This is a genomic window from candidate division WOR-3 bacterium (assembly GCA_013177935.1).
Taxonomy (GTDB): domain Bacteria; phylum Hydrothermota; class Tepidihabitantia; order Tepidihabitantales; family Tepidihabitantaceae; genus Tepidihabitans.
In genome coordinates this window covers 288,173-403,515 of record JABLXZ010000004.1, presented here as the reverse complement: position 1 = coordinate 403,515, position 115,343 = coordinate 288,173, and the positions used below count along the sequence as shown (strand labels likewise).

The following is a 115,343-nucleotide window of genomic DNA, read 5'->3' as shown; positions in this document are numbered from 1 at the left end:
TGTTCCAGTTCAGGGTTGAGACCGGAGATGGCAACCGGGATAGGCAGATGGGGTAAATTGGAGCGCGATGCGCCGGAGCGCGGGCGCGCGCCGGGTTGCGCCTTCCAGATGTCAAGCATCTCGTGAATCGGCGTGACGCCGGCAATCGGTTCTTTTGCCCAGGACCAGGCATAGGCGACCGCACCCAGGAGTTTACCATTGATATAAACCGGACTTCCGGACATTCCGGCGATGACACCGGAATTTTCCAGCCCAGCACCCGAAAGCCGGCAGAGAACAAGGTCACCGCGCGGGGAAATCTTGCGCATCACATCGAGCACCTCTACCTTAAAGGTGTCAATCTTTGTACCGGAGAAAACCGAAAGTCCAAATCCTTGCATCCCGGGTTTAACACTGTCCACGGGCAGGAAAGAGGCGGCGAACGCAATCGGACACAGGACAATAAGGAGCAGGATGGGGCAAACTGCCCGAATTTGGGAGCACAGCGCAATGTGCCGGTAAATGGTCCTATTGCTGATTGATTTGTGCATACTCCCGGGCAAGGGCGGTGACCTCCTGGACAATTTCGACCGGGTCGGTGCCGACGATAACAAACAGCGGTTCCTTTCCCCAGCCCCGGGTTTCGTAAAAAATCTCGGGTACAGTGCCACCGGTGCCGGCGACCAGTTCTTTCACCTTCCAGGGTATTGACATCCGGTCCTGACCAATTACCGTTGCCGGCTCTTTTGTTCGGTCAATCACGCCGAGTCTTTTTCCACGCCGCTCTGCCCAGGACGAGACAAAACTGAGTATCTGTTCATTCCAGCGAAAGTTGAGGGCGGTACGGATTGCGGGCTGATGGTGGCGTAACTGAAGAACGAGCCGGGCAAGATGGTCTGAGGCGCCAAAACGGAGTGGACCACTGGCTTTGGGTTTACCATTGACTACGGTAATTCTCCCATCAACCGCAAGGACATCAGCCGGGGTTCGAGCATCAGCCGGGCAGAAGACGATGTTGGTGCGGACCTCAGGAATCAGGAGGGCAAATTCGGGGCAGAATTCGAGGAGCGCAACTGCGGCGCCAAGCCGTTCGACAACCTCTTTTGGGCGGTCACTCATTTCATCACCGCCTTAAAATACGCCTGCCAGAACGGGTCTTCCTTTACCGGTAAAAGCGGCTCTTCTTTGCCATTGCGCCGGACAAAACGCCGGGTACTCTTTGTGAACTCGCCAATTTCATACAACGGCAGTCCAGCCCGGGATGCGGCAGCCTTTAACTCATTAACTTTTTCCGGCGGCACCGCGGCAACCAGCGTTCCTTCGCTGATTGCAACCAGCGGGTCAATCTCGAAATAGGCACACACCTGTTTGACCTCATCAAGAGTAACAATTTTTTCTTCGTAGACCGTAACCCCGGCACCGCTTGCCTCTGCCATTTCATAGACCCCGCCCAGGAGCCCGCCTTCAGTGGCATCATGCATCGCCCGGGCATAACCCCGGCACAGCAGCGCATCCGGCACCACCGTCATCTGATAAAACAGTTCCTTAGCGCGCTCAACCACTTCAGTACCGAGTTTTCCCTTTAACTCTGCTTCGGCTTGCAGGGCAAGGATTGCCGCGGCTTCAATCGCCGGTCCTTTGGTTACGACCAGAACATCACCCGGTTTTGCTGCGGAAGCCGGGGTGAGTTCGCTCTCATCGCCAAATCCCCAGACGGTGCAGCCGCCATTCAACGGATAGGCGATGCCAGGATAAACACCGGTATGGCCACCGACGATGGCGATTCCCAATTTTTTGCACTCTTCGTCCACCTGGCGCCAGATGTTCTCCAGTACCGCGGGTTCGGTTTCCGGTGGTAAAAGAAGGCAGATGGAAAGAAACTGGGGTTTAATCCCAATTACAGCGACATCGCTGGCACAGATGTGGACGATGCCCCAGCCCAGATTGGAAAGGAGAACCGGCATCCCGAAAGTCGGGTCTTCGGCAACCGCCATTACGCGGCGCATTCCTGCCGGCGCATCATCCAGGGCGATAACCGCAGCGTCAACTCCGTGCCGGGGACCAAGAAGAACCCAGGACGATTCGGCACCGAGATAGGGGAAGATAAACCTTTCAAACGATTCGGTATCAAGTTTGCCAATTCTTGGTAGCATGATAAATTATTTTACATTTTTCCGTCAGACTGTCAAGACCGACATTCTTACATTGAATTTTCGCCCCGCGCTGCGGCTTCCACCGCGGCTCGAATATCCTTCAAATCTTTCAGATTCAAGAGTGTTACTCCCAGTCCCAGTGAAGGTGGGCGCAAGCGCGCACCGGACAGTAAACTCATTATCTCCACCCGTTCGATTGGCCCATACTTCTGAAAGAATTCGGGTGTCAACAGGTCGTGCAGATTCTGCCAGCCCAGGGGTGTAAGTTTTGGTGTTGAACCAATTAGGAGGATGCCATCGGCTTTAAGTCCGAGGGAGACCGCATCCCGGTAGTAGTTAACAAGGGCAATTTTATTCTGCGGGTCGGATATAAACCAGGCGGTTTTCGCCGCCGGGTCAAAGGCAAGATAGATTTCAAGATGGCCATAAGTGGAACGGAAGTTTTGCTGGAGGGGTGTTTTGTTGATAAAGGCGTTGTCGTAGAACTGCTTTAGCAGGGCAGAGTTGCTCAGAGTTTTTTGCGCCGGCTTGTCGGCATGGATGCGGTTGTAACCATAGTTGTTCATTATGTTGTTCAGGGCGTCTACCGATTCAAAGCGGGGAAGTGTTGCGAGCATCAAACCACAGCCGATACGAGGGCTGAGCCGGTTGATGTTGACCTCAATTGAGCGGTGGGCGTCGAGGCGCAGTTTTTCTGGGATAGTGCCTCCTATACACCGCGCACTTTGCGGCGGAATTGCCGCGCTTCCCACTCATCGGTGGCGAGGTGGTTTACGAACTGGTCGAGGCCGTTGTTGCGCAGCCAATAGTTGCCGTTGCCGATGACAATCAGGCCGCGGCGCACCCAGTTGTAGATGGTGGATTCGTCTTTCGTGAGCTGGACATAGGTGCGGAAGTCGTCAACCGGTTTCATCGTGTCCGGGTCGAGGACAAAGGCGATTAAGACAAGGGGAAAGGTTTTGATGACGATTTTGAAACTGGGCGGAAAGTCGCCTTTTGCCGGCAGGACTTCCAGACCAACGATGTTGTCGGGTCGCAGTAATCGGTCAAGATTAAACTCCGGGGTAAAGCCCAGTCGATTACCGATAACTCCGATGCCGACATTCTGCAGTTCAATGTTCTTTTCCCCGGGTTTCATCAGCCGCATCATCCGGATTTTGAAGAAGGCGGTTTTCTGGATGGAAAGGAGTTCCCGGAAGATGCAGTAGGTCATAATTGAGGCGACCCCCTTGCGCCGAAAACCCTCTTTCACCGCGATGTCCCAGAGAATGACACCAAGACCGGGCGGGTCGCGTTCGATGTATGCCCGGCCAATCTGCTGGCCATCAAGGGCGGCATAAATACTTGCTTTGTTGGGCAGGATTTCGGTGGTGAGTTCCAGCTGTTTCCCACTGAGGGGACCTTCCCGAATCAGGATGTGGTTGTAGTCAAGCCAGTCAAAGCGCGGTCCAATCCGGCCCGGGTTCCAGACGAACGGTTTTTCCCGGATAAATGTCCGGCGAAACAGTTCGGTTAGGGAGCGGATTAAAGGCAAGTCGGTCAATCCCATTGGTTACCTCAACAGGTTCGGGTTTAAGGCGATTGCCTGTTCCAACGCCTGGACCGCCTTTTCTTTTTGGCCTTTGTCCCGGTAGGCGATGCCAAGATTGTACCAGGCACCAGCGTGCTTCGGATTCAGTTTGACCGCCTTCTGGTAAGATTGAATGGCGTTGTCGAGGTCTTTTAGTTCGTAATAGGCACGACCGAGGTTGTAGTAAGCGGCAACATGGTTGGGGTCGTGCTTTAAGACCTCGCGGTAGTATTTCAGCGCCTCTTTGGGCTGGGAGCGTTCCAGCGCCAGGTTGCCCAGGGCAAGGTAGGCGGTGGTGTAGTCGGGCTTCAGTTCGGTTGCCATCTGGAAGGCGGCGGCAGCCTGGTCGAACATCTCGAGTTTTTCGTAGGCAAGACCCATATTGTACCAGGCTTCCGGAAATTTCGGGCTGAAGTGAATCGCTTTTTTGTAGGAAGCCACTGCCTGACGCCACTGGTTTGCCATTGCATAGGCGTTGCCCAAGATGTGGTGTACGGTCGGTGAGTTGGGTGTATGTTTGAGCGCTTGCTGGAGCGCAACAATCGCTTTGTCGGGCAGGTTTTTACGCAGATAGCAGACAGCGATGTCGGTGTAGGTTTCGGTTGAATCGGGGATGAGTTCGAGGACCTTTTCGTAGTTCTCAATCGCCTTATCCCAGTAGGTCTGGGTGAAGTAGGCGTTAGCGAGGCTGGCGTAAATCAGGGCGATGAGGTCGGAGACCTGGAGCCGTTTACCGCTGACGATGGGTGTAAAAGAGAGCGGTGCCGGTTCAGCCGGGTCCCAGTAAACGCTGCGGGTGTCAATCAGCGTTTCCAGGCACAGTTTATTGGATTCGTACAGGTAGCGGACTTCAAAGCCCAATTTTCCGATGATAATGCTGTCAAGGATGGTAACGCCGAGGATGTTACCAACACTGGGGCGGTTGGACAGGTAGGCGTCGATGATTTTGGTGAGAAGAAATCCGGTTGGGGCGATGCGGTTGGGTTTCAGTTTCCAGAGTTGTTCCCGAACCGCGAGGAGGAGTCTAAACTGAGGTTCAAAGCCGGCACGGCGGCCATTGAGGGTAACCATATCAAGCATCTGGAGAACTTCCGGGGCAGATACAATGCGGTGGAAAAGGGTGTCGAGTCGCTGTCCATACTTCTCAAATTCGGCTCGGGCGCGCAGGCCAGCGACGATAAACATGCCGTAGGCAAGAGCGGTTGCCGCGCCCAGTTCCTGAGCGATGAGGTCGAGCGCCTGAAGAAGTGTTGCGGTAGAGTCGGCAATCTGACGGGGCTGAACTGCGGGGCAGGAGTGGATTTCGCCAAAACGGCGGGCTTCGGAGGATGGTAATATCCCCAGGGCGCGCTGGACAAGTTCCTCCCGTTGTTCAGCGCTGATTTCAACCTCGTGGAGTTGCTCGGCAACAAGCAGCGCTTCGGCATAGGAACGGTGGAGTTCAAGTTCCCGCTGCAGCGGGTTTAACTCTTCAAATTTTACGGCGCTGAGAAGATGCGGTACGATGTTTGGGTCGGTTTGATAAAGTTCGTAATGGCGATTGGTTTCTCCGGCACGCCAGGCGGTCAGGCGTGAAGGATGATGGGCGGGCAGGCATTCCGGATAACGGACAACACTTCTTTTCAGCAGGAAGTCAACCTCCTGGATTGCTTCCTTCAGGAGTTGAGGTGTAACCGCAGTATCTTTCCGCATCTGTTTAATCGTCAAATGCGCCAAACTTAAATATAAATATACCAATTAACATTGGAATGGTCAAGTAAATCGGGCAAAGCAGTAGTAATTTTGCCAATTTATAAATCGGTTAGATGAAAGTCCGGATAAAGTCAAAAAGAAACGGGATATTGGTCCGGATGCCGGTGACGGTAGTTTCGGCAAGGGCGCGGGCGAGCCGGTTGATGGTGACAGTGGCATCAGGTCCCCAGGCGGAGATGGTGCCGAGGGCGTAGTCGTAGTACGGAGTGACCTGAGTACCGGGGATGATGTCGGTGTCAAGCCGAATATTGGGACCACCGGGCAAACGGATGTTGGTAACTGTTCCGGGCGATGGTTCAAACTCGGCGTCGGGATTTTCGGCAAACAGCTGGCTGGTGATGATAAAGTCGGAAATGGGAAGGGTAGGTGAGTTAATTGCCCGGTCAGATTCGGCTGTTTGAGAAGGGGTGGTGAAAAGTTGGGTCTGGATGAGGTCGATTCCATAGCGAATCTCAATCGCCGGGTGGAATTCGGTAAGATGGGGGGTGAAGCGGTAGAAGTAGGCGTGACCGGTCTTGTCGAGGAGAAAATGGACCGTACTGACACCTCGCCAGTTTAGTGCTTCTACGACCCTTTCCGCCCAGTTGAACAGTTGCCGACGCCGGGCTGGCTTGAGTCCAGGAGGTGGGGAGCAGGCGATAACTTTTTTACCGTGGTGTTCAATTATCTCCCGGTCGTCAAAGAGGAGGGTTTGTTTTGGGCGGTCAATGGCAACCTGAATTTCAATCAGGCGGGCATCTGGTATCAGCCGCTCGATGTAAACCTCGGCGGAAGCGATACTACCACTGGTATCGCTCTCGTAATCGGCGCGGATTTCTGCCTGACACATCCGGACCTGCGTTTCGATGTCCTTCTCTTTGTTGATGACCCGGGTCCGGTGGACATACTCTGCCACCGGTCTTACTACAACCGGCAGACCGAGTTGCCGGCAGACTGGAATCGCATCCTGCGGGGTTTTGAGCGGTTCATCACTGCCGGGAACAACCGGGACACCGGCGCCGGCGATGCGGTTACGCACTTCGAGCCGGGAACTTAAAAGGCGCAGCAGGTCCGGTGGCGGTCCAATCCAGATGATGCCGGTGCTCTGCACAGCGTCGGCAAACTCGGCATTGGTGGCAAGGAAGTTCCAGCCCGGATGGACGGCATTACACCGGGTGATTTCCGCGGCAGAGAGGATGCGGGAGATGTTCAAATAACTGTCGCGGGGGTCGGGCTTGCCAATGCACACCATTTCGTCAGCAAGGAGCACCGGCAAAGAGTCCCGGTCCGCTTCGGAGTAAACCGCAACCGTTTTGACTCCCAGTTCCCGGCAGGTGCGGATGATGCGCAATGCCGGGTTTCCCCGGTTAGCAACGAGCAGTTTTTCAATCACACCCTATGCCCGCTCAACATAGGTGTTGGTGCGGGTGTCAATCTTAACCCGGTCGCCCACTTTGATGAAAAATGGGACGTCAACCACAAGACCGGTACTGAGCCGCGCCGGTTTACCGCCGCCGGTGGCGGTATCACCCCGGTAGTTCGGTTCGGTGTCAACCACCTCAAGGACGATGAACAGGGGCGGATTGATGAGCATCGGGACGCCCTCGATATAGCCAATCTCGACCTCAAGACCTTCGGTTAGATAGTACACCTTATCGCCCAGCGCCTCTTTTTTAATCGGAAACTGCTCATAGGTTTCGAGGTCCATAAAGTGATAACCGGAATCATCGGCATAGAGGAACTGGCCCCGACGCCGTTCCATTTCAACCGTTTCCAGTTTGATTTCGGACTCAAAACTTTCCTCAATCGTGGCGCCGGTGCGGATGTTACGGATTTTCGTCAACACCCGCGCCCGACGCTGCGCGGTTCGGGTCCGCTGATAAGAGAGGACCTCATAGATTTCATTGTTATAGCGGATTAAAAGACCGGTGCGAAATTCGTTTGGTGTTACCATACTCCATCACTCCTTCTAAATAGTTTGTAAGCGAAATAGTACGGAAGCGTGGTAATTAGGTTGCAGCGCTTCCTGTCTTCTTTGTTTCTGTTCCTCATAGTATTATAAGCTTCTTTGGTGCCCGGGTGAGATTGATAAACCCTTTTCGGGTGACATAAACCATATCCTCAATTCGTACCCCACCTTTACCCGGGAGATAAACACCGGGCTCAACCGTTACCACATCACCAACCTCAAGCGTCTGGCTACTGGTCTTTGCCAGCCGGGGCTCCTCGTGGACTTCAAGCCCGACCCCATGTCCTAAACTGTGGCCAAAAAATTTGCCGAATCCAATCCGGTTAAGATAATCCCGGGCGGCAAGGTCAACCAGTTTGCAGGGCACACCGGGTTTAATCACCGCCAGGGCTTCATTCTGGGCGTTAAGGACCGCATCGTAAACCTGGCGCATTTCATCACTCGGTTTGCCCAAAAACACGGTGCGGGTCATATCCGAGCAGTAGCCGTTAATCCGGCAGCCGATGTCAAAGGTGATACAGTCACCCTTTTTCAGCCGCCGGTTACCGGCGCGGGCATGAGGTTTTGCGGCATTTTCGCCGGAGGCGACAATGATTCCGAATGCCGGTTCACCAATCCGCCGGAATTGGAACTCAATCTCCAGGCTTAAATCTTTTTCGCTGATGCCCGGTTTAATCAATTTCAGCACGCGGGCAAAGGCTTGTTCTGTAACCGCTTGGGCTTTTTTAATCAGGGCGATTTCTTGCGGGCTCTTTTTCCGGCGCAACTGCAAAACCAAATCCTCTGAGGGGACGAGTTTTGTTTTCTTTATCTGCTGACGCAGGAGTTCGAACCGGGCAAGTGTCAGATGGCTCTTTTCCACGCCAAGGCGCCGGACTCCTTTTAATTCGTCGACTGGGAAAGCGGCGTAAAGGTCTCGTTCCAGTATTTTTCGGACACAGCCTTTGACCTCGGTTTTGACCTGCTCCTGATATCGGAAGTCGGTAAAAAAAGTTGCCTTAGAACGGGTGATAAGCATCATCCCGTTAGAGCCGGTAAAGCCGCAGAGATAACGGATGTTGGTCAGACTGGTGACAAGATAACCATCCAGCCGTTTTTCTGCCAGCGCTTTTTGCAGGGCACGAATTCTTGTTACCATAGTTGGGAGATTTTAAGGGATGGAGTGGAGGTGTCAAGAAACAAGGAGGGGATATCTGCCGTGCCTACACAGAAACGGTTTGTCTTTTGCGGTCGCAGTGGTACAAGTAATGATAAAGTCATCGGTTAACTTATAAAAAGCAGGCGGGAAGTAAGGCTAAAGACAAGCCGAATAAAAGGGCAAGTTTATGATTTCGCGCCGGTTATTGTTTGATGCGGTTGTTTTGCTTGCGGGCACAGATTGTGCATTTGAGATGTTATGGTGTGAGTTGGGTGAGTGCATAAAGTGTGATATGAAAATTCTGGGCTGTCGTAGCGGCGACCAAAACCGGTCAACTTCCGCCCTTGAAGCTGCGTTATTCCGCACGATAGCCCACCATTTTGTTAGGGGATGAAGACGCCGGGGTTTCCATAGTTAACCACGGGATGGGCACGCGGCGCCAGCGCAGCCGATTACCGGGCTTTGGAACCCGGCGTCTTTACTATTTCACTTCAAGAAACCGTGGTTGAGCAAAAAGCACCTGGCCAACATCGGTGTCGATACCACCTTTAATTACCACTTCGAGCTCCTTGCCCACCTCATCGCCGCAGTTTTCCACGACCACCTTGATGCCGCCTTCGAGATAACCGATGCCTTCATTTTTCTCTTTGCCCCGTTTAGTGATTTTCACTTTGAGCACGGTGCCGGGTAGATAACTGGGTCGAAAGATGTTGAACAGGTCGAGCGTGGTTACCACCGTGATGCCGTCGGCGGCTGATTTAACATCCGGCCGGCAGGTGATAATTGTTGCCTTTTTCTGCCGGGCGGTTTGCAAAAGCTCGGCGATTGAGTTGAGGTCTCGCCGGGTTTTGACTTTTAGACCCTTGATATTTTTCAGTTGGTTCAGGTTTTCCTTAGCCCTTTGGGCAACATAGTCGTTTTCCCCTTTGGGTTCGGGTGGTTCGGGCACAAGAAGCTGACCGGTAACGATGCCCAATCCAAGAAACTGGACAATTTTCGGGTCGGCAAGGGTGTCCAAATCTAAGATAAAGGTTTTGGAACGCAGAAAGAGCATAAAATCCTCCCAGATCCAATCTCATCTTTTTAATCCCAACACCTTGAGGGCGGTAGCGACCGTGTCCACCGGCACAAGTTTCAAGGTGTTTTTTTTCGGCTGCGGGCTATGCTCGGGCAACAGGATGCGCCTAAACCCCAGACGAGCCGCTTCGGTGATGCGCGACTCGGTACGGCTAACCGAACGGATTTCACCAGCAAGCCCCACCTCGCCAAAAAGGACGATATCGGTAGGAAGGGGAGTGTTGCGCAGTGCCGAGGCAAGCGCCGCAACGATCCCGAGGTCAACCGCCGGTTCGGTTAGTTTGATACCGCCGGCGATGTTCAAAAAGATGTCTTTGTTTGTGGTGGCGATGCCGGCGCGGCGCTCAAGGATGCAGAGGAGCAGCGCCAGGCGCCGGATGTCAAAACCGGTTGCCACCCGCTGGGGCAGGGCAAATGGTGTCGGCGCGGCAAGCGCCTGAATCTCCACCAGAAGCGGGCGGGTGCCCTCGAGCGTTGCCACCACCGCGGAGCCGGAGACATCAAGCCGGCGTCCGGAAAGGAAAAACTCGGAGGGGTTCTGCACCTCAATTAAACCGGATTCGGTCATCTCAAACACACCGATTTCATTGGTGGAGCCGTAGCGGTTTTTCACCGCCCGAACAATCCGGTAGTTGAGGCTGGATTCCCCTTCAAAATAGAGTACGGTATCAACCATATGCTCGAGGGTTTTCGGTCCGGCAATTGCGCCGAACTTGGTCACATGACCGATGATGAAGGTTGTGAGGCGCCGGCTTTTTGCCAGCCGGAGGAGCTGGGCGGTACATTCCCGGACCTGAGCGACGCTACCCGGTGCACTGGCGAGCGTGCTGGTCGTCAGGGTCTGAATCGAGTCGATGACCAGAAGCCCGGGATTGATTTCTTCGACCGCTCCGAGCACCTCTTCAACCTCAACGGTGGCGAGGATGAACAGTTCCGCGGCAACCTTACCGAGGCGGGCAGCGCGGAGTCGGACCTGTTCGGGCGACTCTTCGCCGGTAACATAGAGGATGCGCATGCCCCGATGGGCAAGGGTGTTGCAGACCTGCAAGAGCAGGGTTGATTTGCCGATGCCCGGTTCGCCACCAAGAAGAAGCAACGAGCCGGGTACAACACCGCCGCCAATCACCCGGTCCAGTTCGCCGATGCCGGTTAAAATCCGGGCGGTTTTTTCCATCGCCACCTGATTTAACGGCACCGGTCGGGTTGTTAAGGTTGGTGTTGCCGCATTCTTTGCTTTCTTTTTTGCGGGCAGTTCCTCCTCAACCAGACTGTTCCACTCGTCGCAGTTCGGGCAGCGGCCCAACCAGCGGGCAGATTCGTAACCGCAGTTCTGGCAGATAAAGTGGGTCTTCTTCATCGGGGGTTAGATGTTGAACTCTTCTTCGGAGATTTCTTCTTCAACCGGTTCCTGAGTGTAGCGGGTTTCGGCGTTGACAAAGCGCATACATTCGTAGAGGAAGACGAGCGGAATGGTATCGGTCGGACCGTTGCGCTGTTTCGCAACATTGAGTTCGGCGGCGCGGCGTTTGTTTTCGTCCAGTGACGCCCACTCCTTTTTTCGGTACGCCGCTTCCCGGAACAAAAGCAGGACAACATCGGCGTCCTGCTCAAGGGCGCCGGACTCGCGCAGGTCGGAGAGCTGGGGTCTTTTATCCTGACGGGTTTCGGGCGCGCGTGACAGCTGGGAGATGGCAACGACCGGCACATCGAGTTCCTTTGCCATCGCCTTTAATGCCCGGGAGATTTCGGTAATCTCCTGCTGCCGGTTGCGTTCCCGGCGTCGGTCACCGTGCACCTCCATCAACTGGAGATAGTCAATCATCACCATCCCCAAATCCGGATGCTCGCCTTTCAAGCGGCGTGCCCTTGCCCGCACCTCAAGGGCGTTCAAGCCTGGTGAGTCGTCGATGTAGATTTTTGCCTCAGACAGGGGTCCAATCACATCAACAACCCGTTTGTATTCGTCGTGGGTGAGCATGCCGCGGCGCAGTTTGCTCTGCGAGACATAAGCCTCAGAGCAGATGAGCCGCTGGATAAGACTTTCCGTTGACATCTCAAGGCTGAAGATGGCGACCGGTACCGGCTTGCTGATGTGGATTGCAGCATTGACCGCAATGTTTAAGGCAAAGGCGGTCTTGCCCATTCCGGGCCTACCGGCGATGATGATGAAGTCACCGGGCTGGAAGCCTGAGGTCAAGTTATCAAGGTCGCGAAAACCGGTTTCAACCCCGGTTATTAACCGCTTCTCCTGCCGGGCTTTCTCAATCCGTTCCATCTCATCCATCAACATCTCGCGCACGAGCGTGAACCGTTTGCGTTCGCCGGCTTGGCGCAACTGAAAGATTTTGCTCTCTGCCTGTTCGAGGAGTTCTTCAGCGCTGTGGCTTTCATCAAACGCCGCCTGCACGATTTCGGTTGCGGTCTGAATCAGCTGGCGTTGAATCGCCCTTTCCAGTACTAGGTGGGCATGCTCTTCGCAGTGGGCCGCGGTGAGCACGGTGTCAAGGAGGCTGGAGAGGTATGTGGGGCCTCCGACCGCCTCCAGTTGCTTCATCCGGCGCAGTTCCGCAGTAACGGTGATGATGTCGCAGGGCTCTTTGCGTTCAAACAGGTTGAGCATCGCCTCGTAAATGAGGCGGTGGGCTGGGGTGTAGAAGTGTTCCGGTTTCAAAAAGGGCAAAACCCGGGGCAGGGCTTCGGCATCAAGCAGGATTGCGCCGAGCACCGCGGCTTCGGCTTCAACCGCCTGAGGTGGTTTGCGCTCAACCTGATTTTGTCCCCGATTGGTGCTCATCTTTGCTTCCTTTTCTTGTAAATCTGCCCAACCGTTTTCACCAGTTTTAGGGCAAATTCGGCTTTGTCCATTTCCGGAAGACGCTCTTGTTTGCCGGAAGCGAAGAGCAGCTGTGCTGCGATTCTTTCGCTGCCCGCGGTTGTGGGCGGATTGGCAATGATGAGGTCGAGGTGCTTGGCACGCAGTTTCTCCTTTGCCCGCTCCAAATTGGCGTCAAGGGAGAAGCCAACAAGAAAGGGTTTTTCTTTCCGGGCGGCAACAAGGGAAAGGATGTCCGGAGTGCGGACGAGTTTCAAAGACAGGTCAGCGGTGTGATACTTCTCCTTTGCCACCTTTGCCGGCTGGTAATCGGCAACCGCGGCACACATTACGAGAATGTCGGTTTCCGGTAGTGAGCGCAAAACCGCTTCTGCCATCTCTTCGGTGGTCTGGACCCGAATCGCATCCGCGGGCAAAGGTACCGACACGGCACCGGCAATCAAACGGGTGCGGGCGCCTGCCGCCTTAAATGCCCGGGCGATTTCCACGCCCATCCGACCGGAAGAGCGGTTGGTGATGATGCGCACCGGGTCTAACGGCTCTTCGGTTCTGCCGGTTGTGACGAGTACGGAAACACCGTTCAGGTCGGGCAGCGATTCAAGTGCGGCGCGGCACCGGGCAAAGATTTCTGCCGGTTCTGCCATCCTGCCGGTACCGATGGTACCGCAGGCGAGTTCCCCCTGGTCCGGTTCGATAAAGCAGTAACCGGTGGCTTTCAGTTTCTCGATATTCGCCTGAACAATCGGATTGTGCCACATATTGACATTCATCGCCGGAGCGAAGAGCACCCGACCCGCCTTGACCTTTTCCTGGGGTACGGCAAGGAGCAAGGTGGAGAGCAGGTCGTCACCGATGCCGGAGGCGAGTTTGCCCAGTATGTTGGCGGTTGCTGGTGCCACGACGATTAAGTCCGGGCTCGTGGCAAGGTCAATGTGCTCAACCGGTGCGGAAAAGTGGCGCTCAGCCGGAAACAGTTTCAGGGCAACGGCGCGGTTCGTCAGGGTGCGAAACGACTCAACACCGACCAGTTTGGTTGCGGCGCGGGTCATCACGACCGTTACACCCCAGTTTTGCCGCTTGAAAAGGCGCACCAGTTCCAGCGCCTTGTAGGCGGCAATGCTGCCGGTAACGCCTAATAGAACTTCCGGATTGCTCACCGCCGCGCTCCGAAAAGGACAAATTTAACCTTCGGCTTCAGGAACGGCGGGAGGTGAGCTCTTCAAATGTCTTCTGGCTCAACGCCGCCAGTTCTTCCTCAGTAAGCGGGGCGTATTTCAGTTCGCCCCGGAGGAGGCGCTTCAGGGCATAGTCGTAGATGTTGGTCGGGAGTTGAATCTCGTCCCGGTTCATCGCTTCAATTATCCGTCGCACCTCAAGGGCGGCGATATTCAAAGCCAGATATTTATTAGGGTGGGTTTGCCACAACTGTTCCAGTGAAACCCATTTCATTTTGAAACCTCCTTTAATTTCCGGCGGCGGTATGTGCGCAGTCGTTCGGCGCGAATGATAGTCAAAACATCACCGACCGCCTGTTCAAGTTTATCATTTATTACCAGATAGTCAAACTCCGGAATGGCACGCAGTTCTTCTTTCAGGGCAGCACGGCGCCGTGCCAGTTCTGCCGGGTCTTCGGTGCCCCGTTTGGAAAGGCGCGCGCGCAGCTCCTTCAGACTGGGCGGCAGGATAAAAATCCCGATGGCGCGCGCTCCCAGCACCTTTTTGCAGGAACGCATCCCCTGAATATCAAGGTCCGCGATGACATCTTTGCCCTGGCGAAATGCCTTCAGCACCGGCGCTTTCGGCGTGCCGTAGTAGTGACCGTAAACCTGTGCCGACTCGAGCAGGGCATTACGCTTGAGCATTTGCTGGAACTCGGCTTCGGTCAGAAACAGGTAACTCTTGCCGTGGCGCTCGTTAGCGCGCCGGGGTCGGGTCGTTGCCGAAACCGAGTAGAAGATGTTTTTGTCCTGCCGCAGTACCGCCTGACAGATGGATGTTTTGCCCGCGCCCGAAGGCGAGGAGAGGATGACCATAAACGGCTGATGCAACGGCTTACTCAACATTGCGCACCTGCTCCTTCAACTTTTCAATCTCGCCCTTGATTTCAATCGCCCGGCGCGAGATGACCACATCCCGTGCCTTGGCAGCAAGGGTGTCGGTCTCACGCAGCATCTCCTGAGCAATGAAGTCCAGTTTCTTGCCCGAGGTGGCGGAACTGCGCAGGGCGCGCAGGAACATACTACAGTGGCTCTTGAGCCGGACACACTCCTCGTGGATGTCCACCTTTTCGGCGATAAACGCCACCTCTTCCAGGACCCGGCGCGGGTTTGCCTGAATGTTTAGGTTTTGCAGCTGTTCGAGGAGGTTCTCGCGGCGCTCGGCGAGCCGTTTCGGCACCCGTTCTTCAATCTGCCGCACCGCCCGCCGGATTTTCGCGATGCGCCGGCGCAGGTCCCGGGCTAAAGCGGCACCTTCTGCCTGCTTCATCTTGACGAGGCGGCGGAGCGCCTGGTTCAAAATCCGTCGGCTGGCATGCCAGAACCGGGACGAGTTGGCGTTCGCCTTTTTCGTCGTGATGACGCCGGGCAGGGTGAAAAGGGTGTTGATGTTCAGTTCGCCTTCAAGATGGTGTCGGGTTTTCAACTCCCGGGCAAGGCGCAGGTACTCCTGCACCAGTTGCCGGTCAACGGTAACTGCGGGCACCGAGACCGATTCGTCCAGGGTCATCTGCAACTGGATGTAGCCGCGATGCACGGTGCGGCGCACCAGTTCGTGAATCTCCCGTTCATACGCAGCAAACTGCGGCGGCAGTTTCGCCACCAGTTCAAAGTACTTGTGATTTACCGAGCGGATGTCCACGGTCAGTTTACTGCCCGAAGGTTTGAGCACCGCTTCGGCACGGCCCACACCGGTCATACTGCGTAGCATATTTACACCTCTTCCAGCATTATCGTCACCGGTCCGGAGTTCACCAGTTCCACTTCCATCCGGGCGCCAAATTCGCCGGTCTGCACCGGCACACCCAGATAGCGCAACTCGGTGACAAACTTTTCGTAAAGTTCCCGGGCGCGGTCTGGTTCGCAGGCGTCAGAAAAAGAGGGACGCAGACCGTGCCGGGTGTCAGCGTAGAGCGTAAACTGGGAAACAACCAGCGCCGCGCCACCAATGTCAAGAAGCGAGCGGTTCATCTTGCCCGCTTCATCGTCCCAGATGCGCAGCCGGGCAACACGCGACGCTAGTTGTCGGCAGACCGCTTCGTTGTCGTCCTTGCCCACCCCGAGAAAAACGAGCAAACCCGGTCCGATTTCACCCTTTGTTGTGCCGTCAACCGTCACCTTTGCTCTTAAAACCCGCTGAATCAGCGCCCGCACAACTTACCTGCCTTTCAGTTTTCGGACAATCGCCCGGGCAAAAGCCGGCGTGTGTTCGGCACGGGCAGCGGTGATGATGTTGCCATCTATCACCACCGGCTGGAACTTATGCCGGGCGCCGTGCTCCTTGAGGACTTTGATAGTGAAACGGTGCGGAAACACGGTGGCGGCTCTGCCGTTCAGGATGCCGGCGCGGGCAAGAACCAGTGGTGCCAGTTCAATCGCGGCAACAAGCCGACCGGCAGCAGCAAACTGCCGGCACCGCTCCTGCAAAACGGTGTCCTTCCAGTAGGGGACAATACCGGAACCGTTGACCAGAATTAGGGCGGCAAACTCGTCCGGCGTAATCTCTTTGAGCAGCCGTTCGGGCTTGATGAGCAAGCCGTCAATGCCCTGCGCGGCGGTGGTGTCGGATGAGACAATTGCCACCGAAAAGTTTGCCCGCTCCAGCGCCCGAACGATGTTGTCATACTCGTCGTCCCGGAACAGGTCGTGGGGCACAAACACCGCTACCGTTTGCGCGGCAACGAGCGCGCTGCCGAGTAGAACAAGAAAAGCAGTCCGCATTAGCACAATTAAATAGATTATAGTAGAAATTTTCAATGTCAAGGAAATACAGGACGACAAACTGCTAAGTTTAAATAATACAAGGACTTAGTGGTAAATGGAATGAAGACGGGCGCGTTTTAGAGCAGAAGTTAGGTAGCGCAGTAGAGCAGAAGCCGAAGAGAGCAGAAGGGCAGAAGCCGGAGAGAGCAGAAGAGCAGAAGCCGGAGAGAGCAGAAGAGCAGAAGTTGGGTAGAGTAGAAGGGCAGAAGCCGGAGAGAGCAGAAGAGCAGAAGCCGAAACAGGGCAGGAGTTGGGATTGCTTCGCACCCTGCGGGTAAAGCCCGAAGCAATCTCCTTGACAAAAGGGGGGTAATTTTTATTATTGTCTGTGCCACGCGGACTTGTGATAATGCCGACCTATAATGAGGCGGACAACATCGACAAAATCATTCCGGTAGTTCTCAACCAGTTGCCCGAAATTGAGGTCCTGGTCATTGACGACGGTTCGCCGGACGGCACCGGTGACATCGTTGCCCAAATGGCGCAGACCAACCCGCGCGTCCATCTGATTCGCCGGGAAAAGAAACTGGGATTGGGCACCGCCTATGTGCTCGGTTTCCGGTATGCGCTTGAGCACAACTACGACTACTGCTTTGAGATGGATGCGGACTTTTCCCATCCGCCGGAAAAGATACCGGAGATGGTTGCGTTATTAAAAGATTACGACCTGGTGATTGGCTCGCGTTACTCCGATGGCATCTCCATTGTCAACTGGCCTATGAAACGGCTCCTTCTCTCCTACTTTGCCTGCCTTTACGCCCGCAAGGTTACCGGTTGTCCGGTACGCGATTTAACCGCCGGGTTCAAGGCGTACCGGTGCGATATGCTGCGTAAGATAGACTTAAACCAGTTGCGCGAGGATGGGTACGGGTTTCAGATTGAGATTGACTTCTTAATCTGGCGCAAAGGCGGCAGAATCAAAGAGATTCCCATCGTATTCACCGAGCGCCGCGCCGGCGTGTCCAAGATGTCAAAACGCATCATCTGGCGGGCGTTCATTTTGGTGCTCCGGCTCCGGCTGCAAAGGATGCTGGGCAGAGTCTAACCGGGTGCTGGCGTGAGCGACGCCGAAACCTATTTCAAAAGCGGAAACGCTCATTACCAGAAGGGTGAGTATGACCTTGCGATTGCGGACTATACAAAGGCGATTGAATTGAACCCAAACAATGTGGGGGTTTACTACAACCGGGGACTTGCCTATGCAGGGAAGGGTGATTTAGACCGTGCGATTACGGACTATACAAAGGTGCTTGAACTGAACCCAAACTTTGCTGATGCGTACAACAACCGCGGAGTTGCCTATGTCGGCAAGGGTGAGTATGACCGTGCGATTGCGGACTATACAAAAGCGATTGAACTGAACCCGAACCTTGCTGATGCGTACTACAACCGGGGAGTTGCCTATTACAACAAGGGTGAATTAGAGCGTGCGATTGCGGACTTTGATAAGGCGCTTGAACTGAACCCGAAAGATGCTGAGGCGTACAACAGTCGTGGAGGTGCCTATTTCAATAAGGGTGAATTAGAGCGTGCGATTGCGGACTTTGATAAGGCGCTTGAACTGAACCCGAACTTTGCAGTGGTGTACTACAACCGGGGTGTTGCCTATGCTGGCAAAGGTGAATTAGACCGAGCGATTGCGGACTTTAATAGGGCGATAGAACTGAACCCGAAATATGCTGTGCCTTACAACAACCGGGGAAATGCCTATTACAATAAGGCTGATTATGACCTCGCGATAGCGGACTATACGAAGGCGCTTGAACTGAACCCAAAGTTTCCTGAGACATACAACAACCGGGGAAATGCCTATTACAAGAAGTGTGATTATGACCGTGCGATTGCGGACTACAACAAGGTGCTTGAACTGAACCCGAAGTTTGCTCTTGCCTACAACAACCGCGGATGTGCCTATTTCAATAAGGGTGATTTAGACCGTGCGATTGCGGACTACACGAAGGCTATTGAAGTGAACTCGAGCCTTACTGTAGCGTACTACTTCCGGGGATTTGCCTATTACAAGAAAGGTGATTTAGACCGTGCGATTGCGGATTTTACAAAGTCGCTTGAGCTGAACCCGAACGATGCGGGGGTTTACCACAATCGGGGGCTTGCTTATGCAGACAAAGGTGAATTAGACCGTGCGATAGCGGACTATACGAAGGCGCTTGAACTGAACCCGAACTTTGCTGAGGCTTACAACAACCGGGGAAATGCCTATGCAGGGAAGGGTGATTTAGACCGTGCGATTGCGGACTTTAATAAGGCGATTGAACTGAACCCGAACCTTGCTGAGGCTTACAACAACCGTGGAATTGCCTATGCAAGTAATGGTGAATTAGACCGTGCGATAGCGGACTGGACGAAGGCGATAGAATTGAACTCGGAATATGCTGCGGCGTACAACAACCGTGGTAATGCCTACAGAGATGAGGGTGAATTAGACCGTGCGATTGCGGACTACAATAAGGCGATTGAACTGGACCCGAACTATGCTAAGGCGTATAACAATCGGGGTGTGGCATATGCAGACAAGGGTGAGTATGCCCTTGCGATTGCCGACTATAACAGGGCGCTTGAACTGAACCCGAAGTTTCCTGAGACATACAACAACCGGGGAAATGCCTATAAAGACAAGGGTGAGTATGACCGTGCGATTGCGGATTTTACAAGTGCGATTGAACTGGACCCGAAATATTCTGAGGCATACAACAACCGGGGGCTTGCCTACGCAAAAAAGGGTGAATTAGGTCGAGCGATAGCGGACTACAATAAGGCGATTGAACTGAACCCTAACCTTCCCAAGGCTTTCTACAATCGGGGGCTTACCTATTACTACAAGGGTGAATTAGGTCGAGCGATAGCGGACTTTACGAGGGCGATTGAACTGAACCCGAACTATTCTGAGGCATACAACAACCGGGGACTTGCCTACAACAATAATGGTGATTTATACCGAGCGATTGCGGACTATACAAAGGCGATTGAACTGGACCCGGAGAATGCTGAGGCGTACCACAATCGGGGAAATGCTTATGTTGTGAAGGATGAGTATGACCGTGCGATAGTGGACTATACCAAGGCGATTGAACTGAACCCGGACCTTGCCGAGGCAATGGCTGGGCTGGCATTAGGTTATATGGGGAAGGGCGATAAAAACAACGCAAAATTGTGGGTGAAAAGGGCGCTGGAAAAGAGGGCGTATCTGCCTGAGGAAATGGTTGAGGGTCTCAATGAACTACTTGATTCTCTGGAGTAATCTCAAAGGCGTCAGAGTTTTGCAGGGGGAGAGGAGTTAAGAAGTTAGGTAATTGCGGAGCGCAGGCTATTGTTAAGCCCGAAGGACAGAAAGGATAGTTGGAGTTGACATTGTCTAAAACTCTGTTATTTTTCTTCAACTGTGTTTGACATCCAATCCATCTTAGTCGGGATAAAAAATGCGATAAAGAGGGGTATTGATTCACCAGAGAAAATTGCCAGTGCCCTTGGATTAGACGAACCGCTGGTAAAAAACTTTATTACGATGGTTGTGCCGACGCTGGTTTCGACGCAAACCCTGATTCCAATCTGGCTTGTTTACTCATTTTTTGAGGCTGTTCTTCAGAAAGGAAAGGCAAAGGCTTCAGAACAGGAGTTGCAAAAACTTTTTTCGGAGTTCAGTGCTACCTGCAAAAGCTACTTAGAGTGGCAAGGTTATATCAAAGCGTCAGGGATTGAGTTTCTGCCGAACATCATCGGTAGCGTAAACCGGGCAAATGCAGAGCAGGATAAAGAGAATTTCTTGCGTAGTTTGAAACCAACTTATAACTGCATTATTGACAATGCTGATGTGGAACGGGACTGCTATCAAGAGATAAAGGAAAAGGTCAAGAAGGGCACGAGATTGCTAATTTTAGGTGAAAGTGGCGCAGGGAAGACGGTGCTTTTGATGCGGCTGGGCTACGATTTGATGCAGGAAGGCTGGAATGTGTTTGTCGGAGTCGGGGCAATAGACACACAGAAGGCGCTCCAGTTTCTTTCTGAGCCGGAGTTTCAGGATAAGCCGCGGGTGGTTATTATTGACGATGCGGCGACCAACAAGTCTGCGGTTCTTGACCTGACCAGGCAGATTTACCAACAGAGTCTGGATGTGCGGATTGTACTGTGTGAGCAGACTTCCCGCTGGGAAAAGGAGGTAAAGGAGAACCTTGGGGTTTATGGGTTTGAGGAGGTTAAGGTAACTCTGACCGAGAATGACGCCCGGCGCTACATTGAAAAACACGGCGGGGATAAAAAGGCGATACAGCTGGCAAAAGGGGTGTTTCCTGTTCTTATCTTTCTTGCCCGTGGCGGTAAAACAAGTTTTGAAAATGCGGTTAGGGACCTGTGGTTACAACTTGATAACAAGCAACAGAAACAGTTTTTGCCCATCCTTGTTATTGCAAGATATGGGCTGGGTTATCCATCAGAAATATACGAGCAGGTTTATGACCATTCTACGGTTCTTGCCGAACTTGAAAGGTTCGGGTTTATATCCCGGGACGATGAGATGATATACGGTCCCCACCCGGTCATCACTGATGCGATTTTAAAGAAATATGCGGGACTTTCTTCTCACAGCCGGCGGGAATATCTAAAAACAGTTGCTGATAGCGTGCCTGAAGATACCAAGTATTTTTCATTTTTGTTTTCTTTGGGGACAAACCTTGTTATAGAGAAAGAGGACATTGCAATAGAACTGCTTACCAGGGCGATTAAACTGGACCCGAACGATGCCGTGGCGTACAACAACCGGGGAATTGCCTATGATTACAAGGGTGATTATGACCGTGCGATTATGGACTTTACAGAGGCGATTAAACTGGACCCGAACCTTGCTCTTGCGTACAACAACCGGGGACTTGCCTATTACAACAAGGGTGATTATGACCGTGCGATTGCAGACTACGATAAGGCGATAGAACTGGACCCGAACCTTGCTCTTGCGTACAACAACCGGGGAAATGCCTTTAAAAACAAGGGTGATTATGACCGTGCGATTATGGACTTTACAGAGGCGATTAAACTGAACCCGAACCTTGCTAAGGCGTACAACAACCGGGGAATTGCCTATGATGACAGGGGTGATTATGACCGTGCGATTGCAGACCTTACAAAGGCGATTGAACTCAACCCGAACTATGCTGAGGCGTACAACAACCGGGGAAATGCCTTTAAAAACAAGGGTGATTATGACCGTGCGATAGCGGACTTTACAAAGGCGATTGAACTGAACCCGAACCTTGCTCTTGCGTACAACAACCGGGGAAATGCCTATGATGACAAGGGTGATTATGACCGTGCGATAGCGGACTTTACAAAGGCGATTGAACTGAACCCGAACCTTGCTGATGCGTACAACAACCGGGGAAACGCCTATTACAACAAGAGTGAATGTGACCGTGCGATTGCGGACTACGATAAGGCGATAGAACTGAACCCGAACTATGCTAAGGCGTACAACAACCGGGGAGTTGCCTACGCACATAAGAAAGAGTATGACCGTGCGATAGCGGATTATAATAGGGCGATAGAACTGAACCCGAAAGATGCTCTTGCGTACAACAACCGGGGAAATGCCTATTACAACAAGGGAGAGTATGACCTTGCGATAGCGGACTTTACCAAGGCGATTGAACTGAACCCGAAAGATGCTCTTGCGTACAACAACCGGGGAAATGCCTTTAAAAACAAGGGTGATTATGACCGTGCGATTGCAGACTACGATAAGGCGATAGAACTGAACCCGAACCTTGCTGAGGCTTACTACAACCGGGGACTTGCCTATTACAACAAGGGTGAATATGACCGTGCGATTGCGGACTTTACAAAGGCGATAGAACTGAACCCAAACCTTGCCGTGGCGTACAACAACCGGGGAATTGCCTATGATGACAAGGGTGATTATGACCGTGCGATTATGGACTTTACAGAGGCGATTAAACTGGACCCGAACGATGCCGTGGCGTACAACAACCGGGGAAATGCCTTTAAAAACAAGGGTGAGTATGACCGTGCGATTGCAGACTACGATAAGGTGATAGAACTGAACCCGAACTATGCTAAGGCGTACAACAACCGGGGAATTGCCTATGATGACAAGGGTGATTATGACCGTGCGATTATGGACTTTACAGAGGCGATTAAACTGGACCCGAACGATGCCGTGGCGTACAACAACCGGGGAAATGCCTATGCAAGGAGGGGTGAGTATGACCGTGCGATTGCAGACTACGATAAGGCGATAGAACTGAACCCGAAGTATGCTGATGCGTACAACAACCGGGGAATTGCCTATGATGACAAGGGTGATTATGACCGTGCGATTGCAGACTACGATAAGGCGATAGAACTGAACCCGAACCTTGCTCTTGCGTACAACAACCGGGGAAATGCCTATGCAAGGAGGGGTGAGTATGACCGTGCGATTGCAGACTACGATAAGGCGATAGAACTGAACCCGAAGTATGCTGATGCGTACAACAACCGGGGAAATGCCTTTAAAAACAAGGGTGATTATGACCGTGCGATTGCAGACTACGATAAGGCGATAGAACTGAACCCGAAGTATGCTGATGCGTACAACAACCGGGGAAATGCCTATGATGACAAGGGTGATTATGACCGTGCGATTATGGACTTTACAAAGGCGATTAAACTGGACCCGAACGATGCCGTGGCGTACAACAACCGGGGAAATGCCTATGATGACAAGGGTGATTATGACCTTGCGATAGCGGACTTTACCAAGGCGATTGAACTCAACCCGAACTATGCTGAGGCGTACTACAACCGGGGAAATGCCTATGCAAGGAGGGGTGATTATGACCGTGCGATTGCAGACTACGATAAGGCGATAGAACTGAACCCGAAAGATGCTGATGCGTACAACAACCGGGGACTTGCCTATTACAACAAGGGTGATTATGACCGTGCGATTATGGACTTTACAGAGGCGATTAAACTGGACCCGAACGATGCCGTGGCGTACAACAACCGGGGAAATGCCTTTAAAAACAAGGGTGATTATGACCGTGCGATAGCGGATTATAACAGGGCGATTAAACTGAACCCGAACCTTGCTGAGGCTTACTACAACCGGGGAGTTGTCTATGCAAGGAGGGGTGAGTATGACCTTGCGATTGCAGACCTTACAAAGGCGATTGAACTGAACCCGAACCTTGCCGTGGCAATGGCTGTGTTGGCGTTTGTTTATAAGGATAAGGGGGATAAGGAGAGCGCAAAATTGTGAGCGAAAAGGGCGCTGGAAAAGAGGGCATACCTTTCTGAAGTGCAGGTTTGGGTTCTTGACAGACTACTTGATTCTCTGGAGTGGTCTCAAAGGCGGCAGAGTTTTGCAGGGGGAGAGAAGTTAAGTAGTTAGGTAGTTGCGAAGCGCGGGCAGGAGTTAGTTTAAAAAGGGAATTGGAGTGTGCTGTTGTGCCAAGATGGCTAATAAAGGGGGTGTGAGAGGTAATCCCGGTAACGGGGGTGGGGTTGACCTTATTTCAAACAGGCTAAACTGGCTAACTGTTTGAGAGTCTGTTTGTTATCCTGCGGGTAAAAATCTCGGGCGTGAAAGTTTGCTGTTTTCAGACTCTAAATGAGATAGCGGAATTCGCTCTTGAACCGGCGAAAGCGGGCGAATTAGTGTTGTTAGAATGTTTTAATGCCGAGGGGGGGATTTGAACCCCCATGGGTTTCCCCACTAACTCCTGAGGCTAGCGCGTCTGCCATTTCCGCCACCTCGGCATCGGTCATTTTCAGTTAAAAATAACCGCAAAATCGGTTTAAGTCAAGAAGCCCATCAGAAACTGTCCGCCACATCCGAAATGTTGACTTTGTCGCAGAGGAGCCAGGATGGCACCGCATAGGCAGAAGGGGTGCGGCGTTCATAGGTTGAGGACACATTTTCGGCAACCGCCTGCGATGAGACCGCAATCACCTGATTGAACAGGTTGGGTATGGCGTCGGTGATGCGCGAGGAGAAGATAGGTGCAACGAATTTGCCGTCTTTAATCAGGAGGGCGTTGAACCGGGAGGAGCCGGTGAAGATGCCGCGGGTTGGGTCAGGAAGGTGGGTGTAGTGGAGATGGGGGATGTAAAGGGCATTGTCCGCAAGTTGGAGCGCCTGGTTTAAGTCTGCAGGACCGGTGCCGGTCACCATTACCAAATCCCAGTTTTCAATGTCGTGGCCCGTGGGTTGTTTTTTGTACTTTGCTGCGGTCTGGGAGTCGTAAGGCATACCCGCGAACACACCTTTTTCCACCAGTTTGAACAGTTTGCGCCGCTTGCCGATGAAGTCAAAGGGCATCTGGAACACGAGTTGGTTTGCCGGGTCGTCAACAATCGTGATGTGTTCGGAGAAGATTTTGTCACCGAACTTGTATTTGGAGGTGAAGGCTCTGCCTTCTTCGTAGAACCTGCCGATAAAGCCACCCCAGAGGCACAAGCCCAGCAGGTCGGCAATCGCGCCCGCGCCGAACAGGACCTTCTGCGGTCCAATTTGCGGGTGAAAGCCCGGGTTCTGCTCATAGATGGGCAAAAGGGTTTCCAGTTCGGCGATGATGCCGTCGGCGTCAAACTCGTTTGCCTTTTTCTGGGTGCGGTTTACCGAGAGTTCCCACTTTTTGACCTGCTCTTTGAGCACGATGACCAGTTTGCCATCGGTTAGGCGGCGATAGGCTTCGTGGTCGTTGGCGGTGGTGGTGTAGTAGATTTCGGTGGAACCGGTGGACCAGGAGCCGGAGAAGTCGTAGTTGCCTTTGGGCTTGACCGTTTTAATCACCCGGGCGCACAGGTCGGCTTTTGCCTGAGGCGAGAGGTTTTCCAGTGCCGGGTCATAACCGGTGGTGTCGGCGATGGGCTCTTCAACCACACCGAAGATGGGGTCGTAGTCTTTGGGCAGGGCGTTGCGGCAGTTCTCTTCTGCCTGATGGAGTGCGGTCTTCAACTGGTCCAAACTGGTGAGGTTTGCGGTCAAGGAGATGGCGCCAACCCGGCGTCCCTGCATTACCGAGATGTCAAGCCGGGTGAGTTCTTCGGAGGTGGAGAGGGCGATTGCTGAGTTGCCGAGCCGGATAAGGCTGGAGCGTTCCCGATGCAGGGAAAACTCGGCGTTGATGCCTTTCTGGCGCGCATAGTTGCGTACCTGAACGATAAGGTCGCGCAGTTTGGGTTCGAGCATTTTTTACCTCCCTTCTCCGGTCAGGACATTGCGGAAGCGCATCACCGGCACGCCGTGACCGACTTCCATTATCTGATTTGGTTCGCCTTTGCCGCAGTTGGGCACCTGAATTAGACGCCAGGTTGAGCGGTCGCCTACCATATCAAGGGAGTTGTAGAATTCAAGGGTGTGGCCCTGATAGGTGGGGTTTTTGTAAACTTTGGTGCGTCTGCCGTCCTTGACTTCCCAGGCGATTTCACAGCCGAAGTGGAAGTGTTCCCGGTTGGAGCCGATTGACCAGGAGACCGGCATATCAAGGATGACACCGTTTTCCGTCGCCTTGACGATGTCTTCAAGGGTGCCGTCTGAACCCCATTCAACGCAGACATTGGTCATACGGTCAATCGGGGTTTTGTAGAAGCCGGCAGCCCGGGCTGAGGCGCCCGACTTCTCAACAACCTTTTTGCCCGCTTTGGCGTTCGCTTCCCCGAGGTCAATGCGCGAGCAGAGAACATTGACTAATATCCCGTTTTTAATCAGGTAGTACTGGTGCTGGGGTGTGCCTTCGTCGTCATAGCCAAAGGTGCCGGGCGAGTTCTCCACAACCATCACCACCGCATTCAGTTTTTCCGAGCCGTAGCGCAGGGTGCCGATGTCCTGGGGCTTGACATGGGAGCCACCGGCAAAGGACAGTTCATAGCCAAGGATGCGGTCCAGTTCCAGAGGGTGGCCAATCGTTTCGTGGACCTGGAGGTGTCCCTGTCCGGGAAGAAGAATCACATCGCGGCGTGCCGGAGGCAGGGTTTCAGCCGAAAGTAACTGGCTCAACTCGCTCTTAATGCGGTCAGCGTGCACAGCAAATGCGGCGGGGTTCTCAACCCATTCAAAGCCGCGCGAGCCGGTGCCGTCCGACTCAAGGTCGTAGGAGCGGCGCTGGGTACGGTTCTCTTTGTCCCGCGCCATCACCGTCATATTGGCAAACGGGTTCATCACCCAGCGTTCAATTTCGCTGCCTTCGGTGTTGAAGTAGTAGATGTGCCGCTTCTGGAAGTGGAAGCGCACCATCCGGTGCTCAACCGGTTTTTCGTTCAACTGGCGGTCAATGGTGTTTAAGAGGTTGAGGATTTCGGGCAGGGGAATGGTGAACGGGTCTTTTTGGAAAGGCGGTTTATAGGTGCCGTGCACCGGTTTCTCACTGCCCATATCTTTGGGGAAGCCCAAAAGGGCCGCGGCGGCTTCGGCGTTGGCGAGGGCGCGGTCAAAGCAGTCCGGGATGCGTTCAAGGTCGGCGGTGGCGGCAAATCCGATTGCGCCATTTTTCAACACCCGAACCCCGATGCCCCGCTCAAAACGGCGGTAGTTGCCTTCCAGGTTGCCGTCGTAGAGCACCAGGCTCTGGGTGGAGTCTTCTTCGTAATAGCGGACATCGGCAAAAGAGCAGCCGCGGTCCAGTGCCCGCTGGAGTTGCTCTTTGATGACCGCTGCTAATGAACCGGAAACGCTCATAGTTAACTCCTCTCTTTGTTAGCCTGATTGTCTCAAAGAGTTATCATAGCAGATAATAATTGATTGGCAAGAAAATTTTTCTTGACGGGCAGGGGTTGATTGGGTATAATGACTGACCGGTCAGTTTTGAAATATGAAACGGAAATCAAAAGCCCGACGGGAAATGATTTTGCAGGCGGCGTTCAATGTCGTCTGCGATAAGGGGTATTACGAGACGAAGATGGACGATGTTGCCCGGAAGGCGGGTGTTGCCAAGGGCACGGTCTATCTTTATTTTCAAGACAAGCCCGATTTGTATGTCGGGATGGTGAAGTGGCTCATCAGTCAGGCACGCGCGATTGTTGCCGAGGTTGCCCAGGAGGAGCGCACCCCGAGCGATAAGTTGCGTCGGGTGTTTGCGCGCTGGGTGGAGAGTTTGAGTAGCAAGCCCGCGGCGGTTGATTTGGTGTTTCCGGAGCTGCGGGAGGAGCGGTGTGAGATTAGCCGGCGGTTTCACGAGCAGGTGCTGCCGGAAATCAGGGGTCTGGTGGACGACATCGCCCGACTGGTTAAGGCGGGAGTTCGGCAGGGTGAGTTTCGGTCGGTGGAGCCGCGGCTCGCCGCACTCTCATTTTTAAACGCCTTTCGCGCCGCACTGCTCGTTACCAGCCATCGGCTGGGGGTAAAGGCGGCGCCGGTGAAGGCGCTGGACATTTTCTTTAACGGGATAAGGAGATGAGTATGAGAAAAAGGAGTATCTGGTTTTTTATTTCCGGTCTGATTTTTGTTCTGGCGCTGCCGGTTGCCCGCGCCGATACGCTGGTGCTTACGGTGGAGCGGGCGGTGGAACTGGCACTGAAGAACAACTACCAGTTAAAGCAGAATGAGGAGAAGGTTCTGGAGGCGGCAGCGGGCAAAGGTGCGGCGTTTGGCAGTTTTCTGCCCCAGATTTCGGCTTCGGGAAGTTACACCCGGCTCGGTGCGGTCAACCAGTTTGAGATGGTGGCGCCGGTTTACCAGATGCTGCCGTTGCGGGTTTACGACCCGGTTACCGGACAGATAATCGGTTTTACCGATTCGGTGCCGCTGCCGGTGGGTGCGGACACAGTAAGGATGGCGCTCGGTTCCCAGAACAACTACCTGTTGCGGGGCACGGTGCAGCAGACGCTTTTCACCTGGGGTAAACTGATTAATGCGTATCAGATTGCCGGTCTGAGTCTGGAGGCGCAGAAGGCGGCACGGGACCAGGCACGCCAGGAGACCAAGTTTTCCGCAGTCCAGGCGTTTTTTCAGGCGCTCCTTGCTGAGAAGAGTGCGCAACTGCTCAACGAGTCTTATGAACAGTTGCAGCGCCATGTTGCGCAGGTGGAAAAACTTTACGACAACGGGCTGGCAAGCCGTTTGGATGTGATGCGGGCGCGGGTCAGTTTGACCAATGTGGCGAATCAGGTTGCCCAGGTGAAAAATGGGGCAGAACTTGCCCGGGCAGCGCTGGCAAATCTACTTGGACTGGAACCGGGCACGGTGTTTGTGCTCGAGAGCGAACTGGCAGCGGAAACGACCGGTCTTGACACTGCGGGTGCCCGGCGCCGGGCAAAGGAAAATCGGCCCGAACTGGCGCAGTTGCGCCGGCTGGTGCAGATTGCGGACCGGTCGGTGCGCATCGCCCGGACCGCAAACCTGCCCACACTGTTTGCCGCGGCAAACTTTGACTACAAGAAACCGGTCGGTTTTAAGGATGAGTGGGGTAAGGACTGGAACGCAACGGTTGGTCTGTCGCTGCCGATTTTTACCGGCTTGACCAACTACCACAAACTGAAGCAGGCGCAGTCAAAGTACCGCCAGGCGTTTCTGTCTTTGAAGATGGTGGAGAGTGCGATTGACCTTGATGTTCAGGCGGCACTCGCCAGTTTAGGTCAGGAGAAGAACAACATTGTTTATCAGGGCGAGAATGTGAAGGTGGCAGAGGAGGCGTTCCGGCTGGCAGAGGAGCGGTATCAGAATGGGCTGATTACCAATCTGGAGTTTTTAGACATCCAGTTGCAGTTGACCCAGAGCCGGGTCGCCTATCTCAACGCCCTTGCCAATTATCAGATTGCCCGGGCACGGTTTTTGCGGGCGGTCGGTGAATTTTAAGGAGGAGTGAATTATGAGAAACATTTTTAAGAAGTTAGTGAAGGGGAAAGCGGTAATTGACGGTACGGACCCGATTTTGCGGCGGGTGTTAAGTTGTGTGGTGGCGGCGACGATGGTTCTGACAATTGTGGCGGCGCCGGGTTGCCAGTCCCGCTCCGGTAAAAAGGAAAAAGAGGCGATAGTACCGGCGGTCACGGTGGTCACAGTACCACGGGGCACGGTGAGCCGTTCGATTCAACTGCTCGGGGTGTTGCAGGGTGAGGAGCAGGTTCTGGTCTATTCCAAAATCACCGGCAGGGTGACCGAAATTACCAAACCGGAGGGTTCGGTGGTTGGTCCGGATGAGCCGATTGGTTATGTGGTGAACGACATTCCCGGTATGGACTACAAGCCCGGACCGGTGCGCTCGCCGATTGCCGGTGTGGTGGGCAAGGTTTATGTTGAGGTGGGCCAGACCGTGGCACCGACGATGCCTTTTGCCGCGGTGGCGCGGTTTTCGGACCGGATTAAGATGAAGGCGCTGGTGAGTGAGACGGATTTGCCTTTTGTTAAACCCGGACTCAAGGCGCGGGTCTTTTTCTCAGCGGCAGGCGAAAGTGCGTTTAGTGGAGTGGTTACGAGGGTGGCACCGATGCTTGACCCGATGTCCCGTTCGGCAACAGTGGAAATCTCTATTCCCAATTACCGGCGTAGTCTGGTGCCGGGAATGGCAGGAATGGCACGGCTGGTGGTTGAGGAGAAGAAGGATGTGGTGATGGTGCCGCTCGCCGCGCTGTTTGCCACCGGTGAGGAACGGGTGGTGGTGGTAAGAGATGGCATCGCCCATCTCCAGCCGGTAAGGTTTGGTTTGCGGGGTGATGAGTGGGTTGAGGTGATTGAAGGGCTGGAACCGGGTGAGAAGGTGGCGACGACCGGTAAGGAAGGTGTCAAGGAAGGGCAGAAGGTGAATCCGGTGGAGGCGGGTGGACAATGAAACTGACCGATACATCAATTAAGCGACCGGTAACGACAATTCTGGTCTCCCTGGTTCTGGTGCTGTTCGGGGTGGTGGGCGTTTCCCGGATGCCGGTTGATATCCTGCCACCGGTTACCCTGCCGATGATGATTGTCGTTACATCTTATCCTGGTGCGGGACCGCAGGAGGTTGAGGCTGAGGTTACCAAAGTGATTGAGGAGCGGGTGGGTACAATCTCCAACTTAAAGGAGATTTCCTCCCGGTCGCTGGAAAACATCTCAATTGTGCAGTTGCAGTTTGCCTGGGGCACAAACTTAGATGCGGCGGCAGCGGATGTGCGCGACCGGCTGGATATGGCGGTGGCGATGTTGCCCGATGCCGCTTCCCGGCCCGCGGTTTTCAAACTGGATGCGTCAATGATGCCGGTTTTACAGATTGCCCTTTACGGCGATGTTGACCAGTTGCTTATGCGCGATGTGGCAGAGGACCTGGCAGATGGGTTGCAAAGGGTGCCGGGTGTGGCGACCGCGATGGTTGCAGGCGGGACCAAGCGCCAGTTACAGGTGAAGGTTAAAGAGGAGAAACTGCTCGCTGCGGGCATTACGATTGATGCGCTCAATCTGACCCTGCAGGCGCAGAACCTTAACTACCCGGTGGGAAGGGTTACGAGTCAGGGCAAGGAGTTTCTCATCCGGCTTTTGGGCGAGTACACCGATTTGGACCAGGTGCGCAACACCGTGGTCGGGATGAAAGGTCAGAGTCCGATTCTTTTGAAGGACATCGCCGATGTTGACTGGGGACCAGAAGAGGTTTTGACCGTGGCACGGTACAATCAGGGTAGTGCGATTTTTGTGGTTGTCCAGCGCCGGCCTGATGCCAATCCGGTGCAGGTTGCCCGGGCAGCACGGGCAGAACTGAAGGAGTTGAGTTCAATTTTACCAGCCGGGGTTGAGCACGAGGTTATCTTTGACTCGTCCAAGGAGATTACCCGCTCAATTTCCAATGTGGTTTACAACATCCTGCTCGGTGGCATCCTCGCGGTGTTTATTCTGTTTCTGTTTCTACGCCGGTTCCGGGCAACGCTGTTTGTTGCGTTTGCGATTCCGCTTTCGGTTTTCTTTGCCCTGTTCTTTATGTTCCTTTTGGGTTATTCGGTCAACATCCTGTCAATGGCGGGTCTGGCGATTGCGGTCGGGATGGTGGTGGATAATGGTATTGTGGTTTTTGAGGCGATTTTCCGGCATCGGGAGCGCGGTACCGAGCGGTTTCGGGCGGCAAGTGTTGGTGCCGATGAGGTGGCGATGGCGATTACCGCTTCCACTCTGACCACGATTGTCGTGTTTCTGCCTTTGCTTCTGGTGCGCGGTTTTCTCCAGGTGATATTTCCCCAGTTAGTTTGGGCGGTTGTCGGCGCGCTGGTCGCTTCGCTCGTTATCGCTTTGACTTTGATTCCGACCTTAACTAGCCGGTATCTGCCCGACCCGAAGCCGGCAATTAGCGGCATCCGAAAGTGGAGCGAGCGGTTTTACCAGCGGATTGAAGATGGCTATGCCCGTTTGATTGGCTGGGCATTGGGGCATAAGCGGCTGGTGGTTTTTGGTGCGGTGGTGATTCTGGGCGTCAGTCTTGGGCTGGTGCGTTTTATCGGGACCGAGTTTTTCCCGGTCCAGGAGAGCCAGTTTCACCGATTACAGGTGGAGATGCCAGTGGGAACCAACCTTGCAGTTACCGACAGTGCGGTACGGAAACTGGAGAACTATGTCCAGGAACGGTGGCAGGATGAGATTGAGGGTGTGGCGGTGCAACTGGGCACCGGCACCGGGTTTGTGGCGATTATGGGCGGCTCTTCGGGCAGCCATTCCGGACTTCTGAACATCGTTTTGAAGCCAAAACGCCTGCGTAAGCATTCGGTTGAAGAGATTGACCAGGATATCCGGCGCTTTGCCGCAACAATTCCGGGGTTAAAGGTTTATGTCCAGGAGTTCAGTTTCACCAGTATGGCAGGAACCAGTTCCGGGGTGGAACTTGACATAACCGGCTACGACCTCGCTACTGCGGACAGTTTGACCCGTAAGGTTATCGCCGCAATTGAGACGATACCCGGACTGGTGGACATCAAATCCAGCCGTCAGCCTGGCAAGCCCGAACTGCAACTGGTGGTGGACCGGCAGAAGGCGGCGCTCTACGGCTTGACCCCTTATCAGATTGGTGCGGCACTGCGCACCGAGGTGGAGGGTAATGCACCAACCGTTTACCGATTGGGCGGTAAGGAGTACGACATTTTGATTCGCCTGCCCGAAGAGCAGCGCGATGAACTGGTGGAGATTTTAGGCACATTTGTACCCAGCCCCACTGGTCCGGTGCCGCTGGGCAATCTGGTCACGGTGCGCACCAGCACCGGTCCACTGGAGATTGAGCGGAAGAACAACGAGCGGATTGTCAAGATTACCGCCCGTAATGTGGGCATCTCTGCGGGTCAGGCGGCACAGAAAATCGCCCGGGCAATCAAGGACATTCCGATACCTACCGGCTTCACATTGAAACTTTCCGGCTCTTACGAAGAGATGACCCGAACCTTCCGGGACTTCGCCTTAGTAATTTTGATTGCGCTCGTTCTGGTGTTTGTCGTAATGGCGTCTCAGTTTGAGTCGCTGCGCGACCCGTTCATCATTATGTTCACGATGCCCTTTGCCCTGATTGGGGTGCTCTGGATTCTGTTTTTGACCCGGACAACCCTTTCGGTGATTTCGCTTTTAGGGCTTCTGATTCTCGTGGGTGTGGTGGTGAACAACGGGATTGTGTACATTGACTATACCAACCGATTGCGCCGGGAGCGGGGAATGGGTTTGATTGATGCGGTCAAAGAGGCGGGACGGATTCGGCTCCGGCCCATCTTGATGACATCTTTGACCACGATTTTCGGGATGCTGCCCTTAGCGTTTCAGATTGGCGAGGGTTCAGAGTTGTGGTCACCCCTGGGCAGAGCGATTGTTGGTGGTATGATTGTCTCCACCTTTTTACCGCTCGTGTTCATTCCGGTTCTTTATACGATATTTGAGACCCGCTCGGAACGACGCAAGCGGCAACAGGGGTAATTAGGCGGGTTCAGGCGCTGGCTTTGAACGCCCGGTTGGCAAGGTTGCAGGCGGTTGCCAGGTCAGCACAACTTGCCCCTTCGTCAAGGTAGGAGTTGAAGTAGCGCAGGGCGTGGTCCAAACGGTCGATTGTTTCCGGGTCGAGGATTTTTAAGAGCGCCTGCAACACGGCAACAACCGAAAATACCAGCCCTTCATCGGCAACTTTGATGGGCTCTTCAAACGCCAGGTCCGGTTCACCGCTGCCCGGAGCAACAATCAGCGCGGCGTAAATTGTTTCGCCATTGGCGATTTTCCCGGGCTCAAGCAGAACAATTTTGTCCTGGGCATCGGCATAGCGAATCAAATCCGAACCGGGCCAGACCCCTTCGTTGACAATCAAGGTGAGCATCGCCCGGAGATTGGTTGCCATTTCATAGCCCCGGGACTCCTGTTTGGGAAAACGGGCAAGAGTGTGGCTCAAATAGTGCAGGGCTAACAGGACATAGTCCGGTTTCTGGGCTTTTACCGGAAATTCAACTGCGAACCGCCATTTGCCATCGCTCTGCGGCGCGGCGTCAATTTTTAATCCGGCGATGAGTTTAACGGTTTTACCTTGTGTGAGTCGTTCAAACAGGTTCATTTCTTCTCTCCTGGTTGGCTTTGTTTCAGTTTCTGTTCGATTTTTGCCCAGGTGTCCCGCAAAGTGACGGTGCGGTTGAACACCAGGTGTTCCGGTTTACAATCTTTGAGGTCGGCACAGAAGTAGCCCAACCGCTCAAACTGGAACCGGTCACCGGGCTGGACATTTTTCAAGGACGGCTCCACCTTGCAGTTGTTAAGCACGACAAGTGAGTTGGGGTTGAGGTTTGCCTTCCAGTCCAGGCCTTCGGGCACATCGTCCGGGTCCGGTTTTAAGAAGAGCCGGTCATAGAGCCGGACTTCGGCGTTCAGGGCGTGAGCGGCAGACACCCAGTGCAGGGTCGCCTTGACCTTGCGGGTTTCAGTACCGCTGCGGGTTAAGGGGTCGTAAACACAGCGCAACTCCCGAATCTGACCCGAAGCGTCCTTGACCACGCCGACACATTTGATGATGTAGGCGTAGCGGAGCCGGACTTCGCGACCGGGCGCAAGCCGGTAGTACTTTGGGGGCGGCTCTTCCCGGAAGTCGTCTTCTTCAATGTAGATTTCCCGGGAGAAGGGCACGAGCCTGGTGCCCGCTGCTGGGTCTTCCGGGTTGTTGAGCGCCTCAACCTCTTCAACCTTGCCTTCGGGAAAGTTTTCAATCACCACCTTGAGCGGTTTCAGAACCGCCATCACGCGCGGGGCACGCCTGTTCAAATCTTCCCGGATGCAGTCTTCAAGCAGTTCAATCGCCACCACGGTGTCCGCCTTGCCCACACCAACCCGGTCGCAGAAGTTGCGGATTGACTCCGGTGTGTAGCCCCGACGCCGCAAACCCGCGATGGTAGGAAGGCGCGGGTCGTCCCAGCCCGAAACATAACCCTTTTCCACCAGTTCTAAGAGCCGGCGCTTGCTCATCACCGTATAGGTGAGGTTGAGCCGGGCAAACTCAACCTGACGGGGGTGATGGACACCTAACTGGTCAAGAAACCAGTCGTAAAGGGGCCTGTGGTCTTCAAACTCCAAAGTGCAGATGGAGTGGGTGATACCTTCAATTGAGTCGGACTGGCCATGTGCCCAGTCGTAGGTTGGATAGATGCACCACTTGTCACCGGTGCGATGGTGCGGCACCTTCATAATCCGGTACATCACCGGGTCGCGCAGATTGAGGTTGGGCGAAGCCATATCAATCTTTGCCCGCAGGGTTTTGGAGCCGTCTGGAAATTCGCCCCGGCGCATCCGCTCAAACAGGTCAAGGTTCTCTTCAACTGAACGGTTGCGATACGGGCTCTCCTTGCCCGGTTCGGTTAAAGTGCCCCGGTACTCCCGGACCTGTTCGGGGGAAAGGTCGCACACATACGCCTTGCCCTTTTTGATTAACTCAATTGCCCACTGGTACAACTGCTCAAAGTAGTCGGAAGCGTAGTACAGGTGTTCACCCCAGTCAAACCCCAGCCAGCGGACATCTTCCATAATGGAACGGACAAACTCCTCTTCTTCCTTTTCCGGGTTGGTGTCGTCAAAGCGCAGATGGCACCTGCCGCCGTACTCGCGGGCGATGCCGAAGTTCAGGCAGATTGACTTGGCATGGCCAATGTGGAGATAGCCGTTAGGCTCGGGCGGAAAGCGGGTGACAATTGGCGGCGAAAACCTGCCACTCTTTAAGTCTTCGTTGATGATGCGCCGGATAAAGTCCGGTCCAGATTTTTCTTCGGCGATTCGGTCTTTCTCTGCCATAGCAACTCCTGAATGTTAAGTTTGTTGCGCCACGGTTAGTGCCCGGCGAATTCGGTTACGGACCCGGTCTCTGCCAAGAATCATCACACAGTCGGCAATTGCAAATCCGTAATCCTTTCCGGTCAAAGCGGCCCGTAGCGCCTGACTGACCGCCATCGGCTTGGTGTTTGTTGCCGCGGCAAGCTGGGCAACAAGCGACTCAATTACCGGCTTGGTGAAGTTGAGGATTTCGGTCAGCGCGGCTTCAAACTCGGCAAGCAGCGCCTTTTGTCCTTCGGGTGCGACCCAGCGCTTTACTGCCTTCGGGTCAAGAGTTAGTTGCTCATCGGGCAGGAAGAAGTAGTCGTATTCAAGGATGTCGCCCGCAACCTTGATGCGGTCACCCGCAGCCTGGACGATTGCACCAACCATCTCCTGAATTTCCGGTGCAACCGGCTCCTTTATTAGTCCGGCTTTTATCAGATAGGGCAGGACCAGTTCCACCCTTTTTGCCACAGGCAGTTGCATCATATAATGGACCTGGAATGCGAGCAGTTTTTGCGGGTCAAAACTTGCCGGCGCCCGATTGACCCGGTCAAGGGAAAAGGAGCGGATGAGTTCCTCTTTAGTGAAGTATTCGGTGCGGTCGTCCAGTGCCCAGCCTAAAAGGGCAAGGTAGTTAAGAAGCGCTTCGGGTAGAAATCCAATCTTTTCGTAGAAGTCAATCACCACCGGATTTAACAAATCCGGGCTGGTGCTCAGGTTCAAACGCCGGGCAATCAGTTCGCCTTTGGTCATCAACTCCTTGAACTCGGCACGCTTCAGGTACTCCTTGAGCCGGCGCTTGCTCAACTTGTTCTTACTGCCCGGTTCCGCAACAAACGGCAGATGGGCAAAGCGGGGCAAAGGATAGCCGAGCGCCTGAAGGATAAAAACCTGGCGCGGGGTGTTGGAAAGGTGCTCTTCGGCGCGGATGATGTGGCTGATTTTCATCTCGCCGTCGTCAACTGCGCTGGTCAGATGGTAAAGGAATGTGCCGTCCTGACGCTGGATGATGTGGTCCTGTTCCAGGGCAAGGTCAAACTCCACCCGGCCGCGAATCAGGTCTTCAATCACCATTGTGCCCGATTGGGGCATCTTCAAACGGACTACCGGCTTTCTACCCTGGGCTTCAAAACTTGCCTTTTGTTCTGCGGTTTCTGCCATCCAGCGCCGGCTATAGCGAAAGGTCTCGCCCCGTTGCCGCGCCTGCTCCCGTTCCGCAGCGATCTCTTCTGGCGTGGCGTAGTCAAGATAGGCGGCACCACAGGCAAGCAGTTTTTCCACCGCCGCCTGATAGATTGCGCTCCGTTGCGACTGGTAGTAGGGTTCGTAAGGTCCGCCCTTTTCTGGACCTTCGTCCCATTCCAGCCCGAGCCAGCGCAAGCCATCAAGGATGGGCTCAAGCATCTCCGCCTGATTGCGCACCTGGTCGGTGTCGTCAATCCGCAGGATGAACACACCCTGGTGCTGACGGGCAAACAGATAGTTGTAAAGGGCGGTGCGGGCAAGACCAAGGTGCATCGCACCGGTTGGTGAAGGGGCAATACGGACGCGCACCGGCTCGTTATTCATAGTTAAATGTTATTGAGTTATCGTCAAATTATTTTCCCCTGCCCATCTGTTTTTAGCACAAGCGGGCAAAAGGGAGCGTTGTTAAACGGAGAGGAAGGGATTCGAACCCTTGATACGGGGTTAGCCGTATAACCGCTTAGCAAGCGGTTGCCTTCAGCCGCTCGGCCACCTCTCCAGATTTGCGTAAAAGTCAGTAGCAGAAAAGCGTTCCGGTCGGACATTACTTCTGGCCTTCTGCTCTATCCCGCTACTGCGCTTCTGCTCTATCCTTACTACGGAGGGCGCAGGATTCGAACCCGCAAGACCCGTTGAAGGGTCGGCAGATTTCAAGTCTGCTGCCTTACCAGTTAGGCTAGCCCTCCTGGTGTCAGTTCTTCAGCAGCCTCAATAAAGCGCCTGACTACTTCTTAATACTCTAAATCAGATTTAATAAAAGTCAATGATAAACAAACTGTCAATACCGGCTACAACATACTCTGATAAGGTACCCCGCCGCAACAGGAGCAAATTCCGTTTCTTGACAAAATGGTTAATATTTGTTATAGTTGGTCGAGGTTAAATAAAGGAGGTCTTTTATGGGCAACCTCAAAAACATCATCCTGACCCTGCTTTTTGCCCCCCCCCCTATTGCTGGTAGCACAGGGAACCAGCACCGCACGATACTATGTTGCCGAGTTTACCGATGATGATGAAGAAGGTGTCTGCGTCGTTGAGGTTTACGGAGAACCAGACTCCACCGTTATACAAGCCGATGGTCTCGACTTTCAAGAGATGACACTGGACGAATTCCACGCGGCGGGTTATCTAACAGCGACTGAACAACTGGCACAGGCAAATCCTTCTAACATTTCTACTAACATAGTAGACCACTCGGGCTACAAGGCGATATCCTGGATTTTAATCTACCCAGATCCCCAGCGCCCTTATGTGAAGAGACGTATCAATCGCGGTTCCAAAACGATAAGGCCAACCGAGGGTTATTGCAAGGTGAGGGGGAGATACAGAAAGTTTGCGTGGGGAGATACTTCTCAACTTCTTTCCATACAAACCGCTGAAGCCACAACCACGCAGGGTGACTCTGTCCTTGTGTGGTGGGACACAGGCCACAGCATAAATTCCCAATATACCTGGAATCAACACGGCTGGCACTGGTGGGTGAGAGAAACACCGGCTAAGGAGACCGATGTTTGGCGCAATGAGTAGTAGAAATCCGGGGCAAGCGGCTCTACGCCGCTTGCCCCTTGTTTTAATTGTCATCTTCATTATTACGGGTGGGGTATTTGCCCAGGATGTGGTGTGGATTAGAGAATTTGACACCGGAAGAGTTGACATTTGCAGCGGAGGTGCGGTTGACTCGCTGGGAAACGCTGTCGTCGTCGCCGCAACGATGGACAGTGATTCCTTCAACCATATAGGGATTCTACTAATAAAATATAGTCCGTCAGGCGACACCCTCTGGAACTGGGTTTTAGACGACACCGCATATGATGAAGAGGTGTTTAATGTCGCAATTGACCGGATGGGCAACATTGTCGTGGTTGGGCTTATTAGGTTTCCGCATCGTGACTCATCAATTGATGGTCTGATAATCAAATTGGACCCTACCGGGAACCTGTTGTGGCAGAGACGCTATCGGTTTAACAATATGCCCCAAACAGTTTTGTCAAGTGTTGTGTTTGACGAGTCGCAAAACATCATCGCTGGTGGACATTACTACGACTACGGACTGCTGGGCGGAATTTTACTGATGAAACTTTCTCCAGAAGGAGACATCCTCTGGGTGCGCGATTACGACCTGAGCAGCAACGACGACACCGAAGGGTTTGCTGAGTTGGTTTGGGACCGAGATGGTAACCTTGTGGGCACGGGTGAATTTGGCAGTTTTATCGAATGGAGTTTTGACTTCTTTGTAATCAAATTAACGCCTGATGGCGATATTATCTGGTGGCGCCGTTTTGATGCCAATCTTGAGGATTGGTCAACTGGTATTGCAGTGGACACCGAAAACTACATCTACATTTCTGGTGATACCGGTGAAGACCCGGTTCTTCCCCATCAAGGGATTGTGATGAAGGTAAGCCCAACAGGCGAACTCCTGTGGCAGAGGTTGTTTCCCCAACAGGTGCCCGAATCTAACTTTAGCAAATTGAAGGTCCACCCATCAGGTAAAATCCTTACTACCGGTGGCATAGGCTTTGACCCCTATCCTGGTCCTCGCGCTGACAGTTCCAAATGCGTGCTGGTTGCCTACACCCCGGATGGTGACACCATCTTTACCCGTTATTATCGATTCGACACACTCACCTCTGGTGGGTACATTGAACTGTTTGGAATGAACGACTGCTATATTTTTGGCGGTTGCGGAAATAACATCTATAACTTCGACCTCTTCGTAATGAAACTTTCCCTGGGTTCAGGAATTGAAGAGACAGAAAGGCAACCTTACCTTTCCCACCCGCTCAAATCAAAAATCGTGCACTGTGGTCAGTCGGTTCCGATTGCCGTTTATGAACCGGGAGATTACCAGTTTACTGTCTTTGATATCACGGGCAGGCGACTAAAGAGCCACTCTGAATATCTTCGAAAAGGTGATTTTCTCCTGAACACCGCGGGCATCGCGCCGGGAATTTATCTAATTAAAGTCGTCCCCCTCCAAAATACCCAGCAGGTGGTTAACTTCCTTAAATTGATTGTAGTCAAATAAGTTGGACCGCCGAAAGGCGGTGTGAAGATTTTCCCGAAGGAATGGTGGACGCAGATTAGAAAACAGCCATCGGAACAAAGACGGAAATAGACCGGTAAAGGGTGGTAAAAACGGCTCAGGGTGGTGCCCGGTTTTCTCGACAGTAAGTATCGGGTCGCAGGGTATATTACATAACAGTATTTATTATCAATAAGATAGAATCGTAAAGGGTGATTCTAACTACCGTTATGACTCACTTCCGTGCTAACGCGCTATGGGTAAGAAAGGGGGCATAGAAGACTATCCCAGGAATTACCCCCGGACTGTGCAGGGCACGGTTTTTTGTCACTTTTTGGTGATTTTTCGTATTGATTTAATAGCGGGCAACCGCTTTTCGGTTTAACTGACGCAACGGGGCGCGGATGGTTCGTGGACGAGAAGTCTGTACTGTTCTGTTGACATTATAAAGTCGGGATAATATACTGATAAATTATGGAAGGGCTGATTGGTGTTTTGAAGGATACCGCTTTGCGGTCCCAGAAGGTGGCAAAACTGCTTGCCGGTTATAGCCGGCTGATTGCCGAGCCGGTTCGGAATGCGTATGAAAGGGAGCGGCTGGTGGTTGAGGTGGAGAAGGTACTTGATGGTCTTGCACCGGGCGAGGTAAGGGATAAGGTGCGGCAGTGGCTGGATGAGGAGAAGAGGCAGATTGAGGCGGCAAAGGAGGAGTTTAAGTTTGAGTTTGGCAGGCAGTTGCTTGCTGGTCTGGAAGGGAGCGGTTTGAATGTTAAGGGGCAGTTGCCGTTTTTGCGGTGCGGGTTGTTTTCGGTGCGGGTAGACTTTGCCACAGGTAAAGCAACCGTTTTCTGGGGTCCGGAGATTGAGTTGCTAAAAGGTGGGGTGAAACTGGAGCCGCTGGGGCTGGCAAAACTGTTGCGGAGTTATGATGAGAGTTTGAAGAAGCGGGCGATTAAGGAGCCGGCGGAGTTTGGGGAGCGGCTTTTTACCGCCTATCGCCGGGTCTGTGTGGCGCGGAATGTGGCGGAAGGGGAGCGGGTTTTTTTGGTGGATTTGCTGGGCGAGATGGTGTTTTTGATGCAGTCGGATGGGTTTCGGGTGAATCCGGTGCGGGAGCGGTTTGTTGAGTACCCGCGCATCCGGTTCAGTTACGACCTGTACCTTTTGAAGCGTTCCGGTGTCCGTACCGTTGGCGGCAAGGGGTTGCGGCTGTCGGTGGCAAATTTTGACGCCACCGCGGAGAAGGCAAAGGCGCTGTGGGTGCCGGATAATGAGGAGGGCGAGGGCACCTTTTATTCGTATATTTCTTTTGTCAACGGGTAGTTTTTAAGCGAGGAGCGGGCAATGGATAGAGAACTGGCAAGGGCAATTATCAATAAATTAGGCTCAACCGGCACACCACCCGAGTTCGGGATTGAGGCGTTTACGGTCGGGCTGGACCGGCTGTTGCAGGTGGTGGAGGATGAGTATCTGAACGGGATTTTGAAGTACAATCTGTCCAGTTTTAAACTGGTTACCGGGAATTACGGCGGGGGCAAGACGCACTTTCTTTATGCGGTGCGCAACCGGGCGTTTAAGCACAATTACTGTGTGGCGTATGTGAGTTTGTCGCCGATTGAATGTCCGTTTGATAAACTGGAACTGGTTTACAAGATGGTGGCGCTCAATCTGACCGCACCGCAGGAGACAAGCCGCTTGGCAACGCTGACCGACAAGGGGATTGATGCGGTGATTCGGCACTGGGCAGCAACCTGGCGCAGTAAGGAGGACAAGCCAGAGCGGTTGCAGGAGTATCTGTTGCAGTTACCGGTGCCGGACTCAACCAGTTTCTTTAACGGGGTGAAGGGTGCGTTCAGCGCCCTGTTAGCCGAAGATATTGACGGGTTCACCGAAGCGGTGCAGTGGCTTAAGGGTGAGGAGATTTCCCGCGAGGCACGGGCGCGGTTTAAGATTTCCGAGCGGATTGACAAGTCAACCGCATTCCGGATGCTGCGCTCCTTGATTCAGTGGGTGCATACGATTGGGTTTCGGGGCGTGGTTTTGCTGTTTGATGAGGCGGAGCGGGGGATGTCAATCTCTTCGTCAAGGGACCGACGCCGGGCGCTGGACAATCTGCGGCAGTTGGTTGATGAGTGCGGTAACTCGCGTTTGCCCGGAGCGATGTTTTTCTATGCGGTGCCGGATGAGAATCTGCTTTTGGAGGGTTCGGGACCGGTTTACGAGGCGCTGAAGCAGCGGTTGCGCAGCGGGTTTTCTGAGGCAAATCCGGTCGGGGTGCGGATTAACTTAGAGGAGTTGGGTATTGAGCCGGTGTCGTTTCTGGAGGAACTGGGCAGGCGGCTCGTTGACCTTTTTGAGACCGCTTACGGGGCAAAGGTCAGCGGTGTGGAGCGGAGTTTGAAACTGCTTGCTGAGACTGCGGTCAGGGGGTTTGTGCTTGATGTTAGTTACCGGCGGTTGTTTGTTGTTGCGGCGGTGGAGTTTTTGCATCAGGTGCGCGCCAATCCGGGGTTGGTGTTGACCGAGCGGGATGCGGAGAAACTTTTGCGGGTGACAACCCAGCGCCTGGAGCGGAGCGAGCAGGAGAAGGTGGAGCGTGAAGAGTTCTAACCTGGTGTCGCATCCGGTCTTCGGGGAAGGCGAGGTTGTTGACAGCCGGTGGCAGGGAACGGAGTTGCTGGTGCGGTTTCAGACCGGTTTGCGGTTGTGGTTGCCGCGCAATCGGGTGCGGTTTCTGTTTGAATTTGACGGCGATTTACTAGAGTCGGCAACCGCAAGTGTTGCAGCAATTGACCGGGTGAGCGCCTGTCGGATGATTGAGGCTTTCCGCCTGGGTATTGTGCCGCATCAGGATGTTGAGACCTTTACCTTTGGCCGGGAACGGGAGGTTAAAACGCTGGAGGATGCGCTCAAGAACCTTGCCCGTAATCGGGGAGATGTTTATATGGTGGAGGGTGAGTACGGTACGGGCAAGACCCATCTTCTTGAGTACTGTTTACATCGGGCATTGCAGGAAGGGATGGCGGCGAGTTTTGTCCAGTTTGACCCGGTGGAGGTTTCGCCGCACCGACCCAAGCGGGTTTACCGGGAACTGGTGCGCAACCTCCGTTATATCAGGGATGGGATGGAGCACGGGTATCGGGATTTGTTGCGGGCGGCAACACAGTTGAATTTCAGCGACCACATTTTCTTTGGGCCGGTGCTGAACAAACTGCGAAGGCTTGATACCGGTTCACCGGAGAATGAGGTTTTCTGGCAGTGGATTGAAGGTGAGAGTACCAAGGAGTATGCGGTAGAGATGCCAACCGCTTCACGGGTGCGGGGTGCGCAGGGGATTCCGGCGCTTTACGACTTTTCTACCGCAGCGGACTTTTACTGTAACATCATCACCGGGATTTCCTGTATCGCCCGGGAGTTGGGACTCAAGGGGCTGGTTTTGTTGATTGATGAGGCGGAGACCGTGACCCGGCTCTGGGATGTGGTCTATCTGACCAAGAGTGTCAACTTTATGGACGGTCTTGTGCGCTGCGCCCAGAACGACCCGGAGTTGAAGATGGTCAATGAACGGCTGATTCACAATCAGGTACGGCCCGTGCCCTACATATATCGGGACCCGGCACTTCTCGTCATTTTTGCCACGACACCAACCCCGGGCGAGTATGGCTATATCCGGCTTGCCAATGCGGTGCGGCATCGGATTGCCCTGACACCGCTTGAAGACCAGGCGCTGGCAGATGCGTTCGCCACGATGGTGCGGATTTACGAGCGTGCCTATCCCGGGTTCAAACTGCCGATTGAAGAGCAGAAACAGCTTTTAGCCAGCGCTGCCCGGCAGAGCAGCACCGGGGTGCGGGCGTTTATCAAATTCTGTGTTGAGGCGCTGGACATCGCCCGGCTCCGGAAACAGGGTGTTCTGCCGCAACTGGTCGCTTAGGAGATGGACCGGCAGCGGTCAGGCAAAGACCATTAATGCAGGACGAAATAAAAGAGCAGCGGGCGGTAAAGGCGCTACTGCCCCGAACCTATCCGGCATTTTTTGCCCGGTTTGGCCGATTGACCGAAGTTCAGATTGAGGCGATTCCCCGCATCCTTCGGGGCGAAAATTTGGTGGTTATTTCGCCCGCGGCATCGGGTAAAACGGAAGCGGTGGTGGCACCGGTGGTGGAGCGTTTGCTCGGGATGGGAAAGAGGGGTTTTGCGGTTCTGTATGTTTCACCGACCAGGGCGCTGGTCAACGACCTTTATCGCCGACTACTTGAGCCTCTGGAGTACCTCGGGCTGAAACTGGAGCGCAAGACCGGTGACCACCCGCAGATTGATGAGCGCAGACTGCCGTTTATGCTTTTAACCACGCCGGAGTCGTTTGACTCGCTTTTGTGCCGGCATCCACGGATTTTTAAAACCCTGACCGCGGTCATTGTTGACGAGATTCACCTCCTTGACAATACGCCCCGGGGTGACCAGTTACGGGTGCTGCTGGAACGGTTACGGTTGATTAAGCCCGATTTTAATGGCTATGCGCTTTCGGCAACGGTTGACGATGTGTTGATGGGTGAACGGTACTTTTCTGGTGCCGGGGTGGTGCAGGTGGCAAAGCGCCGTGAGATAAACGCCGAACTTCTGCCAGGGAAAAAGGATTGGTACCGGCGGGTTGTCAGGCGGCTGCAGGAGCAGGGTTGTGACAAGGCGCTGGTGTTTTTTAACGCCCGCTCTCTCGCAGAAAGCGGGGTGAAGCTTTTTGACCTGCCGCCATTTTCCGGCCGGGTATGGGTCCATCATGCCAGTTTGAACCGGCAGGTACGGGAGGAGGTTGAGGCAAGAATGACCGGAGAAAGGAGCGGAATCCTCTGCTGTACTTCAACCCTTGAGTTAGGAATTGACATCGGTGATGTTGATGCGGTGGTGCTGTTTAGGCCACCGTTTAATGTCTCTTCCCTTTTGCAGCGTATCGGCCGGGGCAATCGCCGCCGCGGGAACGGGCTGTATATGATTGGGGTTTATCTTGACCCCTGGGAGCGGCTTTTGTTTGAGACCTTTATCGACTGTGCCCGGGAGGGAAAACTTTTTGATAAGAGGTACACACCCTGTCTTTCGGTTCTGCCCCAGCAGATTATTTCTTACTGTTTTCAGCGCCGGCGCATCGGCACAACGTTAGAGGCGGTGCGGCGGATTTTTCAACCGCTGGTGGGAAATAGCCCGGTGGTGGAAAAGGTGTTTTTCCATCTGGTGCGGGAGGGGATTTTGCAGGAAAAGGGCAACGGAGTTTACTTTCTTACTCCAAAAGTAGAACACCGGGTTGAGACCGGAAAGGTTCACTCTAACATTCAGGAGAAGAGTTTTGGTCAGTATCAGGTGGTTGATGTAAGCAGCGGTCAGGAGGTTGGTTCGGTGTTCTTTGTGTTTGAGCGGTTTGTTCTTGGGGGCAAATCCTGGGAGGTTGTGGAACGGCGCGAAAAGGATAAGAAAATTTTTGTCCGACCACACGGCGCGGTATCTCCCAGTACCAAGGTTTTTGAAGGAACCGGAACCGGCGGGTACTTTTACCGGATGGCAGAGGTGTTAAAGTCAAGGATTTTTCCGGGGTTGAAGTCGGGTGAGTTCCCGTATTTTTTTGAAGGTGGTCAAGCGTATCTGGTTCATCTTCTCGGTGCGACCTATGGCGGGGTTTTAACTCTGGCGTTGCAGTCCGAAGGGGTGGCGGCGGTGGATATGGCGGGTAAGGTGATGGTACTGCCCGCGGCAAGGTTGCAGGAGGGGCGATTTCCGTTACCGGGACGGGATGCGGTAAAACGGGTGGTGCGGGACCACCTTCTGGAGTTTGAGGACAGCCTTGGTTCGGGTGCTTTTTTCCGGGATTTGCCACCAGATTTGCAGATTGAAGACCACCTGTTGACCCTGGATATTGACGGGCTTTATGAGTTTCTCGACTCAATTCAACTGGTGCGGATGGAGCCGGCGGTTGTGAAGGCACAAATCACCGAACATCTGCCCGGGGAAAACGGGGAAACAGGAGAGCGCGGGTGAAAAGGGTGCTTTTTGTCGCCTACTACACACCGCCGCTCGGGCTTTCCGGTGTGATGCGGGTGACAAAACTTACCAGGTTTCTGCCCGAGTTTGGCTGGGAGGTTCTGCTTTTAACGGTGAAGGATGTTGCCTATTATGCCTACGACCCGGACCTTGTTGCCGATTTAAGTAAGGCGAAGGTATTTCGCACCGCAAGTCTGGACCCGAATCGGTTGTTAAGAGTGGTTGGGGTGAAAAAGATAAAGGGGGGTTCAGAAAAAACCGGCAAATCAGGCTTCTTTAAGTTAGTTTTCCGTCGTCTTTTCTTTCCGGATAGCAAGGTCGGTTGGTTGCCATTTGCGGTCAGGACGGGTAAGAATGTTATTGCCCAATTCAAGCCTCAGGTGATTTTCGCATCGGCGCCACCCTGGACCGCGTTGATAGTAGGTGAGAAACTTTCCCGATGGAGCGGGCTGCCTTTTGTGGCTGATTTCCGCGACCCCTGGCCCGGTGGGTTTGAAGAGCCACCCCAGGTTCAAAAGAGGAGGCTTTTGCGGTTGCGAGAGCGGATATTAAATCAGGCAAAACTGGTACTGGCGGTCAATCAAGGAACTGCCCGTCTTGTTGGGGAAAGGGTGGAGGTTCTTGAAAACGGGTTTGACCCGGACGATTTTAAGGTGGAGCCCGAACCGCTTGATGGTTTCAGCATCCTGTATGCGGGTAATCTGTGGCATCAGGAACAAACATTGAGCGAAGTTGTGCAGGGTTTGGGGGAGATGCCTGATGCCCGGCTCTACATTGCGGGCGGAGTTTCCGCAGAGGTGAGGCACCGGTTTGAAAGCAGTCCGCAGGTCCAGTTTTTAGGTGTTGTCTCCCATCAGCGGGCGATAAGCCTGATGAAGGGTGCGCAGGCGCTTTTGTATCTGGGCAAGCCCGGTCAACCGGTGGGATTGAAACTGTACGAGTATTTAGGCAGTTACAAGCCGATTGTTGTCTGGGCGGATGAAGATTCAGAGCCGGCGCAAATGGTAAAAACGACGGGGCAGGGGCTGGTCTGTCAGGACCGGCAGGGTTTTGTCAGGTGTCTGCGGGAAATCAGAGAGATAGTACCCTCCCCTTTGTCTCCTTCCATCAAGGGCGGGGAAGGAGTGAAGGGTGCCGGTATAAAGGAAAGGGGAGGAGTAACGAGGGAGGAAAATGGGAGCGTAGAGGCGAGGAGTTCATCAGGGGTGATGGGGGTTGACCGTTACAACCGGCGGTTGCAGGCAAAGCGGCTGGCAGCCTATTTTGACCGGTTATCGTAGGGGTATGTAGCAAAGTGCCCTTACATTTGCGCGGTTATTGTTGTTTATCGTCGCCAGCGTACCCGCGCAGGTGCCAGTAAAGGGCACGAATCAGGGCAGAGATTTCGAGTAGGGGTAAAAGGATAATCGCCTGAAACAAGAAGCGGGTTTTCGGGGTGTGTTTTTTCAAAAAGCGGAAAAGGGAGCGATGGTTTTCGTAAATCATTTTTGATTTTATTGTGTTTGTGCTACCGCCAATTTTGTGAAAAACCCGGGCGGATGGCAGGTAATAGGTCTGATAGCCTTTGCGCGCCATCCGGTACATGATGTCAACATCGTTGTAGTAGATGGGGAACTTTTCGTCGAACCCGCCCAGTTCTATAAGGACCGAACGCCGGATTAAAAGGCAGGATGCCATCGGTTGCTCTACCGGTCCGGGTTTTTCGTAGTCAAAGTGACGCAGGCGCCAGGCATTAAGGCGCGGGCAGCGGGGAAAAAGGCGGGGAAGACTGGTCATCTCCAGCAAGACCGAAGAGAAGGTGGGAAAGGCTCGGATTGACAGTTGCTGGGAGCCGTCCGGGTTTAAAAGGCGGGGCGCCACCGCGGCACATTCCGGGTTGCGGTCAAGGTGGTCAACGAGTTGTTGAAGCGCATCGGGCTGGACTTCGGTGTCCGGGTTGAGCAGCAGGATGTATTCGCCCTGCGCGATGGCGATGCCCTGGTTGTTGGCGCGGGCATAGCCGACATTTTTGGGGTTGAGGATGGTTTTGATATTAGAAAAAGATTGCAAAATTTCCCGGGTTTTGTCCTGCGAGAGGTTGTCAATTACGATGACTTCCGCCGCAGGCTGAGATGCAATAAGCGCATCAAGGCAGGGCTTGATGTCCGATTCGCTGTTGTAGGTGACGATGATGACTGACAGTTTCAACGGCTGCGGTAGTATTCAAGCAGGTCGGAGAGGGTTTTTTCCAATGGGATTTGCGCGGTCCAGCCGGTTGCCCGATGAAACTTTTCGGGGTTGCCCGAAAGGAACGGGATGTCATAGGGCCTTTTCTCAATAACCCCCTGCCTGATTTCAATATTCTTGCGGGCAAGGCGCAAAAGGATTTCCACACCATCCCGCAACCGTACCGGTCTGCCTGATGTGACATTGTAGGTTTCACCAGCAGGGCAGTTTTCCAGCGCGAATATATAAGCACGGACGATGTCCCGGACATCGGTGTAGTCGCGGCGGACTTCGAGGTCGCCCATTTCAAGAATCGGTGGGGCTTTGCCCTGCTCAACCTTAGCGATGTGGCTGGCAACCCGGGCAAAGACAAACCGGTCTGCCTGACCCGGACCGGTGTGGCTGAAAGGCCGAAGGATAACGATGTCCATATCCCAGGTCTGGTAATAGAGCCGGGCAATCTCTTCGGCAAGGTATTTGCTCCGGGCATAGGCGGTAAGGGGTTGAAGTGGGTCGGTTTCGGAATGGGGTTTGTCGCCTCTGCCATAAACATCAGCCGATGAGATTAAGAGAATCCGGCAGGGCAGCATCAGCTGATGCACAGCAATGAGCAGTTTTAAGGTGCCCAGAGTGTTGACCTGGTAGGTGGGTATGGGGTTTTTTTCTGCTTCGGCAACCGATGAGATGCCGGCAAGATGGATGAGCCAATCAGGTCGGCTTTCTTCCAGCGCCCTTTTTATGGCGTTGAAGTCGTTGATGTCACAGGGGAAGAGTGTTGCGGGCAGTTCTTCTTGAACCGATGCGTAATGGGTACCGTAAACTTCGTCACCCCGCTCTTGAAGATAGCGAGCAAGATGAGCGCCAACAAACCCTTCAATCCCGGTGACAAAGACCCTCACACCCGCTCCCGCCAGTAGTCGAGCAGGTCTTTTAAGGTCTGTTCAAACTGGTACTGTGGCTCCCAGCCGGTCGCCTTCTTTAACTTTGTAGGGTCGCCAATTAAGAGTTCCACATCACTGGGCCGGAGCCGGTTCGGGTCCTGTTTAACCTGAAATTTTGCGGTGGAAAGGCTCTGCAGGATTTCAAGGACCTGGCGAATTTTGTAGCCCCTGCCTGATGCCACATTGTAAACTTCACCCGGAACCCCTTTTTCGAGAATCAGATAGTAGGCGCGAACCGTATCTCGAACATCGGTGAAATCCCGAACCGCTTCAAGGTTACCAACATAGAGCACCGGTTCCCTTTTGCCTTTCTCAATTTCAACAATCTGGCGGGCAAAGTTGGATGTGACGAAAACCACGCCCCGTCTTGGTCCAGTGTGGTTAAAGCCCCGGGTGCGGATGATGTGCATCTTGTAACTCTGATGGTACTGGTAGCCCATCAAATCCTGAGCCACTTTACTCACTGCATAAGGGGAAAGGGGGCGCAGAGGATTGGTCTCCTTGATTGGTGTTTCATCGGGCAGAACCAGACCGTACTCTTCGCTGGAGCCGGCAATGTGAATCCGGCAGGAGCAGCCGGTGGCGCGGACCGCTTCCAAGATGTTCAATTGACCGATGACATTGGTGACGAAGGTCTCCTGGGGTGCAATCCAGGACATCGGAACATAACTCTGGGCGGCAAGGTGGTAGATGCGGTCGGGTTTCAAATCGGCGATTAAACGGTAAATCGAGCCGGAATCGCGCAGGTCACAGTCGTGGAGGTGGATTTTCCCTTTCAGGTGTTCAATGTTTTCGGTACGCGAGCGCCAGCGGATAGTTCCGTGGACCTCGCAGGAACCTAAACTTAAAAGATATTCAGCCAGATGGCTGCCGGCAAAGCCGGTAATACCAGTAATTAAACAGTTCAATTAGCCTCCTTTTTGTTGGTGCGTTTCGGGGTTGCGCTGCAAGGGTGGTGAGAACACCCTCCCCCTTTTGCCTTCCCTTCAAGGGAGGGGAAAAAGTATGAGGTAACGCCGTCAAGGGAGAAGAAAGATTGTTGGGTGCTGAATGGGTAGTGAGAAATGGGAAGGGCGAACGGTCGCAGGTGTGAGTTGTCGGCAACACCTTTAACCGGACAGAGTGTGTCAACCGGCACACCAGACCAAGAAGTCCGTTTAACGGCATCAAGCCTTTTGCACCTTGCCGGAGCGCAAACACCGGGTACAGACCCAGATGCGCCGGGTTGCGGTACCTTCTTTGATGCGAACCCGCTGAAGGTTCGGCTCCCAGCGTCTTTTAGTGACATTATGGGCGTGGCTGATGTTTGAGCCAACAATTGCAACTTTTCCACATATTTCACAATGCTTTGCCAAGTGTCCTCCTATTTAGTTTTCAAAAGGATAATAAGAGACTGTGGAGGTGTCAAGAAATAGAGAAACTGAGAGTGCAATGGTAAGGGCGATGTGTCATTACAAAGTTAGCGAATTTTAACGATTTTGTGGATTGGGGCGGCGTTTTCGGAGCCGATGAAGTAGATGCCCGCGGGCAGGTTTTTAATCAGGGGTAGCGAATTGCCTGTACTTATTTTTCTGCCGAGCGGGTCGTAGATTACAAGGTTGTTCGGGCTGGTTGCCGGGATGGTGGCGATTGTTGGGCGCGTAGGGTAAAAAACAGGGGGTGATGGTGGTTGATTTATGGACTGTTCTTTAAAGATGCCGGCGGGAACCTGCAGATAAACCACTGGGTTTAAGGTTGATTCACCCTCTTCCAGTTCCCAGCAGCCGGCTATCCGGTCGGCAAAGTAGATGATATGCAGGGTGTCGTCAACCAGTTCGGCAAGGAAGGGGAAGCGTTTTGATGTTGAGTCGGGGACAGTAAGACGGATGGGCACAGTCCAGGTTTTGCCGTTATCGGATGAATAAGATGCCCAGATGTCGGCGCGGGCGATGCCGGTGTGCGGGTCGATGTTTTCGGGGTCGAACTGTTCCCAGATAACATAAAGTTGATTAAGGCTGGAGTTGCCTAAACTGCGGTCGATACCGATACTGGGCCGGCACAGAGCAGCGGTGTAGCGTCCAAGTTTTGTTGTGTCGGGAAAGTTGAATTCGTAGATAAAGTGCCAGGGTGGTGTGTCAGAAGGAGAGTAGTGCCAGAGTTGCACCCTGCCCCGGTTTTGACCGTCGTAAAGGTCGGCGACGATGTGGATACGAATTGAGTCGTAAGTTGCCTGGGCACCAAAAAGGGAACGGTTACAGGCAGAGGGAACGCTGTCGCTGATTAGGCGGCGCGGATACCAGGTGCTGCCATTGTCGGGGGTTTCGCGCAGGTTTAAGTTGCCGTGGTCATCAGCCCAGACGAACCCAAGCCGGGAGGAGTTTTTGGAGGCGATGATGTTGTGCCGGGGAAAAGGACCAATATGACCAACACGATAACTGGACCAGGCGCTTAAGTAAAAGAGGGTGTCGTTTCTGATGGCGGCAAATTTCGGATAGCCGTAGCGGCTGGCAGCAACCAGGGGAAACTCGGCATTGGTGGTAATCACTCCTTCCTGAAAAGTTGCCGCGCCCGGTGCCGAGTCAATAAAGTTGGCGATGGTGCGTCGGCCCCGATTCAGATAGTCGGTGGAGATGAATGTCCTGCCATTGCGGGCGTTGTATTCAAGACAGCCCAGATTGCGCGGGTATGGGTTGACAAGGACACCAGAAGGGAAATGCCAGGTGCTGCCGCGGGGTCTAAAGTTATAGCGGATTTCACCATAGCCCGATTTGTAAACGGCGGAGATACCGTGCATGGTGTCGTAAACAAGGTAGCGTACCGCGGGAAAGAGGAACTGGCGGTCGCGGTCGGTCCAGCCAATCGTGTCAACGAAAATCTGAACGGGTAGCAGGAGAAAAAGGATAACCATTTACGGAAGGAGCACCACCTTACCCGTGGTTTGGTCGTTCTGACGCAGGAAGTAGATGCCAGTACGGGTTGGTTTTTCAATTTGCCTGCCGGTAGCGGAGTACAGTTTTGTCCGGGGCAGGAGGTGGAATCCTGAAATCTGATAGATGGTTGTTCGGGATTGGTAATTCAACCGGCTGGGTATTTTTTCTTCAACACCGGGCAGGTCAGATACAGGTACGCGTAGAACACAAACCGGGTTAATGGTCTGGGGTCCGTGCCCCTGCTCATAGACACCGGCAATCTGGTCGACAACGGTGATGATGAAGATAGAGTCGTCAACCTTTGGTGCAATGCCGGGGGAAAGTCGGGAATGTTCGTCCGGTCCGGTCAAACGATAGGGTCGGCTCCAGTTGATGCCGTTGTTCTGGGATTGGGCGATGAACAGGTCAGCGCGGGCGAGCTGGGTCTGGGGTTCGTAGTTTAAGGAGTCGTAATTGAGCCAGAGAACAAAGAGTGATGCGTCGCTTGCTCTAAAACCGATACTCGGTCTTATCACAAACGGTTCGCCGGGTTCCGGAGGCGCAATAACCGATGAGGGGGCAAAGCGATAAACAAGTGTCCATTGTGGGTTCCTGTTCTCCTGCCAGTGCCAGATTTCTGCTGGAGTTTGGTTGGTGCCGTTCCACACCTGAGTTACGATGTTCAGCCGGTCTGCAGGGTCAAACTGAGCATAGGCACCGAACTTGCCCGGTTTCGGGTTGGTAATAGTTGTTGGGGGCGGAAAGATGTTGCGGGCACCGGACCAGGTGGTACCACCGTCTTCGGAGATGTTGAGCCACAGTGCGGTAGAGTCTTCATTGGTCCAGACCGCGGCGATGCGTGAAGAGTTTTCTGATGCGGCGATGTTGTAGGTGGGATTAGCAGGCAGGAGCCCGTTACAGATAGATACCGGTTTTGTCCAGGTAACACCGTAATCGCTCGAGCGGGAATAGAGCAAGGTGTCCTGAGTTGTGGGGTCAACGCACAGCAGATGGAACCAGTTATTGGCGGTAAAGGCGATGGGTGCGCGCGAGCAACCCATCAGGTTTGAGTCGGGTTGGCGCATAATAAAATTGGTGGAGCCAGGAACACTCTCCACGGCGAATATGGGCCAGCGCGGGTCCCGGTTGATAAAACTGGATATGAAGGTGCTGCGGTAGTATGGGGAGGCGGTGTTTTCCGGTACATCAAGGTTGCCGCTGGCGTTGCGCTGGGAGCCGAATACTTCAACTTCACCGGACCAGGTGTTGGTGGCGAAACTGTAATAACTGGCAAACATTCCGGTTTTGACCCAGGCGGTGTAAATCCCGCTGTTGGGCAGATAAACGATGCGTTGCCAGATTGGACCGTAGTTCTGGGCGTCAACACCGGTAGTGCCGATGGTGTCAATTTTAGTGGTTGCGGTACCGGTGCCGAGCAACACTGAGACGATTATCCCGGAATAAAAGAACAGGTGTTTCATTTCTGACCTCCTGACTGATTATAAGTCAGGAGTTATGGGAGTCAATACAGCGTGACTATTGGGCTAATCTTGTCAAAAAGGGTTTTGTTCGGTATAATTATAAAAAAGGAGGGATATGGCGAAGGTCGGGGAGCGGTTCGCTGTTTTTCTTGCCTTAGTTCCGGTTTTTGTTTCAGGGCTGCCATTTGAATCCGGGTTAGAACTGTCGGGTCGTTCGTGCTATGTGTGGCGCGGGTTAAGGTTGAGTCAGGGTCCGGTGGCGCAACCTGCGGTCTGGGCTTCTTTTGCGGGCTGGACGATATCTCCCTGGGCAAACATCACACTGGGACAGAATGGTGATGGCTGGGGTTTGAATGAACTGGACCTGACGGTCAGTTATCAACAGGAGATTTTGGGATTTTCCCTTGAACCTTCGGCTGCCGGGTATTTTTATGCTGATGATTGGACAAAACCAGAACTGGAACTGGGACTCAATGTCGCTTATGGGCTGGCTGATTTTGAGTTGACGAGCGGTCACAATCTTGGGGTTTTCCCTTCTGCAGGTGGTTATTTCGGGACAGTCGGAGGTGCTTTTTCCCGGGAAATCGGGTGGGGGTTAGCACCAGAATTTTCCCTCGCAGGCGGCTGGGGTTCACCACAGTTCAACGAGATAAATTACGGGGTAGCACGCTGGGCGTTGAATGTAATTGAGTTTGGAGCAGGGCTCAACTACTCATTAAAAGGATTGCTTGATATCAAACCGTTTCTTGAGTTGAGCGTTGTGCCGGACCGGGTTTTACGCAGTGCCGGGGGTGAGGCGTTCCAGGCTGTTTTCGGTTTAACCGTGGGAAGGGGGTTTTAGATGTTTGCGCGCACGCCGATAAGATTTATCACGCTTTTTTGGGGGGTTGTGGTGTTTATCGGTGTCGGGTTGGTTATGTTCTACGGGAATGAGAAAAGGCGCGTTGGAGCGATTTTCCGCACCCAGGAGTATGCGCTCCACAATATCTTCAACCGGCTGCTGGAGTTAAAAGGGTCTTCACTTAAGAATTTTGCCTACGACTACACCTACTGGGATGAGATGGTTAGTGCAGTACGAAATAAGAACAGGAAGTTTTTTGATGAGAATGTCGCAGAACCATTGGGCACTTACCAGGCGGATGGCGCCTGGGTTTACAACCGAAAAGGGGAACTGGTTTACAGTGCATTTGGGGAAGGCAAAGACGGTTTAGCAGTGTTGTCGCTTGCGGACAATGCAAAAAGGATGCTAAGTGATTCGGAGCGGTTCTGCCACTTCTGGGCGGGAACGCCTCTGGGTCTGGTTGAGGTGCAGGGTGCAACAATCCATCCAACTAATGACCCGGAGCGAAAAACCGAACCCCAGGGCGTCTTTTTTGTTGCCCGGTTATGGGATGACAGTTATGTCAATGGACTGGCACAAATGGTTAATAGCACGGCGCAAATCGTGCCGCCTGCTGGTGATGGAGAGAAAACAAACCAGGCACAGGGGTTGATTGTGATTCGTCACACCCTACTTGCGGAGGATGGTAAACCGATTGCCGATTTGAAATTGAGGTTTGTTAGTGGAACTATCGTTCAGTTCCATCGCGGTGTTGTCCAGCAGTTGGTGGTATTGATTGTGGTGGCACTGGTAACGGTTTTGACGGTTGGATTGGGACTGGTTTTCTGGGTGACAGGACCGCTTAAGCAGATTACGGATGCTTTGAGCCGTCGGACTACGCAGGGGTTGACACAACTTAACAAGAGCCGGTCCGAGTTCGGAGAGTTGAGCCGGCTGATTACCCGCTACTTTGCCCAGGAGCAGGAGTTGCGTCAGGAGAAGGAGCGGGCACAGATGTATCTTGATGTTGCGGGCGTGATTATCGTTGCCCTGGACCGGGAAGGTAAAGTAACCTTAATCAATCGTCAGGGTCGTCAGGTGCTGGGTTATCAAGAGGATGAGGTTTTGGGTAAAGAGTGGTTTGAAAACTTTTTGCCTGAAACGGTGCGGAATGAAACCCGGGCGATGTTTGATATGCTGATGCGCGGTGAGGTTGAACCGGCTGCCGAGTATGAGAATCCGGTTTTAACACGAAGCGGTGAGGAGAGGTTGATTCACTGGCACAATGTGGTAATCAGGGATGAGTCGGGCAAAATTGTTGGTACCTTGAGTTCGGGTGAGGACATCACCGAGCGGCGAAGGGCGGAATTGAAGTTGCAGGAGAAGACCGAGGAGTTGCGCCGGTCCAATCAGGAACTGGAGCGGTTTGCCTATGTGGCATCGCACGATTTGCAGGAGCCGTTGCGGATGGTGGGCAGTTATGTCGGGCTTTTAGCCCGGCGGTATAAAGGAAAACTTGATAGCGATGCCGATGAGTTTATCAATTTTGCGGTTGATGGTGTAACGAGGATGCAGCGGTTGATTAATGACCTGTTGACCTATTCCCGGGTGGGAACAAGGGGTAAGGAACCGGTGCCGACCGATAGTAACGAAGTCCTAAAGCGGGCGCTGCTGAATCTGAAAATTGCGATTGAGGAGAAGGGAGCAGAGGTCAATAGTAAGCCCTTACCCGTGGTCCTTGCCGATGAGCGGCAACTGGAGCAGTTGTTTCAGAACCTGGTGGGAAATGCCCTGAAGTTCACCCAGGAGAAGCCGCGTGTTGACATCTGGGCAGAGCGGGTAGATGGAATGTGGCGGTTTGCGGTCAAGGACAATGGCATCGGCATCGACCCGAAGTTTTCGGAAAAGGTTTTTGAGATTTTCCAGCGTTTGCACACCCGGGAGGAGTATCCGGGAACCGGAATCGGTTTAGCGGTTTGTAAGAAGATAGTTGAGCGGCACGGCGGCAAAATATGGTTTGAGTCGGAAGTGGGTAAGGGGACAACTTTTTTCTTTACCCTGCCGCCCGCCGAAATAGAGTAGGAGCACGCCGCAGTGTGCCCGTACACAAAGGGAGAAAAATAGGAACAGGTGGCAATGTGCCCGTACGAAAGGAGGGAGAATGACAAAAGGTGAAAATGGGACACCGGTTGAAATCCTTTTGGTTGAAGACAATCCGGGTGATGTCCGTTTGACCCAGGAGGCATTGCGCGAGGCAAAGGTGCGTAACAATCTGCATATTGTGAGGGATGGCGAGGAGGCGCTGAAGTTCCTTTATCGGAAGGACGGGTTTAGCGACGCGCCACGCCCGGATATAATTCTCCTGGATTTGAACCTGCCCAAGAAAAATGGCCAGGAGGTTCTGGCAGAAATTAAGGCGGACCCGAGTTTACGCCGAATACCGGTGGTGATTCTTACTACTTCCAAGGCGGAGGAGGATATCCTGAAGAGCTATGACCTGCATGCCAACTGCTATGTGACAAAGCCGGTCGATTTTGAGCAGTTCATCCGGGTGATAAAGTCGATTCAGGAGTTCTGGCTAACGGTGGTCAAGTTGCCGGAGTAGGGTTTAATAAGATGGTTGGTGAAAGGTTACGGATTCTTCTGGTTGAAGACAATCCCGGTGATGCCCGACTCGTGAAAGAGACAATAGCGGAGGCGGATGGCGGCAGGTTTGAAATCACCCATCTGGTACGGTGTGAGGAGGCAACGCAACGGCTGAAGGAAGAGAGTTTTGATGTGGTGCTGCTTGACCTATCGCTACCGGACAGTAAGGGGCTGGAGACGGTAGCGCGCGTCAATACTGTGGCGCCGCAGGTGCCGATTGTGATTATGACCGGGCTGGATGACGAAGAGATGGCGGTGGCAGTGGCAAAGATGGGGGCACAGGACTATCTGGTAAAGGGGCATATTGATAGCCGGGGGCTGGTGCGCAGTTTGCGCTATGCACTGGAGCGGAAACGTCAGGAGCTGGAACTGGCAGAGAAGAACACCCAGCTGGCAAAGTTGAGCGAGTTGAAGAATCAGTTTCTCGGTATGGCGGCGCACGACCTGCGTAATCCACTGACAGTGATAATCACCTGTGCCGGTTTTCTCTTAGAGGAGGCGGGCGCTTCATTACCCGATGAGAAGAAGTTGGAGTTTATCGAGCGGATTAAGGCGAACGCCGAATTTATGGTTAATTTAATCAACGACTTGCTGGACTTCACCCGGATTGAGGCGGGGCAGATTGAGTTGAATCTGGAACCGGTGGAGTTGACAGAACTGGTGGCGAAGAACATTGAGGAGAACCGGATGTTAGGCGCGCAGAAGGGGATTGAACTGAAACTGGTGATTGAAGACGATGGCGTGCGGGTGTATGCGGACCCGGCACGTATTACCCAGGTGCTCAACAACTTTTTGAGTAATGCGTTTAAGTTCTCGGCGCCGGGTACGAAGGTGTCGGTGCGGGTGGGTAAGGAGAATGGCGGGGTGCGGGTGGCGGTAAAAGACCAGGGCCAGGGAATTCCGGCAGATGAGATGAAAAAGTTGTTCAAGCCGTTTCAGAAGACCAGTGTCCGGAGCACCGCGGGTGAGCGTTCTACGGGTCTGGGATTGGCGATTTGCCGGCAGATAATCGAGGCGCACAAGGGGTTTATCGGCGCCGAGTCCGAGCCGGGTAAAGGTTCAACATTCTATTTCTGGCTTCCGGTTCTTGGATAAAACCGGTATTGACCGGACGGTTTAAACCCGCTATTATGAACCGATGTGGGACAAGGAAATATTTGATAAAATCGTGCAGCGGATTGAGGCGCTGGAGCCGGAGATGGTGGAGATGCAGCGTCGGCTCGTGGCGCTGCCGGCAATCAGCCCGAAATCGGGTGGGGAAGGCGAAAAGGCAAGGGTTGAGTATCTAAAAGGGGTTCTGGCGGGCTGGGGGCTTGAGTTTGAGGAGTTTCGCGCGCCAGACCCGCTGGCACCGTGCGGTTATCGACCCAGCCTTGTGGTGCGGCAGGAAGGGGAAGGCACTGGTCCTACGCTCTGGGTGATGACCCATCTTGATGTTGTGCCAGCCGGACCAAGGGAGTTGTGGGAGTCAGACCCGTTTTGTGCCCGGGTGGAGAACGGCAAAATCTATGGCCGGGGTGTTGAGGACAATCAACAGGAGATGGTGGCAAGTATCTTTGCGCTGAAGGCGCTTTTAGACCTCGGGCTAAAGCCCCGCTTACCGGTTGGTTTGATGCTCGTGGCGGATGAGGAGACCGGTTCGTCTTTCGGGGTTGACTGGCTGCTGAAGAATCACCGGTTGTGCCATAAAGAGGACCTGGTTGTGGTGCCGGATGCGGGCAACGAGGCGGGCACATTGCTTGAGATTGCGGAGAAGTCAATACTCTGGATGAAGTTTACGACCATCGGACAGCAGGCGCACGGTTCCACACCCCACCATGGCAACAACGCGCACCGGGCCGGTGCCAATCTGTTAATCAGACTGGACCGGGTTTTGCACGAGAGGTTCAATGCCCGGGACGAGTTGTTCACGCCGCCCTATTCGACGATGGAGCCGACGAAAAAGGAGGCGAATGTCCCCAATGTCAATACGATTCCAGGGGAGGATATCTTCTACTTTGACTGCCGGATTCTGCCGGTTTATCAACTGGAAGATGTGCTGAATACGGTGCAGGAGGTGGTGGCAACGGTGGAACAGGAGTTCGGGGTGAAGGTCAAGGTTGATATTGAGCAGGCAGCGCCCGCGGCGCCGCCGACGCCAGCGGATGCACCGGTGGTACAAAGACTGGCAAAGGCGGTAAGGGCGGTGTATGGCGTTGAGCCTTTTGTCAAGGGTATTGGCGGTGGTACGGTAGCGGCATTTTTCCGGCGTCAGGGGATACCGGCAGTGGTCTGGGGCAAAAATGCCGGTCAGGCGCACAAGCCGAATGAGTTCTGCGTCATCGCCAATATGGTCGGCAATGCCAAGGTTTATGCTTATCTTTATGGCGAGGAGATTTAGGCGATGGAGTTGAGGTCGCCGGAAGAGTTAAAGGCATTTGTTGAGATTGACCGGACCCAGGTGGTTGATGAGCGCGCCAAGGGCGGTGAGGTTATTTTAATCCCGCTATTAAATCCCTTTGCTCCGATGCCGGCATTGACCGCGGTAGCGGACAACCTTGCCTGGTTTATGGAGCAGGTTACCGGTCGGGGCTATCAGAAGGCGGAGGAGGTTTACGAAATCGGCTATGTGGTGCGCGAACCGGGTCATCAGGCTTTTGGGCTCAAGGTCAATGCCGAAGGCGGGATGGTGGTGATATCCCGGATTGCGATTCTTGAGGATGAGTCGATTTTCCGGCGCTATGCCGACTATCTGCGTACCGGGCTTCTTTTCTGAAATAAAACCTCAGAGACAAGAATAACCATTTCCATCAGAAACGCCAGCAGGGCAAGAAATAAGAGCAGTGCGGTTAAGTCCGCGGTGGGAACCGCCTGAGTTTGTATCGTAATCCCGGTGCGAGGCAGGAGGTTGTTAGAAATCGGGGTCAGGTCGCCTTCCCGGGCATCAGGGTTGACCGCAAACGCAAGGCTGTCAAGGCGGTAAATTCCCGGATTCCGGGTGTCGGTGAAAACAATTTTAGGACGCGGTTGTCCGGGTTGAGGTGAAATTAGCATGTTGCCCGATGGTGTTGACAATGTTACCGGAGCGAGGCTCTTTACCGGCAGGGTGACAGTGTCGCCGACGATGTATTCAGTGCGTAACGTGGTAACAAGGTAGGTCAGCGTGCGGATGAAAAGCGGGGCAAAGGGTGCCTTAAACACCAAATCGGTAGCAAAGGGTGCCGGGGCAAAGGTCCAGACAATCAGGTTTTTTTCCGGTATTTCAACTATGAGCGGGTCGCCGCTGGAAAGAAAGACGAGGTTTTTGCCGCCGGTAAGGCGGTTGGTGGCAAAGAAGCGAGTGGTGGCGAAGTCGCGGGGATGGAAGATGTTGAGGATGGGATGGGTGGTGTCAACCCGGGCAACGGTTAAAAAACCGGCAGGTCGGTTGAAGCCCTGAACTGTCAGGAAGCGGTTGAGTCCGGAAGGGTCCGGAAGCGGGGTACCGGCGATGATGAGCGCGGCACCACCCGCGGTAAGGTAAAAATCAATCCGGTCCCAGTCGCCGGGTTGCAAAATTGCGGCATCGGTGATGATGAGGAGCGGGAAGCGGCGCAGGTCGAGCCGGCTCAGTTCGTTACGGTCAACGGTGGTGGGTAAAAATGGTCCGGTGCTGTCGGCGGCAAGGACAAGGTTAAGGTAGCGGTCCGGGACCGCGGGGCTGCGGACAACGAGGACGGGCACTTTTGCCGGGATGTTGAAGGCGAAGTAGCGGGTGTCGTCAAGAGGTAGTGAGTCGGCGGTAATCTGGACAAAGCCGGTGTCCAGTCCGGGACCGGCACCGGGTGTGGTAAATGAAACGGTAACGGTGCTGCGGGGTGCGATGTTAACCGTCTGCTCTTCAACATTGCTGTTGCGGTGGAGGCGAACGGTGCGGGTGATGGGCTGGGTGCTGTAGTTGGCGATTTCCGCCCTGATAAAGTGGTTGTCAAGGTAAAGGCGTCCGATACCGGCGTTGACAAATTTTGGGCTGCCGAGATGGACGATGTGGAGCGGCGCAGGCGGTTTGGTCAAACCGGTTTCCGGGAGAGCAGAACGCTGGAGGTCGGTGATGAGCACCAGCGGTGGGGTGCCGGTGCGGCTTTCGGTAAAGGCGCGTACCAGTGCCGGGGTCAGAGCCGGGGCGGCGTGGGAAGGCGTGATGGTGTCAAGAAGAGCGCGCAGGGTTTTTATTCCGGTGAAGACGGTGTCGGGCTGGCTGGTAAGGATGAGCCGGACACGGGTTGCGGCACGGACAAACTGCTGGGCGGCGCGCCGGGCGTGATGCCAGCGGTCACCATAACCCATACTGTAGGAGTCGTCAAGGATGATGATGAGGTCTTCGCTTTTTAAGCCCGGCAGGAGGCGGAGCAGGTAGGGACGGGTAAGGGCAAAAAGGAGGAAGAGGAGGGCGAGGGTGCGCAAAATCAGCAGGACAATTTCCCGCAACCGGAGCCAGGAGAAGCGCTCGCGGCGCACGGTTTGCAAGAGAAGTAAAGAAGGAAAGGAAAGCCGGCGCAGCCGGAGCCGGCTCAAAAGGTGGATGAGGACCGGCAGGAAGGCAAGGGGCAAAAGAAGGAGAAATCCCGGGGCAAGGAACCGCATTTAGGACAAACGGCGCCGGCGCTCAAGGTATTTGAGGAGCGCCTGGTCAAAGGGTGTGGCAAGGGACAGGGGTTGATAGTCGATACGGGCTTCGTTGCAACCCTTTTTGAACTCGGCGCTGCGCTGGCGAAAACTTTCCTGATAGCGCGTTTTGAGAAGGCGGGGGTCAACGGTCAGTTCGGCGCCGGTTTCCAAATCGCGCAAAAGGAGCGGGGTGGGAAAGTTCAGGTTCGCTTCATCGGGGTGGAAGATGTGGAACAGGAGGAGTTCGTGTTTGCGTGCCCGGAAGTGGCGCAGACCGGCAAGCACCTCGGTTTGGTTGTCCCAGAGGTCGGAGATGATGATGACAAGCCCGCGGCGCTTGAGCCGTTCCGCAAGCTGGTGCAGGGTGTTGCCGAGGCTGGTGTCACCGCCCGGTTTTGTGTTTTCCAGTTCCCGGAAGATGATGCGGAGGTGGGCACCGGTGGCGCGGGGCGGAATGTAGCGGTTGATGCGGTCGGTGAAGATGACCAAGCCAACCGAGTCTTTCTGCCGGGTAAGAAGATAGGCAAGGCTGGCAGCAAGCCAGCGGCTGTAGTCCAGTTTGGTAATGGTACCCGGTGGGTAGTGCATTGAGCCTGAGGCGTCAAGGAGGAGGTAGGCGCGGAGGTTGGTCTCCTCTTCAAACTCGCGGATAAAAAAGCGGTCGGTTCTACCATAGACGCGCCAGTCGATGCGTTTCAGTTCATCGCCCGGCATATAGGGACGGTGTTCGGTAAATTCAACCGAGAAGCCCTTGTAAGGCGAGCGGTGCAACCCGGCGAGAAACCCTTCAACCACAAGCCGCGCCTTTAAGTCAATGCCTTTGAGTTTCGCCACCAGTTCCGGTTTGAGCGCCAGTCTGGTTGTATCGGTTGACTTGCGCGTGAGCACATTACAGTTTAACAAGCGGTGGGGTTGAAGTCCAGAGGGGCACATTGCAATGTGCCGGTACACTATTTTTGTGAAGAAAGGCAACCGGTCCGTGCACTGTTTCAGCAAAGCCGGGCAACATACCGGTACATTATTTTTGCAAAGAATGGTGGGTGTTCCGACATTTTTTAACGAATTTGGGTGTCCTTGACCCGGGGCGGTTCTGCCGGTATAAGTAAATATGCGCCGCAAGAAACTGCGCCGGTTTCAAACGGTCCACGAGACTTTGCCCCGGGTTTTGCGCCAGTTGGGGATGGAGGAAAAGATTGTGGTCTATCGTGCGGTTAGCGACTGGAAGTTGGTGGTGGGCGAGGCGATAGCGCGGCATACGGTGGCGCTCGGCGTTGAGGATAAGACGCTGTTAGTGGCGGTTGATTCACCAGCATGGATGACCCAGTTGACCTTTCTTAAAGACCAGTTGCTCGAAAAGATTACCCAGCATATCGGTTCGCGCCAGTTAACCGACATCAGATTTTTTCTGAAACGGAGCGCGGACACCGCTTGATTTTGCCGAAAGATTTGTTAGGATAAAAGACAATGGCAGAGGCATACAATGCAGCACAAATCCATGTTTTAAAAGGGCTCGAGGCGGTTCGGCACCGCCCGGCGATGTACATCGGTGATGTCGGCGTGCGCGGGTTGCACCATCTCGTTTTTGAGGTGGTGGATAATGCGATTGATGAGGCGCTTGCCGGTTACTGCGATGAGGTGGTGGTGACGATTCATTCGGACAATGAGGTTTCGGTTGAGGACAATGGCCGGGGAATTCCGGTTGATATCCATCCGACCGAGAAGAAGTCGGCGCTTGAGGTGGTGTTGACCGTGCTCCATTCCGGGGCGAAGTTTGAGCACAAGGTTTACCAGATTTCGGGCGGGCTGCATGGTGTCGGGGTTTCGGTGGTGAACGCCCTTTCCACGCGGCTGGTGGCAGAGGTGGCGCGCGATGGCAAAGTTTACCGGATGGAGTTTGCCCGGGGTGAGCCGAAGAGTGAACTGAAGGTTATCGGTAAGTCGAAGAAGACCGGCACGAAAATCACCTTCCAGCCTGATGAGAAGATTTTTAAGAAGGTGGTGTTCAGTTACGACATCCTTGCCACCCGGCTGCGCGAACTCGCCTATCTGAATAAGAATTTGAAGATTAAACTGATTGATGAACGCCAGGAGAAGGAGGAGGTTTTCCACTTTCCAGGCGGGCTGGCAGATTTTGTTGGTTATATCGATGCCGGGCGTAACCGTCTGCACAAACCAATCGTGATTGAGGAGCAGCGCAACGGGATTGCGGTGGAGGTGGCGTTTCAGTACAACGACGGTTATATTGAGAGCATCTTCTCCTTTGCCAACACCATCAACACCCATGAAGGCGGCACCCACCTTTCCGGATTCAAGGCGGCGCTGACCCGTGCGATCAACGAGTATGCGCGCAAGAGCGGCCAGTTAAAGGAGGGTATTGAACTGGTGGGCGAAGACACGCGCGAGGGTTTGACCGCGGTTGTTTCCATCAAGATTCCGGACCCGCAGTTTGAAGGTCAGACCAAGACCCGGCTCGGTAACAGCGAGGCGAAGAGCGTGGTTGAGACCGTGGTTTACGAGCGGGTTTCGGCTTTCTTTGAGGAGAACCCGCGGGTGGCAAATCGGGTGCTGGAGAAGGTGATTGCCGCGGCAAAGGCGCGGCTGGCGGCGCGCAAGGCGCGGGAACTGGCGCGGCGCCGTTCCCTTTTAGAGTCCGACACCTTACCGGGCAAACTGGCGGATTGCGCTTCTGAAGACCCGGCCGAGAGTGAACTTTACATCGTTGAGGGTGATTCCGCGGGCGGTTCGGCAAAACAGGGTCGGGACCGGCGGTTTCAGGCAATTTTGCCGTTGCGCGGCAAGATTCTCAATGTTGAGAAAGCCGGTTTGAATAAGATTCTTGCCAATCAGGAGATTCGGGCGATAATTTCAGCGATTGGTGCCGGAGTGGGTGAAGACGACTTTGACCCGGCAAAGGCACGCTATCACAAGATTGTGATTATGACCGATGCCGATGTTGATGGTTCGCACATCCGGATTCTTCTTTTGACATTCTTCTACCGGTTTATGCAGCCGTTGATTGAGGCGGGTTATCTTTACATTGCGCAGCCGCCGTTGTATCGGGTGCGCCAGGGCAAGAAGGAGGTTTACCTCTATTCGGATGAGGAACTGGAGGAGTTCACCCGCAAGAACAAGGGGGATGGGCTGGAGGTGGTGCGCTACAAGGGTCTGGGTGAGATGAATCCGGAGCAGTTGTGGGAGACAACGATGAATCCGGAGAAGCGGACCCTGAAGCGGGTGACGATGGAGGATGCGACCGAAGCGGATGCGGTTTTCCGAATGCTGATGGGCGAGGATGTGGAGCCGCGGCGCGAGTTTATTGAGCGCAACGCCCGGAATGTCGAAAACCTTGATGTTTAAGGGCATCTCTGCCTGATTTTACCCCGATTTTGGTGTAGATAGCCCGGTCTACCCATAATTTTTGACCCCGAAAGTTTAAAATTTTAACGCGCCAATCTAAATCATCGCAGCTAAGTTTTGTATCGGGAAAGAGTTAGGAATTTAGCGGAAAAGTATATGGGGTTGACCATAGCGCCGTTAGGGGGATGGTATCAGGGCCGGTTTTACGGTGTTAAGCGGAAACGGTCACGGGGAAAGAAACTGGCTTCCCGGATGTTGTTTAGTCCTAAGAACTGCTGGGTCAACCGTTCTGCACCAATCGCCAAGCCCCCATGAGGCGGCACCGCATACTGGAATATCTCAAGGTAGAAGGCGAAGTTTTCCGGGTTCAGTCCAAAGTAACGGATGTTTTCCACTAACTGGTGGTAGTCGTGGATACGCTGACTGCCGGTGGTGACTTCCAGTCCGCGAAAGAGCAGGTCAAAGCCAAAGGTGTATTCCGGGTCGTTCGGGTCCCACATTGTATAAAAGGGCCGGGTCTTACGCGGGTAATGGGTGACAAACAGGAATTCGGAGTTGTAGGTTTTCTGGGCATAGTCGCAAAGTTGCCGCTCGCCTTCCGGGTCAAGGTCAAGCATACCGGTGGTATCTCTGCCGTAGTCTTTATGCAGGAGCTCGAGCGCGTCCCGGAAGTGGATTTCCGGGATTTCGCCCACTTCGGGCAACTGGGCACCGAGGAGTTGAATTTCCTCGGCGCAGTTTTTTGCAAGGTTTGCCACCAGTTGTTTGAGGAGCCGGTTTTCAAGCCGGGTGACATCACGGTAGGACTGGATAAAGCCCATCTCGTAGTCAAGGGACAGGTATTCGTTGATGTGCCGGGAGGTGGCGTGGTCCTCAGCACGATAGACAAAGCCAATCTCAAACACCCGCTCGTAGCCGGCGCCAACGAGCATCTGTTTGTAGAACTGCGGGCTCTGGGCAAGATACGCCTTCTGCTCAAAGTATTGAATTGGAAACAGGGCGGTGCCACCTTCGGTGCCGGCAGCGACAATCTTTGAGGTGTGGACTTCAAGAAAGCCTTCCTGCCGGAGGAATTCGGCAAAGGTGCGGACGATTTCGGCCTGGACCTTGAACACAGCACCAAACTCCGGGTTGCGCAGGGCAAAGGCGCGGTGGTCTAAAATCATATCCAGTTTGAGGTTTAACTTCTTTTTGGAGCGGTTGACCTCAAAGGGCAGGGGCGCAACCGGTTCGATTAACACCTTCAGTTCTTCCAGTTCCAGTTCGCAACCCTGACGGGCTTGCGGTTCGGGCTTGACCGTGCCGATGATTTCAACGATGGATTCGCGCTTGAGTTCGTCCAGGTGAAACTTTGCCGGGTCGGTGGTTACCGCCTGACAGATGCCGGTTCGGTCGCGCAAAAGAAGGAAGGTGATTTTACCAACGGGCCGAATGTGGTGTGCCCAGCCCAAAAGCCGGACGCGCTCGCCAATATGTTGCGGCAGTTCCTTTGCAAGAGTTCGTTCCATAGAATCAATTTATTTAACAGTTTTGGGATGTCAACAAGACGCCCAAGGGGTTCAGGCGCGCAACGGGCGTTCCCGGACAAGGTAGATTGTGGGCAAAGAGAGCAGGGTGCAGATGCCTTTGAGGATGACATTTGCCCAGAAGATACTTAACACGACGGCGAAGGGCATCCGGCCGATGAAGGCAAGTGAACAGAAGAGCGCCGAATCTAAGGGCACGCTGAATGAGTTGGAGACAAGGACCCGGAGCCACTGCCGGCGCAAACCCATCCGGTTGACCCATAACTGGTAGATTTCACCGTCCACCAGTTCCGAGGCGACCTCGGCGACGATTGAGGCGATGACGATGCGCCAGACCGGCGAGAGTACGGTGCCAAACTCCAGTTGCGGACCGACCTGTGGGTCCGGAGGCAAACGGGCAACAAGGTAAAAGAGCGCCGCCATAAACAGGTTGATTGCGCCGGCGGCGACAACAACGCGGCGCGCGGTGCGGATGCCCGCGGTCTTGTGCACAAGGTCGCGGATGGTAAAGGTAAAGGGGTAAATCAAAGTGCCGGCGTCAACACTGAAGCCGAAGAGGAAAACGATGCGCAGGCTCGCGATGTCAGAAAGAATCTGGGCACCGATGTAGGCGGCGGTGACAAGGGCGACCGCGGTGAAGGTTGATTCCGGGGTCCGGGATTGGGGGTTTTCCGCCATAGGTAGATGACAATAGGGGAATTACCGATATTGTCAATATCAGCGGATGCTTGACTCTATTTCCGGGCGGTTTATCCTTATTTTATGAGCAAAAAAGCGGCAGGGTGCGATGAAGGTTGAATATTCGGAAACAGCAACTTCGGGTGCGATGGTGCCGGTAACACCGGCGCGGATGCTGACGCCCGCCGAGATTGTGGCGGAACTGGACCGGTATATCGTGGGTCAGCACAAGGCGAAGCGGGCGGTGGCGATTGCCCTGCGCAACCGCTGGCGCCGGCAACAGGTGCCGGAACGGCTGCGCGAGGAGATTCTGCCCAACAACATCATCCTGATTGGACCAACCGGCGTCGGCAAGACCGAGATTGCCCGACGTCTTGCCCGATTGGCGCAGGCACCGTTTGTCAAGGTTGAGGCGTCCAAGTTTACCGAGGTCGGCTATGTGGGCCGGGATGTGGATTCGATGATTCGGGATTTGATGGAGATTGGTGTCAATATGGTGCGGGCAGAAAAGACGCGCGAGGTGCAAAGTCGTGCCGAGGCGCTGGCGGAGGAGAAACTTTTGAAACTGCTTTTGCCCGATGATGAGGTGCGGACACCAGGCGCCCGGGAGCGGTTAAGAGAGAAGTTGCGCGCCGGCGAACTGGATAGCCGGATGGTGGAAATAAAGTCAACCACGACCACTTTTCCCTTTGCCGATGCGCTGGCACCGCTGGGCGGCGAGGAGATTTTGATTCAGTTGCAGGACATCCTGGGTCCGACACTGCCCAAGCAGACGAAGCGGCGCCGGCTGACCGTTGCCGAGGCGAAGCGGGTGCTGATTCAGGAGGAGGCGCAGAAGTTGATTGATATGGATGAGGTTGTTGCTGAGGCGAAGCGCCGGGTGGAGCAGAGCGGGATTGTGTTCATTGATGAGATTGACAAGGTGGTGAGCACGACGCCCGCCAGTTCCGGACCGGATGTGTCAAGGGAAGGGGTACAGCGCGACCTGCTGCCGGTGGTGGAAGGGTCAAGTGTTTTGACCAAGTACGGGATGGTGCGGACCGACCATATCCTGTTCATTGCTGCGGGCGCCTTTCACAAGGTCAAGCCGTCCGATATGATACCGGAACTCCAGGGCCGGTTTCCGATTCGGGTGGAGTTGCAGCCATTGACCGCAAACGACTTTAAGCGGATTCTGATTGAGCCGGAGAATGCGCTCATCAAGCAGTACACCGCCCTGCTTGCGGCAGAGGGGGTGAAGTTGACATTCACCCGGGCGGCAATTGATGCGGTTGCCGAGATTGCCTTTCGGGTGAACAGCGAAACCGAGAACATCGGTGCCCGGCGGTTGCATACGGTGATGACCACTTTGCTTGAGGACATCCTGTTTGAGTTGCCTAATCCTAAGACCCGGGCGGTGCGGATTGATGCCGGGTATGTGCAGCGCCGGCTCAAAGACATAGTTGCCAGCAAGGATTTGAGCCGCTATATTTTATAATTATGAAGAAAGACTTAACATCAATTGCCGATTTAACCAGAGAAGAGATTGTGACGCTCCTGGATGAAGCGGAGCGGTTGAAGGCAGCGGTAAAAAAGGATAAGGTGCTCACCCACGCCCGGGGCAAGATGGGGGTGTTGATTTTTGAAAAGCCCAGTTTGCGCACCCGGGTGACATTTGAGCGGGCGTTGCATCAGCTGGGTGCGACCAGTACCTATTTGAGTCCGACCGATATCGGGCTCGGGACCAGGGAAAGTGTGCCCGATGTTGCCCGGAATCTGTCGCGCTGGGTTGATGTGATTATCGCCCGGGTTTTTGAACATGAAAAGGTCACCGGTCTGGCACAGGCGGCAACCATTCCGGTTATTAACGCCCTTTCTGACCTTGAGCACCCCTGCCAGATTCTTGCTGACCTTTTGACGATTCGCCAGCACTATGGCCAACTTGAGGGCGTAACGGTTGCCTGGACTGGTGATGGCAACAATGTGTGCCACTCTCTGCTCCTTGCTGCGGGTATTGTTGGGTTCAACCTCAATGTGGCAACACCCAAGGGGTTTGAGCCGAATTCCGAGATTAGCGCCCAGAGCCGGGAGTTTGCGGCAAAGAGCGGGGCAAGATTGAAGTTTACCTATGACCCGTGTGAGGCGGTGGCAAATGCCGATTTTATCTACACCGATGTCTGGGCTTCAATGGGTCAGGAGGATGAGGCGGAGCAGCGGCGCCAGATATTCAAGCCGTTTCAGGTCAATCGCACCCTGTTGACAAAGGCAAAGCCCACGACCAAGGTTTTGCACTGCCTGCCCGCACATCGGGGTGAAGAGATTACCGATGATGTGCTGGATGGACCGCAGGCGATTGTCTATGACCAGGCTGAAAATCGGCTGCACATTCAAAGGGCGATTCTTGCCCGTTTACTGAAAGATGGGTGAGCCTGAGGTACTGATTGTTGGTGCCGGTCCTGCTGGTATGACCGCGGGAATCTATGCCGCTCGTGCCGGCAGGCGGACCGTTTTGATTGAAAGTGAACTGGTTGGCGGTCAGGTGGCAAAGACCGCAATTGTGGAAAACTATCCCGGATTTGCGGAGCCGATTGAGGCGGTGGAACTGGTGGCGCGGATGGAGGCGCAGGCGCGGCGGTTCGGCTGCCAGTTTGAGACCGGTGAGGTTACCGGAATTGACCGCAGCGCCCAGGGTCTGGAGGTGAAGACAACAATCGGTAATTTTAATCCCGGTGCGGTAATCATCTGCACCGGTACCAGACCAAGGCCGCTCGGTGTGGAAGGTGAGGAGCGGTTTGTGGGCAGGGGGATATCGTACTGCGCGATATGCGATGGTCCGCTGTTTCGGGACCAGGCGGTGGCGGTGGTGGGCGGCGGTGATTCGGCGCTTGCTGAGGCGAACTATCTTACCCGTTTCTGCTCCCGGGTGTATCTTATTCACCGCCGGGATGAGTTTCGGGCGGCAAAGGTGTGTCAGGAGCGGACCAGACAGAACCCGAAGATTGAACTGCTCCTTTCCCGCGTGGTAACAGCGTTTAACGGCACCAGCCGGCTGGAGAGCCTAACGATAAAAGATTTGAAAACGGGCGCGGTGACGACTTTGCCGGTCGCGGCGCTCTTTATCTATGTCGGGCTCGCGCCCAACACCGCCTGGTGTCAGGGTATGCTCAACCTTGACGAAGCCGGCTTTATCATCACCGATGACAGTCTGCAAACCTCTCTGCCCGGGGTTTTTGCCGCCGGTGATGTCCGGCGGAAAGCGCTGCGCCAGATTGCGACCGCGGTCGGTGATGGTGCGCTGGCAGCGATGATGGCACACGACTATTTAAACCAGCACGGATAGCCCACCTTGCGACCCTGAACCGCTGACCGCAGAAAACCGGCAATTCTGATGTAATTTACTTCTGCCTCATAAAAAAGATATTGACAAAAAAGAAAAAATGTTTAAATTATAATGTGATGTTAGAAAAGGGCACAGACCAAAATCGCGATGAACTAATCTGGCGTCACGCTGATGTGCCTGCCGGTGTATATTTTTACCATCTCAAAACCCCAACCGGTGAGGTTGGCGGAAAACTGACAATCATCCGTTAAGGGGGCATCAATGACACCCCTGGCATATAAAATTCGGTACCTGATTGGGCTCATAATTGTGCTTGGCTGTCTTATTAGGCTCCAGGGTCAGATAACCTTCTGGCGCCACTCTAACAATGTTTTCTTTGGAAGTATGCCGGGATCTAACTCTATTGTGGTTCTACCTGATTCAGGTTATTTGATAGAGGTCGGGGTTATTGATTCCGCCAATATGAACGGTGGATACGCTGGGTTGTATCGGTTTTCCCCTGAGGGTGATTCCCTCTGGCTTAAATACTATCCACCCCGTTTCCCTGGGCACTCGAGTTTTCGTCATATCTGTCAAACCCTGGATGGCGAATATGTTGCCACTGGGGGTTGGGTGGTTTATGAGCCGCACACAACCAATGCACGCGAGATTATTGCAAAGATAGGTCCACTTGGCAATCTGCGCTGGATTAAATTTTATGATTGTACGGATGAAAACGGTATAGATTTCTCGGGGCTATGTCCTACTCCAGATTCCGGTTTTGCGGTAACGGTGGTTTTGGACAAGGAGAACGGGAATGAGTGGGAAACTCACTGGCAGTTATGGAAATTTGACCGGGCGGGCAATCTTTTATGGACAAAAGAGTATCCACCGCTTCACGATTCTACCCTTGCGCTCCTCCGGCTGCAAAAGTCATCAGATGGTGGATTCATACTTGGCTGTCGGGTGGAGTTATTACATGGACTGACCCTTACCTCGGCGCTGGTGAAAACTGACCGGTTAGGTAACATCCAGTGGATAAGTGTTTTTAATGACACCGCCCTGGATAGGGCGGTCATTTCAGATTTATGTGAGACTGCGGACAGTGGTTATGTCGCCTGTGGTCCAACCGCCTGGTCAGAAAAGATGGGCACGTGGGCCTGGAAAGTTGACCGGTGGGGTAATGAGCAGTGGCGCTATGTGCTTCCCCATATTCGTTATCCTCTTTGGTATCTCTGGACAGTTACCCCAGCTAGTGACGGTGGCTGTGTTGTTGGGGGCCGTTGTGAACTCACCCCTTACTATGCATTAGCAAAGTTGATTCGCTTTAACCGCTCGGGCGAGGTTGTCTGGGTTCGGGATTTTGGTACCCCAGACTCAAATCATTTCTCTGACATCTATTGTGCCGAAACCGCCTTAGATGGGGGATTTCTGTTTTCCGGATATCTGGGGAATTATAATTGTTTTGTTAAGACCGACTCATTGGGGATGGTACATCCGGGAATTGCAGAGCAGAGAAAAAACCTAAAGCCCCGAGTCCAGCCTGTGGTTTTCCCCAATCCCGTGCGAAAGCGGGCTTTCATTCATTACTATGCTGTTACCACGGGGCGGTTTTCGCTTGTCGTCAATGATGCGGCAGGCAGGCAGGTAGGTCAGTGGGAATTTGATGTGCCGGCGGGTCCGGGTGTATTCAACTGGGAGGCAAAAGGTTTGAGTCCCGGGATATATTTCTTAGGAATCAAAACCCCTGATGCCTGCACAAAGGTCAAGGTGTTGCTTCTGAAATAGCCATAAAATGGATATGTAAGGACACGCTGCAGCGTGCCCCTATTTTACTTGACTCAGGCGGTGCACGGTTTATTATTCGGCGATGCGCATTCTCGGCTTCATCCCAACATCACTCGTGGACTGGGATGGCAAAATCACCTCGGTGATTTTTATCGGCGGCTGTAACTTTGTCTGCCCTTTCTGTCATAACAGTTCCATCGCCAACGACGACCCAAGCCTGCCCCAGATTACCTGGGACGAACTTAAGCCCGAACTGGAGCGGAAACTGGGCTGGCTCGATGGGGTTGTCGTGACCGGTGGGGAACCGTTAATGCATCCCGAGATATTTCAGTTGTGTGCCGATATCAAGCGGCTGGGGTTAAAGGTGAAACTGGACACCAACGGCTCGTTCCCCTATGCCTTAAAACGGGCAATGGCGTTGCAACTGGTTGACTTTGTGGCGATGGACATCAAGGCGCCCCTTGACGAGCGTTATTCCATCGCGAGCGGTCGGGACCTGCCCAACCTGGCGCCGCTGCGCCGTTCCATCAAACTGCTGTTGCAATCGGACAAGGAGGTTGAGTTCCGGATTACGCTGGTGCCCGGTCTGGTTGAGAAGGGTGATATGGCGGAGATTGGTTCCGTTTTGAAGGGAGCAAAACGGGTGGTGTTGCAGCAGTTTGTACCCGAGAATGCCCGTTCTGAGAGTTATCGGAAGAAAAGTCCTTATTCTCGGTCTGATGCGGAGGAGATGCAAAAGGAGTTGAGCCGTTTTGTCAGCGAGGTCAAACTGCGGGGCAAGTTTTTCTGAAATTCAATCCCGAAAATCTGTTCAAATCCGGCGATGACCGCCGCGCGGACAAGAGGCATCGCGTTTTCCCCGCCGCAGCGTTCAATTGTCGTCATTACCGACGGATTTAACCCACAAGGGTTGATGAGTTGAAAGCCGGCGAGTTCACCCTTGACATTGAGGGCAAAGCCGTGGAGGGTGATGTGTTCTTTTACCGCGATGCCCAGCGAGGCGATTTTCTTGTCCTGAACCCAGACCCCAATCTGTTTCGGTTTTACACCGGCGTCAACTCCAAGGTTTTTCAGAGCAAGAATTAACGCCTGTTCCACCATTTCGACAAACCGCCGGATACCGAGGAGCCCGGTGCGCAGGTGAAAAATCGGGTAGCCGATTAGTTGTCCTGGACCGTGATAAGTGATGTCACCGCCCCGTTCAATCTGATAAACTTTTATACCCCGGAGCGCAAGTTCCTCTTCTGAGACGAGCAGGTTTTTTCGGTTTGCCCGGCGGCCAAAGGTGATGACCGGCGGATGTTCAAGCAGGAGAAGGGTGTCATCAATTGTGTTGTTGCGCCGGAGAGAGTGCAGTTCGTACTGGAGTTCAAGGGCTGAACCGTAGTCAACGGTGCCCAGTTGCATCAAAAGCGGGCAACCCATTCTCGATGTTTACCGGTTGACGATGTGAATGGCGCTGCCGAGCAGGGCATGGGCGGTTTCAAACACCAGTTCGCTCATTGTTGGATGGGGATGAACCGGTTTGCCTAACTGTTCCGCGGTTAAGCCCAGTTCAACCGCGGCGGTGATTTCGGCGATGAGGACATCCGCTTGTGCAGCAACAACACCGCCGCCCAGAATTTTCCCGGTTTTTTCGTCCATCACGAGTTTACACATCCCTTCGGAGCGGCTTAAGGTCAAGGACCTGCCAATGGCGTTGACCGGTACCCGGGCGACTTTTACCTTCAACCCCTGTTCTTGAGCCATAGTTTCGGTCAGTCCCACCGTGGCAATCTCCGGGTCGGTGTAAACAACCGCGGGGATGGGCTTTTTTTCGCCGGGAACCGGCTTTTTGCCCAGGGCAAGCGCTTCGGCAAGGTTGAAACCTTCGTACATCGCCTTATGGGCAAGAAGCGGTCCGCCCCGGACATCACCAATCGCATAAACCCCTTTGATGTTCGTTTCGTACTGCCCGTTGGTGACAATAAAGCCGCGCTGGTCAACCTTTATTCCGAGATTTTCAATGCCCAGTTCTGCGGTTCGGGCTGTTCTGCCCACCGCAATCAGCACCTTGTCCGCCTGCCATTCAAGAGGTTCAGGTGCCTGGGCACAAACCCGGGCGTTTTCCGCGGGAACTGGACAGGATAAGCCTTTGACCCCGGTGTGAAACTGAATCCCTTCCCGTTCCATCTGACGCTGGAGAAGGGTGGTAAGGTCGCGGTCAATCCCGGGCAAAATTGAGTCGCACACCTCAAGAACCGTGACTTTAGCACCGAGGCGCCGGAAGATGGTTGCGAACTCCAGACCAATCGCGCCGGCACCGACGATGACGATTGTTAGGGGCAACTGGACCAAATTCAGGGCGCTGTTGGAGTCGATGACATTTTTATGGTTCGGTTCTAATCCAGGTAATATTGCGGGTTCTGAGCCGGTGGCGATGATGATGTAAGGGGCAGAAAGGCGCGTTTCAGTCTCACCGCCCTGAACAACAACCTGGTCCGGTGCAACAATTCGGGCTTTGCCCCGGAACAGTTCCACACCGTTGGCTTTGAACAGGAATTCAATGCCCCGTGCCAAACGGTCGATGATGCGCGCCTTCCAGGAGTTGAGACTAACCGGGTCAAGTTCGGGTGGCTGGAATGTGATGCCCATCACCCGGGCTTCCTGGGCGTTACGGACCACCGCTGCGGCGTGAAGAAGGGACTTTACCGGAATACAGCCCCGATTTAAGCAGACACCGCCGACCCGGGCTTCTTCAACCACCGCAACCTTTTTGCCTAACTGGGCAAGGCGGATTGCGCCGACATAGCCGGCAGGACCGGCACCAATCAGCACCGCATCAAATCGGCTTTCCATACCGTTTACCAGAGGGTTCCTTTAATCAACTCCGAGGCGATGACCAGGCGTTGAATCTGGTTTGTGCCTTCGTAAATCTGGGTGATTTTGGCGTCGCGCATCATCTTCTCTACTGGGTAGTCTTTCATATAGCCGTAGCCGCCCAAAATTTGCACCGCATCGGTGGTGACGCGCATTGCAGTGTCTGATGCCATCACCTTTGCCATTGCCGCGAGACCGGCGATGTTCTTGACCCCGGCATCGGCGGCACGCGCCGCTTCGTAAACCAGTGCCCGCGAGGCTTCAATCTGAATCGCCATATCAGCGAGCATCAGTTGTACCGCCTGGAAACTGGCGATGGGCTGGTCAAACTGAATCCGGGTTTTGGCGTACTCCAGGGCTTCGTCAAGCGCACCCTGCGCAATACCAAGCGCCTGAGCACCAACTCCGGGCCGGGTGCGGTCAAAGGTGCGCATCGTGTGGACAAAACCCATACCTTCGCGGCCACCGATAAGGTTTTCGGCTGGCACCCGGCAGTCCTGGAAGACCAGTTCCGCGGTTTTTGAGCAGCGGATGCCCATCTTGTCTTCAATTTTGCCATAGGTGAATCCCGGTGTGCCATCTTCGACGATGAAGGCAGAAAGCCCGCGCGCCCCGCGTCCCGGGTCAGTGGAAGCGATAACGGTATAAATCTTCGCAACACTGCCATTGGTGATGAACTGCTTGGTGCCGTTAAGGACATAATAGTCGCCTTCGCGCCGCGCCCGGGTCTTCACATTGCTGGCGTCAGAGCCAGCCTGGGCTTCGGTGATGGCAAATGCCGCCAGTTCACCGGCAGCAAGTCGGGGCAAATACTTTTTCTTCTGCTCTTCGGTGCCGGCAAGCAGGATGGGAAAGGTGCCAAGACCACAGGCGGCATAACAGAGGGCAACTGCGCCGTCAATGCGCGACAGTTCCTCAACGACCAGGCACATCTCCATTATGCCACCGCCAAATCCGCCGTACTCTTCAGGAATGTACACGCCCATCAAGCCCAGTTCTGCCATCTCTTTCATCAGGGCGAAGGGGAATTCACCGGTGCGGTCCAGTTCGGCGCGCACCGGCTTGATTTTCTCGACCGCAAAACGCCGGGCAAGGTCCCGGATTTCTTTCTGACTTTCGGTTAAAAAGTACTCCATAATCACTCCTTTTTATCTTCCTTTAATTGTCAGGGTGCGGCTCCGTTTTCCAGCGGTTTTTGAGGTCCGCGGCAACCCGGAGCGCGCCCGATTTGAGTTGCAGTGCGACCTGTCGGTAAAATTCTATTGAACGACCAATCGGGTCGGCAATCTCCTGTTCCTTTTCTGGATAGCCGGCAAGAAGCCGGACTTTGTCTGCCGCCTCAGGCACCTGTTCAAGAATAAACTGGCGCTGAGTTTGTTCCATTACCAGAATCAGGTCCGCTATTTCAACCATCTTTTTGTCCAGTTGCCGCGCCCGATGGCTGGTGATGTCAACACCCATTTCCTTTCCCACAGCAATCGCGAACTGGGTTGGTGGATTGCCAACCGGTGCCGCAATTCCGGCAGAACTGACCACAACCGGCATACCGGTGCAGGTCTGGGACAGAAATGCCGCGGCGAGCGGACTCCGGCAGGAGTTGCCGGTGCAGACAACAAGTACAGAAAGTATCACCCCGGGACTAAGTAAAACCGGTGCACCCAGAATCCGCTCCAATTGAAATACGCCGGCAGCGCCTTTACGCAGAACAACCGGCGGCGAACTGGTAATGTCAAGTACTGTGGGTCCAATGCCGATAGCCATATCCTTACTAAGTCGCATCTTTATCCAGTTGCCCGCCATTTCCAGAAGTTCTTCAAGATTTTCCTCCTGGTCCGGGATGCCAAACCAGACCTTCTGGTCAACAAGACCAACAACCGCTTCTGGCAGTCCTGCGGGCGCGATGGTCCAGCCGGGTCCGCCTTTTTCGGTAATCAAAACCACCGGCAGGTTTAGAAGTCCGGACGATTTCAAATCTGATGAAGGTAATTTTTCGGGGTGCACCAGTTGATAGGCACTGCCGAGCAGGCGGACAATCGTTTCTTTATCGGTGCTCAATATACAGGTTGTGCCGAACAGCGGTGCGAAAACCCCGCCCTTTTGCAGTGCCCGGGCGATATCCTTTTCCTTACCCATAGCGGTTTAAGGGCTGCTAACTGTGCGGGCGAGATGTTTTAACCCTTTTTCACCGATGTCCCGGCGGTAATGCATTCCCGAAAAGTGGATAAGTCCAAGTCCGTAATATGCCCGGTCCCGCGCTTCCGACAAGGTAGAACCCAAGCCGGTAACCGCCAGAACTCTACCACCGTTGGTGACAATCCGGTCGTCCACCGTTTTTGTCCCGGCATGGAAAACGATGGTCTGTTCGCCATCTTCCAGTTTGCCCGAGATGGGCAAATCCTTTTCGTATTTGCCCGGATAGCCCTGAGACGCGGCAACAACGCACAAAGCCCAGCGCTTGCCCCATTCCGGAGTTGTCTGCTCTTCCAAATTTCCAAGTGCGCATTTCAGACACAGTTCGGCAAGGTCGCCTTCAAAAAGGGGAACAATAACCTGGGTTTCTGGGTCGCCAAACCGGCAGTTGAACTCAAGGACCTTTGGTCCCTCTGGGGTGAGCATCAATCCGGCATAGATTGCGCCCCGGTACTCAATTCCTTCCTTTTCCAGACCTTTGAGTAACGGATAAAATATTTCGCGCACCGCCCGCAGGAAAATTTCTTTAGTTACCGCTGGTACCGGTGCATAGGCACCCATACCACCGGTGTTCGGTCCAGCATCGCCATCCAGAAGCCGCTTGTGGTCCTGCGACGGTACAAGGAAGTGGAGGTGTTTGCCATCGCACAGGGCGATGATTGACGCCTCTTCACCTTCAAGAAACTCCTCAATCACCACCTGTTTGCCCGCCTCACCCAGTCTTCCTTCTTTCATAAAACTGTTGAGGGTGGCAATCGCCTCTTCTCTACTACCGGCAACAACCACGCCTTTGCCCGCTGCCAGACCGGTGGCTTTCACAACAATCGGAAACCGCTGGTTCAGGAGATAGTTCTCTGCCCGGTCAAACTCGTCAAACACCGCAAACCGGGCGGTTGGGATGTTGTATTTGGCAAGGAGGTTTTTGGTAAACGCCTTGTCGCCTTCAAGTTGGGCAGCGGTCTTGTTCGGTCCAAACACCTTTAATCCACTCTTTTCGAACTCATCAACCAGACCGGCAACAAGCGGCGCCTCAGGTCCAACCACGGTCAGGTCAATCTTCTGCTTGCGGGCAAATTGAGCAAGGCTTTTGATGTTTAGCGGGTCAATCTCGGTGCACTGTGCCAGCCGGGAAATACCCGCATTGCCGGGTGCGCAGAAAACCTCATGACCGGCGCGGGAAAATGCCCAGACCAGGGCATGCTCGCGACCACCGCTACCAACGACAAAAACCTTCATACTATCCTTCAATCTACCAGTTATCGGCTCTTTGTCAAATCTGCCATATATCACCCTTGCTTCAAAGCGGCGCGGTGATTGGTGTTAGGCTGCTATTAAAGGAAAATGGCACAGAAGTAAGAGCTTTCAAAGAGCGTGAATTGGCAAACAAAACAGGGTCTTAAATATACAGGCTGAGGATTTTGGCTTCTGGTGGGGTATAAAAGGTCGATTTCAGAGCGGGTTTCAGGACGATGGCGAAATTACTCCAGGTCACGATACCAGAGATTGATAACGGTATTAACAGGCTATCTTTTCCGGGATGGGCGACAGCGGCGGTTTCCGTCATAACATTATGGATTATCAATAAGATAGGTGTTGGAGTGATGATGGGAATTTAATCAAGGGTTATGGTACAGGTGGTAAAATGGGCGATGAACGATGGGCTATAGAAGACTATCCCGGGAATTACCCCTGGACTGTGGAGGGTACGGTTTTTTGTCACTTTTTGGTGATTTTTCGCAGATAAATTATAGGAGGCGAAGATACACAAGATTTAGCGCCTTGACAGTACAGGTTTTTGTTGTATAATATCTTGGCGTGGAATTATGATGACCAGCCTACTCTACTCTACTCTACTCTACTCGTTCTATCTTGTGATTTCCAGTTTTGTAACAAATCCGGGGAGGTGATTGGTGGCAGGGTGCGACTCCAGTCCAGAATCGGGCTGGAGTCTTATAACTAAATGCGGCAATAGTAAGAAAAAATAAAAAAGAAGGGAGGTTGAAGATGAAGAACTTTAAAGCCGCATTAGTAATAGTAGCACTCTGCTTAGTATCATTCCCCGGGCTGGTTTTGGGAAGATGGGTTCCACTCGACCCCGTAGGAGGCAATGGTGGTGAGGAAGTCGGTCCTGGTGGATGTAATGCCCGGGGACGCGGTTACACATTTGTTGCGATTGGCGATGTAAGCGATGATATTTATGCCTACTGCCATGAGGGTGACACTTGGTGTGAGTTCATAGACCCGATTCCCGGGTTAATTGATTACGCGGGTGCAATGGCATACGAGCACCATTATGGAGAAAGGTTGTTTGTTGCCGCGGACTATAATAACTGCCTTTGGATTTACACCTTTCATTATCGTACCGGGCTGAAAGGTTCCTGGAACGAAGAACATCCGATTGCGTTGCCCGAGGATATACGATCAGTAGTCGCCCTTGCATTCCAGCCGGTCCTGAGCAGTCCACCCCATCGGGTATTGTTTAGTGGATATCTTTATCTCCTGGCAGATAGTGGGTTATACAAAAGGGCGTTTGACCGGATTCCGATTGCGGTTGATGCACTGGGACCGGAAAATGGTGCGGTAGTAGCCACTGACAACATCTTTCTTGACTGGCTGCCCCATCCAAGGTGGAATACATACAACCTTCAGGTTTCTCTCTCTCCTGACTTCGCGCTACTTTTGGTTGACACAACCGTTGCTGCCGGTGAGTTTTTGCTGGGCTTTTTACAAACTGGAACTTACTACTGGCGGGTAAGGGGATGTTTTGCCAATGCCAGTCCACCAGCATGGTCGGAATGGTCGGCAACCACGAGTTTTTCTGTTGGGATGCAAAAAGGTGTTAAAAGTGTTCCAGGATATCGCCAGTTTCCGGATGATGGGTTGCTGATGGCAGGAGACAAGCCGATTTTTGACTGGGCAAGCGTTACTGGTGCAGTGCCTACCGGTTGCAGGTGGCATTGAACCCTGATTTCTTTGAACCGGTGATTGATGTGACGGTACCGGCGAGCGAATTTATCAGCGATAGCCCGCTTGAGACCGGGGACTATTTCTGGCGCACCTGCTGGCAGGATGTTAATGGCAAGTGGAGCGTGTGGGGTCCGGTTAGTTCATTTATGGTTCAACACGGCTGGGATACCATACCGTTGCCTTTTACCCCTGAAGCGGGTGCGGCAATGTGCTATGCGGAGAAAGATATAGACTCCATAAATCAAGTCGTGGTCCCTGGACTTTATATTCTTGTCGGGGGTAATAATACTGGTTTTTATCGGTATCGACCCGACCTTCCTGCTAATCAAGCGTTGGAGATGCTAAGACCAACCCCTATGTCCCAAAGGCCCGGGTCATCAATAACTTCTCACGATTGGTCGAGTTTGGGGTTACAGAGGATATATGCGATATTTGGTGGCACTCCCGGCGACACTCTGTACCTGTACAGATACCTCACAAAATATAATAGATGGGAGGTTGAAGACCACCGGCCACTTCCACGAGCCTGTGGCTATGGTTCTTGCATTGCTAAAGATGACAGGCACATCTTTTTGACGCTTGTAATCGCAGGAGAATATGAGACAACAAACTTCTATGAAAATCCCAATGTATTTGATCCTGAATCAGAAAATAACGAAGGTGGAATGGCAACTACGGATGAAGAGATGTTAACTCCTGCCGTAAAACTAACAAGCCGTGGTGCTCTTATCTCTTATTTCATTGACAAGCCGGGATATGTGAATGCTGCAGTTTTTGACGCTATTGGTCGCAAGGTGATAAACCTTGCTGCCGAGTATCAGTCTGGAGGTGGACACACTCTGGAGTGGCATTTAACTGACAGTTACGGCAGAAAAGTGGGTGCCGGGATTTTCTTTGTTCACCTTGATATTGATGGGAAACGGTATGTACTAAAAACGACAGTATGGTGAGAGATAGCGCCCGGGAGGGGTTATCAGCCCCTCCCGGGATAATGAAAGGTGGTGTGATGTTCAGGGCAATGATTTTATTGTTGATGTTCTTCTCCTTTGTTCCAGGTCAAATATCGCTTGATACTATTCTTGACATTTCCCCTCTGCCTATCTGGTGGATTTCCCATATACCCGTAGGAAATAAACTGTACATATTCGCCTACTACTCCGGGTACAATGCCTTTTTCATTTTTGATTGCACCAGTCGTCGGGTTTTGCGGCAGATTGACGACATCCCTTTAGGGGAAGTACCGGTGTGGTGTCCGCGTTATAACAAGGTTTATGTCATCCGGGCGCCTGATACCTTGATGGTATTTAACAATGCTAACGACTCAATAATTGGTGTTATCCCAACGCCGTCTGTTTTGAGCGAGGAGCGGTATACGGGGGTGTACAATTCACTGCAAAATCGGATTTATACCGCTTATGGAGGTACTTATGTTTCTATTGACTGTTCCGCAGACACAATTTTCAAACTTGACTCAACCGTTTACGACTTTTTTTTCTCTGGTTTTTCGGTCTGGGATTCTGCAGGAGATAAGATATTTTTTGGGTCCTACGGTTGGGGAAACCGCGGGCAGGTCGCGGTGGTTGACTGCGAAACTGAATCGGTGATAGATGTGATTTACAGCAGGGTGGCGAATCCGGTTGTCGCCGTTTATAATCCCCGATGGCGCAAGTTGTATGTTGGGTCGTATGATGCAAACAGAATCTCTGTAATTGACTGCGTTCACCACTCAGTCATAAAACTGTTAGATTATGTAATGAGCCAAGAACCAGAACGGCATCCTGCGGTATATTGCGAGAGAGAGGACAAAATATACTGGTTAATCTATGGAGAGGAGAGGGAAGAACTTGCGGTGATTGACTGTGCCACCGATTCTATTATTCGGAAGTTACCTCTTGATTACGCGGGTAATTTATGCTATTCGCCATTCACGAATCGGTTATATATATCAAGGCAGAGGTTTGGAAGTTCCACTCCAGAGTTACTTGTTTATGACTGCCACAACGACTCTTTGATTGACCGACTTATTCTCCATCAGGTTGGCTTGACAGGAAGTATGGTTTACAACCCGATTGACAATAAAATATATGCCGGTGCTGGTGGAAAACTGGTTATATTTCAAGAGGAGACACACTCAATAGCGGAAAACGATGGATGGAAAGGTGTTGAGAAGAATAATAAACAGCAAACATTTATCAGGAATCACCTTTACATTGAGGCAGCAACGCAATTACCACTCCTTGACATCACTGGCAGGGCGGTTTTGACTTTGAAACCCGGTCTTAATGATGTGCGGGGTTTGAGTCCCGGGGTTTATTTTATCTCGGGAAATGGGAGCCTGCGGAAGGTGCTTCTGATTAGATAGGAGGCGACGATGAAAAGGCTGTTGTTTGGGTTGCTGGTGATGGTTACTGTTGTGTTTGGTGTTGACTCCTTAAACTGCCGGTTAATGGGTCGCTGGCCCTTTAGCAGGGCTTATAGCATTGCGGCGGAATCGGCACGGAGTCTAATTTTTGCTGATGTCTGGGACGGGGTTTCAATATTCAATGTTGCCCGCCATGGTGTACTGGAAAGGGTTGCGGTTATCAACCGTAGTTTTCGTGAAGTCACGGGCACGGTTTTTTATCACCCGTACCGGCTTTATGTGGTAATACAGGGAAGGGGTGTTGAAATCTACGATGTGACCGATGAGTTAACTCCCCGCTTTCTTGGGCTGGTTACCCATCCGGACTCAATATACGGAATTGCGGTTTCTGGCAACTACCTTTACATCGTTGAAGGTTATTCCGGTTTGCGGATTGTTGATGTATCGGACCCGAGCCAGCCTGAGCCGGCTGGTTATTATGACACGCCCAGTTTTGCCGCTGGTGTAACGGTTTCAGATGGTTGTGCCTATATTGCGGACGGTTATTCGGGTTTACGGATTGTCGATGTTTCAGACCCGTATCAGCCCAGAGAGGTAGGGTACATTGATACCCCGGGTTATGCCTGGCGGGTTGTGGTGCGGGGTGATTATGCCTATGTGGTGGACCTTTATGCCGGGTTATTGATAATTGATGTCTCGGACCCGGCTCATCCAAGACAGTTGGGCAGGCAGTGGGATGCGGCACGGGCGGTTGCGGTTGCGGGTAATTATGCGTATGTTGTGGACCCTTATGCTGGTTTGCGGATAATTGATGTGTCCAATCCGGCAGCACCGGTAGCGGTGGGGTTCTGTGCAATCAACCGGTACTGCGAGGATGTTGTGGTATTGGGACAATACGCCTATGTGGCGCGGGGTGATTCGGGTGTTCAGGGGGTTGATGTTTCGGACCCGACGCATCCGGTAAAGTTTACCCGATGTCAACCGCCGAAAGACATCTGGTCGGTTGCCGTGAACGACAGTTACGCCTATTTAGCCGATGGTGAGAACGGTGTCTGGATTATTGATGTTACCGACCCGGCTCGTCCTTTCTTTGCCGGGGTTTATGACACGCCCTGTTTTGCCTCCGGGCTTTTCGTAGCGGGCGACAACTTGTATGTGGCGGATGCTGCGGCCGGCTTAAGAATCCTTGACATTTCCAACCCGGCTCAACCGCAGGAGGTTGGCTATTATGATACACCCTGCTCGGCACGGGGTGTGGTGGTGAGAGGCAACTACGCCTATGTGGCGGACGCCTATTCCGGGTTACGGATAATTGACATCAGCAATCCGGCAGAGCCAAGGGAGGTGGGTTATTGTGATACGCCGGACTACGCCTGGGGTGTTGATGTCCTTGGGGATTATGCTTATGTTGCGGATGAGGATGCGGGCTTACGGGTAATTGATGTGTCAAACCCGGCTCAGCCCGAAGAGGTTGGTCATTATGACATTGCTTACTTTTATGATGTGGCGGTTTCAGATAACCATATTGCTATACTTGCCCGAGGTCATTTTGCGGTCATTGATGTTACCAACCCATACAATCCGGTAAGAGTGACATCACATTGCACGATAACATCCGGGGTTACAATCTCGGGTAATTATGCCTATTACCGTGACCTAATCAATGGCGTAATGTCTCCTTACGGGTTAGTGGTTTTGGATTTATCCAGTCCGGACACATTTCCGGTATGTGGTTATTACACCGGTGTTACCGGTTATGGTGATGTGGCGTATTCTGGCGGATATGTTTATGTGAGTGAGCCGCACGGTTTTGCCATTTTACAGTTTTACGGTGCGGGTGTTGAGGACAGGACAAAACCCGATGAAATTAACAGAAAACCATCCGCCACCATTGTGCGGGGCAGTTTGAGGTTGACGGTAAGCCGTGCTGCGGGTAAAAAGGTGGAACTGATTGATGCGCTGGGCAGGAGGGTTTTAGAACTTGTGCCGGGTGAAAACGATGTGCGGAGTTTGAACCCCGGGGTTTATTTTGTGCGAACTGAGAAGGGGAACGTTAATCGGGTGGTGGTTGTCCAGTAAATCGGGCTGATTATTGAGCCCGGTTTAAAGCCACTCCTGTTCTGTCTGACATTTCACAATTGCCAATTACATCTTATCTGATTTGTTGACAAGTGGCAAAATTTTGGTGTATAATTATTTGCAAATGAGTCTTGTTAAAACAGGTAACTGGGCAAGAGCCCATTAAAGGAGGCGTAAGATGGCAGACGAGCAGACGCCAATTGAAGAGAGCGGTTCCGCACTGGAACAGCGCTACGGTGTACCATTTATTGATCTGACAACATTTAAACTTGATTCCGAGGTATTGCAACTTTTCCCGGAAGAGTTTTTGCGCAAGAATAAGTTAATCCCACTTTTCCGCTCGGGCAATACCCTGGCGGTGGCAATGGTTGACCCGGGCGACATTTTTACAATTGATGAGGTAAGGAGGACAACCGGTATGGAGGTTGAGCCGATGGTTTGCCGGGAGATTGACCTTTATCAGGCGCTAAACCAGTACTATGCGGCGCCAGAGCCAACCGATATCCCGGATGAGCCCGAGGTCACAAGCCTTGACGACCTGCCCGAAGAGGAGAGCGCCGCAGTTGCCGAGCAGGGCTTGGAGCCGCGCAAATTAGAGGAGCTGGCATCCGAAGCACCGGTGGTGCGATGGGTGAACCAGATGATTATCCGTGCGGTGCGAGAAAGGGCAAGTGACATTCATATTGAGCCAACCCGGGAAGGGTTGCGGGTCCGGTTCCGCATTGACGGTATTCTCCATCCGATTGTCTCACCGAAGAAGGCGCTGCAGTTAGCGGTTGTTTCCCGTATCAAGATTATGTCCCGGATGAACATTGCCGAGAAGCGGGTGCCGCAGGACGGACGTTACGGCGCAATCGTTGATGGCCGGGAGATTGACTTCCGTGTTTCCACATTCCCGACGACCTACGGCGAGAAGGTGGTGATGCGTATCCTCGACCGGATGCGCCTGCTGTCGCTGGACGAACTGGGTCTGGTGGAGGAGTCTTATGAGACCCTGCGGGAGATGATTGCTAAGCCGCACGGTGTTATTCTCATCACCGGGCCTACCGGTTCGGGTAAGTCGACAACGCTGTACGCAATTTTGAACGAGATTCGCTCCGGTGACAAAAATATCATCACGATTGAGGACCCGGTGGAGTACGACATTGACGACATCTGCCAGTCCCAGGTGAATGAACGGGCTGGTTATACATATCTGGTTGGGTTGCGCCATATCCTGCGTCAGGACCCGGATGTGATTATGATTGGTGAGATTCGTGACGCCGAAACCGCTGGAGTGGCGATTCGTGCCGCCCTTACCGGTCAGCTGGTTTTCTCAACGATTCACACGAATGACGCACCAGGTACCGTAACCCGTTTGATTGATATGGGTATTGAGCCGTTTCTGGTTGCCTCGGGTCTGGAAGGTGTTGTTGCCCAGCGACTGGTACGCCGGATTTGCCCGAAGTGCAAGGTTCCCTATGACCCACCGGCGAAAATGCTGGAGGAGTTTGAACTGCCACCGGGCACGAAGTTTTACAGGGGTAAGGGCTGCGAGCACTGCCGGAACACCGGTTACCGGGGCCGGATGGGAATATTTGAGGTTATGAAGTTGAATGACCGAATACGAGAACTGGTTGTTACCCGACCGCCAACATCGGCGATTCGGGCGCTGGCGCGGGAGTACGGGATGAAGACATTGTGGGAGGACGGTATGCGTAAGGTCCTCAACGGTGTAACAACAATTGAAGAAGTGATGGACGAGGCGGAAAAGGTCGATTAATTTAGAAAGGGAGGAGCCATGCCGCTGTTTCGTTATAAGGTCCGTGATAAGGAAGGAAAGATAATTTCCGGAACAATTGAGGGCACGGATGTGGCGAGCGTAACCGAGAAACTGGACAGTTTCGGTTATGTGCCGATTACCATCCGGGAGGAAAAGGCGGCAGTAGCAGGACCGTCGTTTGATTTAAGCCGGTTCTTTGAGCGGGTGAAGCCAGCCGACTTGATTAACTTCACCCGACAGTTTGTCACGCTGCACCGTGCCGGTTTGCCGATGCTGACCGCAATCGGTGCGTTGCAGGCGCAGACCAAGTCCAAGGCGCTTGCCAAGGCGCTGGATGCCATCCGTAAGGATTTGATGGGTGGTGCGGCACTGTCGGTGGCGATGGCGAAGCATCCGCGGGTTTTTAACGAACTGTATGTCAACTCAATCTGGGCTGGTGAGACCGGTGGTGTTCTTGACGACATCCTTGACCGGTTGGTGATGCTTTTAGACCACGAGCGGAAACTGAAGTCCGATGTCGGCAGTGCGATGCGCTATCCGATAATCCTGATGGTAACATTCGTCGTCGCTGTTGCGGTGTTAGCGACTTTCGTGTTGCCCAAGTTTGTGTCGTTGATTGCTACGGTGGGTGGTAAGATGCCGCTGCCGACCCAGATTCTGTTGATCGTGACCAATTTTATGGGTAAGTACTGGTACCTCCTGGCGCTGGTTCTGGCTGCAGCGGTGGTGCTGTTCTATATGTTCATCCGGACCAGTGTTGGCCGAATGTGGTTTGACCGATTCAAGTTACGACTGCCGATATTTGGGCCCATCATCTACAAAATGGCACTCTCCCGATTTGCCCGAATGTTTGAAACCCTGGACCGAACCGGGTTGCCAATTCTGCGCAGTTTAAACCTGGTGTCCAAGACGGTGGGTAATGTCTACCTGGCACAGGCGATTGACAAACTGGCGGAAAGTGTGCGTCGGGGTCGTGGTCTGGCAACACCGATGCGGGAACTTGGAGTCTTTCCGCCGATGGTGGTACAGATGGTGGCAACCGGTGAGGAGTCTGGAGCGCTGGACGATATGTTGAAACAGGTTTCCGACTACTATGACAGCGAAGTTGAGTATGCGGTGAAGAACCTTACCGGCATGATTGAGCCGATAATGATTCTGTTTATGGGTATCGCCGCGGTGTTTCTGATTGTCGCGATAATTATGCCCTATATGTCGATTCTTACCAGTTTCGGTTCGGGTGGCGGTTACGGAGTGCACTGAGGTATAAGAGAAAAATTTTCACGGCAGAGCCCAGGGCGCAGAGATGAAACCGAAAGAAGCACGGGTTTTTATCCGGGCACGAGCCCCAGAACCGGTCTGGCAGGTTTTCCCTTTTTCCCAAGCAGCGCCCGACTCATCTGATATCAAAGCGGTTGAAGTTGCAGAACTGGTCCGGCGCAAGCCGGACTTTTTGAATTTTGCCGAGCCGTCAGCCGCACCGTTTCGGGTTGCAGTACCGGTTACCAAAAATTTCGGAGTCGGTTCACCAATTCTGGTTGCGGTTGATGAGGCGGGTGGGGTGTTTCTTGTGGGGTGTCCAGATGAATCCAGCCCGGATGCGTATCGGACAGTTGTCGCTGACATCCTGGCGGCAAGCACCCGGCTCTGGCGGATGAGTTATGAGCAGTTCTCACAGATTTTTACCGAGGTTGAGGGTGCGACTTTAGAGGAGTTGATGCTTTTGCGGAGCCGGGCGGACTGGGATTTTGAACAGTTTGAGCCGATAGTTGCGGCAAATCTGGAAAAGGGCCGTTTTCCGATTCTGATTGTGACCGCTCATCCTGGCGGTGAGGTTCGTCAGGTGCTGGAATACCTGAAGGGGATGAATCTGGTGGTTGTGTTGGTGAGTTATTCGCTCTGGGTTAGAGGTGGGATTCTGGTGGTTGAGCCGGTCAGTCCGTCTCGAACCCTGCTTGGTGTTCCATCAGCGCCGGTTGGTTTTGCACCACCACCAAGCCCACCCCGTGAAGAACCACCGGTTGTTCAACAGCCGGTTGAGGTCGAGTCGCCACCGGTTATTGAGGAGGAAGAAGGGGAAAAGGAGCCAATCCGGTCGATACCGGCGGGTGCACTGCCAACTGAACCAGCAAAAAGTGTTGCCAAGCCACCAGGACCAGGTACCAAACCCGGTGTGATGGCGGGTAAAAGACCGCCACCCAAACCAAAGGGGGGTTAAGGGATGCAGCCCTGTCTTATCCGGGCAACCCAGGAAACATCAGACTGGCTGGAGTTTCCATCGGCGCCGGTATCCGGTGCCGTGGACCGGATTGAGCTTATCAGTCAGGCACCGGAGTTCCTCGGAATGGCGTTTGGTGAAACGCCTTTGCCCCGGGCGGTAGCGCTGTTAAGTGGGGCGGTATCGAATCGGGTTCTGGTTGCCCTTGACGAGGCGGGAAAGGTGATGCTCGTGGGTTGTCCAGACCAGAAAGAGGAGACCGGAATAAGTTTGATGGTTGGTGACCTGCTGGCGGCAAGCGGCCGGTTGTGGCATCAGCCGTTTGCACAACTGGCAGCGCTGTTTGGCGACCCGGAGGGTAAGGCGCTGAGTGAGAAGATTTGGAGCCGGGTTAAAGGGGAGTGGGACGAAAGGAAGTTTCAAGAGGCGGTAACAAAGAGTCTTGACGAAGGTAAGTTTCCAGTTGTTGTGGTGGTCGACGAGGTGACCAAAGCGGTAGAAGATATGATTGTTTACCTTAAGGGGATGAATATTAATGTCCGGGTTCTGACCTATGAGCGGTTTTATGATAACGGGATTGAGATTGTTGTGCCGCGGGTGGTGGGCGAAGCACCAAAGCGGGAGGAGAAGAAGGCGGTGGTCGAGCAGCCGGTAACGCCGTTTTTAGAGTACACACCGACCGTTACGAGTTTTGGGCAAAAACCCGCAGGGCCACCCAGGACATACGAGCCTTTTCCGACCACCGGAACCACTCCCAAGCAGCAGGCGATTCTCGAGCGGCTGGTTTACATAGAGGATTTAGGGTTGATTCGCCGCGGGTTTGAGTTTTTCTCGCCCCGGGCAGCACAGCGGCCTGAGGCAGAAGGGACGATTGTGATTGCGGTTGACCCAACCCGCTGGCCCTTTCCTCGGGAGGACGAGGTGGTGGTTGTGGTGCGCACGGGTCGGGAGCATCTTGCCGGTTTTCTGCGCATGAAGCAGCAGGAGGTTGAAGACTTTTTACGGTTATTACCCCGGGATGAGAAACGGGAGCACAAAGGGGCGTTGCTCTTATGGGCGCGCAACCCGTTTGAGGCAACCCAGCTGGTCAATGAGTTGAAGGCGTTGAAGGAAGTTTCTCAGACCCGGCCACCGGTATAATTTGAGCCCAAGCCGCCTTTTGCTTCATATCTGCTGCGCACCCTGTGCAACCGATGTCATAAGACAACTTCAAGAGAGTTTTGTTGTGGTTGGTTTTTTCTACAACCCGAATATTTTTCCGGAAGATGAATACCGGCGGCGTCAGGAGGCCGTGCAGCAACTGGGGTCGCTGTGGCAGGTCCCGATTGAGTATGGGCAATATGAGTACGAACGGTTTCAGGAGGCAATAAAGGGTTTAGAGAATGAACCGGAAGGTGGTAGACGGTGCGGAGTTTGTTTTCGGTTGCGGCTGGAGAAGTGTGCGGTGCGGGCGAAGGAAAGAGGGTGCCAAGCGTTTGCCTCGACGCTGACAATAGGACCGAATAAGCGGGCAGATGTGATAAACCGGATTGGCAGAGAGATTGCGGCGGAGATAGGTATTGAATTTGTTGAACGGGATTGGAAAAAGCGGGACGGGTTTAAACACAGCGTGGAGATTTCCCGGAGGTTAGGGCTTTATCGGCAGCACTACTGTGGGTGCGAATTTTCTTTAAAAGAAAAGGCGGGGCGGAATCGCTAACCGCCCCGCAACTTTTTGTTACCGTTTAACGGGCGATGACGAACTTGACCTCTGCTTGAACTTCCGGTGTGTCCATACGGCAGAAGTAAACACCGGGTGGAACAACCCGACCCTGCGCATCCTTGCCATCCCAGTACCAGTTACCTTTACCCGAAACCGTCTGGACCAGTCTGCCGGTTCGGTCGTAGATGGTGAGGGTTGCAGTGCTCGCAAGGTTTGAGGTGAATTTAACCGGTCCGCGGCTGGGGTTGGGATAAGAATTAAGAGTTGAATTTCTGGGATATGTTTCGGGTGTTTCGGTGATTGCGGTCGGGTCAGCGGTGGTGTATTTGATGGCACGACCCGGAACAAGCGGTGCGGTGCCACGGTGATAGGTGTTGTCAAACAGGCACTGGATTGCAATCGTCTGAGTCGGGTCCTGAATGCCGATGGTGCTTGATGTGTACTGGTTGGCGGTGAGGTACTGAGCGACAATCAGGTTGTCACCGGTCGGCGTTGGTATTGTCGGGTCGTAGAGGATGAGCTGGAATCGTTCATAAGGAGCACTGGACCCAGGAAAGTAGTGCACTGAGTCCCATTCGACAATGAAACGGTGGTTATCAGAGTCGTAATAGTACCAGACGCCGTTGCCAACCGGTGGATATAGGTCGTCCCAGTTAAGGCAGATAGCACCGGGGATTGATGTTGATGGTAACGCGGTATTGGTGTATGATGTAGTGGTAGTGTAACCAGGTGCAACCCAGCCGTTGGAGCAGATGGAGATTTGGGTGTAGGTTGAGCCGTAGAACTGCCAGGTGAAGGGCAGGTCAATGGTTACAGTCTGATCATCACTGAGGGATAGTCGAGTGCCCCGGTTGTTGATTTCTATCCAGGAGAAGATGGGATGCTGGGGATAGAGGGTGTCAACATCGTCGTAAGCCCAGTAGCGGGGAGGATTGCTGTTGTCAGGAATCGGGTCGGTGGCGCGTAATTCGCCGACCACAATGTTAAAGCGGAGTGTGTCGTTGTAACCTGTACCATTGACGAACAGTTGGAGCGTTACCGGTGTTTCAATCGGGATTGAATGGTCAACCTGAATCCCAAACGGGTCGGTTTCATTGGTTCGGGTTGCGCCAGCGGGAATTGAGCCGTAGGAGCTAATTGAGTCGGTAATAACGAAACGATTGTCCGAAGAGCGCAACTTGGCACTGACATTGTCCACACCCTGATTACCGATGTTGCGCAGGGCAACAATCAAGCCGCCGGTTTCACCCGGGTCAAATCTGCCATTGTTGTTGCCGCCCGGAGGTGAGTCGAGAACGGTTCTGGTACTGAGCAGAATGTAGGGACCCTGATTGTAGTTAATTAAGGAAATATCATCGGCGGAGACCTCCGCCACTGGAGTGCCTCAGCCCGAATAGGTGTAACTCCAGAGCGCAACCTCGACTTTGGCAATATCATCCGGGTTGACACCGGGTAGATTGGCGGCAAGTTCATCAGCAATGTTTAACTCGTACTGGTTCCAGTCCGGATTGGTGATGCGGTAGAGACTCAATGTCGGGGTTGGTGTCCAGGTGGCGTAGGTGGAGTAGTAGTAGCGGGTTTCACCCAGGCGGTTGTCGTTGATATCGTAGTAGCATACCTGAAAGCAGGCGGCGGGCCAGCAGGTTGATGTGCCACCGCTTTGGGCAAACTTTGCCCAGAATGAGAGGTTCAGGGCGACACCAGGGACATCGACCTTTTGACTTAAACGGGTCCAGCCCGGGTTGTCGTACTGATAAACCCAGGCTTCGTAGTCCGGGTCCGGTTGATATTCGGTGCCGCGCAGTACCTGATGGGTGCCGAGGCCGCTATCGGTATAAGTCCAGCCAACAGACAACTCCTGTTCAAAGTTGCCATTGATTAGTAGTTCCTGGCTTAGACCGATGCCCGACACAAGAGCGAGGATAAGCATACAGACAGTAAAACGCATACCGTGCCTCCTTTTACAAAAAGATTTTATCTAATATCAGGTAAAGGGTCAACAAAAGGATTGATAGTTTGAACTGAGGCACGATTGACGGAAAAGAGATATCATTTTATAATATTTTTATGGCAGGATGGAATGGACCGTTAGAGAAACTGGACGATACCCGGGTTTTGATTCCCCGTAGTTATAAACCGGAGATGCGGGTTGATGGTATTATTTATGCTGACGCCAATCTGCTGGAAGACATCAAGGCGGACCAGGCACCAGAGCAGGTTGCCAATGTCGCGACGCTACCGGGCATTGTCGGTAAATCGCTGGCGATGCCGGATATTCACTGGGGTTACGGTTTTGCAATTGGTGGAGTTGCCGCCTTTGACCTGAATCAGGGTGTGATTTCGCCCGGTGGTGTTGGTTATGATATCAACTGCGGGGTGCGACTTTTGCGCACCAGCCTTGAGCGTAAGGATTTAAAGCCCGAACTGCTGGAAAAACTGGTGCGGGCGATTTTTTACAATGTTCCCTCGGGTGTTGGTTCCAAAGGGAAAATCCGGATTTCGCAGAACACAGTTGCTGAGGTTTTGACCAAAGGAGCGCGCTGGGCGGTGGAACAGGGTTATGGAACGCCCGAAGATTTGGAGTATACTGAGGAACAGGGCGAGATGAAGGGTGCTGATCTGGCGGGTGTGTCGGCACGGGCGCTGGAACGGGGTATGCCGCAATTGGGAACGCTGGGTGCGGGCAACCATTTCCTCGAGATTCAGGAGGTGGTGGAAATCTATGACCCGAAGGCGGCAGCAGAACTGGGCATTTATCAGGGGCAAATTACGGTGATGATACACACCGGCTCCCGGGGTTTAGGTTATCAGATTTGCGACGACAATGTGCGCAGTCTGGTTGCCGCAGCGCACAAGTACGGGATTCATCTCGTTGACCGGCAACTTGCCTGTGCTCCTCTTGACTCGCCCGAAGGAAAGAAGTACTTTGGGGCAATGGTTGCAGCGGCAAACTACGCCTGGGCAAATCGCCAGGCGATTACTCATTGGGTACGCGAGGCGTTTTCTCAGGTGCTTGGGATTCCGATTGAGCGGCTGGGGATGAGTCAGGTTTACGATGTAGCGCACAACATCGCCAAGATTGAGGAGCACGAGGTTAATGGCAAAAAGATGAAACTGTGCGTGCACCGGAAGGGAGCAACACGGGCATTTCCACCCGGGCATCCGGCATTGCCGGAGAAATATCGGCATCTGGGACAGCCGGTTCTGATTCCCGGTGATATGGGGACCAGTTCTTACCTGCTACTCGGCACCGAAAAGGCGGCGCAGGAAACCTTCGGCTCTGCCTGTCATGGCGCGGGCCGGGTGTGGTCAAGAACCCGGGCGCTTGAGGAGACGAAAAAGCGCGATGTCGCAGCAGAACTGCGCGCCCAGGGGATTTTGGTTATGGCAGCGAGCCGGGAGGTTTTGAACGAGGAGGTGCCGGACGCCTATAAAGATGTTGACAAAGTGGTCGATGTGTGCCATCGGGCGGGCATTGCCCGCAAGGTGGCGCGGATGAAGCCGTTAGGTGTCGTCAAGGGCTAAGCGTAGCCAGCAGTTTGCGCCAAAGGCGAGCCGGTTATGAAAGGCAGTGTTGCCGAGAAAATTACGCAAGCACCGACCGAACCCGGTGTTTACCTCCTGAAGGACGACAAAGGCAGGGTCATCTACATTGGTAAGGCGCGGGTGTTGCGGGAGCGGTTACGCGCCTATCTTGGTCCGCAAAAGGAACCCCGGCTTGCGGCGCTGGTCCGCCGGATAAGTGACATTGAGACCATCATTACCCGTTCTGAGGTTGAGGCGCTACTTTTAGAAGAGAGTTTAATCAAGATAAAAAAGCCCCGCTACAATGTCCGGCTGCGTGATGACAAGAAGTACCCTTATCTTAAAATCACTGTTAACGAGCCGTTTCCCCGGATTTTTGTTACTCGCAATATCAAGCCGGATGGCGCGGTTTTGTTCGGTCCTTACACCAGCGCCCGGGAGTTACGCCGGGCATTGCGGGCGGTCAAACGCATCTTCCGCATCCGGACCTGCAAGCGCACATTGCCCGACCCGAATCAGAAAGAGCCGTGCCTCAACTTCCAGATGAGGCGGTGTCTCGGACCTTGTCGGGGCAGTGTCAATCCTGAGGTGTACCGGCAACTGGTGCAAGATGTGATTGAGTTTCTCTCGGGCAACAATGAGAAGTTGATTACCGAACTGGAAAGGCGGATGTGGGAAGCGGCAGAACAGCAGCGCTACGAGCAGGCGGCGATTCTGCGTGACCAGTTGCTGGCATTGCGCGAGATTGTCCGCAATCAACAGGTGGTTACTGCTGACAAAACCGCCCGGGATGTGATTGGACTGGCACGGGCAGACAAAAGTGCGGCGGCGGTGCTGTTCCGGATTCGGGAAGGTAAGATTGTTGCCCGGGAGGAGTATTTGCTCAGTGCCACAAGAGACACATCAGAGGAAGAGTTGCTCGAAGGTCTTTTGCGGTCGGTTTACACCCACACCGCGGACCTGCCGGATGAGATTGTCCTGCCGGCACCGATTGCGGGCGGAGAACTTTTTGAGCACCTGTTCTGGGAGAAAAGAAGGCGCCGGGTGGAAATCAGCGCGCCGCAACGCGGGGAAAAACGGAAACTGGTTGAACTGGCACAGCGCAATGCGGAAAAGGCACTGGCTGAAGCGGTGCCGGTGGTGGAGCGTATTCCGGAAGGCAGCCGGCAACTGGCAGAAATCCTCGGGCTGGCAACACCACCACGGTTGATTGAAGGGGTTGACATCTCCAATACGCAGGGCAGTAATGCGGTTGGTTCGGTGGTGGTTTTCCGCGACGGCAAGCCGTTAAAGAGCCAGTACCGGCTGTTTAAGATTAGAACCGTTTCCGGACCAAACGACTTTGCGATGATGGAGGAGGTGCTGGCGCGGCGGGTGCGCGGGCTGCTGGAGAAAAACCTGCCGTTGCCCGACCTGGTACTGGTTGATGGTGGCAAAGGGCAACTTTCGGCAGCAATCAAGGCTTATCATCAGTTTGACCAGGAGATTCCGATTCTCGGACTGGCAAAACGGACCGACACCCTGTTTTACATTGACGGCAGGGAGATTTCGATTCCCGTGACCTCAGCAGCGCTAAAACTTTTAAAGCGGATTCGGGACGAGTCGCACCGTTTTGCCATCACCTTCCACCGGAAACTGCGCAGTAAGAAACTGGTGGAGTCGGAACTGGACAGGATTCCGGGAATTGGCACGGTACGGCGGCAGGCGTTGCTACAGCACTTTGGTTCGCTTAACAAACTGCGTGGGGCTGGTGTTGATGACATCGCCCGGGTTAGAGGCATCGGCAGGAGTCTGGCGGAAAAGATTTACGAGTACCTGCACCCGCCGGGCAGTACCGCCTTATTTAAATAATATCGGTTGGTCCCTAACGCGGTAGCAACTACATCACTGCGCCACAATGACCTTTTCGGTAAAGAAATGGCTGTTAGTTTCCAGGCGAATAAGGTAAACACCTCGGGGTAGTAGGGCTTTTTCACCGAGATTGATTCTGTATCTGCCGGCTGTGTGCGTGCTTGAGGCAAGGAGGGCAACAAGACGTCCAGCAGCGTCATACAGTCCCAGTCTGACAGTTGACCGGCTCGGGACATCATAGCAGACCTTTATCCGACCTGAAGCGGGATTTGGCGATACCGTAAGCGACCAGTCGCTGATACTGCCCGGGGTCTGCTCTTCCACCCCAACCGGCACAATCCGGAATACCCTATCCGATTCATCAAACTGCCAGCCCGGACCATAGGTGATGATTTTCACTTTGCCGGAATCGGAAGCGATGTTGGGCACAGTCCAGAGATAGGTACTATCGCTTCCGGGAATACCGGTGGCAATTGTCTCATAAGTTCTGCCATTATTCAGGGAGTAAAACAAAGAGAGCGAATCGCATCTTGGCGGGAAAAACTTATGCCATTTGATTAGAACCTGACTTCTGCCCGAAAGGTTTTCACCGCCATTGGGACTTAACACCCTTACCGCCTCAACCTCAAAAATTGAGGTCTTATTCTCGCCGCTCACGACAATTTCGTTATAGCCGTTGCCGTTCATGTCATAAATATTTACCATACTGTGCGGGTACTGACCGCCATGGTCATTCCGCCACAACCAGACCTGTTGAAACTGATTGTTGCCCGTGGCAGAATAGACCATCACCTTGGCACCTATTGACCAGACCACTTCCTCAACGCCATCGCCGTCAATATCACCGCATTTGCTTCGCAGGTCTGAGCACTCCACATCGGTAATCCGGTCAATAAGGGTGCGCTCATAACTGTTGTTACCGGTTGCCTCCCACATATAAAGATAAAAGTCAAAGGGACCGCCAAGATACCAGGCAAAGCCAACTAAGAACTCTGGTTTACCATCGCCATCCACATCCTGACCGGAAAACACATCCGAGCCGTTGGGGATGCGCACGGTGTCAACCCTAACCAGTTCATACTGATTGTCACCGGTATTTTCGTAGATAAAAACTCTGCCCAGAGAACCTAAACCGGCGGTTACAAATTCCTTATGCCCGTCCTCATCAAAATCGCCGTAAGCAAAAGAAAATCCGTCTTCCGAAGCGCGATGCCAAACTAATTCATTCTGGTTATTGGCGACATTTTCCCATATTCCAGCTCCAATCTGTAGGTTAGGCACCCCAGCAAGAATCTCTTTTTTTGTATCATCATCTAAATCATTTGTGATGTAGAAAGGATTTGATAGCACAGTTAAGTCTGGTGTGATTTTATACCACCAGGACAAACTCTCCGGATAGGAAGAAGAGTCCGGACTTTCCTGGATTGTTACCACATTATAAAGTGAGTCATTGGCATTTCTTATGTTCGGTCCCACCAAATCGGTGAAACCATCCTGGTCAAGAAAACCAACATCATAGGGTTCAAAATTTCCGGTTTCTATGCCCGGTGGATAAGGATAGGCGCCGGTATCAGCGTATACCTGTTGATAGTTATTGAAAGGAAAGTGTTCATAAATTTGCCAGAGAAACCGGGTGCGGAATATTATCTCGTTGAATCCGTTGTGGTCGGTATCAGCACAGAGGATATAAGCACCTCCCAAACCGTAAGGCAGATACACAGTCCGTTTGATGCGCCATAACCCAATCTGTGCCAGAAGAATTGAAGGAAAAAGTAATAAGGAAATAAGTTTTGACACTTATTTTGCAATAACTAACTTCTTGGTAAAATTTACAGTCTTCAGGCGGATGAAGTAAACACCAGAAGGAAGATTGTCGCTGTTCAATCGTACCGTATAAATACCGGCTCTCTTTTTCTCTCGCACCAGCCTTTTTACCTCTCTGCCAGAAATATCAAAGAGCGAAAGTGAAACATCACCCATTTGGGTTAACTGGTATTTTATTGTTGTCTCCCTTAGAGCCGGGTTAGGGAAAGGTGGGTAAAGTTCAGTCCGCCCAAACTTTAGCGAAGCCAGACTCTGCGAACCATCAGATGAATCATCGGGTATGACTTCATATTCGTATAACCTTATATTACTAACCGCACAGGAGGTTCCGGTTATTTTCTTGACCATTAGAACCACAGAGGTGCTGTCATAAATACCGAAGGGAATTTCTACCTCCAGTGTCTCAGAAGTAGAAAGGGCATAACTGATTGTATCAAGCACCAAATCGCCAAGGACGACCTCTGCCTCGTAACATACGGAATCCCGACAACTAACCAGCGAAAGAAGGTAGTATTTGTCAGGATGGAGATAAGGCAGACGATATATCAGTTCTTCGTTGCCGTAGTCAGCAGGAAAGGTAGCGAGATAGCCATCTCTTTTAACGCAGTAAACAGAAGGCTCTGGCTCGCCGCAGATGACATCCAATGCCGGGTCAGGCTCAGGCGGTCTCCCGAAGAAGTAATTTCCATATTTTATCCGGTATAACCTTTCTGGGATGGACTCCTCGGTCCAGACTGTAAAGAGCCGCCATTCTAAAGGGACATAAGGTGGTGCGGGCTGAAGATTGGTATGAGGATAGAAGGAGTTTTTGGGGGTATTGGAGATATTGACTATCTGGTCCTTTATGTTAGCAAAGATTTCCCAGTTATTGGGCAGTTGCTCCTGCCAGACAACTGCGGTCCCGGTTGATTGTGTGGGATAATTGGATTCGCGCAACGGGGACCGGCTGAGATTCCACGGACGATACCAATCAGGAGTTGTGCCCGGCTGTATCTTTCCCTTTCGCTGCCAGACTTCGCCCTTCGTTGAATCGCCCTCCTCATTCGGTCCACGCCAGGTAACATAAACCCACTCCCCCTGCGCCTCAATGAAAGGGTTGGAGGCGGGTTCAGTAATTGGCGTAGTTGGTGTTGAAACCGGAACTTTTGCTGACCAGACTGGTTGCTGTCCCTGTCTTACCTGGTTAGGTGTGATTGGCTGCAGGGTCGTCTGGTAATACACCCTGTTATCCTTACACCAGGCAATATGCAGATAATCACCCGGAGTGATTGCAATGGAAGGGGTTACAACATCACCGCTATCCAGGACAACCGAATAGTAAACGTTCTCACTGTCAAAAGCGCTGAAATAAAGGTAATTGAAATTCCCTGGACCTGTCAACCGATTGATGGTATAAACAACATAACCCATCTCACCTATGAGCTGGTGTGGGGGCGGCGCATCCATCTCTCTAATCTGGGATAAAACTAAAGAAGGTGCACCAATCTCACTCGTTGAAGATGAGAATATATTCACCTTTTTCCAAGTTCCATCGCACCTTTCAAGAACACAGTTCTGCGAATCACTCGTGGTATAACATATCCAAGAGAGTGCGGCTGGCGCTTTCGCAATTGATGGGTTTTTTCCTCTTGTAATAATGTATTCCGGCGGTAAAATGAGTCTATCCCCCATCGTTTGCCGACAAATAGTGCCATACTCTTGATATACCCATTGTAAATCTGAGGTGTTGACCGCTCTCGTTAGATGCCGACCCTGATTTGGGTGGGTTCCTTTAGAGTCACAGAATTCTTTAGAAGATATAAGGATAGTATTTCTCCCATCTATCAAGGCTCTAAAATAAAGACAACCCTCTGAGGTAGTTGGATAGACATTAGAAGATATTAAACTGTCATCCTCATTGAACACAAAGAGAGTGTAGGAGGAGTTCGGTAATAAATCAACGAGAAAAATGTCTGCCGTTTCTGCCTGAGAAGCCTCGAGCTGAAATTGCACCTCATCAACTGGAAGTCCTGGCCCTAATTTACTGAACATTACAGCACTATTTTTGACAAGAGCCCCGACCATTGTTGAGCCGTCAATTCTAACAATAGGGGGTCGTGTTGTGCCGCGGAGGGGGAGAAAAACGGTAAGATATTGTGCCCGGTAAACAGAAGTGTCACTGCGATTCGGAGCGACATTAAAAACAGAATGCGCATCTCCGTCGCTCTCAATAGTATCAAGCAGACATCCGTAATTTTCCAGAAACGCCTCAGTAGAATAATGTGGTCGCGGGATGGTATCTATATCCCATTCAATTCTGGGGGTGTCAGGAAGAAGGAATTTTACTAAGAGTCTTCCTGGCATGAGAATGCTGTCACCACCATAATAAGCTGTGCGGTATTCGGGGCGCAATCGCCAGTCTAAATTTCTCGGAACATCACTTTTTATATCATCATAGAGAATAAAACATTGCACCGGTTTTTTTACCAAAACGCCACTCCGCAACCACCACCTTAGTAAAGGATTACCATAGTAGTTATATGAATAACTATTATATGCGTCGCCTTTTAAAAAGATAAATTGGGCATCAGCACAAGATGTATCAAAAGCAGTTATTCTTCCGTCACGCGGCGGCTGTGATGCTTGACCCTGATTATCTACAGTAAGAACATTGTGATAATGGCTTATATCACCTGTCCGATAACCTCGGTCGGTGACAAGCCACCACCCCTTTTTCCCTATTACGAAATTATTATTATCCTGGTGGTAGCCATGCCCAGTATAACAGGGTCCAGATTTAAAGGCCACTACTAGACCATTATCGCTCCAATCAGTACGAGAACTTATCCAACCTATCTGGTTAAAATACCTAGTGAGATTCAGTACTTCCTTGGGTTCTTTAACCTGAAGGGTAGCATCTAAGCATATAAAATGAGGCAGATAAGAAATGGGCCATCCCCAAATCCGATCGTTCCCTTGTAACTCATCGTATTGAACCAATTTTCCCAATAGCCATTGTCCAAGTTCACTTTGGTAATATTTAGTAAGGATATAAAAGGCATCTGCCGGTATGCCCCTAACGCCATACCCCAACTGCACATCTCCAAACATAACCATGTTATTCCAGCCGGAGACTAAAAGATGAATAAACCCGTTGATATATTCTCTAAGATAGGGTTCTGCGTATAAAGAATGGTCGCCGAGGACATTTTTCATCGCCTCAGCCAACCGGGCAAGGGATTGAACGCTAAATGTACCATAAGAAAGCCCTTCATCACTGGTGCCGAGTGGGTCAAAAGTGCCTCCCTGATCAGTAGGTGATAAAAGTTTTGTTAAAAATTCGTTGCGGACGAAATTCCAGTATTGCGGGATTGTCACACTATCATCAAGCGATAAGCAGGCGATTCCTAATGCCGAGGCATATAAACATCCCCAATTGGTCCAATACCAGCCCTCTCGGTAATAAATGCCCTTTTTAAGCCCGAGATAGATTTGCCCGATTCCGTGAGTGAGGATGATATTTTGGATTGACATTCGTTCGTAATTTGACAACCTATCGTAGATTAAGTCATAGACAACCGCTACCCCCCGAGTGATAAAAGCGGTTGAATGACCACAATATTCAAAAGGTGGGAAAGGCAGGTTGTTAAATGGTGTATCTATCGGATTAACCCATCGTTGCCACTTTGTTATTGCCCTTAGACAAGGTCGTAAAGTATCAAACAGACCTGGTGAGTTTTCTGAATCAATTTTTAAAACAAAGGCTGCCAACTCCATCCTTCGTTCCCATCTCATTGCGATGAAGTCCCACTTTACGAGCGTGTCGGGTGGATGAGTTGTCCGTTTCCCGGGAGGCTCATAATAAGGATAGTTGAGGAAGTAGCCGTTTTGGTCAGGAATATCCGCCGCTAACGAATCTAACCATTTTCTTCGTCTATCCCACAAGGTTTTATAACTTACGCCAATCGGTGTTGAATCTGCATTAGTTCTTCGATTCCTTAACTCTGGAATAAAGAGAGAGTCAAAATAAACTCTTGGGTGCTTTGCATTCTGTGGAGGCGTGGTTATAATAAAATCGTCCCAAAAGGCGGTTCCATTCTGCATTCCTTCCAATGTGCCAATGGTAATCTTATCAGGCGGCAAGGTGGAACTTGAGGAGATAAAACTACCAATTGAATCTCCATTTATCCACAGATTTACAACACCAGATTCTAACTGGTGAATTTGAAATCTATGCCAAAAACTCAAACTTTCTGGATAGGAAATAGAATGGGCACCCTGGCCATCTTCAATTCTTAGTCTCCAGTATTTTTTTCCGTTAGAAGAATCAAATGGTTGCACCAAAACGATTGAGATATTTGCCGGTCCGTTGTTTCTTGATGGTTTGTATAGAAAGAGGTCCCTCAACAAATCCCAATTTCCCGAAGAAGTGGCAGAAGGGATATAAAAATAAAATTCAACCATAAATTCTCTTTCTTGATCGGCCAGAGAGGGGAAAGGACAACTGGCGCTTGCGTAAGAAGTATCGTCGCCGTCTCTTACTTTTATACTCTTTTCTCCATGTCTTTGATGAGCAGAATATATTAAGTTATCTGGTTCGCCCTCTAAAGTCACCACGCCAGAACCCTGAATTTGTTCGGTCCAGGGCGTGAGCGAATTTCGCTCAAACAAATCCCAGTAGTAAATAGTTCCATAAAGGGAGCGAAAGGAAACTAATATGAATAAAACAAGAAACGGAAGAACGGTAAGATACACTTTTTTCATTTCTTCCTCATTTTATTAAAGTTTTACTATCTTCTTTATTACTGTACGAGCGGGTGTCTTTAAGTGGAGGAAATAGGTGCCGGCAGGGATTGTTTTGCCTGCCGCATCAGTGCCATTCCATTTTATCTTATGAGCCCCGCTCCCTTGCCTGTCCTTAAACAGAATCGCAACCTCTTTTCCAAGACTGTCATAAATGTTTAGTTGCACCGCTCTTGGTTTTGTCAGATTATAGGCTATTATAGTTCCGCTCCTGAATGGATTGGTACCGATTTCCAGGTCAGTTATTAAACCTTTTTGCGCGGGGTTACGCTCGCTAATTTCATTCAAACTGGTGGAATACCAGACATCGTTTAATAATACTATCATTGTTGATTCACTATAGAACCATCCTCCCATAACCCAGATTTTATCGTCATAAACCACTGAGGTATGACCGCACTTCGGGTCCCAGGGCGCACACATTGTTGCTTCGCTCCAGGTCATCGGGGCTAAAAGGGGAAGGGGTACGGTGAGATTCAGAATGAATGAAAGAGACAGTCTCATAAAGGTTCCTCGGTCAACAAGCTCAATTGAGCACCATGTTTATTATAATCAGTTTGTTGACAATTGTCAATAGGTGGATTACGCGGAGAAGTGTTTATCAGTTCTACATTGCTGCCGACAGCGGAAGGCGGACAGTTTTAGCAATTTCTGAGGCAGCAAGATTTAAACCGGTGGTTCCCAGCGAAGCTATTCCTGAATATGAAATTCGACGATGTCCTTGTCGGTAAGGATATGCTCCCGTTCCACGCGCTGGCCCGAAAAGCCGCTTGCGTTCCAGAGCCGGGCATAGGAAAGTTTGCGGGCAAAGTCTTTGTGGAGATAGTAGGCGGCGTCAATCACCGTTGCCGGATTTTTGAGAATTACCGGGTCCTGCAAATCAGGCGGTTTGCCCGGTTTTTTGGTGTAAACGCGGATGATGTTCAAACTGGTGAAGGCGGCACGGCGAAACTCATCCAGTCCCTGTTTGGTCTCAACTGAGACGAGAAGCAATGGAATTTCGCCCAGCAGTTCTTTCAGCACCGCAAGCCGGTCCAGAGCACCAGGGGCATCAACCTTGGTGCCAACCCGCAGTAAAGGTGGCTGGCGATAAGCTTCGGGTCCGATGATGCGGTTCTGGATTAAAAGTTGCTCAACCTGTTCGGTGGTTTCAAGCAAAGTGTCGTCGCTCAGGTCAATGAGCCAGACGAGCGCATCCGCGGTGCGCAGGATGTGAAAGAGCCAGGCAGGGGAATCTTTTTCAAGGGGTGGCGTGTCAATCAGTTGAATCTGGATTTCTTCAAACCGCATCATTCCTGCCATCGGTCGGGTGGTGGTAAAAGGGTAGGCGGCGACCTCGGTGTTTAAACCGGTCAACTTCCGCACTAGGGCAGATTTGCCGCAGTTGGGCGGACCAAATACCGCCACCTGACCCGCGCCCTGTTTTTCAATATGGAACCAGTCAGAACGTTTGCCACCACCTTTGCCTTCAGAAAGTTCGCGGCGCAGCCGGGCGATGCGGCTTTTGATGTCCGCCTGCATCTTTTCGGTGCCTTTGTGCTTGGGGATGGTTGCAAGCATCTCTTCAAGGCAGAGCAGTTTTTCTTCGGGCGTTTTTGCCTGACGGAACCGCTCTTCGGCTTGCTTGAACTCAGGTGTTAAGTTTGCCGGCATCTAATCCGGAAGCACCTCCGTTTCCGCCACATCCATAAAGACCATTCCGGAAATCAGTTTCGGGAAAAAGTCGGTTGACTTTTGGGGCATCCGCTCCATCTTTTCTGCCAGTTTCTGCACCTGTTCGGGCCGTGTTGGGTTGAGGAACAGGGCACAGGCGGCTTCGCCGGAGTCAACGCGGGCAACGGTGTCGTGCCAGTACCGTTCATATAGCACCCGGTTTTCGGTTTCAGCCGGTTTGATGCCAAATACATTATCGATTATTAAGGCGTGGAGGAGCGCCACATCCAGTTCTTTGTACTCCGGGCTCTTTTCTGCGGGTAGCAGAGCTTTCGCCGCCTGAAGGTTGCGTAAGATAAGCAGATAACTTTTGCCCCTGCCAAAATAGACAACAAACGCATGCTCAGTTTTGTGTTTTTCCAGTTCGGACTTTGCGCTCTGGTCAGATACCGGTTTAACTTCAAACAGGTTGTTCAGGCGGGAGAGCGCCTCATCGGGCGAAATGTTTATTGTTTTCAGCAAGCGGTGGGTGGGCAGAATTACGAGTCCGGGGTCGGTGATTTTGAAGAAGGCAGCGGTTTTGAACCTAAGCGCAGCATTGGCGGGTACATTTCCCTTCTGTTCCATCTCCCGGCGGTAGTTGAGTGCGGTCTCATAACGGTGGTGGCCATCGGCAATCAATACCACCTGTTCCCGCATCGCCTGGTGCAAGGCATTAATCCAGTCCTGGTCATTGACCTGCCAGAGCCGGTGGACAACATTAAACTCATCGGTGGCAATCAGCTCGGGCTCAGCACCTTTTTTGCTGTCCAGCAACCGTTCAATTTCACCTTTCGGGTCGGGATAGAGGAAGAATATCTGCTCGTAGTCTTTTTTCGTGGCGCGCAAAAGTGCTAACCGGTCCGCCTTTGGTCCGGAATGGGTAAACTCGTGAGGCAGGACGGTTCCTTTTTCAAACTCTTCAACCCGGATGGCACCGATGAACCCTTTGCGCCGCATTCTTTTGCCTTCAATTTCAAACTCCTCTTCAAGGATGTAGAAAGCGGGTTTGGTTTTGCGCACAAGAATGCCTTGCTCAAGCCAGCGGTGACAGGTGTTTGCCGAAAATGAATACGGGTCATCGCTTTTGGGCAGGATGAGATTGATGAAACTGAACTGGTGCTGTTTCAGATACCGTTCGCGCATCTCGGGTGTGACCTTGTCGTAAGGCTGGGTAATCACCTTACTGAGGTCGCCAATCTTCGTCAGGTTGTAATGGATTGCCGGAAATGGTCGGACATCCGCCATTATGCCCCCTTCAATGCATCCCGGACCTTTTCGGCAATCTGGACGCCGGCGCGCAGCTGTCCCTCTCTGGTCTGGGCGCCGATGTGGGGGGTGCCAATTACCTGGGGTAGAGAGAACAGTTTGAAGTCATCAAGCGGTTCCTTTTCAAACACATCCAGCGCCGCCATCGCTACAATCCCGGACTGAATCGCTTCGTAAAGCGCCGCCTCATCAATCACTCCACCCCGGGCACAGTTGATGATGATTACGCCTTTCTTCATCTTCGCAAACGCCTCTTTGTTGAGGAGGTGATAGGTCTTATCGGTTTTCGGGATGTGGAGGGAGATGAAGTCGGACTCTTTTAACAAACGGTCAAGGTCGCAGGCTTCGCCATACTGTACCGGCTTATCGGAAAGACGGTTTACCAGCACCTTCATCCCGAGTGCCAGGGCTCTTTTTGCCAGTTCAGAGCCGATGCGACCAGCACCGATGATGCCCAAAGTTTTGCCGTACAGTTCGATACCGTGGAACGCCTTCTTCTCCCACTTTCCGGCGCGTAAGGACGCGGTTGCCTGCGGAATGGAACGGGCACAGGCGAACATCATTCCCAGTGCCAGTTCGGCAACCGAAATTGAGGTTGCCTCGGGCGTATTCACCACTTTGATGCCGCGGGCATCAGCCGCCTTTTTGTCCACATTGTCCAAGCCAACACCGGCACGGCCAATGACTTTGAGGTTCTTGCCCGCCTGAATCACATCGGCGGTGACCTTGGTAGCGCTGCGGACGATGATGGCATCGTATTCGGGAATTACCTTTAACAACTCATCAGGTGCAATGCCCGGCTTTTCATCAACGGTAAAGCCGGCAGAACGCAAAATCTGAACCCCTTCCGGGGCGATTGGGTCGGTAATGATTACTTTCATATTTTAACTCCCTTGGTTTGGTGTTAACAGCCTGATTTATAATAAACAAACCGCGGGTTTCAGTCAAATTAAGTGTTTTTTCCGGCGGTCTTTCTTGAGAACGGTGCCGGTTTACCTGTTTTTGACTTGTGAGGGGTTGACAGGCTGGTGGCGGTTTGTTATAGTCAGCTGTCAAGGTGATAACGATGCCGGGCATCAGTTGAGGTTCGCCAAAACAAACAAAAGGGAGGCAGTATGAAATATAAAGTTCTGCTCTTTGTTCTGGTGCTGTTTTTGGTACCGGCATTTGCCGACTCTTTGAATGTGCGGCTTATCGGCAACTGGCCCTTTGGTCCTTCTCAGGCGGCAACCTGTGATTCAGCAAGAAACCTTGTGTTTTGCGGTTCCGGTGGCGGCGTGTATGTCCTTGATGTGTCAAACCCTTCACAGCCGGTAAAGGTGTCTGAGGCGATTCATACAGGAGGTTTCGTTGAAGGGTTCTTTTATCGCAGCAATCTTCTTTATATTGCTGATGGACAGGCAGGTCTTGAAATCTGGGATGTTACAAATCCGAACTCGCCTTCAAAATTGGGTTCTTACGATACACCATACTCTGCTTATGGTGTTTATGTATCGGGTTCTTATGCCTATGTTGCTGATTATTCTGGGCTTCGTGTGATTGATGTGTCAGACCCGAGAAATCCGCAGGAGATAGGCAATTATGATACACCACGCTATACTTATGGTGTTTATGTGTCTGGTTCTTATGTCTATGTGGCTGATTGGGATGCTGGACTTCAGATTTATCAGTTTGTACCGCCGGGAGAAGAAAAGGGGATTGCTTCGCCTTCGGCGCGCAACGGCTTAGTGGTCTATCCGAATCCGGCGCGGTCATCGTTTACTATTCGGTTAAGTGAGGGTGTGGACCGAATTAAAATTTATGACTGTGATGGCAGGCTGGTTAAAGAGATTGCTTCGGGCTCACGCCCTCGCAATGACAGAGAGGGTGAGGATTGCAAAGAGAATATAGTCACAATCCAACTTGATAACATAAAGTCCGGGGTGTATTTTGTGCAGGCGGGTAAGCGGACCGAGAAGTTAATTGTGAAAGGGAGATAAGTAGAAGCGCGGAAGCCAGATAGGGCAAAAGCGAGGCTAAGGTAGTTTTTGAGACGAGTTTAAACGGAGCACACTACATTTTTTCACTCTTCCCTCCATTCTCACCCTCCCCTTTTTCCCCTCCCTTCAAGGGCGGGAAAAAGATAAAAACCCTTCGAAGACGGGGATAAAAACAAGAAAAAACCTTCAAGGGCAGGAATAAAGATAAAAAACACTTCAAAGGGGGATAAAGACAAGAAAATTACTTCAAGGGCGGGGAGAATAAGAATCAAGAAAAGGGAAAAGGTGAATTCCGGCAAAGGCGGGAAAAGAAATTAAGAAGAAGGTTTCTCTGCTCTTTGCTGGTGGTTTGAGGTGCAGGGTTGTTGCCAGATGCGGAAATTTATGTTATAATTATATGGGGGTGAGAAATGAGGGGTGGTAAACATCACTATTCAGACCGGCAACGGCTGGAGCAAAGAAGGGCGCGCCGCAAGAGTGTCGGAATGCTCGATTTTCCCGGTATTGTGGCTAAGGACGAAATTGCCACATCTTTTTCGGTTTTGCCGGTTCCACCTTTTGTTCGAGGACAGGCGGCAGACCGGGAAAGAGGTCAAGACCGGTCAACTTCTCTACCGAGTCCACACTGACGAGAAACCGGGGCAGGTGTTTGCCGGTGCGCCGAATTGAGTCGTTCGGGACGACAAAGGCGATAAGTTTTGCCGGTCTTTTGAACACCACGCAATAACAGGCATGGGGAATCGGCACCTGATGGGTACCGAGCCAGAAGGTGTCCTGACCAGGATAAAAGACCGGTCCAACCGTTACCCAGACGGTGTCTTTTGAACCTGCCCAATCCCGGATGTTTTTCTCGAGCGCTGCCCAGATAAACCGGTTGGTATTGGCAAACTGGGGGATGATGTTGGTGAGGAAGTAGGTTTCCTTTTGCGCCTCGGTGCCAAACACCTTAATCGCGGCATCGGGTGCGAGATGACCCTTGTCCAGTTGATGGCGAATAAATCCGGGCACAGATTCGTAAACCGCCGGGAATGCGGCTTCGGACTTTTTGAGCCGGAAGGTGTCGGGCATAAACTTACCCCGATATCGGGGTCGGTTAAGTGCGGTTGCGCGATGGTAAAGGTAAGAGACCCAGAGGGAAGTTTTTACCCGGGGCAGGTATCCGCAGTCAAACGCCCGATAGTGCAGTACTTTTAGGTTTGGTTCAGACGGGTCAGGTGCGCCATAAGGGTGTAAGGGTGAATTTGCGGTTGCGCTCAGAAGGCAGAAGGACAACAGACAAACGGTAATCAGTCGTCGCACACTCAATTTTAGCGAGCATAAGATTAACTTCAACCATATACCGAAAAGGTTGTTGCTGCCGATAAATTACCCGGTAGGTTGTATACTTTAAAGTATACAACGCCGGGGTTGGTATCCTAACATAACAGTTTGAAAATTCGGGTGTTAGTAAATTGGAACGAAATTTCCCTGCCCAACCCCGGGGTAGTTTCCGGGATGGTATGGGAAATTGGTGTTTTAACGGTGGTAAATCTGATGCCAAGTTCAGGATGGTATTTTAGCACCGGGTTTAAAAGGACAGTTATCTGATTGGTACCATTCTTGTTTGTCATTCGGTTTCAGGCAGGAATGGGTAAGACCTTCAATTGACTGATTACGGTTTCAGGCTAAAATGAGATAAGAGTTTAACTGGAAAGGAGTTTCATTTGAATACTAAGGAGCATATTGAACTCGTTGAGCGTTATGCTGCGCACAACTACCATCCGCTGCCCGTGGTTTTAACCCGGGGAGAAGGTGTTTGGGTGGAGGATGTTGATGGGAACCGGTATCTTGATATGCTGTCGTCTTATTCGGCGCTGAATCAGGGTCATCGCCATCCAAAAATCCTGAAGGCGCTGAGCGAGCAGATGAACCGGCTGTGTTTGACTTCAAGGGCGTTTCACAACGACCAGTTAGGACCGTTCTGTAAACTGCTGTGTGAAATTACCGGTCAGGACCGAGTGCTTTTGATGAACTCCGGTGCCGAAGGGGTGGAGACGGCGATTAAGTGTGCCCGGCGCTGGGGTTATACGAAAAAGGGTGTTGCGCCGAATCAGGCGGAGATAGTTGTCTGCGCCAACAATTTTCATGGCAGGACAATTACCATCATCAGTTTCTCGACCGAACCGCTTTATCAGGATGGTTTTGGTCCTTTTACCCCTGGTTTTAAGGTGATTCCCTATAATGACATTGACGCCTTAAAGCGGGCGATTAATCAGAATACGGTCGGTTTTCTTGTTGAGCCGATTCAGGGTGAGGGCGGCATCATTGTGCCGGATAAGGGGTATCTGAAGGCGGCGCAGGAGGTGTGCCAGGAGAATCGGGTGCTGTTTATTCTAGACGAGATTCAGACCGGAATGGGACGGACCGGCAAACTTTTCTGTTACCAGTATGAGGATGTCAAGCCTGACCTTTTGATTTTGGGCAAGGCGCTTGGTGGTGGCTGTATGCCGGTTTCGGCGGTTTGCGGACCCGATGCGGTGATGGATGCGTTTGTGCCGGGCAATCACGGTTCAACATTTGGTGGAAATCCGCTTGCCTGCGCGGTTGGTAAAGCGGCGGTTGAGGTGATTCTTGAGGAGAAACTGCCCGAACGGTCAGCCGAGCTGGGTGCATACTTTCTTTCCGAACTGAAGAAACTGAATTCACCGCTGGTGGCAGAAGTCAGGGGCCGGGGTTTGTTTATCGGTGTGGAGTTGAAGCCGGAAGCCGGACCAGCGCGGGTATATTGCGAAAAACTGCTCAAACTGGGCATCCTTGCCAAGGATACGCACGAGAAGGTGATTCGGTTTGCCCCGCCGCTGGTAATCAAGAAGGAGGAGATTGACTGGGCGCTGGAAAGAATTAGCCAGGTGCTGAAAGGGTAGAAGTAGCGGGTGATGATTCGGCTCCTTGATATCAGCCATCCCCAGGACCTTTATCAGGAGTTAGCACGAGTTGGTGTTGACCCGGCAGCGTGGGAGATTTTTCGTGCCAAGAGCACGGTGCGGGCGCTGAAAATCAGCGGGCTGTCGGTTGCCGGTGCCAACATTTTGAAGCAAACTGCACTGGTTGCGGGCGCGGACTGTGCGGTGCATAGGAACGCAATTAACGGCAAAGTGCGCGAGACCGATGCGATTCTGTTTGCTACCGAACGGCAGATTGAGGATATTTGCCAGCGGCTCCGGCATCAGCCCGAGTGTGCCCGGAGGCTGGTGCCGTTTTTGAGCGAATTAGGGACGAATTTTATGCCGCCGGTCTCGGGGTTGACCGTGGGCAGGAAGAAGTTTGAGCTCGGTAAACGGGTTTTGATAATGGGGATTTTGAATGTCACCCCGGACTCGTTTTATGATGGCGGCAGGTACTTTGAGCCGGAAAGGGCAATTGAGCAGGGGATAAGGCTGAGTGAAGATGGCGCGGATATTATTGACATCGGTGCGGAGTCAACCCGGCCCGGTTCAAAACCGGTGCCGGAAAAGGAGCAGTTGCGCCGACTGCTGCCGGTGTTAAAGCAACTTGCCCGTAAGGTGAAGGTACCAATCTCGGTTGACACCACCAGTGCGCGGGTTGCCGAAGCGGTGCTTGACGCCGGTGCCGGAATGATAAACGACATTTCCGGACTGAGATTTGACCGGCGGCTGGCAAAGGTGGTGGCGCAGGCTAATGTGCCGATAATCGTGATGCACATCAAGGGTAAGCCCAGAACAATGCAGAAAAATCCGGTGTATCAGGATTTGATGGCGGAGATTGTTGATGGTCTTGCCCGGTCGATAAAACTGGGTGTTGCTGCTGGAATCGCGCCGGATAAAATTCTTGTTGACCCGGGGATTGGCTTTGGCAAGACCGCTGGGCACAATCTGGAGATTCTGCGGCGGTTAAAGGAGTTGCGGACGCTCGGCAAACCGATTGTCATCGGGCCCTCGCGCAAGTCTTTTATCGGTGCGGTTCTGAACCTGCCGGTTGAAGAAAGGCTGGAGGGCACGATTGCTGCCTGTGTGATTGGCGCGCTGAACGGCGCCGATATTGTGCGGGTACACGATGTCAAGGCTTTGCGCCGGGCACTGGCGCTAAAGGATGCGGTTTATCCACCGCCCAAAAGCGGTGGGTCGCAAACAGCACGGTAGTTATGTGGTTTTTCCGGTTTCGGTTTGTTGATGTCATTGACATCATCCTCGTTGCTTTACTTGCCTACTACTTTTTGCGTTTTCTGCGCGGCACCCGGGCAATCCGGATGCTCTATGCGCTAATTTTTCTTTTAGTGATTGGTGCCATCGCCCGCTGGCTTGACTTTAAGGCGCTGGGTTTGATTGTCAGTTCCCTGACCACGGTCTGGCTCGTTGCCTTTGTCATCATCTTCCAGCCGGAAATCAGGAACCTGCTGTCCCGCTTTGGCCGTACCCGGCCGGTGCGGTTTTTATTCCGGCCTACGGCGGACGCAACAATGGTTGATGAACTGGTTGCCGCGGCGGCACAGATGAAGGAGAAAAAACTGGGCGCCTTGATTGTTCTGGAACGGGAAATCGGTTTGCGCGAGTATGCCGAGACCGGCACCCGGCTTGAGGCAAGGGTTTCCGCCCCTTTGCTTGTTTCCATCTTCACCCCGCCTTCGCCGTTGCACGACGGTGCGGTCATCATCAGCGCCGGTCAGATAATTGCGGCGAGTTGCACCTTACCGCTGGGTGAGACCGAACCCGGGCTGGGTATGCGGCACCGCGCTGCGGCCGGGATTACAACCGTGACCGATGCGATTGCGATTGTCGTTTCAGAAACGACCGGCAATATCAGTTTTGCCCAGCGGGGCAGGTTGCTAATCAATTTGACACCATCGCAGTTAAAGTATAATCTGATGCAGGCACTATTAAAGGAGAGTTAAAAAATGAATGAATCACGATGGCGACTGATTTTCTTTGTTGCGATTTTTCTGACCGTCCTGGCGGTTTACCTTTACAGCGTGGCGCCAACCGCATCGTTCTGGGACTGTGCGGAACTGATTGCGGTTTCTTATATCGCCGGTATTCCCCATCCACCAGGCACACCGCTTTTTGTGATGCTGGGAAGGATTTTCACCCTTTTGCCCATTGGCAAGGAAATCGCCTTCCGGGTGAATTTGATACCGACTCTGTTTGGCGCCTTCTCGTGCGGGTTACTCTATTTGATTGTTGTCCGGTTGCTTTCCCAGCACAGCGCTGAGGAGAAGAACCGGCGCTGGTATCTGCCCCACATCGCCGGGATATTTGCCGCTTTGATGTGCGGTTTTGGCTACTCCTACTGGGACAACTGTGTTGAAGCCGAAGTTTACGGTCCCTGCGTGGTCATTGCCCTCTCGGTGCTTTATATGGCGCTGGTCTGGCGCGAGGGCAGGGAGAACAAAACCGGTGACAACCGTCAGATTCTTGCTGCCATCTTTCTCCTTTTTGTTGCGACCGGAATCCATTTCACGCCGATGCTTGTCGTGTTTGCGGTGCTGGTGTTTGCGCTGTTAGTTGACCGCCAGGCGGTGATTCATCTGCGGTTCATTGAGTTTGCGGTTGGTTATCTTTTGATTCTGACCGTCAATGAACTGGGTCTGTCTGCGGGCACCTTCATCGTGGTTCCTTTGATGCTGGTGGGCACCTACTATGCGATTCGGATAATGGAGCGTTCAGAGCGCAATGTGTCGCTCATCTATGGGCTGGGGCTTTTGGCACTGGTTTTCCTGGTTGCCTGGATTGGTGCCGGACAGAAGATTATGGACGATGTCGTGCTCTTCCTAGCATCGCCCACCGTTGCCCTGATTGAGCGCTGGGTTAAGTCACCGGCGCTGCTTGTTGCCTTTGTTGTCGCTTTTGCCGGCTATCTGTACTGGCTGCATACCAAAAAGAAATTGCAACCCCGTTATGTTGGGCTTTTGCTCGGGCTGGTACTCCTTGCTGGCACGGTTCAGTTCATTATGCTGATTCGCGCCCGGCACTACCCGAGCATCAACGAAGTTGAGCCGACCCGCTGGCGCGACTTTGTCTCGGTTTTGAAGCGGGAGCAGTACGACCCGATGCGGCTTTTGCCGCGCAAGACCCAGTTCTACACCGAGGATGATTGGCGCCGGAATCAGAATCCGGCGTTCGGGCTGCTCCGCGCCTATATTGAGCAGGTCGCCTTCTACATCCGCTACTTTCTCTGGCAGTGGGGTAACGAAAGGTACCTTGATGTTTTGATTACAAACATCCCGCGCATCTTTCTCCGTCTGGGCTGGCAGGGGATATTAGGGTTGATACCGCCGCTCCTTGGACTCTGGGGAATGTGGCACCAGTTTAAACGGGACAAAAAGTCGTTTGCCTTAATCTTTGTTGCCTTTATTGTGGCATCAATCGGACTTTTGACCTATTTGAATCTGAAGTTTTCACCTTCAGACCCGCGACCGGAATTGAGGTTCCGGGAGGTGCGCGAACGGGACTACTTTTTTGCCTTTTCGTTTGTGTTTTACACGATTTTTATCGGCACCGGGGTTTACGCCTTTATGAAGTGGGTTGACCAGGAACTTAAAACCCGACGGGTAGCGGTGCCGATGCCGGTGATTGCGGGACTGGTTTTGGGTTTCGGGTTTGTGCCGATGTTCCTGAATTACAAAGGGGTAACACGGCGTCACAACTGGATACCGGCGGAGTACGGTTACAATATGCTGGTCTGCTGTGAAGGGGAGAAGGCGGTACTGTTTACCAATGGTGACAACGACACCTTCCCTTTGTGGTTTATGCAAACCGTGCCGTCGCTCGTGGCAAACAACGACCCCAATTTCGGAAAGAATGTGGCGGTTGCCAACCTTTCGCTGTTGAATACGCCGTGGTTTTGCAAACAACTTAAAAGGTGGGGCGCACCGATTTCCTTTACCGAAGAGGAGATTGAGCGGCTACCCCTGGGTTATGTTGCCCGAAACAACCGCACCGTCCTGCTGAAGGACATAATGATTCGCAATATCATCGCGACCGCCGGGGGCATAAAACTGAAATGGCCCGAAGACTACGAAGCTCCTTCTGAGCAGTTTATGGCGAAGGTGTTTGGTCCGGGTTACAATCCCAAGAGCCCGGTTTACTTTGCGACAACGGTATCACCGGACAATACGGTTGATTGTGAGCCTTATCTCCGGCTGGAAGGTTTGGTGCGCCGGGTTGTGGCGGAACGCAGTTCGATACCGGATGAGGAGATGGTTGATACACTGCGTACCCGGGTACTTTTGACCGAGAAGTTTAAGTTGAAGTCGATGCTCGACCCGAGGGTGGAAAAGGACGAAAATACCCGCGGGTTGTTTACGACCTATGCCCATAGCCACCTTCTGCTTGCCAACGCCTATGCCCGGGCTGGGGACAATCAGGCGGCGCAGCAGGCGCTTATGCCCGCGCTTAAGTTTGAACTGGAACCGACCCAGAAGATGCTGCTGTTTTACCATTTATCCCGCTATGCAGCGCTCAATCGTCAGTATGAGGTTGCGCTGACGGCGATTGACTCGGCACAAAGATACGCGGGTGATGAGCCACGACTGCGACTGGAACTGTTCCTCCAGCGCGGTTTCATCAGCCAGGCGATGGGCAACTACCCGGAGGCGGAAAAGATGTACCTCCAGGCGCTGGCGCTGGCACCGAATGAGTGGCAACTGGTTCAACTCCTGTACCGGTTCTATGTTGAGGATATGCACAGCGTTGACAAAGCCCGGGCTTTGCTATCAGACTGGCTGCGCCGGCATCCCAGCGACTTCAATGCCGAACAGCTGTTGCGCCAGTTGCAGTAGAATGCATGAGTTTGCCATCACCCGAAGTTTGCTAAACGAGGCGCTTGCCGAAGGCAGGCGACAGGGTGCGAGCCGGATAACCCGGATTAAACTGTTGATTGGCGAAAAATCTTCGGTTGTGCCGGAGTGTGTTCAGTTTTACTTTGACCAGATGAAAGATGGTACACTCGCTGCCGGCGCAGTGCTGGAGTTTCAGCGTACCCCCTTACAAATCCGTTGTCCGAAATGTGGCAGGGTTTTTTCCGCAGTTGAGGAGATGTGCTCCTGTAATGCCGGGGGCGAAATCACCGGCGGCGATGAACTGGTAATAG

General features: G+C 52.9%; 95 protein-coding genes and 3 tRNA genes (2 of these 98 running past the window's edge). 45 read left to right on the top strand and 53 right to left on the bottom strand.

The features are described from left to right. From HPY86_08475 to HPY86_08385, 19 genes are all read right to left on the bottom strand, one after another. Positions 1 to 530, bottom strand: partial view of a hypothetical protein gene (locus HPY86_08475; GenBank protein ID NPV14946.1) — the beginning only. The gene continues 1,201 nt to the left of window position 1, outside the view; 530 of the gene's 1,731 nt are visible here — the first part of the coding sequence; it begins with the start codon at positions 528 to 530; its stop codon lies off the left edge, out of view. Then, the gene (locus tag HPY86_08470) at positions 508 to 1,098 is read right to left on the bottom strand and encodes a phosphomethylpyrimidine kinase (protein ID NPV14945.1); all 591 of its coding nucleotides are present in this window, start codon (positions 1,096 to 1,098) and stop codon (positions 508 to 510) included. The genes HPY86_08475 and HPY86_08470 overlap by 23 nt, the downstream gene beginning before the upstream one ends. Then, positions 1,095 to 2,132 (bottom strand): AIR synthase, encoded by a 1,038-nt coding sequence (locus HPY86_08465; protein ID NPV14944.1) that lies wholly within the window; start codon positions 2,130 to 2,132, stop codon positions 1,095 to 1,097. The genes HPY86_08470 and HPY86_08465 overlap by 4 nt, the downstream gene beginning before the upstream one ends. Positions 2,133 to 2,179: 47 nt before the next feature. Further along, positions 2,180 to 2,884 (bottom strand): hypothetical protein, encoded by a 705-nt coding sequence (locus HPY86_08460; GenBank protein ID NPV14943.1) that lies wholly within the window; start codon positions 2,882 to 2,884, stop codon positions 2,180 to 2,182. Further along, complete coding sequence (locus tag HPY86_08455; GenBank protein ID NPV14942.1) at positions 2,842 to 3,681, bottom strand: hypothetical protein; 840 nt, start codon at positions 3,679 to 3,681, stop codon at positions 2,842 to 2,844. Before HPY86_08455 ends, HPY86_08460 begins: the two co-directional genes overlap by 43 nt. 3 nt (positions 3,682 to 3,684) lie before the next feature. Further along, the gene (locus HPY86_08450) at positions 3,685 to 5,394 is read right to left on the bottom strand and encodes a tetratricopeptide repeat protein (GenBank protein ID NPV14941.1); all 1,710 of its coding nucleotides are present in this window, start codon (positions 5,392 to 5,394) and stop codon (positions 3,685 to 3,687) included. 109 nt (positions 5,395 to 5,503) lie between these two features. Beyond that, on the bottom strand, positions 5,504 to 6,826 hold the full coding sequence (locus tag HPY86_08445) for an acetyl-CoA carboxylase biotin carboxylase subunit (protein ID NPV14940.1): 1,323 nt from the start codon (positions 6,824 to 6,826) through the stop codon (positions 5,504 to 5,506). 3 nt (positions 6,827 to 6,829) lie between these two features. Then, a complete protein-coding gene (gene efp / locus HPY86_08440; protein NPV14939.1) occupies positions 6,830 to 7,387 on the bottom strand; it encodes an elongation factor P in 558 nt (185 codons plus the stop codon). A gap of 94 nt (positions 7,388 to 7,481) precedes the next feature. Further along, the gene (locus HPY86_08435; GenBank protein NPV14938.1) at positions 7,482 to 8,540 is read right to left on the bottom strand and encodes an aminopeptidase P family protein; all 1,059 of its coding nucleotides are present in this window, start codon (positions 8,538 to 8,540) and stop codon (positions 7,482 to 7,484) included. Positions 8,541 to 9,021: 481 nt separating this feature from the next. Then, a complete protein-coding gene (locus tag HPY86_08430; GenBank protein NPV14937.1) occupies positions 9,022 to 9,594 on the bottom strand; it encodes a TRAM domain-containing protein in 573 nt (190 codons plus the stop codon). 21 nt (positions 9,595 to 9,615) lie between these two features. Next, a complete protein-coding gene (gene radA / locus HPY86_08425; GenBank protein ID NPV14936.1) occupies positions 9,616 to 10,974 on the bottom strand; it encodes a DNA repair protein RadA in 1,359 nt (452 codons plus the stop codon). A gap of 6 nt (positions 10,975 to 10,980) precedes the next feature. Next, positions 10,981 to 12,411: a replicative DNA helicase gene (gene dnaB / locus HPY86_08420; protein ID NPV14935.1), complete on the bottom strand. Its 1,431-nt coding sequence runs from the start codon at positions 12,409 to 12,411 to the stop codon at positions 10,981 to 10,983. Next, positions 12,408 to 13,607, bottom strand: a complete 1,200-nt coding sequence (gene coaBC / locus HPY86_08415) for a bifunctional phosphopantothenoylcysteine decarboxylase/phosphopantothenate--cysteine ligase CoaBC (GenBank protein ID NPV14934.1) — start codon at positions 13,605 to 13,607, stop codon at positions 12,408 to 12,410. Before coaBC ends, dnaB begins: the two co-directional genes overlap by 4 nt. 37 nt (positions 13,608 to 13,644) lie before the next feature. Further along, positions 13,645 to 13,899 carry a hypothetical protein gene (locus tag HPY86_08410; protein ID NPV14933.1) on the bottom strand — a complete coding sequence of 85 codons (255 nt, stop codon included), beginning with the start codon at positions 13,897 to 13,899 and terminating at the stop codon, positions 13,645 to 13,647. Further along, positions 13,896 to 14,513 (bottom strand): guanylate kinase, encoded by a 618-nt coding sequence (gene gmk / locus HPY86_08405; GenBank protein NPV14932.1) that lies wholly within the window; start codon positions 14,511 to 14,513, stop codon positions 13,896 to 13,898. The genes HPY86_08410 and gmk overlap by 4 nt, the downstream gene beginning before the upstream one ends. Beyond that, positions 14,503 to 15,378, bottom strand: a complete 876-nt coding sequence (locus HPY86_08400) for a YicC family protein (protein NPV14931.1) — start codon at positions 15,376 to 15,378, stop codon at positions 14,503 to 14,505. Before HPY86_08400 ends, gmk begins: the two co-directional genes overlap by 11 nt. A 2-nt stretch (positions 15,379 to 15,380) precedes the next feature. Next, a complete protein-coding gene (locus HPY86_08395) occupies positions 15,381 to 15,821 on the bottom strand; it encodes a D-tyrosyl-tRNA(Tyr) deacylase (protein ID NPV14930.1) in 441 nt (146 codons plus the stop codon). A gap of 3 nt (positions 15,822 to 15,824) precedes the next feature. After that, the gene (locus HPY86_08390; protein ID NPV14929.1) at positions 15,825 to 16,394 is read right to left on the bottom strand and encodes a hypothetical protein; all 570 of its coding nucleotides are present in this window, start codon (positions 16,392 to 16,394) and stop codon (positions 15,825 to 15,827) included. Positions 16,395 to 16,519: 125 nt separating this feature from the next. After that, the gene (locus HPY86_08385) at positions 16,520 to 16,720 is read right to left on the bottom strand and encodes a hypothetical protein (GenBank protein NPV14928.1); all 201 of its coding nucleotides are present in this window, start codon (positions 16,718 to 16,720) and stop codon (positions 16,520 to 16,522) included. A 38-nt stretch (positions 16,721 to 16,758) separates the two neighbouring features. Here HPY86_08385 and HPY86_08380 point away from each other — a divergent pair, with 38 nt between their 5' ends. From HPY86_08380 to HPY86_08370, 3 genes are all read left to right on the top strand, one after another. Further along, positions 16,759 to 17,475 carry a polyprenol monophosphomannose synthase gene (locus HPY86_08380; GenBank protein NPV14927.1) on the top strand — a complete coding sequence of 239 codons (717 nt, stop codon included), beginning with the start codon at positions 16,759 to 16,761 and terminating at the stop codon, positions 17,473 to 17,475. A 12-nt stretch (positions 17,476 to 17,487) separates the two neighbouring features. After that, a complete protein-coding gene (locus HPY86_08375) occupies positions 17,488 to 19,689 on the top strand; it encodes a tetratricopeptide repeat protein (protein ID NPV14926.1) in 2,202 nt (733 codons plus the stop codon). 141 nt (positions 19,690 to 19,830) lie between these two features. Beyond that, the gene (locus HPY86_08370; protein ID NPV14925.1) at positions 19,831 to 23,700 is read left to right on the top strand and encodes a tetratricopeptide repeat protein; all 3,870 of its coding nucleotides are present in this window, start codon (positions 19,831 to 19,833) and stop codon (positions 23,698 to 23,700) included. Positions 23,701 to 24,118: 418 nt separating this feature from the next. Here the strand turns inward: HPY86_08370 and HPY86_08365 are convergent. From HPY86_08365 to HPY86_08355, 3 genes are all read right to left on the bottom strand, one after another. Beyond that, positions 24,119 to 24,200: transfer RNA gene (locus HPY86_08365), tRNA-Leu, on the bottom strand. Positions 24,201 to 24,255: 55 nt separating this feature from the next. After that, a complete protein-coding gene (locus tag HPY86_08360) occupies positions 24,256 to 25,635 on the bottom strand; it encodes a hypothetical protein (GenBank protein ID NPV14924.1) in 1,380 nt (459 codons plus the stop codon). 3 nt (positions 25,636 to 25,638) lie between these two features. Next, positions 25,639 to 27,120 carry a TldD/PmbA family protein gene (locus tag HPY86_08355; GenBank protein NPV14923.1) on the bottom strand — a complete coding sequence of 494 codons (1,482 nt, stop codon included), beginning with the start codon at positions 27,118 to 27,120 and terminating at the stop codon, positions 25,639 to 25,641. 133 nt (positions 27,121 to 27,253) lie between these two features. Here HPY86_08355 and HPY86_08350 point away from each other — a divergent pair, with 133 nt between their 5' ends. Genes HPY86_08350 through HPY86_08335 form a run of 4 tightly spaced genes read left to right on the top strand, consistent with a single transcriptional unit; the run spans position 27,254 to position 33,285 of the window. Beyond that, positions 27,254 to 27,838, top strand: coding sequence for a TetR/AcrR family transcriptional regulator (locus HPY86_08350; protein ID NPV14922.1), 585 nt, complete (start codon positions 27,254 to 27,256; stop codon positions 27,836 to 27,838). Positions 27,839 to 27,840: 2 nt separating this feature from the next. Then, positions 27,841 to 29,235 carry a TolC family protein gene (locus tag HPY86_08345; GenBank protein ID NPV14921.1) on the top strand — a complete coding sequence of 465 codons (1,395 nt, stop codon included), beginning with the start codon at positions 27,841 to 27,843 and terminating at the stop codon, positions 29,233 to 29,235. A gap of 13 nt (positions 29,236 to 29,248) precedes the next feature. Further along, a complete protein-coding gene (locus tag HPY86_08340) occupies positions 29,249 to 30,208 on the top strand; it encodes an efflux RND transporter periplasmic adaptor subunit (GenBank protein NPV14920.1) in 960 nt (319 codons plus the stop codon). Next, on the top strand, positions 30,205 to 33,285 hold the full coding sequence (locus HPY86_08335; GenBank protein NPV14919.1) for an efflux RND transporter permease subunit: 3,081 nt from the start codon (positions 30,205 to 30,207) through the stop codon (positions 33,283 to 33,285). The genes HPY86_08340 and HPY86_08335 overlap by 4 nt, the downstream gene beginning before the upstream one ends. Positions 33,286 to 33,295: 10 nt before the next feature. Here HPY86_08335 and HPY86_08330 read toward each other — a convergent pair whose 3' ends face one another. From HPY86_08330 to HPY86_08310, 5 genes are all read right to left on the bottom strand, one after another. Then, the gene (locus HPY86_08330; GenBank protein NPV14918.1) at positions 33,296 to 33,907 is read right to left on the bottom strand and encodes a hypothetical protein; all 612 of its coding nucleotides are present in this window, start codon (positions 33,905 to 33,907) and stop codon (positions 33,296 to 33,298) included. After that, positions 33,904 to 35,625 carry a glutamine--tRNA ligase/YqeY domain fusion protein gene (locus HPY86_08325; protein NPV14917.1) on the bottom strand — a complete coding sequence of 574 codons (1,722 nt, stop codon included), beginning with the start codon at positions 35,623 to 35,625 and terminating at the stop codon, positions 33,904 to 33,906. Before HPY86_08325 ends, HPY86_08330 begins: the two co-directional genes overlap by 4 nt. Before the next feature lie 15 nt (positions 35,626 to 35,640). Next, positions 35,641 to 37,218: a glutamate--tRNA ligase gene (gene gltX, locus HPY86_08320; GenBank protein ID NPV14916.1), complete on the bottom strand. Its 1,578-nt coding sequence runs from the start codon at positions 37,216 to 37,218 to the stop codon at positions 35,641 to 35,643. 86 nt (positions 37,219 to 37,304) lie between these two features. Continuing rightward, positions 37,305 to 37,393: transfer RNA gene (locus HPY86_08315), tRNA-Ser, on the bottom strand. A 100-nt stretch (positions 37,394 to 37,493) separates the two neighbouring features. After that, positions 37,494 to 37,580, bottom strand: a tRNA-Ser gene (locus HPY86_08310). Between the two features lie 265 nt (positions 37,581 to 37,845). Between HPY86_08310 and HPY86_08305 the strand changes: the two genes are divergently transcribed. From HPY86_08305 to HPY86_08275, 7 genes are all read left to right on the top strand, one after another. Further along, complete coding sequence (locus HPY86_08305) at positions 37,846 to 38,421, top strand: hypothetical protein (protein ID NPV14915.1); 576 nt, start codon at positions 37,846 to 37,848, stop codon at positions 38,419 to 38,421. Further along, positions 38,402 to 39,922 (top strand): hypothetical protein, encoded by a 1,521-nt coding sequence (locus HPY86_08300; protein NPV14914.1) that lies wholly within the window; start codon positions 38,402 to 38,404, stop codon positions 39,920 to 39,922. The genes HPY86_08305 and HPY86_08300 overlap by 20 nt, the downstream gene beginning before the upstream one ends. Before the next feature lie 471 nt (positions 39,923 to 40,393). Further along, complete coding sequence (locus tag HPY86_08295; protein NPV14913.1) at positions 40,394 to 41,242, top strand: hypothetical protein; 849 nt, start codon at positions 40,394 to 40,396, stop codon at positions 41,240 to 41,242. Positions 41,243 to 41,263: 21 nt separating this feature from the next. Beyond that, positions 41,264 to 42,529 carry a DUF2791 family P-loop domain-containing protein gene (locus HPY86_08290; protein ID NPV14912.1) on the top strand — a complete coding sequence of 422 codons (1,266 nt, stop codon included), beginning with the start codon at positions 41,264 to 41,266 and terminating at the stop codon, positions 42,527 to 42,529. Beyond that, a complete protein-coding gene (locus tag HPY86_08285) occupies positions 42,516 to 43,853 on the top strand; it encodes a DUF2791 family P-loop domain-containing protein (GenBank protein NPV14911.1) in 1,338 nt (445 codons plus the stop codon). The genes HPY86_08290 and HPY86_08285 overlap by 14 nt, the downstream gene beginning before the upstream one ends. 35 nt (positions 43,854 to 43,888) lie before the next feature. After that, a complete protein-coding gene (locus tag HPY86_08280; protein NPV14910.1) occupies positions 43,889 to 45,943 on the top strand; it encodes a DEAD/DEAH box helicase in 2,055 nt (684 codons plus the stop codon). Further along, positions 45,940 to 47,226: a glycosyltransferase gene (locus HPY86_08275; protein ID NPV14909.1), complete on the top strand. Its 1,287-nt coding sequence runs from the start codon at positions 45,940 to 45,942 to the stop codon at positions 47,224 to 47,226. Before HPY86_08280 ends, HPY86_08275 begins: the two co-directional genes overlap by 4 nt. A 34-nt stretch (positions 47,227 to 47,260) precedes the next feature. Here the strand turns inward: HPY86_08275 and HPY86_08270 are convergent, their stop codons facing one another. The 7 genes from HPY86_08270 to HPY86_08240 all read right to left on the bottom strand — a co-directional run bounded on the left by HPY86_08270 (position 47,261) and on the right by HPY86_08240 (position 53,461). Beyond that, positions 47,261 to 48,133 carry a glycosyltransferase family 2 protein gene (locus HPY86_08270; protein NPV14908.1) on the bottom strand — a complete coding sequence of 291 codons (873 nt, stop codon included), beginning with the start codon at positions 48,131 to 48,133 and terminating at the stop codon, positions 47,261 to 47,263. After that, on the bottom strand, positions 48,130 to 49,050 hold the full coding sequence (locus tag HPY86_08265; GenBank protein NPV14907.1) for an NAD-dependent epimerase/dehydratase family protein: 921 nt from the start codon (positions 49,048 to 49,050) through the stop codon (positions 48,130 to 48,132). The genes HPY86_08270 and HPY86_08265 overlap by 4 nt, the downstream gene beginning before the upstream one ends. Next, entirely contained in the window at positions 49,047 to 50,000 is a 954-nt protein-coding gene (locus tag HPY86_08260) for a GDP-mannose 4,6-dehydratase (protein ID NPV14906.1), read from the bottom strand. The genes HPY86_08265 and HPY86_08260 overlap by 4 nt, the downstream gene beginning before the upstream one ends. Further along, positions 49,948 to 50,259: a hypothetical protein gene (locus HPY86_08255; GenBank protein ID NPV14905.1), complete on the bottom strand. Its 312-nt coding sequence runs from the start codon at positions 50,257 to 50,259 to the stop codon at positions 49,948 to 49,950. The genes HPY86_08260 and HPY86_08255 overlap by 53 nt, the downstream gene beginning before the upstream one ends. Next, positions 50,259 to 50,447 carry a 50S ribosomal protein L28 gene (locus tag HPY86_08250; GenBank protein NPV14904.1) on the bottom strand — a complete coding sequence of 63 codons (189 nt, stop codon included), beginning with the start codon at positions 50,445 to 50,447 and terminating at the stop codon, positions 50,259 to 50,261. The genes HPY86_08255 and HPY86_08250 overlap by 1 nt, the downstream gene beginning before the upstream one ends. A gap of 104 nt (positions 50,448 to 50,551) precedes the next feature. Beyond that, positions 50,552 to 51,979, bottom strand: a complete 1,428-nt coding sequence (locus HPY86_08245) for a hypothetical protein (GenBank protein NPV14903.1) — start codon at positions 51,977 to 51,979, stop codon at positions 50,552 to 50,554. After that, positions 51,980 to 53,461 (bottom strand): exo-alpha-sialidase, encoded by a 1,482-nt coding sequence (locus HPY86_08240; protein NPV14902.1) that lies wholly within the window; start codon positions 53,459 to 53,461, stop codon positions 51,980 to 51,982. Between the two features lie 115 nt (positions 53,462 to 53,576). On the opposite strand from HPY86_08240, the gene HPY86_08235 reads away from it, so the two are divergent. From HPY86_08235 to HPY86_08210, 6 genes are all read left to right on the top strand, one after another. Beyond that, entirely contained in the window at positions 53,577 to 54,302 is a 726-nt protein-coding gene (locus HPY86_08235) for a hypothetical protein (protein NPV14901.1), read from the top strand. Further along, on the top strand, positions 54,303 to 56,363 hold the full coding sequence (locus tag HPY86_08230; GenBank protein ID NPV14900.1) for a PAS domain S-box protein: 2,061 nt from the start codon (positions 54,303 to 54,305) through the stop codon (positions 56,361 to 56,363). Positions 56,364 to 56,442: 79 nt separating this feature from the next. Then, positions 56,443 to 56,886, top strand: a complete 444-nt coding sequence (locus tag HPY86_08225) for a response regulator (protein ID NPV14899.1) — start codon at positions 56,443 to 56,445, stop codon at positions 56,884 to 56,886. Between the two features lie 11 nt (positions 56,887 to 56,897). Then, the gene (locus tag HPY86_08220; GenBank protein NPV14898.1) at positions 56,898 to 58,022 is read left to right on the top strand and encodes a hybrid sensor histidine kinase/response regulator; all 1,125 of its coding nucleotides are present in this window, start codon (positions 56,898 to 56,900) and stop codon (positions 58,020 to 58,022) included. 43 nt (positions 58,023 to 58,065) lie between these two features. After that, the gene (locus HPY86_08215; protein NPV14897.1) at positions 58,066 to 59,307 is read left to right on the top strand and encodes a M20 family metallo-hydrolase; all 1,242 of its coding nucleotides are present in this window, start codon (positions 58,066 to 58,068) and stop codon (positions 59,305 to 59,307) included. Positions 59,308 to 59,310: 3 nt separating this feature from the next. After that, a complete protein-coding gene (locus tag HPY86_08210; GenBank protein NPV14896.1) occupies positions 59,311 to 59,682 on the top strand; it encodes a hypothetical protein in 372 nt (123 codons plus the stop codon). On the opposite strand, the gene HPY86_08205 is transcribed toward HPY86_08210, so the two are convergent. Together HPY86_08205 and HPY86_08200 are read right to left on the bottom strand one after the other, a co-directional pair. After that, on the bottom strand, positions 59,655 to 61,529 hold the full coding sequence (locus tag HPY86_08205; protein ID NPV14895.1) for a VWA domain-containing protein: 1,875 nt from the start codon (positions 61,527 to 61,529) through the stop codon (positions 59,655 to 59,657). The genes HPY86_08210 and HPY86_08205 overlap by 28 nt on opposite strands. Beyond that, entirely contained in the window at positions 61,530 to 62,486 is a 957-nt protein-coding gene (locus HPY86_08200; protein ID NPV14894.1) for a DUF58 domain-containing protein, read from the bottom strand. A gap of 175 nt (positions 62,487 to 62,661) precedes the next feature. Here HPY86_08200 and HPY86_08195 point away from each other — a divergent pair, with 175 nt between their 5' ends. Both HPY86_08195 and gyrB read left to right on the top strand, forming a co-directional pair. Continuing rightward, positions 62,662 to 62,985 carry a DUF721 domain-containing protein gene (locus tag HPY86_08195; GenBank protein ID NPV14893.1) on the top strand — a complete coding sequence of 108 codons (324 nt, stop codon included), beginning with the start codon at positions 62,662 to 62,664 and terminating at the stop codon, positions 62,983 to 62,985. Positions 62,986 to 63,017: 32 nt separating this feature from the next. Beyond that, positions 63,018 to 64,910, top strand: coding sequence for a DNA topoisomerase (ATP-hydrolyzing) subunit B (gyrB, locus tag HPY86_08190; protein ID NPV14892.1), 1,893 nt, complete (start codon positions 63,018 to 63,020; stop codon positions 64,908 to 64,910). A gap of 203 nt (positions 64,911 to 65,113) precedes the next feature. On the opposite strand, the gene aspS is transcribed toward gyrB, so the two are convergent. Next, positions 65,114 to 66,418: an aspartate--tRNA(Asn) ligase gene (aspS, locus tag HPY86_08185; GenBank protein ID NPV14891.1), complete on the bottom strand. Its 1,305-nt coding sequence runs from the start codon at positions 66,416 to 66,418 to the stop codon at positions 65,114 to 65,116. 51 nt (positions 66,419 to 66,469) lie between these two features. Next, positions 66,470 to 67,114 carry a queuosine precursor transporter gene (locus tag HPY86_08180; GenBank protein ID NPV14890.1) on the bottom strand — a complete coding sequence of 215 codons (645 nt, stop codon included), beginning with the start codon at positions 67,112 to 67,114 and terminating at the stop codon, positions 66,470 to 66,472. 148 nt (positions 67,115 to 67,262) lie between these two features. On the opposite strand from HPY86_08180, the gene hslU reads away from it, so the two are divergent. The 5 genes from hslU to HPY86_08155 all read left to right on the top strand — a co-directional run bounded on the left by hslU (position 67,263) and on the right by HPY86_08155 (position 72,990). Beyond that, positions 67,263 to 68,591: an ATP-dependent protease ATPase subunit HslU gene (hslU, locus tag HPY86_08175; protein ID NPV14889.1), complete on the top strand. Its 1,329-nt coding sequence runs from the start codon at positions 67,263 to 67,265 to the stop codon at positions 68,589 to 68,591. A 2-nt stretch (positions 68,592 to 68,593) separates the two neighbouring features. After that, entirely contained in the window at positions 68,594 to 69,520 is a 927-nt protein-coding gene (argF, locus tag HPY86_08170; GenBank protein NPV14888.1) for an ornithine carbamoyltransferase, read from the top strand. Continuing rightward, positions 69,513 to 70,433, top strand: a complete 921-nt coding sequence (gene trxB / locus HPY86_08165) for a thioredoxin-disulfide reductase (protein ID NPV14887.1) — start codon at positions 69,513 to 69,515, stop codon at positions 70,431 to 70,433. The genes argF and trxB overlap by 8 nt, the downstream gene beginning before the upstream one ends. 462 nt (positions 70,434 to 70,895) lie before the next feature. Further along, positions 70,896 to 72,200: a T9SS type A sorting domain-containing protein gene (locus HPY86_08160; GenBank protein ID NPV14886.1), complete on the top strand. Its 1,305-nt coding sequence runs from the start codon at positions 70,896 to 70,898 to the stop codon at positions 72,198 to 72,200. 82 nt (positions 72,201 to 72,282) lie between these two features. Beyond that, a complete protein-coding gene (locus HPY86_08155) occupies positions 72,283 to 72,990 on the top strand; it encodes an anaerobic ribonucleoside-triphosphate reductase activating protein (GenBank protein NPV14885.1) in 708 nt (235 codons plus the stop codon). Here HPY86_08155 and lipB read toward each other — a convergent pair. From lipB to purD, 5 genes are read right to left on the bottom strand one after another with little or no spacing between them, the layout of a single operon-like run. After that, positions 72,906 to 73,625, bottom strand: a complete 720-nt coding sequence (gene lipB / locus HPY86_08150; protein ID NPV14884.1) for a lipoyl(octanoyl) transferase LipB — start codon at positions 73,623 to 73,625, stop codon at positions 72,906 to 72,908. The two genes, HPY86_08155 and lipB, sit on opposite strands and share 85 nt — an antisense overlap. A 9-nt stretch (positions 73,626 to 73,634) precedes the next feature. Then, positions 73,635 to 75,038 carry a dihydrolipoyl dehydrogenase gene (lpdA, locus tag HPY86_08145; GenBank protein NPV14883.1) on the bottom strand — a complete coding sequence of 468 codons (1,404 nt, stop codon included), beginning with the start codon at positions 75,036 to 75,038 and terminating at the stop codon, positions 73,635 to 73,637. 5 nt (positions 75,039 to 75,043) lie between these two features. Next, positions 75,044 to 76,195 (bottom strand): acyl-CoA dehydrogenase, encoded by a 1,152-nt coding sequence (locus HPY86_08140; protein NPV14882.1) that lies wholly within the window; start codon positions 76,193 to 76,195, stop codon positions 75,044 to 75,046. A gap of 22 nt (positions 76,196 to 76,217) precedes the next feature. After that, positions 76,218 to 77,192: a low molecular weight protein arginine phosphatase gene (locus HPY86_08135; GenBank protein ID NPV14881.1), complete on the bottom strand. Its 975-nt coding sequence runs from the start codon at positions 77,190 to 77,192 to the stop codon at positions 76,218 to 76,220. Between the two features lie 6 nt (positions 77,193 to 77,198). Continuing rightward, entirely contained in the window at positions 77,199 to 78,485 is a 1,287-nt protein-coding gene (gene purD, locus HPY86_08130) for a phosphoribosylamine--glycine ligase (protein NPV14880.1), read from the bottom strand. 559 nt (positions 78,486 to 79,044) lie between these two features. Here purD and HPY86_08125 point away from each other — a divergent pair. From HPY86_08125 to HPY86_08080, 10 genes are all read left to right on the top strand, one after another. After that, positions 79,045 to 79,209, top strand: coding sequence for a hypothetical protein (locus HPY86_08125; GenBank protein ID NPV14879.1), 165 nt, complete (start codon positions 79,045 to 79,047; stop codon positions 79,207 to 79,209). 44 nt (positions 79,210 to 79,253) lie between these two features. Beyond that, positions 79,254 to 80,210 carry a hypothetical protein gene (locus HPY86_08120; GenBank protein ID NPV14878.1) on the top strand — a complete coding sequence of 319 codons (957 nt, stop codon included), beginning with the start codon at positions 79,254 to 79,256 and terminating at the stop codon, positions 80,208 to 80,210. Further along, positions 80,195 to 81,166: a hypothetical protein gene (locus HPY86_08115; GenBank protein NPV14877.1), complete on the top strand. Its 972-nt coding sequence runs from the start codon at positions 80,195 to 80,197 to the stop codon at positions 81,164 to 81,166. Before HPY86_08120 ends, HPY86_08115 begins: the two co-directional genes overlap by 16 nt. Next, positions 81,160 to 82,578: a hypothetical protein gene (locus HPY86_08110; protein NPV14876.1), complete on the top strand. Its 1,419-nt coding sequence runs from the start codon at positions 81,160 to 81,162 to the stop codon at positions 82,576 to 82,578. Before HPY86_08115 ends, HPY86_08110 begins: the two co-directional genes overlap by 7 nt. A gap of 9 nt (positions 82,579 to 82,587) precedes the next feature. Then, positions 82,588 to 84,657 (top strand): hypothetical protein, encoded by a 2,070-nt coding sequence (locus tag HPY86_08105; protein ID NPV14875.1) that lies wholly within the window; start codon positions 82,588 to 82,590, stop codon positions 84,655 to 84,657. A 178-nt stretch (positions 84,658 to 84,835) separates the two neighbouring features. After that, positions 84,836 to 86,419, top strand: a complete 1,584-nt coding sequence (locus HPY86_08100) for a type II/IV secretion system protein (GenBank protein NPV14874.1) — start codon at positions 84,836 to 84,838, stop codon at positions 86,417 to 86,419. 18 nt (positions 86,420 to 86,437) lie between these two features. Continuing rightward, positions 86,438 to 87,679 carry a type II secretion system F family protein gene (locus tag HPY86_08095; protein NPV14873.1) on the top strand — a complete coding sequence of 414 codons (1,242 nt, stop codon included), beginning with the start codon at positions 86,438 to 86,440 and terminating at the stop codon, positions 87,677 to 87,679. A 43-nt stretch (positions 87,680 to 87,722) separates the two neighbouring features. Then, complete coding sequence (locus HPY86_08090; GenBank protein NPV14872.1) at positions 87,723 to 88,634, top strand: hypothetical protein; 912 nt, start codon at positions 87,723 to 87,725, stop codon at positions 88,632 to 88,634. Between the two features lie 3 nt (positions 88,635 to 88,637). Then, positions 88,638 to 89,774 (top strand): hypothetical protein, encoded by a 1,137-nt coding sequence (locus HPY86_08085; protein NPV14871.1) that lies wholly within the window; start codon positions 88,638 to 88,640, stop codon positions 89,772 to 89,774. A 1-nt stretch (position 89,775) separates the two neighbouring features. Beyond that, entirely contained in the window at positions 89,776 to 90,333 is a 558-nt protein-coding gene (locus tag HPY86_08080; protein NPV14870.1) for an epoxyqueuosine reductase QueH, read from the top strand. A 25-nt stretch (positions 90,334 to 90,358) separates the two neighbouring features. Here the strand turns inward: HPY86_08080 and HPY86_08075 are convergent, their stop codons facing one another. Then, on the bottom strand, positions 90,359 to 91,711 hold the full coding sequence (locus tag HPY86_08075; GenBank protein NPV14869.1) for a T9SS type A sorting domain-containing protein: 1,353 nt from the start codon (positions 91,709 to 91,711) through the stop codon (positions 90,359 to 90,361). A gap of 9 nt (positions 91,712 to 91,720) precedes the next feature. Next, the gene (locus HPY86_08070) at positions 91,721 to 92,284 is read right to left on the bottom strand and encodes a hypothetical protein (protein NPV14868.1); all 564 of its coding nucleotides are present in this window, start codon (positions 92,282 to 92,284) and stop codon (positions 91,721 to 91,723) included. Positions 92,285 to 92,403: 119 nt separating this feature from the next. On the opposite strand from HPY86_08070, the gene HPY86_08065 reads away from it, so the two are divergent. Next, a complete protein-coding gene (locus tag HPY86_08065) occupies positions 92,404 to 93,861 on the top strand; it encodes an RtcB family protein (protein ID NPV14867.1) in 1,458 nt (485 codons plus the stop codon). Positions 93,862 to 93,897: 36 nt separating this feature from the next. Then, positions 93,898 to 95,712, top strand: a complete 1,815-nt coding sequence (uvrC, locus tag HPY86_08060) for an excinuclease ABC subunit UvrC (protein ID NPV14866.1) — start codon at positions 93,898 to 93,900, stop codon at positions 95,710 to 95,712. Between the two features lie 33 nt (positions 95,713 to 95,745). Here the strand turns inward: uvrC and HPY86_08055 are convergent, their stop codons facing one another. The 6 genes from HPY86_08055 to HPY86_08030 form a co-directional block, all read right to left on the bottom strand. Next, the gene (locus HPY86_08055) at positions 95,746 to 97,509 is read right to left on the bottom strand and encodes a T9SS type A sorting domain-containing protein (GenBank protein ID NPV14865.1); all 1,764 of its coding nucleotides are present in this window, start codon (positions 97,507 to 97,509) and stop codon (positions 95,746 to 95,748) included. Next, a complete protein-coding gene (locus HPY86_08050) occupies positions 97,510 to 102,279 on the bottom strand; it encodes a T9SS type A sorting domain-containing protein (GenBank protein ID NPV14864.1) in 4,770 nt (1,589 codons plus the stop codon). Between the two features lie 15 nt (positions 102,280 to 102,294). Continuing rightward, entirely contained in the window at positions 102,295 to 102,822 is a 528-nt protein-coding gene (locus HPY86_08045; protein ID NPV14863.1) for a T9SS type A sorting domain-containing protein, read from the bottom strand. 186 nt (positions 102,823 to 103,008) lie between these two features. Beyond that, positions 103,009 to 103,971: a TGS domain-containing protein gene (locus HPY86_08040; GenBank protein ID NPV14862.1), complete on the bottom strand. Its 963-nt coding sequence runs from the start codon at positions 103,969 to 103,971 to the stop codon at positions 103,009 to 103,011. Further along, a complete protein-coding gene (locus HPY86_08035; GenBank protein ID NPV14861.1) occupies positions 103,972 to 105,258 on the bottom strand; it encodes a DUF1015 domain-containing protein in 1,287 nt (428 codons plus the stop codon). Continuing rightward, positions 105,258 to 106,160 carry a 3-phosphoglycerate dehydrogenase gene (locus HPY86_08030; protein NPV14860.1) on the bottom strand — a complete coding sequence of 301 codons (903 nt, stop codon included), beginning with the start codon at positions 106,158 to 106,160 and terminating at the stop codon, positions 105,258 to 105,260. Before HPY86_08030 ends, HPY86_08035 begins: the two co-directional genes overlap by 1 nt. A gap of 234 nt (positions 106,161 to 106,394) precedes the next feature. Between HPY86_08030 and HPY86_08025 the strand changes: the two genes are divergently transcribed. After that, entirely contained in the window at positions 106,395 to 107,258 is an 864-nt protein-coding gene (locus HPY86_08025) for a T9SS type A sorting domain-containing protein (GenBank protein ID NPV14859.1), read from the top strand. Positions 107,259 to 107,768: 510 nt separating this feature from the next. On the opposite strand, the gene HPY86_08020 is transcribed toward HPY86_08025, so the two are convergent. Together HPY86_08020 and HPY86_08015 are read right to left on the bottom strand one after the other, a co-directional pair. Continuing rightward, entirely contained in the window at positions 107,769 to 108,557 is a 789-nt protein-coding gene (locus tag HPY86_08020) for a DNA/RNA non-specific endonuclease (GenBank protein NPV14858.1), read from the bottom strand. Between the two features lie 116 nt (positions 108,558 to 108,673). Then, positions 108,674 to 108,868, bottom strand: a complete 195-nt coding sequence (locus tag HPY86_08015) for a hypothetical protein (GenBank protein NPV14857.1) — start codon at positions 108,866 to 108,868, stop codon at positions 108,674 to 108,676. Between the two features lie 93 nt (positions 108,869 to 108,961). Between HPY86_08015 and rocD the strand changes: the two genes are divergently transcribed. The 5 genes in view from rocD to HPY86_07990 are tightly spaced (at most 12 nt apart) and all read left to right on the top strand, a layout consistent with a single transcriptional unit that may run on beyond the window. Further along, positions 108,962 to 110,161: an ornithine--oxo-acid transaminase gene (gene rocD / locus HPY86_08010; protein ID NPV14856.1), complete on the top strand. Its 1,200-nt coding sequence runs from the start codon at positions 108,962 to 108,964 to the stop codon at positions 110,159 to 110,161. A gap of 12 nt (positions 110,162 to 110,173) precedes the next feature. Further along, positions 110,174 to 111,397: a dihydropteroate synthase gene (folP, locus tag HPY86_08005; GenBank protein ID NPV14855.1), complete on the top strand. Its 1,224-nt coding sequence runs from the start codon at positions 110,174 to 110,176 to the stop codon at positions 111,395 to 111,397. A gap of 2 nt (positions 111,398 to 111,399) precedes the next feature. Beyond that, positions 111,400 to 112,146, top strand: coding sequence for a TIGR00159 family protein (locus HPY86_08000; GenBank protein ID NPV14854.1), 747 nt, complete (start codon positions 111,400 to 111,402; stop codon positions 112,144 to 112,146). A gap of 3 nt (positions 112,147 to 112,149) precedes the next feature. After that, on the top strand, positions 112,150 to 115,032 hold the full coding sequence (locus tag HPY86_07995) for a DUF2723 domain-containing protein (GenBank protein ID NPV14853.1): 2,883 nt from the start codon (positions 112,150 to 112,152) through the stop codon (positions 115,030 to 115,032). A 1-nt stretch (position 115,033) separates the two neighbouring features. Continuing rightward, a protein-coding gene (locus HPY86_07990; protein ID NPV14852.1) for a hydrogenase maturation nickel metallochaperone HypA crosses the window boundary here: on the top strand, positions 115,034 to 115,343 show its 5' portion. 29 nt of this gene lie beyond the right edge of the window; the window shows 310 of its 339 coding nt (coding positions 1-310); its start codon is at positions 115,034 to 115,036; the stop codon falls past the right edge of the window.

What these genes read in the sequence shown, in the direction of transcription:
- trxB (NPV14887.1), top strand. Translation starts at nt 69,513, where the DNA reads ATGGGTGAGCCTGAGGTACTGATTGTTGGTGCCGGTCCTGCTGGTATG.
- HPY86_08400 (NPV14931.1), bottom strand. Translation starts at nt 15,378, where the DNA reads ATGCTACGCAGTATGACCGGTGTGGGCCGTGCCGAAGCGGTGCTCAAA.
- purD (NPV14880.1), bottom strand. Translation starts at nt 78,485, where the DNA reads ATGAAGGTTTTTGTCGTTGGTAGCGGTGGTCGCGAGCATGCCCTGGTC.
- HPY86_08325 (NPV14917.1), bottom strand. Translation starts at nt 35,625, where the DNA reads ATGGCAGAGAAAGACCGAATCGCCGAAGAAAAATCTGGACCGGACTTT.
- HPY86_08355 (NPV14923.1), bottom strand. Translation starts at nt 27,120, where the DNA reads ATGAGCGTTTCCGGTTCATTAGCAGCGGTCATCAAAGAGCAACTCCAG.
- HPY86_08045 (NPV14863.1), bottom strand. Translation starts at nt 102,822, where the DNA reads ATGAGACTGTCTCTTTCATTCATTCTGAATCTCACCGTACCCCTTCCC.
- HPY86_08180 (NPV14890.1), bottom strand. Translation starts at nt 67,114, where the DNA reads ATGGCGGAAAACCCCCAATCCCGGACCCCGGAATCAACCTTCACCGCG.
- HPY86_08430 (NPV14937.1), bottom strand. Translation starts at nt 9,594, where the DNA reads ATGCTCTTTCTGCGTTCCAAAACCTTTATCTTAGATTTGGACACCCTT.
- HPY86_08135 (NPV14881.1), bottom strand. Translation starts at nt 77,192, where the DNA reads ATGGGTAAGGAAAAGGATATCGCCCGGGCACTGCAAAAGGGCGGGGTT.
- HPY86_08450 (NPV14941.1), bottom strand. Translation starts at nt 5,394, where the DNA reads ATGCGGAAAGATACTGCGGTTACACCTCAACTCCTGAAGGAAGCAATC.
- hslU (NPV14889.1), top strand. Translation starts at nt 67,263, where the DNA reads ATGGTGCCGGTAACACCGGCGCGGATGCTGACGCCCGCCGAGATTGTG.
- HPY86_08255 (NPV14905.1), bottom strand. Translation starts at nt 50,259, where the DNA reads ATGCCGTTAAACGGACTTCTTGGTCTGGTGTGCCGGTTGACACACTCT.
- HPY86_08110 (NPV14876.1), top strand. Translation starts at nt 81,160, where the DNA reads ATGGTGAGAGATAGCGCCCGGGAGGGGTTATCAGCCCCTCCCGGGATA.
- HPY86_08120 (NPV14878.1), top strand. Translation starts at nt 79,254, where the DNA reads ATGAAGAACTTTAAAGCCGCATTAGTAATAGTAGCACTCTGCTTAGTA.
- lipB (NPV14884.1), bottom strand. Translation starts at nt 73,625, where the DNA reads ATGGGTTGCCCGCTTTTGATGCAACTGGGCACCGTTGACTACGGTTCA.
- HPY86_08235 (NPV14901.1), top strand. Translation starts at nt 53,577, where the DNA reads ATGGCGAAGGTCGGGGAGCGGTTCGCTGTTTTTCTTGCCTTAGTTCCG.
- HPY86_08065 (NPV14867.1), top strand. Translation starts at nt 92,404, where the DNA reads ATGGCAGGATGGAATGGACCGTTAGAGAAACTGGACGATACCCGGGTT.
- HPY86_08195 (NPV14893.1), top strand. Translation starts at nt 62,662, where the DNA reads ATGCGCCGCAAGAAACTGCGCCGGTTTCAAACGGTCCACGAGACTTTG.
- HPY86_08140 (NPV14882.1), bottom strand. Translation starts at nt 76,195, where the DNA reads ATGGAGTACTTTTTAACCGAAAGTCAGAAAGAAATCCGGGACCTTGCC.
- HPY86_08240 (NPV14902.1), bottom strand. Translation starts at nt 53,461, where the DNA reads ATGAAACACCTGTTCTTTTATTCCGGGATAATCGTCTCAGTGTTGCTC.
- HPY86_08335 (NPV14919.1), top strand. Translation starts at nt 30,205, where the DNA reads ATGAAACTGACCGATACATCAATTAAGCGACCGGTAACGACAATTCTG.
- HPY86_08155 (NPV14885.1), top strand. Translation starts at nt 72,283, where the DNA reads ATGCGCATTCTCGGCTTCATCCCAACATCACTCGTGGACTGGGATGGC.
- HPY86_08200 (NPV14894.1), bottom strand. Translation starts at nt 62,486, where the DNA reads ATGTGCCCCTCTGGACTTCAACCCCACCGCTTGTTAAACTGTAATGTG.
- folP (NPV14855.1), top strand. Translation starts at nt 110,174, where the DNA reads ATGATTCGGCTCCTTGATATCAGCCATCCCCAGGACCTTTATCAGGAG.
- HPY86_08280 (NPV14910.1), top strand. Translation starts at nt 43,889, where the DNA reads ATGCAGGACGAAATAAAAGAGCAGCGGGCGGTAAAGGCGCTACTGCCC.
- HPY86_08210 (NPV14896.1), top strand. Translation starts at nt 59,311, where the DNA reads ATGGAGTTGAGGTCGCCGGAAGAGTTAAAGGCATTTGTTGAGATTGAC.
- HPY86_08000 (NPV14854.1), top strand. Translation starts at nt 111,400, where the DNA reads ATGTGGTTTTTCCGGTTTCGGTTTGTTGATGTCATTGACATCATCCTC.
- HPY86_08230 (NPV14900.1), top strand. Translation starts at nt 54,303, where the DNA reads ATGTTTGCGCGCACGCCGATAAGATTTATCACGCTTTTTTGGGGGGTT.
- gltX (NPV14916.1), bottom strand. Translation starts at nt 37,218, where the DNA reads ATGAATAACGAGCCGGTGCGCGTCCGTATTGCCCCTTCACCAACCGGT.
- gmk (NPV14932.1), bottom strand. Translation starts at nt 14,513, where the DNA reads ATGTTGAGTAAGCCGTTGCATCAGCCGTTTATGGTCATCCTCTCCTCG.
- aspS (NPV14891.1), bottom strand. Translation starts at nt 66,418, where the DNA reads ATGGAACGAACTCTTGCAAAGGAACTGCCGCAACATATTGGCGAGCGC.
- HPY86_08090 (NPV14872.1), top strand. Translation starts at nt 87,723, where the DNA reads ATGAAACCGAAAGAAGCACGGGTTTTTATCCGGGCACGAGCCCCAGAA.
- HPY86_08035 (NPV14861.1), bottom strand. Translation starts at nt 105,258, where the DNA reads ATGGCGGATGTCCGACCATTTCCGGCAATCCATTACAACCTGACGAAG.
- HPY86_08050 (NPV14864.1), bottom strand. Translation starts at nt 102,279, where the DNA reads ATGAAAAAAGTGTATCTTACCGTTCTTCCGTTTCTTGTTTTATTCATA.
- HPY86_08290 (NPV14912.1), top strand. Translation starts at nt 41,264, where the DNA reads ATGGATAGAGAACTGGCAAGGGCAATTATCAATAAATTAGGCTCAACC.
- argF (NPV14888.1), top strand. Translation starts at nt 68,594, where the DNA reads ATGAAGAAAGACTTAACATCAATTGCCGATTTAACCAGAGAAGAGATT.
- HPY86_08340 (NPV14920.1), top strand. Translation starts at nt 29,249, where the DNA reads ATGAGAAACATTTTTAAGAAGTTAGTGAAGGGGAAAGCGGTAATTGAC.
- HPY86_08100 (NPV14874.1), top strand. Translation starts at nt 84,836, where the DNA reads ATGGCAGACGAGCAGACGCCAATTGAAGAGAGCGGTTCCGCACTGGAA.
- HPY86_08410 (NPV14933.1), bottom strand. Translation starts at nt 13,899, where the DNA reads ATGAAATGGGTTTCACTGGAACAGTTGTGGCAAACCCACCCTAATAAA.
- HPY86_08465 (NPV14944.1), bottom strand. Translation starts at nt 2,132, where the DNA reads ATGCTACCAAGAATTGGCAAACTTGATACCGAATCGTTTGAAAGGTTT.
- HPY86_08040 (NPV14862.1), bottom strand. Translation starts at nt 103,971, where the DNA reads ATGCCGGCAAACTTAACACCTGAGTTCAAGCAAGCCGAAGAGCGGTTC.
- HPY86_08455 (NPV14942.1), bottom strand. Translation starts at nt 3,681, where the DNA reads ATGGGATTGACCGACTTGCCTTTAATCCGCTCCCTAACCGAACTGTTT.
- HPY86_08350 (NPV14922.1), top strand. Translation starts at nt 27,254, where the DNA reads ATGAAACGGAAATCAAAAGCCCGACGGGAAATGATTTTGCAGGCGGCG.
- HPY86_07995 (NPV14853.1), top strand. Translation starts at nt 112,150, where the DNA reads ATGAATGAATCACGATGGCGACTGATTTTCTTTGTTGCGATTTTTCTG.
- HPY86_08030 (NPV14860.1), bottom strand. Translation starts at nt 106,160, where the DNA reads ATGAAAGTAATCATTACCGACCCAATCGCCCCGGAAGGGGTTCAGATT.
- HPY86_08160 (NPV14886.1), top strand. Translation starts at nt 70,896, where the DNA reads ATGAACGGTGGATACGCTGGGTTGTATCGGTTTTCCCCTGAGGGTGAT.
- HPY86_08330 (NPV14918.1), bottom strand. Translation starts at nt 33,907, where the DNA reads ATGAACCTGTTTGAACGACTCACACAAGGTAAAACCGTTAAACTCATC.
- HPY86_08085 (NPV14871.1), top strand. Translation starts at nt 88,638, where the DNA reads ATGCAGCCCTGTCTTATCCGGGCAACCCAGGAAACATCAGACTGGCTG.
- HPY86_08470 (NPV14945.1), bottom strand. Translation starts at nt 1,098, where the DNA reads ATGAGTGACCGCCCAAAAGAGGTTGTCGAACGGCTTGGCGCCGCAGTT.
- HPY86_08245 (NPV14903.1), bottom strand. Translation starts at nt 51,979, where the DNA reads ATGGTTATCCTTTTTCTCCTGCTACCCGTTCAGATTTTCGTTGACACG.
- HPY86_08360 (NPV14924.1), bottom strand. Translation starts at nt 25,635, where the DNA reads ATGCTCGAACCCAAACTGCGCGACCTTATCGTTCAGGTACGCAACTAT.
- HPY86_08070 (NPV14868.1), bottom strand. Translation starts at nt 92,284, where the DNA reads ATGCGTTTTACTGTCTGTATGCTTATCCTCGCTCTTGTGTCGGGCATC.
- HPY86_08215 (NPV14897.1), top strand. Translation starts at nt 58,066, where the DNA reads ATGTGGGACAAGGAAATATTTGATAAAATCGTGCAGCGGATTGAGGCG.
- radA (NPV14936.1), bottom strand. Translation starts at nt 10,974, where the DNA reads ATGAAGAAGACCCACTTTATCTGCCAGAACTGCGGTTACGAATCTGCC.
- HPY86_08025 (NPV14859.1), top strand. Translation starts at nt 106,395, where the DNA reads ATGAAATATAAAGTTCTGCTCTTTGTTCTGGTGCTGTTTTTGGTACCG.
- HPY86_08095 (NPV14873.1), top strand. Translation starts at nt 86,438, where the DNA reads ATGCCGCTGTTTCGTTATAAGGTCCGTGATAAGGAAGGAAAGATAATT.
- efp (NPV14939.1), bottom strand. Translation starts at nt 7,387, where the DNA reads ATGGTAACACCAAACGAATTTCGCACCGGTCTTTTAATCCGCTATAAC.
- HPY86_08220 (NPV14898.1), top strand. Translation starts at nt 56,898, where the DNA reads ATGGTTGGTGAAAGGTTACGGATTCTTCTGGTTGAAGACAATCCCGGT.
- HPY86_08295 (NPV14913.1), top strand. Translation starts at nt 40,394, where the DNA reads ATGGAAGGGCTGATTGGTGTTTTGAAGGATACCGCTTTGCGGTCCCAG.
- dnaB (NPV14935.1), bottom strand. Translation starts at nt 12,411, where the DNA reads ATGAGCACCAATCGGGGACAAAATCAGGTTGAGCGCAAACCACCTCAG.
- HPY86_08015 (NPV14857.1), bottom strand. Translation starts at nt 108,868, where the DNA reads ATGACAAACAAGAATGGTACCAATCAGATAACTGTCCTTTTAAACCCG.
- HPY86_08205 (NPV14895.1), bottom strand. Translation starts at nt 61,529, where the DNA reads ATGCGGTTCCTTGCCCCGGGATTTCTCCTTCTTTTGCCCCTTGCCTTC.
- lpdA (NPV14883.1), bottom strand. Translation starts at nt 75,038, where the DNA reads ATGGAAAGCCGATTTGATGCGGTGCTGATTGGTGCCGGTCCTGCCGGC.
- HPY86_08300 (NPV14914.1), top strand. Translation starts at nt 38,402, where the DNA reads ATGTTTGGCGCAATGAGTAGTAGAAATCCGGGGCAAGCGGCTCTACGC.
- gyrB (NPV14892.1), top strand. Translation starts at nt 63,018, where the DNA reads ATGGCAGAGGCATACAATGCAGCACAAATCCATGTTTTAAAAGGGCTC.
- HPY86_08105 (NPV14875.1), top strand. Translation starts at nt 82,588, where the DNA reads ATGAAAAGGCTGTTGTTTGGGTTGCTGGTGATGGTTACTGTTGTGTTT.
- HPY86_08345 (NPV14921.1), top strand. Translation starts at nt 27,841, where the DNA reads ATGAGAAAAAGGAGTATCTGGTTTTTTATTTCCGGTCTGATTTTTGTT.
- uvrC (NPV14866.1), top strand. Translation starts at nt 93,898, where the DNA reads ATGAAAGGCAGTGTTGCCGAGAAAATTACGCAAGCACCGACCGAACCC.
- HPY86_08435 (NPV14938.1), bottom strand. Translation starts at nt 8,540, where the DNA reads ATGGTAACAAGAATTCGTGCCCTGCAAAAAGCGCTGGCAGAAAAACGG.
- HPY86_08225 (NPV14899.1), top strand. Translation starts at nt 56,443, where the DNA reads ATGACAAAAGGTGAAAATGGGACACCGGTTGAAATCCTTTTGGTTGAA.